The organism is Streptomyces sp. GS7 (assembly GCF_009834125.1).
Taxonomy (GTDB): domain Bacteria; phylum Actinomycetota; class Actinomycetes; order Streptomycetales; family Streptomycetaceae; genus Streptomyces.
This window is the reverse complement of the sequence record NZ_CP047146.1, coordinates 2,363,570-2,476,900: the sequence shown is the minus strand read 5'-3', so window position 1 is coordinate 2,476,900 and position 113,331 is coordinate 2,363,570. Positions and strand designations below refer to the sequence as shown.

102 protein-coding genes and 1 riboswitch (2 of these 103 only partly in view) are annotated in these 113,331 nt (G+C 73.1%); of the genes, 48 read left to right on the top strand and 54 right to left on the bottom strand.

Going from position 1 to position 113,331, the window contains the following annotated elements; all coding sequences use genetic code 11:
• Window positions 1-398, bottom strand: the 5' portion of a protein-coding gene (locus tag GR130_RS10650) for a class II aldolase/adducin family protein (protein WP_159504490.1). The gene continues 271 nt to the left of window position 1, outside the view; 398 of the gene's 669 nt are visible here — the first part of the coding sequence; its start codon is at window positions 396-398; the stop codon falls past the left edge of the window.
• Between the two features lie 455 nt (window positions 399-853).
• Between GR130_RS10650 and GR130_RS10645 the strand changes: the two genes are divergently transcribed.
• Both GR130_RS10645 and GR130_RS10640 read left to right on the top strand, forming a co-directional pair.
• Window positions 854-2,146 (top strand): inorganic phosphate transporter, encoded by a 1,293-nt coding sequence (locus tag GR130_RS10645; RefSeq protein WP_159504489.1) that lies wholly within the window; start codon window positions 854-856, stop codon window positions 2,144-2,146.
• 28 nt (window positions 2,147-2,174) lie between these two features.
• Window positions 2,175-2,405 carry a hypothetical protein gene (locus tag GR130_RS10640; RefSeq protein ID WP_159504488.1) on the top strand — a complete coding sequence of 77 codons (231 nt, stop codon included), beginning with the start codon at window positions 2,175-2,177 and terminating at the stop codon, window positions 2,403-2,405.
• A 115-nt stretch (window positions 2,406-2,520) separates the two neighbouring features.
• On the opposite strand, the gene GR130_RS10635 is transcribed toward GR130_RS10640, so the two are convergent.
• The 3 genes from GR130_RS10635 to GR130_RS10625 are packed head-to-tail and all read right to left on the bottom strand — an operon-like array spanning window position 2,521 to window position 7,096.
• Entirely contained in the window at window positions 2,521-3,915 is a 1,395-nt protein-coding gene (locus tag GR130_RS10635) for an extracellular solute-binding protein (RefSeq protein WP_159504487.1), read from the bottom strand.
• Entirely contained in the window at window positions 3,912-6,593 is a 2,682-nt protein-coding gene (locus GR130_RS10630) for a caspase family protein (protein ID WP_159504486.1), read from the bottom strand. Before GR130_RS10630 ends, GR130_RS10635 begins: the two co-directional genes overlap by 4 nt.
• Before the next feature lie 5 nt (window positions 6,594-6,598).
• Window positions 6,599-7,096 carry a hypothetical protein gene (locus tag GR130_RS10625; RefSeq protein ID WP_236572968.1) on the bottom strand — a complete coding sequence of 166 codons (498 nt, stop codon included), beginning with the start codon at window positions 7,094-7,096 and terminating at the stop codon, window positions 6,599-6,601.
• Between the two features lie 207 nt (window positions 7,097-7,303).
• A riboswitch (cobalamin riboswitch) is annotated at window positions 7,304-7,448 on the top strand.
• 145 nt (window positions 7,449-7,593) lie between these two features.
• On the opposite strand from GR130_RS10625, the gene GR130_RS10620 reads away from it, so the two are divergent.
• Genes GR130_RS10620 through cobC form a run of 8 tightly spaced genes read left to right on the top strand, consistent with a single transcriptional unit; the run spans window position 7,594 to window position 17,104 of the window.
• The gene (locus GR130_RS10620) at window positions 7,594-8,547 is read left to right on the top strand and encodes a cobalamin biosynthesis protein (protein WP_159504485.1); all 954 of its coding nucleotides are present in this window, start codon (window positions 7,594-7,596) and stop codon (window positions 8,545-8,547) included.
• A 10-nt stretch (window positions 8,548-8,557) separates the two neighbouring features.
• On the top strand, window positions 8,558-10,153 hold the full coding sequence (locus GR130_RS10615) for a cobyric acid synthase (protein ID WP_159504484.1): 1,596 nt from the start codon (window positions 8,558-8,560) through the stop codon (window positions 10,151-10,153).
• A gap of 55 nt (window positions 10,154-10,208) precedes the next feature.
• Entirely contained in the window at window positions 10,209-12,380 is a 2,172-nt protein-coding gene (locus GR130_RS10610) for a putative cobaltochelatase (protein ID WP_159504483.1), read from the top strand.
• On the top strand, window positions 12,380-12,976 hold the full coding sequence (gene cobO, locus GR130_RS10605; RefSeq protein ID WP_159504482.1) for a cob(I)yrinic acid a,c-diamide adenosyltransferase: 597 nt from the start codon (window positions 12,380-12,382) through the stop codon (window positions 12,974-12,976). Before GR130_RS10610 ends, cobO begins: the two co-directional genes overlap by 1 nt.
• Before the next feature lie 7 nt (window positions 12,977-12,983).
• Window positions 12,984-14,426: a cobyrinate a,c-diamide synthase gene (locus GR130_RS10600; RefSeq protein ID WP_159504481.1), complete on the top strand. Its 1,443-nt coding sequence runs from the start codon at window positions 12,984-12,986 to the stop codon at window positions 14,424-14,426.
• A 43-nt stretch (window positions 14,427-14,469) separates the two neighbouring features.
• On the top strand, window positions 14,470-15,099 hold the full coding sequence (locus GR130_RS10595; protein WP_201305269.1) for a cobalamin biosynthesis protein: 630 nt from the start codon (window positions 14,470-14,472) through the stop codon (window positions 15,097-15,099).
• Window positions 15,096-15,986, top strand: coding sequence for a sirohydrochlorin chelatase (locus GR130_RS10590; RefSeq protein WP_159504479.1), 891 nt, complete (start codon window positions 15,096-15,098; stop codon window positions 15,984-15,986). Before GR130_RS10595 ends, GR130_RS10590 begins: the two co-directional genes overlap by 4 nt.
• Window positions 15,983-17,104, top strand: coding sequence for an Rv2231c family pyridoxal phosphate-dependent protein CobC (gene cobC, locus GR130_RS10585; protein WP_159504478.1), 1,122 nt, complete (start codon window positions 15,983-15,985; stop codon window positions 17,102-17,104). Before GR130_RS10590 ends, cobC begins: the two co-directional genes overlap by 4 nt.
• A 187-nt stretch (window positions 17,105-17,291) precedes the next feature.
• Here the strand turns inward: cobC and GR130_RS10580 are convergent, their stop codons facing one another.
• Together GR130_RS10580 and GR130_RS10575 are read right to left on the bottom strand one after the other, a co-directional pair.
• Entirely contained in the window at window positions 17,292-18,242 is a 951-nt protein-coding gene (locus GR130_RS10580) for an SCO1860 family LAETG-anchored protein (protein ID WP_159504477.1), read from the bottom strand.
• Between the two features lie 285 nt (window positions 18,243-18,527).
• Window positions 18,528-19,619 (bottom strand): amidohydrolase family protein, encoded by a 1,092-nt coding sequence (locus tag GR130_RS10575; protein ID WP_201305160.1) that lies wholly within the window; start codon window positions 19,617-19,619, stop codon window positions 18,528-18,530.
• A gap of 495 nt (window positions 19,620-20,114) precedes the next feature.
• Here GR130_RS10575 and ectA point away from each other — a divergent pair, with 495 nt between their 5' ends.
• From ectA to thpD, 4 genes are all read left to right on the top strand, one after another.
• Entirely contained in the window at window positions 20,115-20,681 is a 567-nt protein-coding gene (gene ectA, locus GR130_RS10570; protein WP_159504476.1) for a diaminobutyrate acetyltransferase, read from the top strand.
• Between the two features lie 150 nt (window positions 20,682-20,831).
• Window positions 20,832-22,100: a diaminobutyrate--2-oxoglutarate transaminase gene (gene ectB, locus GR130_RS10565; RefSeq protein ID WP_159504475.1), complete on the top strand. Its 1,269-nt coding sequence runs from the start codon at window positions 20,832-20,834 to the stop codon at window positions 22,098-22,100.
• A gap of 46 nt (window positions 22,101-22,146) precedes the next feature.
• The gene (locus GR130_RS10560; RefSeq protein ID WP_159504474.1) at window positions 22,147-22,563 is read left to right on the top strand and encodes an ectoine synthase; all 417 of its coding nucleotides are present in this window, start codon (window positions 22,147-22,149) and stop codon (window positions 22,561-22,563) included.
• A 107-nt stretch (window positions 22,564-22,670) separates the two neighbouring features.
• Window positions 22,671-23,573: an ectoine hydroxylase gene (thpD, locus tag GR130_RS10555; RefSeq protein ID WP_159504473.1), complete on the top strand. Its 903-nt coding sequence runs from the start codon at window positions 22,671-22,673 to the stop codon at window positions 23,571-23,573.
• A 327-nt stretch (window positions 23,574-23,900) separates the two neighbouring features.
• Here the strand turns inward: thpD and GR130_RS10550 are convergent, their stop codons facing one another.
• Both GR130_RS10550 and GR130_RS10545 read right to left on the bottom strand, forming a co-directional pair.
• Window positions 23,901-24,962 carry an aminotransferase class V-fold PLP-dependent enzyme gene (locus tag GR130_RS10550; RefSeq protein WP_159504472.1) on the bottom strand — a complete coding sequence of 354 codons (1,062 nt, stop codon included), beginning with the start codon at window positions 24,960-24,962 and terminating at the stop codon, window positions 23,901-23,903.
• Window positions 24,963-25,034: 72 nt separating this feature from the next.
• On the bottom strand, window positions 25,035-25,739 hold the full coding sequence (locus GR130_RS10545) for a DsbA family oxidoreductase (RefSeq protein WP_159504471.1): 705 nt from the start codon (window positions 25,737-25,739) through the stop codon (window positions 25,035-25,037).
• Between the two features lie 104 nt (window positions 25,740-25,843).
• Between GR130_RS10545 and GR130_RS10540 the strand changes: the two genes are divergently transcribed.
• Window positions 25,844-26,539: a class I SAM-dependent methyltransferase gene (locus GR130_RS10540; RefSeq protein ID WP_159504470.1), complete on the top strand. Its 696-nt coding sequence runs from the start codon at window positions 25,844-25,846 to the stop codon at window positions 26,537-26,539.
• On the opposite strand, the gene GR130_RS10535 is transcribed toward GR130_RS10540, so the two are convergent.
• Both GR130_RS10535 and GR130_RS10530 read right to left on the bottom strand, forming a co-directional pair.
• A complete protein-coding gene (locus GR130_RS10535; protein ID WP_159504469.1) occupies window positions 26,481-27,029 on the bottom strand; it encodes a GNAT family N-acetyltransferase in 549 nt (182 codons plus the stop codon). The two genes, GR130_RS10540 and GR130_RS10535, sit on opposite strands and share 59 nt — an antisense overlap.
• Before the next feature lie 10 nt (window positions 27,030-27,039).
• A complete protein-coding gene (locus GR130_RS10530) occupies window positions 27,040-28,587 on the bottom strand; it encodes an aldehyde dehydrogenase (NADP(+)) (protein ID WP_159504468.1) in 1,548 nt (515 codons plus the stop codon).
• A gap of 134 nt (window positions 28,588-28,721) precedes the next feature.
• Here GR130_RS10530 and GR130_RS10525 point away from each other — a divergent pair, with 134 nt between their 5' ends.
• The 6 genes from GR130_RS10525 to GR130_RS10500 all read left to right on the top strand — a co-directional run bounded on the left by GR130_RS10525 (window position 28,722) and on the right by GR130_RS10500 (window position 34,328).
• Complete coding sequence (locus GR130_RS10525) at window positions 28,722-29,492, top strand: IclR family transcriptional regulator (protein WP_159504467.1); 771 nt, start codon at window positions 28,722-28,724, stop codon at window positions 29,490-29,492.
• Between the two features lie 141 nt (window positions 29,493-29,633).
• Window positions 29,634-30,701, top strand: a complete 1,068-nt coding sequence (locus tag GR130_RS10520; RefSeq protein WP_236572967.1) for a hypothetical protein — start codon at window positions 29,634-29,636, stop codon at window positions 30,699-30,701.
• A complete protein-coding gene (locus tag GR130_RS10515; protein ID WP_159509882.1) occupies window positions 30,698-31,960 on the top strand; it encodes a sensor histidine kinase in 1,263 nt (420 codons plus the stop codon). Before GR130_RS10520 ends, GR130_RS10515 begins: the two co-directional genes overlap by 4 nt.
• Window positions 31,900-32,625, top strand: coding sequence for a response regulator transcription factor (locus GR130_RS10510; protein WP_159504466.1), 726 nt, complete (start codon window positions 31,900-31,902; stop codon window positions 32,623-32,625). The genes GR130_RS10515 and GR130_RS10510 overlap by 61 nt, the downstream gene beginning before the upstream one ends.
• A gap of 187 nt (window positions 32,626-32,812) precedes the next feature.
• Window positions 32,813-33,466: a hypothetical protein gene (locus GR130_RS10505; RefSeq protein ID WP_159504465.1), complete on the top strand. Its 654-nt coding sequence runs from the start codon at window positions 32,813-32,815 to the stop codon at window positions 33,464-33,466.
• A gap of 109 nt (window positions 33,467-33,575) precedes the next feature.
• Complete coding sequence (locus GR130_RS10500) at window positions 33,576-34,328, top strand: class F sortase (protein ID WP_159509881.1); 753 nt, start codon at window positions 33,576-33,578, stop codon at window positions 34,326-34,328.
• Here the strand turns inward: GR130_RS10500 and GR130_RS10495 are convergent.
• Window positions 34,217-35,464, bottom strand: coding sequence for a hypothetical protein (locus GR130_RS10495; protein ID WP_159504464.1), 1,248 nt, complete (start codon window positions 35,462-35,464; stop codon window positions 34,217-34,219). The two genes, GR130_RS10500 and GR130_RS10495, sit on opposite strands and share 112 nt — an antisense overlap.
• Window positions 35,464-36,444, bottom strand: a complete 981-nt coding sequence (locus GR130_RS10490; RefSeq protein ID WP_236572966.1) for a 5-dehydro-4-deoxyglucarate dehydratase — start codon at window positions 36,442-36,444, stop codon at window positions 35,464-35,466. The genes GR130_RS10495 and GR130_RS10490 overlap by 1 nt, the downstream gene beginning before the upstream one ends.
• A 259-nt stretch (window positions 36,445-36,703) precedes the next feature.
• On the opposite strand from GR130_RS10490, the gene GR130_RS10485 reads away from it, so the two are divergent.
• The 3 genes from GR130_RS10485 to GR130_RS10475 all read left to right on the top strand — a co-directional run bounded on the left by GR130_RS10485 (window position 36,704) and on the right by GR130_RS10475 (window position 39,360).
• Entirely contained in the window at window positions 36,704-37,573 is an 870-nt protein-coding gene (locus GR130_RS10485) for an NAD-dependent epimerase/dehydratase family protein (RefSeq protein ID WP_159504462.1), read from the top strand.
• A gap of 166 nt (window positions 37,574-37,739) precedes the next feature.
• On the top strand, window positions 37,740-38,012 hold the full coding sequence (locus GR130_RS10480; RefSeq protein ID WP_159504461.1) for a GlsB/YeaQ/YmgE family stress response membrane protein: 273 nt from the start codon (window positions 37,740-37,742) through the stop codon (window positions 38,010-38,012).
• A gap of 88 nt (window positions 38,013-38,100) precedes the next feature.
• Window positions 38,101-39,360: a TerD family protein gene (locus GR130_RS10475; RefSeq protein ID WP_159504460.1), complete on the top strand. Its 1,260-nt coding sequence runs from the start codon at window positions 38,101-38,103 to the stop codon at window positions 39,358-39,360.
• A 44-nt stretch (window positions 39,361-39,404) separates the two neighbouring features.
• On the opposite strand, the gene GR130_RS10470 is transcribed toward GR130_RS10475, so the two are convergent.
• Window positions 39,405-40,442 carry an MsnO8 family LLM class oxidoreductase gene (locus GR130_RS10470; RefSeq protein WP_159504459.1) on the bottom strand — a complete coding sequence of 346 codons (1,038 nt, stop codon included), beginning with the start codon at window positions 40,440-40,442 and terminating at the stop codon, window positions 39,405-39,407.
• 88 nt (window positions 40,443-40,530) lie between these two features.
• Here GR130_RS10470 and GR130_RS10465 point away from each other — a divergent pair, with 88 nt between their 5' ends.
• Complete coding sequence (locus tag GR130_RS10465; RefSeq protein ID WP_159504458.1) at window positions 40,531-41,460, top strand: class I SAM-dependent methyltransferase; 930 nt, start codon at window positions 40,531-40,533, stop codon at window positions 41,458-41,460.
• Between the two features lie 197 nt (window positions 41,461-41,657).
• On the opposite strand, the gene GR130_RS10460 is transcribed toward GR130_RS10465, so the two are convergent.
• Entirely contained in the window at window positions 41,658-43,148 is a 1,491-nt protein-coding gene (locus GR130_RS10460) for a hypothetical protein (RefSeq protein WP_159504457.1), read from the bottom strand.
• A gap of 456 nt (window positions 43,149-43,604) precedes the next feature.
• Between GR130_RS10460 and GR130_RS39750 the strand changes: the two genes are divergently transcribed.
• Complete coding sequence (locus GR130_RS39750; RefSeq protein ID WP_198539956.1) at window positions 43,605-43,745, top strand: hypothetical protein; 141 nt, start codon at window positions 43,605-43,607, stop codon at window positions 43,743-43,745.
• Between the two features lie 561 nt (window positions 43,746-44,306).
• On the opposite strand, the gene dapD is transcribed toward GR130_RS39750, so the two are convergent.
• From dapD to GR130_RS10405, 11 genes are all read right to left on the bottom strand, one after another.
• A complete protein-coding gene (dapD, locus tag GR130_RS10455; RefSeq protein ID WP_159504456.1) occupies window positions 44,307-45,320 on the bottom strand; it encodes a 2,3,4,5-tetrahydropyridine-2,6-dicarboxylate N-succinyltransferase in 1,014 nt (337 codons plus the stop codon).
• Window positions 45,321-45,460: 140 nt separating this feature from the next.
• Window positions 45,461-46,000 carry a TetR/AcrR family transcriptional regulator gene (locus tag GR130_RS10450; RefSeq protein WP_159504455.1) on the bottom strand — a complete coding sequence of 180 codons (540 nt, stop codon included), beginning with the start codon at window positions 45,998-46,000 and terminating at the stop codon, window positions 45,461-45,463.
• On the bottom strand, window positions 46,000-46,320 hold the full coding sequence (locus GR130_RS10445) for a DMT family transporter (protein ID WP_159504454.1): 321 nt from the start codon (window positions 46,318-46,320) through the stop codon (window positions 46,000-46,002). The genes GR130_RS10450 and GR130_RS10445 overlap by 1 nt, the downstream gene beginning before the upstream one ends.
• 145 nt (window positions 46,321-46,465) lie before the next feature.
• Window positions 46,466-46,807 carry a metal-sulfur cluster assembly factor gene (locus tag GR130_RS10440; RefSeq protein ID WP_159504453.1) on the bottom strand — a complete coding sequence of 114 codons (342 nt, stop codon included), beginning with the start codon at window positions 46,805-46,807 and terminating at the stop codon, window positions 46,466-46,468.
• Window positions 46,804-47,262 (bottom strand): Fe-S cluster assembly sulfur transfer protein SufU, encoded by a 459-nt coding sequence (gene sufU / locus GR130_RS10435; protein WP_159504452.1) that lies wholly within the window; start codon window positions 47,260-47,262, stop codon window positions 46,804-46,806. The genes GR130_RS10440 and sufU overlap by 4 nt, the downstream gene beginning before the upstream one ends.
• A gap of 19 nt (window positions 47,263-47,281) precedes the next feature.
• Window positions 47,282-48,538, bottom strand: a complete 1,257-nt coding sequence (locus tag GR130_RS10430; RefSeq protein ID WP_159504451.1) for a cysteine desulfurase — start codon at window positions 48,536-48,538, stop codon at window positions 47,282-47,284.
• Window positions 48,535-49,299, bottom strand: a complete 765-nt coding sequence (sufC, locus tag GR130_RS10425; RefSeq protein ID WP_159504450.1) for a Fe-S cluster assembly ATPase SufC — start codon at window positions 49,297-49,299, stop codon at window positions 48,535-48,537. The genes GR130_RS10430 and sufC overlap by 4 nt, the downstream gene beginning before the upstream one ends.
• A 7-nt stretch (window positions 49,300-49,306) precedes the next feature.
• Window positions 49,307-49,624: a non-heme iron oxygenase ferredoxin subunit gene (locus tag GR130_RS10420; protein WP_016578643.1), complete on the bottom strand. Its 318-nt coding sequence runs from the start codon at window positions 49,622-49,624 to the stop codon at window positions 49,307-49,309.
• Window positions 49,621-50,805 (bottom strand): Fe-S cluster assembly protein SufD, encoded by a 1,185-nt coding sequence (sufD, locus tag GR130_RS10415; RefSeq protein ID WP_159504449.1) that lies wholly within the window; start codon window positions 50,803-50,805, stop codon window positions 49,621-49,623. Before sufD ends, GR130_RS10420 begins: the two co-directional genes overlap by 4 nt.
• A gap of 59 nt (window positions 50,806-50,864) precedes the next feature.
• The gene (gene sufB / locus GR130_RS10410; RefSeq protein WP_159504448.1) at window positions 50,865-52,286 is read right to left on the bottom strand and encodes a Fe-S cluster assembly protein SufB; all 1,422 of its coding nucleotides are present in this window, start codon (window positions 52,284-52,286) and stop codon (window positions 50,865-50,867) included.
• Window positions 52,283-53,140 (bottom strand): helix-turn-helix transcriptional regulator, encoded by an 858-nt coding sequence (locus GR130_RS10405; RefSeq protein WP_159504447.1) that lies wholly within the window; start codon window positions 53,138-53,140, stop codon window positions 52,283-52,285. Before GR130_RS10405 ends, sufB begins: the two co-directional genes overlap by 4 nt.
• A gap of 301 nt (window positions 53,141-53,441) precedes the next feature.
• On the opposite strand from GR130_RS10405, the gene GR130_RS10400 reads away from it, so the two are divergent.
• The 3 genes from GR130_RS10400 (at window position 53,442) to GR130_RS10390 (ending at window position 56,420) form a co-directional block, all read left to right on the top strand.
• Window positions 53,442-54,431: an ABC transporter ATP-binding protein gene (locus GR130_RS10400; RefSeq protein WP_201304855.1), complete on the top strand. Its 990-nt coding sequence runs from the start codon at window positions 53,442-53,444 to the stop codon at window positions 54,429-54,431.
• 88 nt (window positions 54,432-54,519) lie between these two features.
• The gene (locus GR130_RS10395; protein WP_159504446.1) at window positions 54,520-55,293 is read left to right on the top strand and encodes an ABC transporter permease; all 774 of its coding nucleotides are present in this window, start codon (window positions 54,520-54,522) and stop codon (window positions 55,291-55,293) included.
• A 146-nt stretch (window positions 55,294-55,439) separates the two neighbouring features.
• Window positions 55,440-56,420 (top strand): COX15/CtaA family protein, encoded by a 981-nt coding sequence (locus tag GR130_RS10390; RefSeq protein WP_159504445.1) that lies wholly within the window; start codon window positions 55,440-55,442, stop codon window positions 56,418-56,420.
• On the opposite strand, the gene GR130_RS10385 is transcribed toward GR130_RS10390, so the two are convergent.
• From GR130_RS10385 to GR130_RS10375, 3 genes are all read right to left on the bottom strand, one after another.
• Window positions 56,421-57,479 (bottom strand): amidohydrolase, encoded by a 1,059-nt coding sequence (locus GR130_RS10385; RefSeq protein ID WP_159504444.1) that lies wholly within the window; start codon window positions 57,477-57,479, stop codon window positions 56,421-56,423.
• 135 nt (window positions 57,480-57,614) lie between these two features.
• The gene (locus tag GR130_RS10380; protein ID WP_159504443.1) at window positions 57,615-58,001 is read right to left on the bottom strand and encodes a hypothetical protein; all 387 of its coding nucleotides are present in this window, start codon (window positions 57,999-58,001) and stop codon (window positions 57,615-57,617) included.
• Between the two features lie 59 nt (window positions 58,002-58,060).
• On the bottom strand, window positions 58,061-59,011 hold the full coding sequence (locus GR130_RS10375) for a heme o synthase (RefSeq protein ID WP_159504442.1): 951 nt from the start codon (window positions 59,009-59,011) through the stop codon (window positions 58,061-58,063).
• Between the two features lie 486 nt (window positions 59,012-59,497).
• On the opposite strand from GR130_RS10375, the gene tkt reads away from it, so the two are divergent.
• From tkt to pgl, 5 genes are read left to right on the top strand one after another with little or no spacing between them, the layout of a single operon-like run.
• On the top strand, window positions 59,498-61,600 hold the full coding sequence (tkt, locus tag GR130_RS10370; RefSeq protein ID WP_159504441.1) for a transketolase: 2,103 nt from the start codon (window positions 59,498-59,500) through the stop codon (window positions 61,598-61,600).
• 34 nt (window positions 61,601-61,634) lie between these two features.
• On the top strand, window positions 61,635-62,753 hold the full coding sequence (tal, locus tag GR130_RS10365; protein ID WP_159504440.1) for a transaldolase: 1,119 nt from the start codon (window positions 61,635-61,637) through the stop codon (window positions 62,751-62,753).
• Window positions 62,754-62,759: 6 nt separating this feature from the next.
• The gene (gene zwf, locus GR130_RS10360) at window positions 62,760-64,292 is read left to right on the top strand and encodes a glucose-6-phosphate dehydrogenase (RefSeq protein WP_159504439.1); all 1,533 of its coding nucleotides are present in this window, start codon (window positions 62,760-62,762) and stop codon (window positions 64,290-64,292) included.
• A complete protein-coding gene (gene opcA, locus GR130_RS10355) occupies window positions 64,289-65,353 on the top strand; it encodes a glucose-6-phosphate dehydrogenase assembly protein OpcA (protein ID WP_159504438.1) in 1,065 nt (354 codons plus the stop codon). The genes zwf and opcA overlap by 4 nt, the downstream gene beginning before the upstream one ends.
• A complete protein-coding gene (gene pgl / locus GR130_RS10350) occupies window positions 65,350-66,132 on the top strand; it encodes a 6-phosphogluconolactonase (RefSeq protein WP_159504437.1) in 783 nt (260 codons plus the stop codon). Before opcA ends, pgl begins: the two co-directional genes overlap by 4 nt.
• Window positions 66,133-66,192: 60 nt before the next feature.
• Here pgl and pgi read toward each other — a convergent pair whose 3' ends face one another.
• The 13 genes from pgi to GR130_RS10285 form a co-directional block, all read right to left on the bottom strand.
• Entirely contained in the window at window positions 66,193-67,848 is a 1,656-nt protein-coding gene (gene pgi, locus GR130_RS10345) for a glucose-6-phosphate isomerase (protein ID WP_159509879.1), read from the bottom strand.
• A 57-nt stretch (window positions 67,849-67,905) separates the two neighbouring features.
• Entirely contained in the window at window positions 67,906-69,180 is a 1,275-nt protein-coding gene (locus tag GR130_RS10340; RefSeq protein ID WP_159504436.1) for an MFS transporter, read from the bottom strand.
• Between the two features lie 268 nt (window positions 69,181-69,448).
• Window positions 69,449-69,784: an RNA polymerase-binding protein RbpA gene (locus GR130_RS10335; protein ID WP_016578660.1), complete on the bottom strand. Its 336-nt coding sequence runs from the start codon at window positions 69,782-69,784 to the stop codon at window positions 69,449-69,451.
• Window positions 69,785-69,938: 154 nt separating this feature from the next.
• Window positions 69,939-70,175 (bottom strand): preprotein translocase subunit SecG, encoded by a 237-nt coding sequence (gene secG / locus GR130_RS10330; RefSeq protein WP_159504435.1) that lies wholly within the window; start codon window positions 70,173-70,175, stop codon window positions 69,939-69,941.
• A 142-nt stretch (window positions 70,176-70,317) separates the two neighbouring features.
• Complete coding sequence (gene tpiA, locus GR130_RS10325) at window positions 70,318-71,094, bottom strand: triose-phosphate isomerase (RefSeq protein ID WP_159504434.1); 777 nt, start codon at window positions 71,092-71,094, stop codon at window positions 70,318-70,320.
• Between the two features lie 6 nt (window positions 71,095-71,100).
• Window positions 71,101-72,312, bottom strand: coding sequence for a phosphoglycerate kinase (locus GR130_RS10320; RefSeq protein ID WP_159504433.1), 1,212 nt, complete (start codon window positions 72,310-72,312; stop codon window positions 71,101-71,103).
• 127 nt (window positions 72,313-72,439) lie between these two features.
• Window positions 72,440-73,444: a type I glyceraldehyde-3-phosphate dehydrogenase gene (gap, locus tag GR130_RS10315; protein WP_159504432.1), complete on the bottom strand. Its 1,005-nt coding sequence runs from the start codon at window positions 73,442-73,444 to the stop codon at window positions 72,440-72,442.
• Window positions 73,445-73,696: 252 nt separating this feature from the next.
• Window positions 73,697-74,686 carry a DNA-binding protein WhiA gene (gene whiA / locus GR130_RS10310; protein WP_159504431.1) on the bottom strand — a complete coding sequence of 330 codons (990 nt, stop codon included), beginning with the start codon at window positions 74,684-74,686 and terminating at the stop codon, window positions 73,697-73,699.
• Entirely contained in the window at window positions 74,677-75,738 is a 1,062-nt protein-coding gene (locus GR130_RS10305) for a gluconeogenesis factor YvcK family protein (RefSeq protein WP_159504430.1), read from the bottom strand. Before GR130_RS10305 ends, whiA begins: the two co-directional genes overlap by 10 nt.
• Complete coding sequence (gene rapZ, locus GR130_RS10300; protein ID WP_236573942.1) at window positions 75,735-76,700, bottom strand: RNase adapter RapZ; 966 nt, start codon at window positions 76,698-76,700, stop codon at window positions 75,735-75,737. Before rapZ ends, GR130_RS10305 begins: the two co-directional genes overlap by 4 nt.
• A 17-nt stretch (window positions 76,701-76,717) precedes the next feature.
• Entirely contained in the window at window positions 76,718-78,862 is a 2,145-nt protein-coding gene (gene uvrC, locus GR130_RS10295) for an excinuclease ABC subunit UvrC (protein WP_159504429.1), read from the bottom strand.
• Between the two features lie 320 nt (window positions 78,863-79,182).
• Window positions 79,183-80,064, bottom strand: a complete 882-nt coding sequence (locus tag GR130_RS10290) for a hypothetical protein (protein ID WP_159504428.1) — start codon at window positions 80,062-80,064, stop codon at window positions 79,183-79,185.
• A gap of 4 nt (window positions 80,065-80,068) precedes the next feature.
• The gene (locus GR130_RS10285) at window positions 80,069-80,659 is read right to left on the bottom strand and encodes a papain-like cysteine protease family protein (RefSeq protein ID WP_159504427.1); all 591 of its coding nucleotides are present in this window, start codon (window positions 80,657-80,659) and stop codon (window positions 80,069-80,071) included.
• 238 nt (window positions 80,660-80,897) lie between these two features.
• Between GR130_RS10285 and GR130_RS10280 the strand changes: the two genes are divergently transcribed.
• The gene (locus GR130_RS10280) at window positions 80,898-81,878 is read left to right on the top strand and encodes a hypothetical protein (protein ID WP_236572965.1); all 981 of its coding nucleotides are present in this window, start codon (window positions 80,898-80,900) and stop codon (window positions 81,876-81,878) included.
• A 27-nt stretch (window positions 81,879-81,905) separates the two neighbouring features.
• Here GR130_RS10280 and GR130_RS10275 read toward each other — a convergent pair whose 3' ends face one another.
• Window positions 81,906-82,319 (bottom strand): Rieske (2Fe-2S) protein, encoded by a 414-nt coding sequence (locus GR130_RS10275; RefSeq protein WP_159504426.1) that lies wholly within the window; start codon window positions 82,317-82,319, stop codon window positions 81,906-81,908.
• Window positions 82,320-82,354: 35 nt separating this feature from the next.
• On the bottom strand, window positions 82,355-82,558 hold the full coding sequence (locus GR130_RS10270) for a hypothetical protein (RefSeq protein ID WP_159504425.1): 204 nt from the start codon (window positions 82,556-82,558) through the stop codon (window positions 82,355-82,357).
• A gap of 99 nt (window positions 82,559-82,657) precedes the next feature.
• Here GR130_RS10270 and GR130_RS10265 point away from each other — a divergent pair, with 99 nt between their 5' ends.
• Together GR130_RS10265 and GR130_RS10260 are read left to right on the top strand one after the other, a co-directional pair.
• Window positions 82,658-83,719 (top strand): LacI family DNA-binding transcriptional regulator, encoded by a 1,062-nt coding sequence (locus GR130_RS10265; RefSeq protein ID WP_159504424.1) that lies wholly within the window; start codon window positions 82,658-82,660, stop codon window positions 83,717-83,719.
• Window positions 83,716-84,687, top strand: a complete 972-nt coding sequence (locus GR130_RS10260; RefSeq protein ID WP_159504423.1) for a carbohydrate kinase family protein — start codon at window positions 83,716-83,718, stop codon at window positions 84,685-84,687. The genes GR130_RS10265 and GR130_RS10260 overlap by 4 nt, the downstream gene beginning before the upstream one ends.
• A gap of 84 nt (window positions 84,688-84,771) precedes the next feature.
• Here GR130_RS10260 and uvrA read toward each other — a convergent pair whose 3' ends face one another.
• Both uvrA and GR130_RS10250 read right to left on the bottom strand, forming a co-directional pair.
• Entirely contained in the window at window positions 84,772-87,813 is a 3,042-nt protein-coding gene (uvrA, locus tag GR130_RS10255) for an excinuclease ABC subunit UvrA (protein ID WP_159504422.1), read from the bottom strand.
• A gap of 243 nt (window positions 87,814-88,056) precedes the next feature.
• Window positions 88,057-88,791 (bottom strand): TetR/AcrR family transcriptional regulator, encoded by a 735-nt coding sequence (locus GR130_RS10250; RefSeq protein ID WP_443043588.1) that lies wholly within the window; start codon window positions 88,789-88,791, stop codon window positions 88,057-88,059.
• 77 nt (window positions 88,792-88,868) lie between these two features.
• On the opposite strand from GR130_RS10250, the gene GR130_RS10245 reads away from it, so the two are divergent.
• The 3 genes from GR130_RS10245 to GR130_RS10235 all read left to right on the top strand — a co-directional run bounded on the left by GR130_RS10245 (window position 88,869) and on the right by GR130_RS10235 (window position 92,035).
• Window positions 88,869-90,419 carry an FAD-dependent oxidoreductase gene (locus GR130_RS10245; protein WP_159504421.1) on the top strand — a complete coding sequence of 517 codons (1,551 nt, stop codon included), beginning with the start codon at window positions 88,869-88,871 and terminating at the stop codon, window positions 90,417-90,419.
• Window positions 90,420-90,639: 220 nt separating this feature from the next.
• Window positions 90,640-91,368: a maleylpyruvate isomerase family mycothiol-dependent enzyme gene (locus tag GR130_RS10240; protein ID WP_159504420.1), complete on the top strand. Its 729-nt coding sequence runs from the start codon at window positions 90,640-90,642 to the stop codon at window positions 91,366-91,368.
• Window positions 91,369-91,378: 10 nt separating this feature from the next.
• Window positions 91,379-92,035: an MBL fold metallo-hydrolase gene (locus GR130_RS10235; RefSeq protein ID WP_159504419.1), complete on the top strand. Its 657-nt coding sequence runs from the start codon at window positions 91,379-91,381 to the stop codon at window positions 92,033-92,035.
• Window positions 92,036-92,093: 58 nt separating this feature from the next.
• Here the strand turns inward: GR130_RS10235 and GR130_RS10230 are convergent, their stop codons facing one another.
• Both GR130_RS10230 and uvrB read right to left on the bottom strand, forming a co-directional pair.
• On the bottom strand, window positions 92,094-93,104 hold the full coding sequence (locus GR130_RS10230) for a TerC family protein (protein WP_159504418.1): 1,011 nt from the start codon (window positions 93,102-93,104) through the stop codon (window positions 92,094-92,096).
• Between the two features lie 479 nt (window positions 93,105-93,583).
• The gene (gene uvrB / locus GR130_RS10225; RefSeq protein WP_159504417.1) at window positions 93,584-95,725 is read right to left on the bottom strand and encodes an excinuclease ABC subunit UvrB; all 2,142 of its coding nucleotides are present in this window, start codon (window positions 95,723-95,725) and stop codon (window positions 93,584-93,586) included.
• Between the two features lie 536 nt (window positions 95,726-96,261).
• On the opposite strand from uvrB, the gene GR130_RS10220 reads away from it, so the two are divergent.
• The 3 genes from GR130_RS10220 to GR130_RS10210 all read left to right on the top strand — a co-directional run bounded on the left by GR130_RS10220 (window position 96,262) and on the right by GR130_RS10210 (window position 98,461).
• Window positions 96,262-97,146: a glycerophosphodiester phosphodiesterase gene (locus tag GR130_RS10220; RefSeq protein WP_159504416.1), complete on the top strand. Its 885-nt coding sequence runs from the start codon at window positions 96,262-96,264 to the stop codon at window positions 97,144-97,146.
• 69 nt (window positions 97,147-97,215) lie between these two features.
• Window positions 97,216-97,815: a methylated-DNA--[protein]-cysteine S-methyltransferase gene (locus GR130_RS10215; RefSeq protein ID WP_159504415.1), complete on the top strand. Its 600-nt coding sequence runs from the start codon at window positions 97,216-97,218 to the stop codon at window positions 97,813-97,815.
• A 103-nt stretch (window positions 97,816-97,918) separates the two neighbouring features.
• On the top strand, window positions 97,919-98,461 hold the full coding sequence (locus GR130_RS10210; protein ID WP_159504414.1) for a DUF1697 domain-containing protein: 543 nt from the start codon (window positions 97,919-97,921) through the stop codon (window positions 98,459-98,461).
• A gap of 87 nt (window positions 98,462-98,548) precedes the next feature.
• Here GR130_RS10210 and GR130_RS10205 read toward each other — a convergent pair whose 3' ends face one another.
• Window positions 98,549-98,941 carry a type II toxin-antitoxin system PemK/MazF family toxin gene (locus GR130_RS10205; RefSeq protein WP_201305158.1) on the bottom strand — a complete coding sequence of 131 codons (393 nt, stop codon included), beginning with the start codon at window positions 98,939-98,941 and terminating at the stop codon, window positions 98,549-98,551.
• A 217-nt stretch (window positions 98,942-99,158) separates the two neighbouring features.
• Between GR130_RS10205 and GR130_RS10200 the strand changes: the two genes are divergently transcribed.
• Entirely contained in the window at window positions 99,159-100,589 is a 1,431-nt protein-coding gene (locus GR130_RS10200; protein WP_159504412.1) for a WGR domain-containing protein, read from the top strand.
• 10 nt (window positions 100,590-100,599) lie between these two features.
• Here the strand turns inward: GR130_RS10200 and GR130_RS10195 are convergent, their stop codons facing one another.
• From GR130_RS10195 to GR130_RS10180, 4 genes are all read right to left on the bottom strand, one after another.
• Entirely contained in the window at window positions 100,600-101,241 is a 642-nt protein-coding gene (locus tag GR130_RS10195; protein ID WP_159504411.1) for a uridine kinase, read from the bottom strand.
• Window positions 101,242-101,282: 41 nt separating this feature from the next.
• Window positions 101,283-101,720, bottom strand: a complete 438-nt coding sequence (locus tag GR130_RS10190) for a hypothetical protein (protein WP_159504410.1) — start codon at window positions 101,718-101,720, stop codon at window positions 101,283-101,285.
• A gap of 99 nt (window positions 101,721-101,819) precedes the next feature.
• Window positions 101,820-102,701, bottom strand: coding sequence for an IclR family transcriptional regulator domain-containing protein (locus GR130_RS10185; RefSeq protein WP_159504409.1), 882 nt, complete (start codon window positions 102,699-102,701; stop codon window positions 101,820-101,822).
• 87 nt (window positions 102,702-102,788) lie between these two features.
• Window positions 102,789-103,733: a quinone oxidoreductase family protein gene (locus GR130_RS10180; protein ID WP_159504408.1), complete on the bottom strand. Its 945-nt coding sequence runs from the start codon at window positions 103,731-103,733 to the stop codon at window positions 102,789-102,791.
• Window positions 103,734-104,280: 547 nt separating this feature from the next.
• Here GR130_RS10180 and GR130_RS10175 point away from each other — a divergent pair.
• The 3 genes from GR130_RS10175 to GR130_RS10165 all read left to right on the top strand — a co-directional run bounded on the left by GR130_RS10175 (window position 104,281) and on the right by GR130_RS10165 (window position 108,144).
• Window positions 104,281-104,463, top strand: coding sequence for a hypothetical protein (locus GR130_RS10175; RefSeq protein ID WP_159504407.1), 183 nt, complete (start codon window positions 104,281-104,283; stop codon window positions 104,461-104,463).
• Entirely contained in the window at window positions 104,460-106,115 is a 1,656-nt protein-coding gene (locus GR130_RS10170) for an NAD(P)/FAD-dependent oxidoreductase (protein ID WP_159504406.1), read from the top strand. Before GR130_RS10175 ends, GR130_RS10170 begins: the two co-directional genes overlap by 4 nt.
• Before the next feature lie 304 nt (window positions 106,116-106,419).
• Window positions 106,420-108,144: a CDP-glycerol glycerophosphotransferase family protein gene (locus GR130_RS10165; protein ID WP_159504405.1), complete on the top strand. Its 1,725-nt coding sequence runs from the start codon at window positions 106,420-106,422 to the stop codon at window positions 108,142-108,144.
• A gap of 105 nt (window positions 108,145-108,249) precedes the next feature.
• On the opposite strand, the gene GR130_RS10160 is transcribed toward GR130_RS10165, so the two are convergent.
• Complete coding sequence (locus tag GR130_RS10160) at window positions 108,250-110,403, bottom strand: NB-ARC domain-containing protein (protein WP_159504404.1); 2,154 nt, start codon at window positions 110,401-110,403, stop codon at window positions 108,250-108,252.
• Between the two features lie 285 nt (window positions 110,404-110,688).
• On the opposite strand from GR130_RS10160, the gene GR130_RS10155 reads away from it, so the two are divergent.
• On the top strand, window positions 110,689-111,765 hold the full coding sequence (locus GR130_RS10155; RefSeq protein ID WP_159504403.1) for an RNA ligase (ATP): 1,077 nt from the start codon (window positions 110,689-110,691) through the stop codon (window positions 111,763-111,765).
• 33 nt (window positions 111,766-111,798) lie between these two features.
• Here the strand turns inward: GR130_RS10155 and GR130_RS10150 are convergent, their stop codons facing one another.
• Window positions 111,799-113,331, bottom strand: the 3' portion of a protein-coding gene (locus tag GR130_RS10150; protein WP_236572964.1) for a helicase-associated domain-containing protein. It continues 399 nt past the right edge of the window; only the last 1,533 of its 1,932 coding nucleotides appear in the window; the start codon falls outside the window, past its right edge; its stop codon occupies window positions 111,799-111,801.

Genomic DNA, 113,331 nt, shown 5'->3' with positions numbered 1-113,331 from the left:
GCGTAGGGGGCGACGCGTACGGGGCCGCCGAGCGCGGCGGCCATGTAGTGGATCGGCGGGAGTTCGGGGACGAGGGTGGAGACGGCGGTGGCGTGCGGCGCGTGGGTGTGCACGATCGCGGTGGCCGGGGTGCTGCGGTAGACGGCGAGGTGCAGCGGAAGTTCGCTGGTCGGGCGGAGTCTGCCGATGATCTGGCGGCCGTCGAGGTCGACCGCGGTGGTGTCCGAGGGGCCGAGCCGGTCGTAGGGGATCCCGCTGGGGGTGACGAGGACGAGGTCCTTCACGCGTACCGAGACGTTGCCCGAGGTGCCGACGACGAGGCCGTCGGCGACCGTGCGGCGGGCGGTGGCGACGAGTTCGCTCCAGGCGGCGGCGAGGTGGTCGGGGTGGTCCTTCATGGCGTCCTCCGGCGCGGTGCGGCAGAAAAGCGGAAAGGCGGTCGCGGTGCACGACACGGTACGGGCAGGCCGGGCCCCGTACGCCATCGCACCGTCCGCCCGGTATCCCCCACAAGGGGATAGCTGTACCAGTGCGGGCGTTTGGCCGGACTTCGACCGTCTTGTGGTGATCATCCCCTAGCGTCGAGTGAGCCGCACCCCTCCCATCGCATCGCCCAGGGGGACCCATGACCCGTGACCGAACGGCCCGCTGCCGGGCGGCCAGGACCCCCGGACCCGGGCCCTGGCCGAACACGAGAAGATGGCGGACGGATGAGGCGGAAGTGGTGCGTGGGACACCTCCGCGTGAACACTGCGGTGGTGTCATCGCGGCGCCCGGCCGAGTTCACCTCCCGTTCACCCACCGTCCGTACGGTCCCGAGCGACACTGCCCATCGAACTGATTGCCTGGGTGAATGGAACACATCACGCTTCTCATCGGGATCGTGATCGTCACGGCCTTGGTGTTCGACTTTACGAACGGCTTCCACGACACGGCCAACGCAATGGCCACCACCATTTCCACCGGGGCACTGCGACCCAGAGCCGCGGTGGCGATGTCGGCGGGGCTCAATCTTGTCGGCGCGTTCCTGTCCGTCGAGGTGGCCAAGACCATCTCCGGCGGCATCATCGACGAGAGCGCCGGCATCAGACCTGAAGTGATCTTCGCCGGTCTGGTCGGCGCCATCGTCTGGAACATGGTGACCTGGCTCGCCGGACTCCCCTCCAGCTCCTCCCACGCCCTCTTCGGCGGTCTGATCGGCGCCACCGTGGTCTCCGTCGGCACCGGCGGGGTGCACGGCGAGGCCGTCGTCATGAAGGTCCTGATCCCGGCGGTGGCCGCGCCGTTCGTCGCGGGCCTCGCCTCGATGGCGGCGACCCGGCTCACCTACCGGCTGGCCCGGGGGCGCGAGGAGGCGGACACCGCCAAGGGCTACCGCGCCGGCCAGATCGCCTCGGCCGCGCTGGTCTCGCTGGCCCACGGCACCAACGACGCCCAGAAGACGATGGGCGTGATCACCCTCGCGCTGATCACCGGCGGGGTCATCGCGCCGCACTCCGACCCGCCGATGTGGGTCATCGCCTCGGCCGGTCTGGCCATCGCGCTCGGCACCTACCTGGGCGGCTGGCGCATCATCCGCACGATGGGCAAGGGCATCACCGACATCCAGCCGCCGCAGGGCTTCGCCGCCCAGACCGGCGCCGCGGCCACCATCCTGGCCTCCTCCCACCTCGGCTTCGCGCTCTCCACCACCCAGGTCTGCTCCGGTGCCGTGATGGGCTCCGGGCTGGGCCGCAAGGGCGGCGTGGTGCGCTGGTCCACGGCCGGGCGGATGGTCGCCGCCTGGGCGCTGACACTGCCGGCCGCCGGACTGGTCTCGGCGGGTGCCGCGTTCCTGGCCGACCAGGGCAACTGGGGCGTCGCCGCGGTCGCGGTGTGCGCGCTCGCGGTCTGCGGCGGCATCTGGGCGGCCTCCCGGCGCAAGCCGATCGACCACACCAACGTCAACGAGGGCCCGGCCGCGGAGCCGGTGGGTGTCGTCACCGCCGCGCTGCAGACCGTCGCCCCTCCCCCGGCGGGCACGGTCGCCCCGGCGGCCCCGGCAGCCCCGGCTTCCGCCGCGGCCACCGCGGCGGAAGCCGCCGCCCCGCCCGCGCAGCCGACGCCGTCGGCGCAGCCGGCGCAGCCCGCGACGGCCACCTCCTAGCGGCCCTCACCGAAGGAACGAACACACCATGCACATCGACTGGGCAGCTCTCGGCCAGGTCTTCGGCGTCACCCTCGTGGTGACGGTCGGGATCGTGGGCCTGTTCACCGTCGGAATCGTGGGGACGTCCCGCAAGCCGGCCGCGGACGGCGGGGCGACCACGGCACCGGGTACCGGCGCGCGGGCCGGAGCGCTGGCGGCCTTCGCGCTGTGCGCGGTGGCGGTGACGTACGGGATCTATCTGATCGTGGCCACCTGAGCACACGTCCTCCGCTACGAAGGGGAACGGGGCGTCCACCGGGCGCCCCGTTCCCCTTTTCTGGCTTGTGGCTCTTTTTGGCTTGTGGCGCTTTTCCGCCCCTGGGCGGGGCCGGTCAGCCGTTCCGTCCGCTGAGCGCCTCGTCCGCCTCCCGGGCCAGCTCGTCCGCGATGGCCGTACCGCCGGTGCTGTTCAGGTACTCGGAGACCCGGATCTGCACGACCTTGCTGAAGGTCTGGTAGTGGGCGCTGCGCGGGCGCGGTTCGGCGGCGCGCAGGGCCGCGTAGAGGGTCCGGGTGTAGGGCGGCTCCTGGCCCGGAGGGACCGGCGGCCGGCCGGTGGCGCCGTGTTCGCCGCGCTGCGCGTCGCCGGGCGGCAGCGGGCAGCGCGGGGTGGCGGCCCCGGTGCCGTAGGCCGAGGCCCGGGTGGCCGCGAACCCGCGCTCCAGCAGGCAGCGTTCGCTCTCCGGGTCGGTGAGCGCCGCGATCAGCGAGCGGGCGCCGGCCGGGCGGGTGCTGTCGGCGGCGATCGCCAGGTTCTGGCCGCCGAGCACGGAGATCCGCCGGCCGTCGGTGGGCCGGCCGGGCAGTTCGGCGACGTCGAACTGGACGCCGGGCCTGAGCTTCTCGGCGACCGAGGCGTACTCCACCGGCCAGTTGCGCATGAACAGGGCGCGGCCGTCGGCGAACCAGCGGCGGCTCTCGGTCTCGTCCATCGCGGTGGCCTCGTGCGGCATGATCGAGTCGAGCTGGTCCTTGAGCGCGGTGACCCCGAGCTGGAGCGAGCCGACCTGCTCGCCCTTGGTGAAGCTGGTCGCCTCCGGATCGCCGCCGTTGGCCCAGGCGGACTCCAGGGTGTTGACGGTCAGCCCTTCGTAGGGGCGCAGTTGGGCGACCAGGCCGTAGAGGGTGGGGGCGGCCGCGGCCTGCGTCCCGCCGGCGGCGGTCCTGGCGGCCCTGGCCTTGCGGTTGTAGGCGCCCGCCACCTGGACGGAGATGTTCTTCAACTCGCCCCAGTTGCCGGGGGGCTGGTCGTATCCGTAGTCGTGCAGGATGTCCTTGCGGTAGTAGAGGAGCCCGGCGTCGGTGTTGAAGGGGACGGCCCAGACCTTGCCGTCGTACCGGGTGGTCTTGACGACGCTGGGGAGGAAGTCGCCGTCCAGGCTCGGGCCCCAGGGGCGGATGACGCCCGCCGCGGCGAACTCGGCGGTCCAGGCCACATCGATGTTCAGCACGTCGTAGCCGCTGTTGCCGGACTGGCCGGCGGCCAGCAGCTGGCTGCGCTGGCCGTCCGCGGTGTCCGGGAGCTTCACGATCCGCACCGTGCGGCCGGTGCGCCGCTCCCAGGCGTGGATGAGGTCCTGGCGGACCCCGGAGCTGCTCAGGTCGCTGCCGGTGGCCAGCACGATGGCGCCCTCCTCGGGGTGCGGCGGTCCGGACGTGCAGCCGCCGGCCGCGGCGGTCACCAGCAGGGCGAGGAGGGCGGCGGGCAGCGCCGCGCGGGCCCTCACCGGTCCCCCGTGCCCGCGGAGCCGATCGAGGCGACCAGTCCGGCCAGCAGATCCGGTGCGTCCGGACCGCCGGTCACGCACTGGCCGTCGGAGGCGCGGGCCAGCCCCTGGAGGGCGAAGGTGTCGCAGCCGGAGCGGCCCATCGCCACCGTCAGGACCGGCACCGGGGGCCCGTTCTTGAGGAGTTCGGCCAGCTTCTGCTCCACGCCGGGGGCGCGCCCGGCCGCCCCGTCGTCCTCGTCGAGGAGCAGTACGACGGCGCTGTTGCCCCCGCTGCCGCCGTCCGCCTTCTTCAGCTCCGCCACCGCGGTGGTCAGCGCCTCCTCCATCGGGGCGCCGTGGTCGACCAGTTCGCCCTTGGCGATCCGGTCGAGGGCGGCCTTGCCGGGGGCCGGGTCGGCGCTGCCGAGCGGGACGATCCGGCGTACGGCGTAGGGACTGCCGGGGTGCGTGCGGTCCGGGAAGGTCCACAGGCCGTAGGTGTGGCGGGCGCCGACCATCTCCAGGACCCGGCCGGCCGCCGCCGTGGCGACCGGGAGCTTGCCGCCGTCGGCCATCGAGGAGGAGGTGTCCATGAGGATCAGCAGGCGGCTGGCGCGCTGCGCCCGGTCGTAGCCGGCCAGCACCCGGCCGACCTGGTCGGGCCCGGCCGTGAAGGGGGTGACGGGGGCGGCGAGGTCGATGTCGGCGGCGGTGTCGAGGAGCGGGGAGCCGGAAGCGGGGCGGGGCGTCGTGCCGTCCTTCCCGGGGACCCCGCGGTAGCCCTGGCGGGAGAGGACGGGCCGGCCGCCGTCCGGAGCGCGCAGCCAGTCGGCGAAGCGGGCGACGGCGGCCTGCCGGGTCGGGGCGTCGGCGGCGCCGCTCCAGTCGACCCGGATCAGCGGGTGGTCGAGGGCCGGGACGTTCTTGGGGTAGTACGCGGCGTACCGGTCGCCGGGGGCCGGCGGCCGGGCGAGGGCCGGGCAACTGCCGGTGGCGCGGCCGAGGTTGTAGTCGGCGAGGGACTTCTCGGAGACCAGTGGCGCCGAGCCGGCGCCCCGGCCGCCCCCGGGCCGTCCGGGGCCGGCGTCCGGGCCCGCGTCCGGGCGCAGCGAGCAGAGCAGTTCGGTGCTGCCGGCGTACTGGCTGCCGGGCGCGGTCAGCCGGCTCTCGGCGTCCCGGACGAGGGCGGGGTCGGGGGCGCTGGACGGGTCGATGCGCGAGCCGTCGCCGGCGAGGTAGAGGCCGAGGGTGTGCAGCAGGCCGGTGCCGGAGAGCACGGGGCTGGGGCGCAGCAGCCTGAGGTCGCCGTGCCGGCTGTCGGTGCCGGTGAGCAGGTCCTGCCAGGGGGCGACCTGTTCGACGTCGGCCGGGCGCTTGCCGGCGGGGATGCCGACGACCAGCGGGCTGTAGGCGACCGGGCCGGTGTCGTGGAGGGTGGCCGGGGAGCCCTTGGGGGGCATGCCGCGGCGGGCCTCTTCGTAGTCGGCGGTGGATTCGGGGATCCAGAGGTCGGGCTGGGGTCCGGGGCGGTAGAGGGGGTCGGCGCCCTTGGCCGCGTCGTTCCCCCGGCCGGTGCCGCCGCGGGCCTCGCCCTGCCAGCGGTCGGCGGCGGCGAAGCCCTGGTCGATCTGGTCCTTGGCGGCGGAGTAGACGGTGATCTGGGCCCGGCGGCAGCCGTCGGGGAGGTCGCCCTCGCCGGCCAGCGGGCGGGTGTCGGCGTCGGACATCTCGTAGGCGAACGCGGCCTGGCGGAGCGCCGGTTCGGCCTCGGGCGCGGTGAGCAGCCGCAGCTCCAGGGCGGGCGGGCAGTCCGGGAGCGGGCTCAGCACCCGGTGGGCGACCAGGCCGGCGGCGGCCAGCACGAGGGCGGTGCACAGCGCGACGAGGAGCCGGAGGCGGCGCCGTACGGGCCGGACGACGTGCTGGTTGAGCCAGCGGCGCCGGCGGATCCGCGGCGGGGTCGGCGGCCGGTCCTCGGGGGTGGCGAAGGAGAGGATGACGTCGTCGAGGGTGTTCTGCTTGGCGGCGCGCGGCTCCCAGACCTCGCCCATCGGGGTGCGCTCGTCGGCGAGCCGGTCGCGCAGCGCGGCGGCCAGGTCCTCGAAGGTGACGAACCGCCGGCCGGGGATGCCCTCTTCGAGGATCCGCACCACGGCGCGGGTGAAGGGGGTGCCGCCGGCGGGTTCGTCGCCGCTGAAGATCCGGCGGTTGGGCTGCGCGGCCATCAGCAGCGACATGGGCTTGCGCAGGGCGTGGAAGGCGCCGTCGGCGTTGCCGGAGTAGCAGCATTCCAGGATGACGACGATGCGGTCGGCCCGTGCGCTGTCGAGGCAGGACAGGACGGCGTCCTGCCAGGAGACCGTGGTGTGGCGGTGCCGGTGGTCCGAGGCGCCGACCAGGAGCCGGAGGTCGCCGCCGTCGCTGCCGACCCAGCCGTGGCCGGAGAAGTGCACCAGCAGCAGACCGCGCGCCTCATCGGCGACGGCCTTCAGCGCCCGGCTCAGCTCCTCGGGCTCCCGGGGCCGGCAGACGACGACCTCGTCCGCGGTGAACAGGTCGGTGCCGGGGCCGGTCAGCGCGCGCCTGAGCTCGTCGGCGTTGGCCTCCACGGCGGGCAGGGCGGGGTGCGTCTCGTAGTCGTGGACGCAGATCAGCAGCGCCCGGTTCGTCTTGCCCCGTGCGTCGTACTCGGACATCCGGGTCAGTCCTCGCCGGTGCTGCCGCCCTCGTCCGCCGCGCTGTGGGGGCCGGGCCGGGCCGGGCCCGGGCCGGCGGGCCGTTCTTCCGGGTCCGCGCCGTCGATCTGGCGGAGGCCGGCGCCGGTGCCGACGGACACCCGGGGCTGCTCGCCCTCCTCGCGCGCCTCCTTGCGCCGCCGCAGCCACTCCCGTAACGCGATGCCCAGCGACTTGGTGACCTCGGTGACGACCGCGCCGACCACCACCAGGACCAGGTCGTCGACGCCGATCGCCATGTCGTGGAGGTCGGGTGCGTCACCGGGGGCCCGCGCGGCGCGTTCGTCCGCGGGGCGGGGCCGCCGGTCCCAGTCGTGCGGCCGCCGCGCCAGCCAGGGCTCGCGCTCCAGCCACGCTTTCAGGTCCTCGATGTCCTGGTGCGGATTGTTGGTGCCCGTGATCCTGATGCGGATCTCGTCTCCGGTCGCTTCCCGGACCTCGTCCCGTGCGGCGCTCTCCGGCATCCCCCGGCCCCCTTCCGGCAGGCCCCGTCGCCCGCCGTGCCTCAGATAGTGACGCGGGATCAGTCCCGTGGGCAACCGTGCGTGACACCGGCACCACCCTGTGGTCTGTGACACAGGGCCCGCGGCGGGGCCGCGTCGCAGGTCAAAGGTGAGTTGACGGGCCTTCGCGGGGCGTGGTGGACTACCCGGGCCAATCGGCGACAGCTGAGGAAGTCCGGTGAGAATCCGGCGCGGTCCCGCCACTGTCACCGGGGAGCGCTCCTCCACAGAAGGTCACGGCTCGGGTCACCCACGGGTGCCGCTCGCGGGCTGGAAGGCCGGGGGAGGCGCCGATCCGGGGAGCCAGGAGACTCTTGTCGCCGTCACGTCGAGCCAGGGCGCGGACCCTGAGTGAGGACATACCGCCATGCCGGGCTGCCGTTCGCGATGCCGCCGTACGAGACGTTCGCTCCCCGCCTGCGCGGGGTCCCTTCGAGGCGTGACGGCGGTCTGATCCGATGCGCGGCGAACACGCGGGGTACGCGTGCGGCGCGGCCCTCGGCTTTCTCGGCGACCTGATCGCGGCGGATCCCCGGCGGGGCCATCCGGTGGCCGCGTTCGGCCGGGCCGCGGGCGCCGTCGAGCGCCGGCTGTGGCGCGACCACCGCGGGTACGGGGCGGCGCACACCGTGCTGTGCGCGGGCGGTGCGGCCGTCGGCGCGGCACTGCTGGAGCGCGCCGTACGGGACCGCCGAGGAGCCCGGGTGGCGCTGACCGCGGCGGCGGTGTGGGCCGTCCTCGGCGGCACGTCGCTGGGGCGGGAGGCGCGGGCCGTGGGCGGCGCGCTGGCGGCCGGCGACCTGGACGTGGCGCGGGAGCGGCTGCCGCATCTGTGCGGGCGCGATCCGCAGGCGCTGGACGGGCCGCAGATGGCCCGCGCGGTGGTGGAGTCGGTCGCCGAGAACACCTCGGACGCGGTGGTGGGCGCCCTGGTCTGGGGCGCGCTGGGCGGGGTGCCCGGTCTGGTGGCGTTCCGGGCGGTGAACACGCTCGACGCGATGGTGGGTCACAAGTCTCCGCGCTACCGGCGCTTCGGCTGGGCCGCGGCCCGGCTGGACGACGTGGCCGGCTGGCCGGGCTCCCGGCTGACCGCCGCGTTGACGGTGCTCGCGGGCCCCGACCGGCGCGGTGCGCTGCGGGCCTGGCGGGCCGACGGCGGGGCGCACCCGAGCCCCAACGCGGGCCCCGTGGAGGCGTCGTTCGCGGGCGCGCTGGGCGTCCGGCTGGGCGGCACGCTGGCGTACGGCGGGCGGGTGGAGCACCGCCCGGTGCTCAACGGCGGGGCGCGGCCGGCAGCGGTGCCCGACATCGAGCGGGCGGTGCGGCTGTCGCGGCGGGTGGGCCTGCTGGCGTTGGGCGTGACGGTCGCGGGGCGGCTCGCGGCCACGTGCCGCCGGGGTGTGCGGACATGAGGAGGACCCGTTGAGCGGGCGGAGCGTGGGGCCCGGTGGGGGCGTCGGTGGCGGGCTGCTGGTGGCCGGTACGACGTCGGACGCGGGCAAGAGCGTGGTCACGGCGGGCATCTGCCGCTGGCTGGTGCGGCAGGGCGTGAAGGTGGCGCCGTTCAAGGCCCAGAACATGTCGCTGAACTCGTTCGTGACCCGCGAGGGCGCGGAGATCGGCCGGGCGCAGGCGATGCAGGCGGCGGCGGCACGGGTGGAGCCGACGGCCCTGATGAACCCGGTGCTGCTCAAGCCGGGCGGCGACCGCAGCAGCCAGGTGGTGCTGCTGGGCAGGCCGGTGGGCGAGTTGAGCGCGCGCGGGTACTTCGGCACGGCCGGGCCCGCGGCGCCGCGGCCGGACACGTCACCGGGCGAGACGGCGTACGGGAGCGGGCGGGAGCAGCTGCTGGGGACGGTGACCGACTGCCTGGCGGAGCTGCGGCGGACGTACGACGCGGTGATCTGCGAGGGCGCCGGCAGCCCCGCGGAGATCAATCTGCGGCGGACCGACATCGTCAACATGGGCATCGCCCGGGCGGCGCGGATCCCGGTCGTGGTGGTCGGCGACATCGACCGCGGCGGCGTCTTCGCGTCGTTCTTCGGGACCACGGCGCTGCTGTCCGAGGAGGACCAGGCGCTGGTCGCGGGCTATCTGGTCAACAAGTTCCGCGGGGACGTCTCCCTGCTGGAGCCGGGCCTTGCGATGCTGCGCGGGCTCACCGGCCGGCGGACGTTCGGCGTGCTGCCGTACGCGCACGGGCTGGGAATCGACGAGGAGGACGGGCTGCGGGTCTCGCTGCGCGGCGCGGTCCGCGAGTCCGTCGTGGCGCCGCCGGTCGGCGCGGACGTGCTGCGGGTCGCGGTGTGCGCGGTACCGCTGATGTCCAACTTCACCGACGTGGACGCGCTGGCGGCGGAGCCGGGTGTGGTGGTGCGGTTCGTGGACCGCGCCGAGGAACTCGCCGACGCCGACCTGGTGGTGGTGCCGGGCACCCGCGGGACGGTGCGGGCGCTGGCCTGGCTGCGCGAGCGGGGGCTGGCGGACGCGCTCGCCCGGCGGGCCGCCGAGGGCCGCCCGGTGCTCGGTATCTGCGGCGGCTTCCAGGTACTCGGAGAGCACATCGACGACGAGGTCGAGTCGCGGGCGGGGAAGGTGGACGCGCTGGGGCTACTGCCCGTACGCGTCCGGTTCGGCCGGGAGAAGTGCCTGGCGCGGCCGGTCGGCGAGGCACTCGGGGAGCGCGTCGAGGGCTACGAGATCCATCACGGTGTGGCCGAGGTCTGCGGCGGGGAAGCCTTCCTGGACGGCTGCCGGGTGGGCTCCGTGTGGGGCACGCACTGGCACGGCTCGCTGGAGAGCGACGGCTTTCGGCGGGCGTTCCTGCGGGAGGTGGCGCGGGTGGCGGGCCGCCGGTTCGTACCGGCTCCGGACACCCGCTTCGGCACGCTGCGCGAGGAGCAGCTGGACCGGCTGGGGGATCTGATCGAGGAGCACGCGGACACGGCGGCGCTGCTGCGGCTGATCGAGGACGGGGTGCCGGAGGGGCTGCCGTTCGTCCCGCCGGGGGCGCCGTGAGGGGTACGCAGTGGACAGGACCGGAGGCGGCCGGCGACGTGGAGGACGACACGGCATGACAACGACGCACAACACGCAGCACACCACCCGGCAGTACCCGTTCACCGCCGTCGTCGGCATGGACGACATGCGGCTGGGCCTGCTGCTGAACGCCATCTCGCCGGCCATCGGCGGGGTGCTGGTGCGCGGCGAGAAGGGCACCGCGAAGTCGACGATGGTGCGCGGTCTGGCGGAGCTGATGCCGGCCGTGGACGTGGTCGGCGGCTGCCGCTTCGCCTGCGCGCCCGCCGCCCCGGACCCCGGGTGCCCCGACGGCCCGCACGGGTCGGACGCCGCCGGTGAGGACCGCCCGACGCGGATGGTCGAGCTGCCGGTCGGTGCCTCCGAGGACCGGCTGGTGGGCGCGCTGGACATCGAACGGGCCCTGTCGGAGGGCGTGAAGGCGTTCGAGCCGGGGCTGCTGGCGGACGCGCACCGGGGCGTGCTGTACGTCGACGAGGTCAATCTGCTCCACGACCACCTGGTCGACCTCCTGCTGGACGCCGCCGCGATGGGCGCCTCGTACGTGGAGCGCGAGGGCGTCTCGGTGCGGCACGCCGCCCGGTTCCTGCTCGTCGGCACCATGAACCCCGAAGAGGGCGAACTGCGGCCGCAGTTGCTGGACCGGTTCGGGCTGACCGTGGAGGTCGCGGCGTCGCGGGAGCCGGAGCAGCGGGTGCAGGTCGTGCGGCGCCGGCTGGCGTACGACGCCGATCCCGCGGGCTTCGCGGCGCGCTGGGCGGACGAGGAGCGGGAGCTGCGCCGGCGCATCGCGCGGGCGCGGGAGGTGCTGCCGTCGGTGGAGCTGGGCGACGCCGCGCTGCGGCAGATCGCCGCGACCTGCGCCGCGTTCGAGGTGGACGGGATGCGGGCGGACATCGTGATGGCCCGCACGGCGAGTGCGCTCGCGGCGTGGGCGGGGCGCACGGAGGTGCGGTCCGAGGACGTACGGCAGGCCGCGCTGCTGGCGCTGCCGCACCGGCGGCGGCGGAACCCCTTCGACGCGCCGGGACTTGACGAGGACAAGCTCGACGAGGTGCTGGAGGAGACGGCCGGGCAGCAGCCGGACGGCGACGGCGGCGACGGTCCGGAGCCGGACGGTCCGGAGCCGGACGGTCCGGAGCCGGACGGTCCGGACGGCGGTCCCGGCGGCGGCCCCGGCGGACTGCCCCCTCAGGACGGCGGACCGCAGGAGTCGCCGGGGCTCGACCTGCCGCGCCAGCAGGAGGCGGAGCCGCCGGCCCGCCCCGAGGGCCCGGAGCGGGAGCCGGAGGCCGAGCCGGCCGCGTCCGGGCCGGGGCGGGAGCAGGCGGCGGTGGGCGCCGCCGAGCCGTTCCGGACCCGGCGGCTGGATGTGCCGGGGCTGGGCGAGGGCGCGGACGGCCGCCGGTCGCGGGCGCGTACCGCGCACGGCCGGACGACCGGCTCGCGGCGGCCCCAAGGGGCCCTGGGCAGGCTGCACTTGGCGGCCACGGTGCAGGCCGCGGCGCCGCATCAGCGGGCGCGCGGGCGCCGCGGGCCCGGGCTGGTGGTGCGCCGGGACGATCTGCGCGAGGCGGTGCGCGAGGGGCGCGAGGGCAACCTGGTGCTGTTCGTCGTGGACGCGTCGGGGTCGATGGCGGCGCGGAGGCGGATGAGCGCGGTCAAGGGGGCGGTGCTGTCGCTGCTGCTGGACGCCTACCAGCGGCGGGACAAGGTCGGGCTGGTCACCTTCCGGGGCTCCGGAGCGGAGCTGGCGCTGCCGCCGACGTCGTCCGTCGAGGCGGGCGCGGCGCGCCTGGAGCAGCTGCCGACGGGCGGCCGTACACCGCTGTCGGAGGGGCTGTTGAAGGCCCATGAGGTGCTGCGGGTGGAGCGGATGCGGGACGCGTCCCGCCGCCCGCTGCTCGTGGTGGTGACCGACGGCCGGGCCACCGGCGGGGCGGAGCCGCTGGTCCGCGCCGGCCGCGCGGCGCGGCTGCTGGCCGCCGAGGGCACCGCGTCGGTGGTCGTGGACTGCGAGGCGGGACCGGTCCGGCTGGGGCTGGCCGCCGGACTGGCACGGGACCTGGGCGGTCCCGCGGTCACCCTCGACGAACTGCGCGCGGACAGCGTCTCCGCGCTCGTACGGACCGTGCAGGGCAGGCCCGTTCGCGCCGGCGGCGATGCCGGCCGGGGCCGGGATCACGTCAACAGGAAGGCCGCGTAATGCCGCAGGGACAGCCGTCCGTCGTACCGGACGACGGGCTCACCACCCGCCAGCGCCGCAACCGCCCGCTGGTCCTGGTCCACACGGGCCAGGGCAAGGGCAAGTCCACCGCCGCGTTCGGGCTGGCGCTGCGGGCCTGGAACCAGGGCTGGCCGGTCGGGGTGTTCCAGTTCGTGAAGTCGGCGAAGTGGAAGGTCGGCGAGGAGCGGGCGCTGAAGGTGCTCGGCGACTCCGGGGAGGGCGGCACCGTCGCCTGGCACAAGATGGGCGAGGGCTGGTCCTGGGTCCAGCGCGACATCTCTTCCAGCGAGGAGGCGGCGCGCGAGGGCTGGGAGCAGGTCAAGCGGGATCTGGCCGCGGAGACCTACAAGCTGCTGGTGCTGGACGAGTTCGCGTATCCGCTGAAGTGGGGGTGGATCGACACCGAGGAGGTGGTGTCGGTGCTGCGCGACCGGCCCGGTACGCAGCATGTCGTCATCACCGGGCGGGCCGCCCCCGAGCCGCTGCTGGACTTCGCCGACCTCGTAACGGACATGACGAAGGTCAAGCACCCGATGGACGCGGGGCAGAAGGGCCAGCGGGGCATCGAATGGTGAGCACCTCATGAGCGGCACCGCCGTCCCCCGGCTGGTGATCGCCGCGCCGTCCTCGGGCGCCGGGAAGACGACGGTGGCCACCGGCCTGATGGCCGCCTTCGCCGAGGCGGGGCTCACGGTCTCGCCGCACAAGGTGGGGCCGGACTACATCGACCCCGGCTACCACGCGCTGGCCACCGGCCGCCCCGGCCGCAACCTGGACGCCTACCTGTGCGGCCCGGAGCGGATCGCGCCGCTGTTCCTGCACGGTGCGGCGGGCGCGGACCTGGCGCTCGTCGAGGGCGTGATGGGGCTGTTCGACGGGGCGTCCGGGATGGGCGAGCTGGCGTCGACGGCGCAGATCGCGAAGGTGCTGCGGGCGCCGGTGGTGCTGGTGGTGGACGCGTCGTCGCAGTCCCGGTCGGTGGCCGCGCTGGTGCACGGCTTCGCGTCGTGGGACCCGGAGGTGCGGCTGGCCGGGGTGATCCTCAACAAGGTCGGCTCGGACCGCCACGAGGAGCTGCTGCGGGACGCCATGGGCTCCTCCGGGGTGCCGGTGCTCGGTGCCCTGCGCCGCACCGGGCAGGCCCGTACGCCGTCCCGGCACCTGGGCCTGGTGCCGGTCGCCGAACGGCGCGCCGAGGCGGTGGAGTCGGTCGCGGAACTGGCCGCCCGGGTGCGCGAGGGCTGCGACCTCGCGGCGCTGCTCGCGCTCGCCCGGAACGTGCCGGAGCTGCCGGCCGGGGCGTGGGACCCGGCAGCCGAGATCGACGCGGTCGCGGCGGCGCCGACCGCGACGCCTCCGGCCGGGCGGTCCGCGGGGGCGGCGGCCGCCGGCCGGCCGCTGATCGCGGTCGCGGGCGGTGCCGCGTTCACCTTCTCGTACGCCGAGCATGCCGAGCTGCTGACCGCGGCGGGCGCCGACGTCGTCCCGTTCGACCCGCTCCACGACGAGCGACTGCCGTCCGGCACGCGGGGGTTGGTGATCGGCGGCGGCTTCCCCGAGGTGTACGCGCCGGACCTGTCGGCGAACGCGCCGCTGCGGACGGCGGTGGCGGAGCTGGCCGCCTCCGGGGCTCCGGTGACCGCCGAGTGCGCCGGGCTGCTGTATCTCGCCCGGTCGCTCGACGGGAAGCCGATGTGCGGGGTGCTGCCCGCCGACGCCCGGATGACGGAGCGGCTGACCCTCGGCTACCGGGAGGCGGTGGCTCTCCAGGACAACGCGCTGGCGGTGGCCGGGACCCGGGTGCGCGGCCACGAGTTCCACCGCACGGCGCTGGAGCCGGGCGCCGGCCCGTCCCCGGCGTGGGGCGTGACGCACCCGGCGCGCACCGTGGAGGGCTATGTGGCGGGCGGGGTGCACGCCTCGTACCTGCACGTCCACTGGGCCGCCGAACCGTCGCTGGCGGTACGGCTGGTGCACTCCGCGGTGCGGCGCGGGCCGGCGGCCCTCGCGGGCGGCAGCCGGTGAACGCGCCCGGCCCTGCCGGCGGTTTCGGCCGGTGAGGAGCCCGGTGCCGGACTGCGGCCACCGCGCGGCGGACTCCGGCGCCGGGCGGCCCGCGCCCGCGCTGATCGCCGGGGTCGGCGCCCGCCGCGGCGTCCCGGAGGCGGAGGTGCTGGAGCTGATCGGCGCCGTGCTCGCGGCGGCGGGCCGGCCGCCGGCCGCGCTCGCCGCGCTGGCCACGGTCACGGCCAAGGCGGCGGAGCCCGGACTGCTGGGCGCGGCCCGGCGGCTGGGGGTGCCGCTGCGGTCGTATCCGGCGGCGGCGCTGGCAGCCGTACCGGTACCGGCACCGTCCGCCGCCGTGCGGGCCGCGGCCGGCACCCCGAGCGTCGCCGAGGCCGCCGCCCTGCTGGCCGCCGGGCCGGGCGCCCGGCTGATCGCCGGGAAGCGCGCCTCCGCGCCGGACGGCCGGCCGCCGATGGCCACCTGTGCCCTCGCCGCGCCCACCGGCGCGGACACTTGGGGCAGTTCGGCCATTACCTCCGGTACGGAGGGAGCGACCGCCGCCCGACCGGCCGGTGCGGATATCGTCTTGCCCTCCCCCGGTCCGCCCCGCCCCGGCGCGGACCGGCGGACGGCGGATGTCGACGGCAGCAGGCCCGTCGGTGAAACCCCCGGTAGCAAGGAGACGTTGTGACCACCCCTCCCGCACTGCTCATCGCCGGTCACGGCACGCGTCACGAAGGCGCCACCGACGCCCTGGAGGCGCTGGTCCGCACGCTCACCGTGCGCCATCCCGAAGTGCCCGTCGCCGGCGGGTTCTTCGGCGCCGCGGCGTCGCCGCGGCCGGTGTCCGCCGCGGTCGGCGAACTCGTCCGGCGGGGCGCCACGCGGATCGTCGGCGTCCCCCTGCTGCCGGCGCCCACCGGGCCGCTGCGGGAGAGCCTGCCCGACGCGCTGGCGGCGGCGACCGCGGCGCACCCCGGGGTCGGCTACGACTGCGCCGCCGAGCTGGGGCCGCACCCCAAGCTCCTCGCCGTACTGGAGCGGCGGCTGGACGAGGCGCTGGGCGGCGGCGCGCGGCGGCCGCAGGACCGGGCCCGGACGACCGTGCTGCTGGTGGGGCGGGGCGCGGCCGACCCGTACGCCAACGCCGAAGTGGTGCGGGCCGCCCGGCTGTTGTGGGAGGGGCGCGGCTTCGCGGGTGTGGAGACCGCGTTCGTCACCCTCACCGCGCCGGACGTGCCGGCCGGTCTCGACCGGTGCCGCACGCTGGCCACCGCGGCGCCCGGCGCCACCGGCCCGATGCGCATCGTGGTCCTGCCGTACTTCTTCTTCGCCGGCGACCTCCTGGAGCGGCTGCGGATGCAGGCCGAGGGCTGGGCGGCGGCGAACCCGTGGACCGAGGTGATCGGCGCGGAGGTGATCGGCCCGGTGCCGGAGCTGGCCCAGGTGGTCATGGAGCGCTACCGCGCGACGCTGGCGGACGAGGCGCGGGGCGGCGGCCGGACGGCGGCGGGGGACGCCCGGCCGCCGTTCGGCGCGGTGCCGCCGGCGGTGGCGGGCACCGGGGGCCAGCCGTGACCCGGCCCGCGCCGTATCCGGCGGTCACCGCGCCGCCCGAGCCGGGCCCGCCGCACCCCGAACCGGATCTGCGGCACCACGGCGACGCCGAGGTGCGCGGCGCCGACGGCCCGCTGACCGGGCTGACCGACCTCGCGGTCAACGTCCGCACCGGCACTCCCCCGGCCTGGCTCAAGGCCCGGATCGCCGCGTCGCTGGACGGCCTCGCCGCGTATCCGGACGGCCGGGCGGCCCGCCGGGCGGTCGCGGCCCGGCACCGGCTCCCGGTGGGTCGGGTGCTGCTGACGGCGGGTGCGGCGGAGGCGTTCGTACTGATCGCGCGCGCCGTACGGGCCCGCCGGCCGGTCGTGGTGCACCCGCAGTTCACCGAGCCCGAGGCGGCGCTGCGGGACGCCGGGCACGACGTCGGGCGGGTGCTGCTCACCGAGGCGGACGGCTTCCGGCTGGACCCGGCCGCGGTGCCCGCCGACGCCGATCTGGTCGTCGTCGGCAACCCCACCAACCCCACGTCCGTGCTGCATCCCGCCGCCGTGCTGGAGCGGCTGGCCCGGCCCGGCCGCACCCTGGTCGTGGACGAGGCGTTCATGGACGCGGTGGCCGGTGAACGGGAGTCGCTGGCCGGGCGGGTGGGCGGGCTGCCGGGGCTGATCGTGCTGCGCAGCCTCACCAAGACCTGGGGGCTGGCCGGTCTGCGCATCGGCTACGTGCTGGCCGCCGAGGACACCCTCGCGGCCCTGGAGCGGGCCCAGCCGCTGTGGCCGGTCTCCACTCCGGCGCTGGCCGCCGCCGAGGCGTGCTGCGAGCCGGCGGCGCTCGCCGAGGCCGCCGCCGCGGCCGAGGAGATCGCCGGGGACCGGGCCCATCTGCTGGCCCGGCTGGGCGAGTTCGCCGCGCTGCGGGCGGTCGGCCCGGCCGCCGGCCCGTTCGTCCTGGTCCGGCTGCCCGGTGCCGCGGCGGTACGCGCCGGACTCCGGGCGCGCGGTTTCGCGGTGCGCCGCGGTGACACCTTCCCCGGCCTGGGCCCCGACTGGCTGCGGCTCGCCGTACGGGACCGGGCCACCACCGACCGTCTGGGGGCCGCACTGGCGGACGTACTCGCCGAACAGCCCCTGGGTTAGGGCCTGTTCGACCCCGACCCATCGGACGGGCCCCAGGGCCCGGAGGGTCTCCCCGGGGCCCCGGCCGGACCACGCTCCGACCAGGACCCCGGCGAGGGGAGGCGCGCCGCGCGGGCCCACCCGGCGCGCCTCCGGTCCGTACCCCGCACCGGAGCCCCCACAGCACCGGCACGGCGTACGGGTCCTGTCAGCCGCGCCCGCCCGGTGCGGCGGCGCGGCGGCGACGGGCGTGGATCAGCGATCCGGCGCCGGCGGCGACCAGCAGGGCCGCGCCCCCGGCGACATACGGGGTGGCCGAACTGCCGCCGGTCTCGGCGAGGTTCTGCGTGGCCGGGCGGGTGCCGCCGGCGCCGCCCTGGGGTTCCCCGGGCTTCTCCGGTGTGCCGGGCGCCGTACCGTGCGGGGTGGTGCAGGTGGCCTGCGCCAGCGTCACCTGGCCGTGCACCTCGGCCACATTGAGCTTCAACGGGTTGACGGAGACCCGGAGTTGGAGCGCGGTCGCCGCGGCGCTCGTCGACGTCACGGCCTTGTGCGACAGATCGAGCCGTACGTCGCCCACCCCCGGCACGGTGACCGCCGTCGTCCCGCTCGCGCCGAGCGTGACCCGCTTGCCCAGCACCTGGACGCTGCCCAGCACTTGCGACGTGGCCCGCGGGTGCTGCCCGGCCCGGCACTCCGCCGTGGAGGTCACCTGCTGGACCTCGATCAGCGGCAGCGCGGGGAGGCCCGGCAGGTGCACCGCGGCGTGCACGAGGTTGGCGTAGCCTTTCGCGCCCTCGGCGTCGGCGGTGGCCCGCGCGGTGGCGACATCGGCCCGCAGCACGCTGAACGGCCGGCCCTGGTCGATCCCGTCCAGGGTGACGGTGAGCGCGGTCCTGCCGGCCGAGGCCGGTGCGTGCACGTCGTTCAGGGTGGCCCGCAGCGGGACGCGGAGCGACTTGTCGAGCAGCCCGACGTCCAGGCCGGTGCGCAGCACGGCCGCACCCGAAGTGCCGTCGCCACGGCCGTCGTTGCCGGCGGCGTACGCGGCGGGTGCGGCGCCGAGGGCGACGACGGGACCGGCCGTCAGCGCGGCGGCGGCCAGGGCCGCGCCGAGCCGCCGCGACACGCCGGAGGAGCCGGCGGAACTGGTTAACACGTGTGTGGAACCCCCACGAGAGAGATGGAGCCGCCGACCGCGCCAATGGGGGACATCGCGCGGGCCGGCGACCTCGACCCGCACATCGTGTACGTACGGAGGGTGAACAGGAGGAAATGGAGAGGCAGTTCACCCCAAGGGGTGGTTTTCGCGCCCTTATTCGAGCGCCTCGACGCATCGGACGGAGGCCAGAGGCCGGCATGGCGGCGGCCGGCTCCGCGACGCGGCCGGCGCACGGCCGCCCGGTGCCGCCCCGGTGCCGCGGGCGGCACCGGGCACCGCCCGTCAGCCGATGGCCCGCCCCCGCAGGACCACCAGGCGCGGCGCCGCCAGCACCCGGACGTCGGCCCGGGGGTCGGCCTCGTAGACGACGAGGTCGGCCGGGGCGCCCTCGGTGAGCCCCGGGCGGCCCAGCCACTCGCGGGCGCCCCAGGTCGTCGCGGAGAGGGCGGCGACGGCGGACAGCCCGGCCTTCATGAGCTCGGCGACCTCGTCGGCGACCAGGCCGTGCGGCAGCGAGCCGCCCGCGTCGGTACCGGCGAAGACCGGCACCCCGGCGTCGTGGGCCGCGCGCACGGTGTCGTAGCGGCGGGCGTGCAGCCGGCGCATATGGTCCGCCCAGCGCGGGAACTTCGCCTCGCCGCCGGCCGCGAGCTGCGGGAAGGTCGCGATGTTGACCAGGGTCGGGACGATCGCCACACCGCGTTCGGCGAAGAGCGGGATGGTGTCCTCGGTGAGGCCGGTGGCGTGCTCGACGCAGTCGATGCCGGCCTCGACGAGCGGGGCGAGGGACTCCTCGGCGAAGCAGTGGGCGGTGACCCGGGCGCCGAGCCGGTGCGCCTCGGCGATGGCGGCCTCGACGGCGCCGGCGGGCCAGCAGGCCGCCAGGTCGCCGGTGGAGCGGTCGATCCAGTCGCCGACGAGCTTGACCCAGCCGTCGCCGCGCCGGGCCTCCTGGGCGACGTAGGCGACCAGGTCCTCGGGCTCGATCTCGTGCGCGTAGTTGCGGATGTAGCGCCTGGTGCGCGCGATGTGGCGGCCGGCGCGGATGATCCGCGGCAGGTCGGCGCGGTCGTCGATCCAGCGGGTGTCGGAGGGGGATCCGGCGTCCCGGATCAGGAGGGTGCCGGCGTCACGGTCGGTGAGCGCCTGCTTCTCGCTGGTGGCGGCGTCCACCGGGCCGTGCGCGTCCAGTCCGACGTGGCAGTGGGCGTCGACCAGGCCCGGCAGCACCCAGCCCGCGACGGTCATGGCATCGCGTGCCATCGCCGGCCGCTCGAAGGTCACCCGGCCGTCGACCACCCACAGCTCGTCGCGTACGTCGTCCGGCCCGACGAGGACCCTCCCCTTGAGGTGCAGCACCGCACCATCGCTCATGGACGTCATGCAGGCACTTTATGCGTGCGGCCGAGCCGTGGGCCATGGCGGACCGGAGCATACCCGGGGGTCGTATTCGACCGGCCGCCCCATAATCACCCGCGGCTTCTCACGCGCCTTCCCACGGGGCTTCTCATATGTCGCCGGCAAGACTTCCGGCGTACCTTGCGGTGAACTGCTCCGGGCATCTTCCACCGGCGAATTACCATTTCGCAGAAGCGTAGCTTCCCGTATTCTTCTGCCCGCTTTTCCGCACCTCAAACGCCAAGATTTCGCTAGCGTCAAGTCCCGTAATTCGGACGCATCTCATCGCCGTTACGGAGCTGTGACCGACTACACAGCGTGTCCGTTTCGCCCCGAACTTTCGGGTCAAATCGAGACATCTTGCCGACGCACCGCGCGCTCGCGCGCCCCCGCGTGATAACACAAAGAGGAGTCCCATGTAACCCCTGCCCGCGATGCATTTTCCTTTTTCCCTCGGTAAATTTAATTTCCATGACCGCCGCACAAGCAGACCATGCAGGTGCCCGAAGCGAAATCAGGGAAATTCCGGAGGGCTTCAAGCTCGACACCCCGCGCGTGGAGGACGGAGCCGCGATCTGGCGCATCGCCCGCGACTCCAAGGCACTGGACCTCAACTCCTCCTACAGCTACCTCCTGTGGTGTCGCGACTTCGCCGCCACCTCCGTCGTCGCACGTGACGCGGAGGGCGAGCCGGCCGCCTTCGTCACCGGCTACGTCCGCCCCGAGCGCCCGGACACGCTCGTCGTCTGGCAGGTCGCCGTCGACGGCGCGCACCGCGGACGGGGGCTGGCCGCCGCGCTCCTGGACGGGCTGACCACCCGCGTCATGGACGAACAGGGCATATCCCTCGTCGAGACGACCATCACCCCTGACAACGCCGCGTCCAACCGGCTGTTCGCGTCCTTCGCCGAGCGGCACTCGGTGCCGGTCAAGCGCGAGGTGCTCTTCGACGCGGGGCTGTTCCCGGAGCAGGGCCACGAGCCGGAGGTCCTGAACCTCATAGGCCCGTTCCGTCCACCGTCCCGCCCCGGACGCTGACGACGGCCCCAGGGCCGCGCGGCACCGACCATGCCGCAGCGGCCGTGCGGGACCACCGCCCGAACCCGTGAACCACACGGGAGCCGCACCGCCCCACCCGATCCACCCCCGGACTTCTCCCCCTCCGCTTTCTTCTCCCAGGAGCCTGCCGTGACCATCACCCAGCCCGACCTGAGCGTCTTCGAGACCGTGGAGTCGGAGGTGCGCAGCTACTGCCGTGGCTGGCCCACCGTCTTCGACCGCGCCCAGGGCAGCCGCATGTTCGACGAGGACGGCCATGCGTACCTCGACTTCTTCGCCGGTGCCGGGTCGCTCAACTACGGGCACAACAACCCGGTCCTCAAACGCGCCCTGATCGACTACATCGAGCGGGACGGCGTCACCCACGGCCTGGACATGTCCACCACGGCCAAACGGGCCTTCCTGGAGTCGTTCCAGAACATCGTCCTGCGCCCGCGCGACCTGCCCTACAAGGTCATGTTCCCGGGCCCGACGGGCACCAACGCCGTCGAGGCCGCGCTGAAACTGGCCCGCAAGGTCAAGGGCCGCGAGTCGATCGTGTCCTTCACCAACGCCTTCCACGGCATGTCGCTGGGCTCCCTCGCGGTCACCGGCAACGCCTTCAAGCGGGCCGGCGCCGGCATCCCGCTGGTGCACGGCACCCCGATGCCGTTCGACCACTACCTCGACGGCCAGGTCCCCGACTTCCTCTGGTTCGAGCGGCTGCTGGAGGACCAGGGCTCCGGCCTCAACAAGCCCGCGGCCGTGATCGTGGAGACCGTGCAGGGCGAGGGCGGCATCAACGTGGCCCGCGCCGAGTGGCTGCGCGCCCTCGCCGACCTGTGCGAGCGCCAGGACATGCTGCTGATCGTCGACGACATCCAGATGGGCTGCGGCCGTACGGGTGCCTTCTTCTCCTTCGAGGAGGCGGGCATCGTGCCGGACATCGTCACCGTCTCGAAGTCCATCAGCGGCTACGGGCTCCCGCTCGCGCTGACGCTGTTCAAGCCCGAGCTGGACATCTGGGAACCGGGCGAGCACAACGGCACCTTCCGCGGCAACAACCCGGCCTTCGTCACCGCCGCCGCAGCGCTCGACACGTACTGGGCCGACGGTCAGATGGAGAAGCAGACCCTCGGCCGCGGTGAGATCGTCGAGTCGCACCTCAAGGCCATCGTCGAGGCGCACCCGGACACCTTCGTCGAGTACCGCGGCCGCGGTCTGGTGTGGGGCATGGAGTGCGCCGACAAGAGCCTCGCCGGCAAGATCGCCAAGCGCGCCTTCGAGCTGGGTCTGCTCATCGAGACCTCCGGCCCGGAGAGCGAGGTCGTCAAGCTGCTGCCCGCGCTGACGACCACCCCCGAGGAGCTGGACGAGGGTCTGCGGATCCTCGCCCGCGCGGTCCGCGACTGCGCCTGATCCACCGAGAGCTCCCGACCGTTCCACAGAAAGGCACCAACTCACCGTGATCGTCCGATCGTTCCAGGACATCGAAGGCACCGACCGCCACGTCAAGGCCAAGTCCGGCACCTGGGAGAGCAAGCGCATCGTGCTCGCCAAGGAGCGGGTCGGCTTCTCGCTGCACGAGACCGTCCTCTACGCCGGCACCGAGACCTCGATGTGGTACGCGAACCACATCGAGGCCGTCGTGTGCGTCGAGGGCGAGGCCGAGCTGACCAACGACGAGACCGGCGAGAAGCACACCATCACGCCCGGTGTGATGTACCTGCTCGACGGGCACGAGAAGCACACCATGCGGATCAAGAAGGACTTCCGCTGCCTGTGCGTCTTCAACCCGCCGGTCACCGGCCGCGAGGACCACGACGAGAACGGGGTCTACCCCCTTCTCACCGAACCCGACCCGGAGCCCGAGGCGGGCTGAGACCGGCCACCGGCCCCCCTCCCCGCCCCGTCCGGCAGCGGTGAGGAGGGCAACGCACCGCGCGCGTGAGAACCACGTTCCGTCCGAGAGGAGAGGAAGGCACCACCATGACCACCGCACCCGAGCGCACCGCCGACCTGTACCCGACCCGTGGGACCACAGAGGTCATCACCCCGCGGAAGGACCCGGTGGTGTGGTCGCAGCCCGGAACGGCCGGCCCGTTCGCGCCGTCCGAGCTGAGCGACTTTGAACGCGACGGCTTTTTCGCCATCGGGGAGCTGCTCACGGCAGAGGAAGTCGCGGTGTACCGCGCCGAGCTGGACCGGCTGGTGCTCGACCCGGCGATGCGCGCCGACCCGCGCTCCATCGTCGAGCCGAAGTCGCAGAGCGTCCGGTCCGTCTTCGAAGTGCACAGGATCAGCGAGGTGTTCGCCCGGCTGGTCCGCGACCCGCGGGTGGTCGGCCGGGCCCGCCAGATCCTCGGTTCGGACGTCTACGTCCACCAGTCGCGGATCAACGTGAAGCCCGGCTTCGGTGCCTCCGGCTTCTACTGGCACTCCGACTTCGAGACCTGGCACGCCGAGGACGGTCTGGCGAACATGCGCACCGTGTCGGTCTCGATCGCGCTGACCGAGAACTACGACACCAACGGCGGCCTGATGATCATGCCCGGTTCGCACCGGCACTTCGTGGGCTGCGAGGGCGAGACGCCGAAGGACAACTACAAGCGGTCGCTCCAGATGCAGGACGCGGGCATCCCGTCGGACGAGGTGCTCACGAAGATGGCGGACCGGCACGGCATCCGGCTGTTCACCGGCCGGGCCGGCTCGGCGACGTGGTTCGACTGCAACGCCATGCACGGCTCCGGCGACAACATCACGCCGTACCCGCGCAGCAACGTCTTCATCGTCTTCAACAGCGTGGACAACGCCGCCGTGGAGCCGTTCGCGGCGCCGGTCCGGCGCCCGGAGTACATCGGGGCGCGGGCCCCGTTCGTTCCCGTCAAGTAGGGGCACGCCGGTGCGCTGGCGCACGACCGCGTACCGGGGACGGCGCGGAGCGCTCCTGGCCGCCGCACGGCATCGACCGTGCGGCGGCCACGGCGCGTTCCGACCGGGCGTCGGCGGTGCCGACCCGCCGGACGGTCGGTCCACCGCGCACGCGGTGGTCACTGACGGCCTCTCAACTGCGGTCGACGGGGCCGCCGTCCCGGCGCGCGGACGGTAACTCGCCCACAGAGACGAGATGTTGGCCCTCACCTCTGCGTCCCGGGACCGCGGCGTCTTCCCGGTGTTCCCCGGCTCCCCCGCTCCCCGGCTCCCCGCCCGCCTCACGCCTCACGCCTCACGCAGCAGCGCCAGCACCTTCTCCACGTCCCGCGCCGAGTTGTAGAGGTGGAACGAGGCGCGCAGCAGCCCGCCGCGCACCGCGATCCGCACCCCGGCCGCGGCCAGCCGCGGCTCCGCGCCGGCGAGCCCCGGGGTGGAGACGATCGCGGAGCCGGGCGCCGGCCGCGAGGGGAAGCCGGCCTCGGCCAGCCCGGCGCGGTACCGGTCGGCCAGCGCGGTGTTGTGCGCGTGCACCGCGGCCACCCCCACCTCCGCCATCAGGCCGAGGGAGTGCTCGGCGGCCACGTACGAGTAGTACGCGTACGGCTCGTCGAACCGCCGGGCGGTCGCCGCCGGCCGGCCGATCACCCCGTAGTTCGACTCGCCGACGTCCTCCCCGGCCACCCACCCGGCGTGCACCGCCGGGGGCCAGTCGGCCGCGTCGCCGCCGAGGTACAGGAACGTCGTACCGCGCGGGCACAGCAGCCACTTGAAGGCCCCGCACACCACGAAGTCGAAGCCGGCGATGTCCAGGGGCAGCCATCCGGCGGACTGTGTGATGTCGACGTACGTGCGCGCCCCATGCGCCCGGGCCGCCTCCCGTACGGCCGCCAGGTCGGCGATCCGGCCGTCCAGCGCCTGTACCGCGCTCACCGCGACCAGTGCCGTCCGGGGCCGTACCTCCTCGGCGAGCGCCTCCAGCGGTACCGCGCGGACCGTGCAGCCGGGGTGCGCCGCCAGCGGGTTCACCAGCGAGCTGAAGTCCCCCTCGGCGACCAGCACTTCGGCGCCCGCGGGCAGCGAGGCCGCCACGAACGCCGACCGCACCGCGACCGAACTGCCCAGGGCCACCCGCTCCTCGGGCACCCCCGTCAGCCGCCCGAACGCCCGCCGCGCGGCCGTGGCCGGAGCGAAGTAGTCGCGCCCCATCGTGCCGTACGACGCCGACTCCGTCAGCGCCTCCCGCAGCGCGGCGGCGCTCCGCGCGGGCAGCAGCCCGCTGGACGCCGAGTTCAGGTAGACCGTCTCGGGGGCGAATTCGTCCCCGCCCAGTGCCTCGTATCGCAGCATGGCCCCACTGTGCTCGGCGAACAGCGCGGCGTCCATCTCACGGGAGCCGCGCCGGACCGTCCCGTTGCGGCCCTACCGTTCCGGGACGGCGCAGCCCTCGTCGCCGCAAACCTCCGCGTCGCCGGCCGGCAGGATCCGCACGGCGCCGTCGGCGTGGGCGCGCTCCAGGGCCTGGCGGAAGACCTCGGCGGGCTGGGCCCCGGAGACGCCGTAGCGGCGGTCGATGACGAAGAAGGGCACGCCGGTGGCACCGAGCTCGGCGGCGGCGCGCTCGTCGGCCCGCACCGCCTCGGCGTAGGCGTCCGGGTCGGCCAGCACGCGGGCGACCTCGTCGGCGGGAAGGCCGGCGGCCACGGATATCCGGGTCAGCTCGGCAGGGTCGCCGAGCGGCCGGGCCTGGGCGAAGTTGGCGTCGTAGAGGGCGGACAGCAGGGCGTCCTGGACGCCGTGGTCCTTGGCTAGGTGGAGGAGACGGTGCAGGTCGAAGGTGTTGCCGTGGATGCGGTCGGAGCGGTAGTCCAGGCCCTCGCCGGACGCCGCCTCGGCGACCCGGGCCTCCATCGCCTCGGCCTCGGTGCGGGTGACGCGGTACTTCCGCGCGAGCATGTCGAGGACGGGGATGTCGGTGGGCGCCGGGGCGTTCGGGTCCAGCTCGAAGGAGCGGTGGACGACCTCGACGTCGTCGCGGTGCGCGAAGGCGGCGAGCCCCGACGCGAAGCGGGCCTTGCCGATGTAGCACCAGGGGCAGGCGATGTCGGACCAGATTTCGACGCGCATGGAGTGGCTGGCTTTCCTCGTCGTGCTCGGTGGGAGCGGGCGTGCGGGTGTGACCTGGTCCAACAGCGCAGGATTGCGGAGTATTCCGCGGGTACCGTCCCGGTATGACCACGCCATCGCCGCAGGGGCCGGACCGGTTCTGGGAGACGACCGGGGCCGCCAAGACCTTCACCCACCCGCTCGACCCGGCGCTGCTGGCGGAGTTCGTGCCGCCCGCCGCGCGGGTGCTGGACTACGGCTGCGGCTACGGGCGGCTCACCGCCGAGCTGGCCGGGCTGGGGTACGGGGCGGTGTGCGGGGTCGACCCGTCCGCGGCGCTGATCGCGCGCGGGCGGCGCGAGCACCCGGGGCTGGAGCTGCTGCACCGGCCCGGTCTGCCGCTGCCGTTCGGGGACGCGAGCTTCGACGCGGCGCTGCTGTTCGCGGTGCTGACCTGTGTCCCCGAGGACGCGGAGCAGCGGGCGATCGCCGGGGAGCTGGGGCGGCTGGTGCGCCCCGGCGGGGTGCTGTACCTGAGCGATGTGCCGCTCCAGGCCGACGCGCACAACCAGGAGCGCTACGGGCGCTTCGCGGAGCGGTACGGGACGTTCGGGGTGTTCGCGACCGACGAGGGCGGGGTCTTCCGGCACCATCCGCCGGAGCGGCTGCGGGAGCTGGTGCGGTCGGCGGGGTTCTCGGTGGTGCGGGAGCGGCGCGAGACGGTCCGCACGCTGAGCGGACGGACGGCCGAGCGGCTGCAGATCATGGCCCGGCGGGAACCGGCCGGCCGTCCCGGCCGGGCAGGGCGAGCGTCAGGGTGAGGTGGCTGGCGTCGGGGGCCGGGCGGCGGTCCGGGTCGGGGCCCCAGCCGAGGCGGGCGTAGAAGGCGCGGGCGCGGTGGTTGTGCCAGAGCACGTCGAGGACGGCCCGGGAGAATCCGGCGGTGCGCCAGGCGTCCAGGCAGGCGGCGTGCAGTGCGCGGCCCACGCCGGTGCCCCAGTGGGCGGGGTCGACGTGCAGCTGGTGCAGTGCGACGGTGCCGCGGGGGTCGGTGCGGCGGCGGTACGAGGCGGCGCCGACGACGGTGCCGCCGCGTATCGCGCACAGCGACGGGGTCCCTTCCTGGTGCAGCACCCGGGCCCAGGCGTCCCGCCACCGGGCGTGCTCGGCGGGGGTGTCGAAGGGCGCGTCCGGCACCCGGCCGCGCAGGTACGCGGCGCGGGCGGCGGTGTGCAGGGCGGCGATGGGCTCCAGGTCGGCGGGGGTGGCGGAGCGGACCTGGAGGGCGGGGTCGCGGGTCTCGGGGTGCACCTGCGGGGCCCTACGCACCCTCTGCCCGGCCGTCGATCCGGCGCGGCAGCCCCAGCGGGTTGCCGTCCCGCAGCTCCGGCGGGAGCAGCGCCGGCGGGGTGTCCTGGTAGGCGACCGGGCGGAGCCAGCGTTCGACGGCGGTCGCGCCGACGGAGGTGGAAGTGGAGGTGGCGGCCGGGTACGGGCCGCCGTGGTGCTGGGCGGGGGCGACCGCGACGCTGGTGGGCCAGCCGTTGACGACGACGCGGCCGGCGAGTGGGGTGACCTCGGCCAGCAGGCGGGCGCCGCGGCCCGCCGGGTCGGTGCCGGCGCTCTCCGCGTCGCCGAGCTGGAGGGTGGCGGTGAGGTTGCCGGGGAGCCGGGCGAGGACGGCGCCGATCTCGGCGTCGTCGGCGTAGCGGGCGACGACGGTGACCGGGCCGAAGCACTCCTCCAGCAGCAGGTCGTGCGGGCCCCCGTCGGCGAGCCGGGCGGCCGCGACGGTGAGGAAGCCGGCGCCGACGGTGTGTTCGCCGTCCCCGTCGCCGGGGGCCAACGGTGCCTGGACGCCGGGGAGTCGGGTGCGGTCGCGGACGCCGTCCAGGAACGCGTCGCGCATCCGGTGGTCGAGCAGCACACCCGCCTCGGTCGCCGCGGCCGCCGAGGCCAGCGAGGCCAGCAGCCGGTCGCCGGCCGCCCCCTCGGGGGCCAGTACGAGGCCCGGCTTGACGCAGAACTGCCCGGTGCCCAGCGTCATCGAGCCGGCCAGCCCGGCGCCGATCCGCTCGGCGCGCTCGACCGCGGCGGCCTCGGTGACCACGACGGGGTTGAGGCTGCCCAGTTCGCCGTGGAACGGGATGGGGTGCGGGCGGGCCGCGGCGGCGTCGTACAGGGCACGGCCGCCGCGCACCGAGCCGGTGAAGCCGGCGGCGGCGATCAGCGGATGGCGCACCAGGTCGACACCGGCCCGGAAGCCGTGCACCAGGCCCACCGCGTCCGCCGGCAGACCGGTCTCGACGGCCGCCCGGCGCAGCAGTCCGGCGCACAGCTCGGAGGTCGCCGGATGGTCCGGATGCGCCTTGACGACGACCGGGCAGCCGGCCGCGAGCGCGCTGGCGGTGTCCCCGCCGGGCACGGAGAAGGCGAGCGGGAAGTTGCTCGCCGCGTAGACCGCCACGGCGCCCAGCGGGATCTTGTAGCGGCGCAGGTCGGGTCGGGGCGGGGTGAGGCCGGGGTCGGGGCGGTCGATCAGTACGTCGAGGAACCCGCCCTCGTCCACGATGGCGGCGAAGGACCGCAACTGGTAGGTGGTGCGGGCCAGTTCGCCGGTGAGGCGGGCGGGGCCGAGGGCGGTCTCCGCGTCGGCGGCGGCGACGATCTCCTCCCCCGCCGCGTCGAGCAGGTCGGCGGCGCGGCGCAGCAGGGCGGCGCGCGGGGGGCGGTCGGCGAGCGCGCCGCGGGCGGTGTGCGCCGCGCGGACCGCGGTGTCCACGGCGTCGGTTGTGGCTTCCAGCGCAACCCGCTCCCGCCGCTTCCCGGTTCGGGGGTCGACGCTCCAGACTGGTGCCGCTGCTGCCACCGTGCATCCTCCTCGGCGAAGTCCTGCCGCACTGAGCCTTGCCGCCCACCGGACGGCGTTCGATATGCTGAACACTGTCCCGGATGGTGAATCCCTGGGACTCTATGGCTGTCCGAACAAAGGGGTCAAGGGCGATGTCAGCTGCCGAGCCCGGTGGAGCACAGGTCAAGTCCGCGGTGCGGACGGTGGAGTTGCTCGAATACTTCGCGGGCCGCCCCGGTATGCACAGCCTCGCCTCCGTCCAGGAAGCCGTCGGCTACCCCAAGTCCAGCCTCTACATGCTGCTGCGCACCCTGGTCGACCTCGGCTGGGTGGAGACCGACGCCACCGGCACCCGTTACGGCATCGGCGTCCGCGCCCTCCTCGTCGGCACCTCCTACATCGACGGCGACGAGGTGGTGGCCGCCGCCCGGCCCACCCTGGACCGGCTCTCCGACGACACCACCGAGACCATTCACCTCGCCCGGCTGGACGGCGTCAACGTCGTCTACCTGGCCACCCGTCAGTCCCAGCACTACCTGCGCCCGTTCACCCGCGTCGGCCGCCGGCTCCCCGCGCACTCCACGTCCCTGGGCAAGGCGCTGCTCGCCACGTACACCGACGACCAGGTGCGGACGATGCTGCCGCCCACCCTGGCCGCGCTGACCGAGCACACCCTCACCGACCGCGAGGAGCTGATCGAGGAGCTGCGGGCGGTACGCGAGGCGGGCTTCGCGGTCGACCGCGAGGAGAACACCCTCGGCCTGCGCTGCTTCGGTGTGGCGATCCCGTACCGCACCCCGGCCCGGGACGCGATCAGCTGCTCGGTGCCGGTGGCCCGGCTGACCCCCGCCCACGAGCAGACCATCAAGGACGCCCTCTTCGACGCCCGGGACCGGCTGGCCCTGGCCACCCGGCGACTGTGAACCACCCCGGGCGGCCTGGGGGTTGACGGGGCGGCGGGCGCGGCATCATCCCGGCCGCCACCCCCGCCTCCCCCGTGCGGCGGAGGCGGATCGCCGGCGGGGACGACGCGGTGCGCGCGGGCTCCCGGAAGCCTGGACGGCATGACGCACCGCACCGCACCGGCTTTCGCACCGGCTCCCGGCACCGTCCGCGCCGTCCTGCGCGCGACGGCCGTCGCCGCCTGCCTCCCCTACCTCTCGCTCAAGATCGCCTGGCTCGCCGGCAGCCACCTCGGCATCCCCCGGAGCAGTCCGCTGCTCCGGGACGGCGGCTCCCTGATGGCGTTCAACGCGCTCACCGTCCTGATGGACGCCGCGGTGGTCGTGCTGGCGTTCCTGCTGACCCGGCCCTGGGGGCGGCGGGTGCCGGCCTGGCTGCTCGGCCTCCCTACGTGGTGCGCGACCGGGCTGCTCGCGCCGATCGTCGCGGTCTTCCCCGCGCAGGTGCTGGCCGGGATGCTGCACGGCCGGCCCGGGGCGCGCGGCGACGGCCCCGGAGCGCTGCTCGCGCCGTGGGTGTGGACCGTCGTCTACACCGGCTTCATCGTGCAGGCGCTGGCGCTGGTCGCGCTCTTCGCGCCCTACGCCCGGGAGCGCTGGGGACACCTGTGGCGCGGCCCGCTGCAGGCGCTCCCGGACAGCCCCACCCGGTCCGCGCGCCGGCTGACCGCGGGGGTGGCGGCGGTGCTCACCCTGCTGCCCGCCGTGATGCACCTGCTGTGGGCGGCGGGCGGCACGGCCGGTCTCAGCCCGGCGCGGGTGGCGGCCCGGGATCTGGACGCGCGGCTGAACGACGCGGGGTACGTGCTGTTCGCCGTGCTGATGACCGCGGGTGTGCTGCTGCTCGCGTTCGGCCGCGGCCGGCGGGTACCGCTGCTCGTACCGCTCGTCGCCGCCTGGATCGGCTCGGGGGCGCTGGCCTGTTGGGGCGGCTGGATGATGCTGACCTCACTGCCCGTCCCGGCGGGTGATCCGAAGCTGCCCGACCCGCTGATGAGCCTCACCTACGCTGTGCAGATGATCGTCGGGATGCTGGTCGCCGTCGCCGGGGCCCACTTCTTCGCGGAGCGCGCCGCGCAACGCCGTTCGGAGGGCGGGCCGGAGCACACGGCGGACGGCGCCGCCTCCGGGCCCGCCGGGATCCGCCCCGGAGCCGTACGGTGCGACTGACCGCGGGCACCCTGGTCCGGCGCTGGGTCCATCTCGTCCTGGGCGGTGCGCTGTTGATGCCGTTCTTCCTGCTGGCGTCGGCGGCGCTGCCGCTCCTCGTGGACGGCGCCGACCCGCTGCGCAGTCTCCTCTGGCAGCTGGCCGCGTTCGGCTGCGCGCTGCCGCTCGCCGCGCTGGCGGCGCTGGCCTTCCCGCTGCTGCGGCCCCTGGAGGTGGCCGCCGTGCGGTCGCTGTGCGGGGTGCCCGCGGAGCTGCTGGCCGAAGGACCGGCCGCCGCGCGGGACGCCCGGCGGCGTACCGCGCTGTGGTTCGTGGCGCACCTGCTGACCGGCGGGATCGTGAGCGGGATGACGCTGGCCGCGCCGCCGGCCGCCGTACTGCTCCTGCTGACGCCGTTCACCGCCGACCCGTTGGGGCTGTCCTCCCTGGGGTGGCCGCGGGCCGTCCAGGGCCCGGCGGCGCCGCTCACCGGGCTGGCGCTGCTGGCGCTGGTGCTCGGCACCGCCTGGGGAGCCGGCAGGCTCCTGGCCCGTTGGGCACCGGCGCTGCTGGGTCCCTCCCCGGCCGACCGGCTGGCCGCCGCGGAACGCCGCGCGGCCGAACTCGCCGCCCGCAACCGGCTCGCCCGCGAGCTGCACGACGCGGTGGGCCACGCTCTGAGCGCGGTCACCCTCCAGGCGGGAGCGGCCCGCCGGGTCCTCGACACAGACCCGGAGTTCGCCCGCCAGGCGCTGGCCGCCATCGAGGACACCACCCGCACGGCGGTCGCCGAACTGGACACCGTACTGGGCCTGTTGCGCGAGGAGCAGGACGGCGGGGACGGCACGCCGGCCGCTCCCGCGCCCACCCTGGACGGCCTCGACGCCCTGGTCGACCGGACCCGCGCGGCGGGAGTCCCCGTCACGCTGGAAACCGCGGGGCACCACGCGGGACTGCCGCCGGTGGTCTCCCGGGAGGCGTACCGGATCGTCCAGGAGGGGCTGAGCAACGCACTGCGGCACGCCGGACCGGTTCCGGTGCGGGTCCATATCCGCGTGAGCGAGGGGGAGTTGGCGTTGACGATGGAGAATCCGACGGCCGCGGCCGGTGCGGCGCCCGGCCCGCCGGCCCGTCCGGGCGGCGGGCGCGGCCTGCGCGGTATCGCCGAACGGGCCCGGCTGCTGGGCGGCCACGCCTCGGCCGCCGCCGAGCACGGCGTATGGCGGCTCACCGCCCGGCTGCCGATGGCGGCGGCCGACACCGGGACGGGCTCGCCGTGATCCGTGTCGTGCTCGCCGACGACGAGCGGATGGTGCGTACGGCGCTCCGCGCCATCCTGGGCGCCGAGGCCGACATGGAGGTCGTCGGTGAGGCCGCGAACGGCGCCGAGGCGGTCTCGCTGATCCGCGAACTGCGCCCGGACGTCGTGCTGATGGACGTCCGGATGCCCGACACCGACGGGATCCGGGCGACCGAGCGGGTGCTCTCCGGGATGGCGGAACCGCCCCGCGTCATCGTCGTCACCACCTTCGAGAACGACTCCTACGTCTATGACGCGCTGCGGGCCGGGGCCAGCGGGTTCCTGCTCAAGCGCGCCCGGGCGGACGAACTGGTGCAGGCCGTACGGCTGGTGGCGCGCAGCGACTCACTGCTGTTCCCGGCGGCGGTCCGCGCACTCGCCGCCCGGCACGCCGGGGAGCGGACCTCCGGCGCCGCGCCCCCTGATGCGGCGCGGGCGCTGCGGGACCGGCTCTCCGGGCGGGAGGGCGCGGTGCTGCGGCTGATGGCGGCCGGGCTGACCAACGCCGAGATCGCGGACCGGCTGGGCGTCGGCCCGGCCACGGTCAAGACGCATGTCGCCGGGGTGCTGGCCAAGCTCCGGGTACGGGACCGCACCCAGGCCGTGATCGCCGCGTACGAGTGCGGCTTCGTCCGGCCGGGGTGACGCGGCCCCCGGCCACCCGTACGGCGCACCCGACCGGCCCGGTCGCACCGTCGCTCACCCGTTCACCGTAGGCCAGCAGGCCGTTTCGCCGTGCGAGGGCTTATCTCGATGGTGGAGGCGCGGAACTCCAACGACTTCCCTGTGGCACGGAGGTGTGCCACATCCGCGCTTCGCGGAGGTTCTTCCCATGCGTCCCACGCGACTGCTCACCGGTGCCGCGCTGTCCGCTGCCGCGCTCGGCCTGTCCACCGCCGCCGCGTACGCCGGCGACTTCGGCGCGATCGAGGTCTCGCCGGGCACGGCCAAGGCCGGTTCCACGGTCTCCCTCTCCACCAAGGACTGCGGGAGCAGTCAATCGGCGAACGTCGACGCCGGCACCCTGGGTGCCGGCTCGGTCAAGCTCGCCGCGGGTGCGAACAAGGGCACCCTGACGGGTCAGATGAAGATCAAGTCCGGTGTCAAGGACGGCAATTACGGCGTCGGCGGCAAGTGCGGCAACGGCAAGGAGATCACCGGCACGGTCCATGTCGGGATGCAGGGCGGCGCGAGCAGCAGCCCGAGCAGCCAGGGCGGTACGGGCCACAGCGCCTCGCCGTCCATGCCGGCCAAGGAGAAGACCGGGCCCTCGATGCCGGCCAAGGAGATGCCCACCGCCTCCATGTCGGCCAAGCCCGGCTCCACCATGCCGCCCAAGGGCAAGATGAAGACCGGTGAGGGCTCCACCAGCGAGAACTCCGGCAACACCACCGAGATCGCGGCCGGCGCGGGCGTGCTGCTGGCCGCTGCCGCCGGCGGCATCTGGGTCGTCCGGCGCCGCCGCATGGGTGGTGGCCGGTACTGATCAGCCGCCGGGTCGGCCCGTGCCGTCCGACGGCCCCGTACGGCGTGCCCGGCCCGCTCCTCCGCCGCCCTCCGGAAGGGGTGGAGGGAGCGGGCCGGGCCCGCCCAGGATCCCGAGCGCCCGGCGGTCGCGCCGGGCCGGCGCCCTCATAGCCGGCGTCACCGCCGCCGCGCTCATAGCCGGCGGCTGGCTCGTCGCCAACGGCAGCGAGGACACCACGCCCCCGCCCCAGCCGTCCGCCGCCCAGGGGTTCCCCGCCCGGCCGCCGGGCGCCCGACCGCCGGCCGCCCCGCCGCTCCCGGCCTCGCAGCCGGTCCGCGTCAGGGTGCCGTCGCTGCACATCGACGCGCCGCTGGTGCGGCTGGGCCTGGCCGCGGACGGCAGCCTCGCCCCGCCGCCGGCCGGCAACCGCAACCTGGCCGGCTGGTACGGGGACGGCACCCCGCCGGGCGCCATCGGAACCGCCCTGGTCGCCGGCCATGTCGACACCCGCGAGGGCCCCGCCGTCTTCTACCGCCTCGGCTCCCTCGCGAAGGGCGGCACCGTCCAGATCCTGCGCAGGGACGGCCGCACGGCGGTCTTCACCGTCGACGCGGTCGAGGTCTACGACGGGCGGCACTTCCCCGACGAGAAGGTCTACGGCGAAGCCGCCCGCCCCGAGATCCGGCTGATCACCTGTGGCGGCGGCTTCAACCGGGCCCGGCAGGAATACCTCGGCAACGTGGTGGTCTTCGGACATCTGACAGACAGTCAGAATGCCCCGCCGCTGCCATGGGCCAGGCCCCGGCCGGACCGGTTCGGCGCGCGCAACGCCCCCCGTACGGCCGCCAGATCGGCGTCTCCGGCCAGCCCCGCGTGGTAGAGCCGCAGTTCGGTCGCCCCCAGGGACGCGGCGTGCGCGGCGTCGGCGGCCAGGGTGCCGGGGCTGCCGCCCATCCCGGCCACCACGGTGAGGTTGGCGGCCACGCAGGCGGTCCGCGGACGCGCCGCGAACGGCGCCAGGGCGTCCGCCCGCGCCGCCTCGCCCCCCGTGCACGGCACCACCACCCCGTCGGCGTGGGCCAGCACCGCCGCCGGGTCCACCCCGGCGTTCGCCCCGCAGCGGTGCGCGGCCCCGTCCGCGTGCAGCAGCACCCGGAAGCCCGCTCCCGCCTCCGCCGCGGCCTCCCGTACGGCGCGCACCGCCGCCCGCTGGAGGGTGTCCGCCGCCCGCGCCCGCCAGGTCCGCACCACGTCCGCCGGCCCGTCGCCGAGCAGCGCCTCGATCGCGGACCACTCCGCCGCCCGGCCGGCGCCGGACGCGCTCGCCCGCCCGGCCCACACCGGCTCCAGCGCCCCGCGCACGAGGGCCCTCAACTCCGCCCAGTCCACGCCGAGTTCGGCGTAACCCCGGGCGCACACCGCACAGAAGCACAGCGACATCAGATACTCCGCGGCGCCGTCCAGCCCGACCCCGGCGGTCTTGTCGTGCCCGTGCAGATGCGCGAACCCGTACCAGCCGCAGGACTCCAGCTCCGCGCCCCGGGCACCGGGCCGTACGGCCGCCTCGGCGGCCAGGGTGACGAGATGGTCGCGGACCTCGGGCCGGGCGATGCACGGCGCCCACGGATAGGCGTCGCCGTAGGCGTTGCGGACCGCGATCGACGGATGGTCGGCGCCCAGGCGGGAGTTGTGGGCCAGCACGACCCAGGAGTGCACCTCCAGGCCGGCGCCGGCCAGCATCCCGGCGGCCTCGCCGAAGGGGTCCGGGCCCGGCACCCAGTCCTGGGTGTAGGGACGCAGCGCGCGGCCGGACCAGCGGGCCGGGTCCGGCGGGTAGAGGACCGCGGCGTGCCGGGCGGTGACGACGCGGTGGCGGGGGTGGCGCGGCGTCAGCGCGCGGGTGGAGTGGTAGGCGGCGGCCAGGGTGACCTGCCGGACGCCGAGGGCGGCGAGGCGGGCGGGGGCGTCGGGGTCACCGATGACGTCCCAGGGGTAGAGGAAGGCGCCGGCCCGCATCAGGCACCGGCCCCGGGCGCGGCCGAGACGAGGGCCAGGCCGTGCTCGACGAGCCGGGCGAGCTGTTCTACGTGTGCGGGCTCAGGGTCGCTGAGCGGTGACCGGACCCCGCCGACGGCCGGTCCGCCGCGCAGCCGTACGCCCGCCTTGACCAGCGAAACGGCGTATCCGGGGCGCACGTTGCGCAGTTCCACCAGCGGCCGGTAGAAGCCGTCCAGCAGCCGGGTGACGGTGCCGTGGTCGCCGGCCGCCAGCGCCCGGTGGAAGGCCAGCGCGATCTCGGGGGCGAAGGCGAACACGGCGGAGGAGTAGAGGCGGACGCCCAGTCCCCGGTAGGCGAGGCCGGTGAGTTCGGCGGTCGGCAGGCCGTTGAAGTAGACGAAGGGCCGGCCGGCGGCGTCGGTGCGGACCGCGCTGATGATGCGCTGGAGCAGATCGAGATCGCCCAGGCCGTCCTTGAACCCGATGACGCCCGGGGTGCGGGCCAGGGCGGCGACGGTGGCGGGCTCGAAGACGGCGTTGCCGCGCTGGTAGACGATGACCGGCAGCGGGGTGGCGGCGGCGAGTGCGGTGTAGTGGCGCAGCAGTCCGGGCTGGTCGGCGGCGACGAGGTACGGGGGCATGGCGAGCAGTCCGTCGGCGCCGGCGGTGTGCGCGAGGTGCGCGAACCGGGTGGCGAGCGCGGTGCCGTAGCCGGTGCCGGCGACGACCGGGACGCGGCCCGCGGCCTCCGCGACGGCGGCGGCGACGCACTCGGCGTACTCCTCGGGGGTGAGCGCATGGAACTCGCCGGTGCCGCAGCAGGCGAAGACGGCGCCCGCGCCGGCCTCGATACCGCCGCGTACATGGGCGCGGAAGGCGTCCAGGGCCAGGGCGCCGTCGGGGGCGTAGGCGGTCACGGGGAAGAACAGCAGTCCGTCGAGGCGGTCGGCGAGCTGGGGGCGCCGCCCGGCGGCAGCCGGGGGAGGCGGTGCGGTCACGGGATCTCCCTGGCGTACGCACGCGAGTTCTCGTATACACCTATGTTCGACGTCCATATCCCTGAACATTCGGCGTGGGCAGTCACGGTATTGCAGCCGTCCCGAGCGGGTCAAGGGTCCCAAACCCGCGCCGCGCCAGCGGATTTGAGCGGTACGTCAAGCGTCTTGACCGGCCATGATCCGACTCCCTACCGTCTCCACATATCTGAATCCCGTCCGCGCACACGGCCTTGCAGCTCAGCCGGAGGAGTAGCCGCCCATGACGCCGCCCCCTTCTTCCCCTTCCTTCGAGTCCTCCCCTCCTCCCCCGCCTTCCCCGTCCTCCCGACCCCGGACCGTTCTGCTCACCGGCGCCGCCGGTGGAGTCGGCACCCTGATGCGGGAGCTGCTGCCGCCCTACGGCTACCGGCTGCGGCTCTTCGACCAGCGGCCCATCGAGGGTGAACCGGACGCCATCACCGCGGAGTTGGCCGACACCGAGGCGCTGCGCGCGGCGGTCCGCGGGGTCGATGCGGTCATCCATCTCGCGGGCATCTCCCTGGAGTCGACGTTCGAGAAGATCCTGCGGGCCAACATCGAGGGGACGTACCGGCTGTACGAGGCGGCGCGCGAGGCCGGCGTGCGGCGCGTGGTCTTCGCCTCCTCCAACCACGCCGTCGGCTTCACCCCCCGCCCGCCGGACGGCTCCGCCGCCATCCCGGTCGGCACCGCGCGCCGCCCCGACACCTTCTACGGGCTCTCCAAGGGCTTCGGCGAAGACCTCGCCGCCCTCTACTGGGACCGCTACGGCATCGAGACCGTCTCGCTGCGCATCGGCTCCTGCTTCCCCGTGCCGACCACCGTGCGGATGCTGTCCATCTGGCTGAGCCCGGCGGACTGCGCCCGGCTGCTGCACGCCGCGCTGACCGCCGAGCACGTCGGCCACACGGTCGCCTACGCCTCCTCGGCCAACACCCGCCTGTGGTGGGATCTGACCACCGCCCGCGCGCTCGGCTACGCGCCCCGGGACGACTCCGAGCCGTACGCCGCCGAACTGATCGCCGCCCAGGGGGAACTCGACCCGGACGACCCCGACCACGCCCACCTCGGCGGAGCCTTCTGTACGAACCCGCCTATCTGGCCGTACTGACGGCATCCTTCACATCAACGGCATCAACGGCATCAACGGCATCAACGGCATTCCGCCACCGTACGGAACCTCGCCGCCACCCCCTCGCGTCCTTGCCTGCGAACGCCGCGGCACAACGCCACGGAACACCGCGGCAGCACACCACGCAGGAACGAGGAAACGCATCATGGGCATCGTCAGCTGGCTCGTACTGGGCCTGATCGCGGGCATCATCGCCAAGGTCCTGCTGCCGGGACGGGACCCGGGCGGGATCGTCGGCACGACCCTCATCGGCATCGCCGGCTCCTTCATCGGCGGCTGGCTCTCCACCCGCTTCCTGCACCGTCCGATACCGAAGGACTTCTACGACCCGTCGATGTGGATCGCCGCCGTCGCCGGCGCCCTGGTCCTGCTGATCGCCTACCGGCTGCTCTTCGGCAGCTCCCGCAGCCGGCGCTGACCCACCGGGCCGGTACCGGCCCGGACCGTCCGGGCCACGGCGACGGAACCGCGGCCGATCGCCAACCGTTGGGACCGTCATGACCGCTATGACTCCTGGCGCGAACCGTCCGCTCGGCTCCACGCGGGTGGCGGTGGCCGTCACCGCCCCGGTGCGGCTGGACGTGTCGGGCCTGCTGCTCGGCGCCGACGGCACGGTGCGCTCCGACGCCGACTTCGTCTTCTACAACCAGCCCGCGGGACCGGGGGTGACCCACACCGCGGCGGCCGGCGGTGCCGGTGACACCATCACGGTGGACACCGCCGCGGTGCCCGCGGGCGTCGAGAAGGTCATGGTCACCGCGAGCCTGGACGCGCCCGGCAGGACCTTCGCGGGCACCGAGCCGACCGGCACGGTCCGCGACGCGGACAGCGGCGCCGTCCTCGCGACGTTCACCCCGTCGCGGCTCGGCACGGAGACGGCGCTGGTGGTCATGGAGATCTATCGGCGGGGCGGCGGCTGGAAGGTCCGCGCGGTCGGCCAGGGGTACGCCAACGGGCTCGCCGGGATCGCCACCGACTTCGGCGTGAGCATCGAGGAACCGGCGGCCCCGCCGGCCGCCGCCGAGCCCGCGCGGGCCGCGGCACCCCCCGCGCCCCCGGCACCCCCCGCGCCTCCGGCCCCCGTTGCGCCCCCGGCTCCTGCCACCCCGTGGGGACCGCCCACCGGCGCCCCGGCCCCCCTCGCCCCGCCGCCACAGGGCGCCCCCGCCGCGCAGCCGCCCGCCGCCGGCACGGTCAACCTCGACAAGGGCCGGGTCAGCCTCCGGAAGAACCAGACCGTCTCGCTGGTCAAGTCCGGCCGCCCGGTGCTCGGCTCCGTCCGGATGGGCCTCGGCTGGGAGCCCGCGCGCCACGGCCGGAGCATCGACCTGGACGCCTCCGTCATCGCCTACGGCCCGGACCGCGGCAAGGTCGACAGCTGCTACTTCGGCAAGCTCACGATCCTCGACGGCGCGATCCAGCACTCCGGCGACAACCTCACCGGGGACGGCGCCGGCGACGACGAGGCCATCACCGTCCATCTCGGCGGGGTGCCCCCGGAGGTCACCGGCCTGGTCTTCACGGTCAACTCCTTCTCCGGCCAGAAGTTCTCCGAAGTCGCCAGCGCCTACTGCCGGTTGACGGACGCACAGACCGGCGAGGAACTGGTCCGCTTCGACCTGACCGGAGCGGAGCAGCGGACCGGCGTGATGATGGCCAAGCTGGTCCGCCGGCATTCCGGCGAGTGGGAGATGACCGCGCTGGGCGAGTTCGTCGACGCCCGTACGGTCCGCGGGATGGTCAAGCCCGCCGCCGCGGCGCTCTAGCCCCGCGCGCCCGGCGCGGACCGCCCGGCCGGGCCGCGGGCCCGTCAGGGGCGCCCCGCGCCGGGGCGGTCCCGGCCCGCCAGCCCCGCCACCCGGGCCAGCCGCTCGAAGGACTCCAGCAGCGCCGGGCGGTCGTAGGAGCTGGTGGTGACCAGTACCTCGTCCGCCCCGCTGCGCTCGATCAGCGTGCCGAGGGCGTCGGCGACCTGTTCCTCCGTACCGTGCACGTGTCCGCGCAGCGCGGACTCGTAGAACTCCCGCTCCCGCGCGGACATCGGCTCCCCACCGTCCTCCTCCGGGGGCCGCAGCGGCGGGAACACCCCGTGCGTACGGGAGTACGCCAGCGCCCGCGCCTCCGGCACCAGCAGCCGCCGCGCCGCCGCCTCCGTGGCGGCCACCGCCACCGTCCCGGAGACCACCACATACGGCCGCTCCCAGAGCGCCGAGGGGCGAAACGCGTCGCGGTAGCCGGCGATCGCGTCCAGCATCGCCTGCCGGCCCCGGATGTCGCCGATGACCAGGGCGAGCCCGGACCGGGCCGCGATGCCCGCGCCCGCGCCGGTCGCCAGCACGAACACCGGCACCGCCAGCCCCTCGGCGGGCCGGGCGTGGACCTGCGGATGGACGGTCTGAGTGCCGGTGAAGTAGCCCGTCAGCTCGGCGAGCCGGTCCCCGAAGTCCTCCGCGGCGTCCTTCTCCGCGCCCAGTGCCCGGCGGATCCCGCCGGTGAAGCCGACCGACCGCCCCAGCCCCATGTCGATCCGCCCGGGGAAGAGCGATTCCAGCACCCCGAACTGCTCGGCGACGACCAGGGGCCGGTGGTTGGGCAGCATCACCCCGCCCGTACCGACCCGGATGGCGGAGGTCGCCGAGGCCACCGCGGCGGCCAGGACCGTGGGCGCGGAGCCGGCGACCCCGGGGACGCCGTGGTGCTCGGAGACCCAGAAGCGGTGGTAGCCCAGCCGCTCGGCATACCGCGCCAGGTCCACCGTGTCCCGCAGCGCCTCCGCGGGCGGGTGACCAGCCCTGGTGCGGGAGCGGTCGAGGATCGAAAATTGTGTCGTCCCTGTCGTCGAGCTCACCTCCCCTTCAACGTCCGCACGCGCCCAAGATTCCGCCCCACACGCCCCCTCGGCGCTTTCCCCCCACGGCACAGACGAGGAGCGTCCGATGACCCAGCAGCCGCCCCCGGCCGGCGAACCCGGTCACCCCGCGCGCCCGGACCACCCGGACGGCGCAGCGCGTCCGGACATCCCCGACCGGGTCTCCGAGACGTACGGCGACCACGACCTCAGCACCGCTCCGGCCTTCGCCGGCGGCTTCATCAACTTCGGCTACTGGGCCTGGCTGCCCGAGGCCGCGGACCGCCCGCTGACCGAGGACGACCGGATCCGCAGCGAGCAGGACCTCTACCGCCTGGTGCTGGACACCTTCGACCGCCCGCGGGGCCGCACCGCCCTGGAGGTCGGGTGCGGGCGCGGACTGGGCTGCGCGCTGGCGCTGAAGGAGTTCGGCCTGGGGTCGGTGATCGGCCTGGACGCCCATCCCGACCAGATCGCCCGCGCCCGGGAGGCCAACGCCGAGCTGCTGCACGCCGGGCCCTCGGGCACCGCCGCCGGCCGGCTGGACTTCGTCCTCGGCCCGGCCCAGCAGATGCCGCTGCCGGACGGCTCGGTCGACTTCGTGTACTCCGTCGAGGCCGCCCAGCACTTCCGCGACCTGGCCGGGTTCGCCCGGGAGGCGGCGCGGGTGCTGCGCCCGGACGGCCAGTTCGCGCTGGCCACCTTCTTCGCCCGCATCAAGGAGGCCGTCCCGGTGCTGCCGGAGCTGCTGCCCCCGTACGCCGACGGCCTGGACGTCCCGCACCTGGTCGACGACGTGGCCGCGACGCTCTCCGCAGCCGGGCTGCGCAGCGTGGAGGTGACGCCGGTCGGCGAGGGGGTCTGGGAGAGCTACGACCGCTACATGGCCGAGCGGCCGGAGCTGCGCGACAAGTGGCCGCGGCACTACCTGGCGGCGTATCAGACCGGTCTGCTCGACTACTACCTCATCACCGCCGCGGCGCCCGCCGGTGCGGCGCCCGCCGCCACGGACCCGTGACGGCCACCGCGATCCCCGGCTCCTGGAGGCGGCCGAACAGCGTCCGCCCGTCCGGCGAGAAGACCGGCCCGGTGAACCGGCCGGACTCCGGTGCGTCCCCGAACACCGGTTGAACGCGGCACGGCATACGGGAAGCGGCCGGGGAGCGGTTGCCCCGCTCCCCGGCCGCCCGGGACCGCGCGTACTGCCCGGCGGACTCAGCCGGAGCGCCGCGACCGCGCCTTGAAGGCCGCCTTGCGCGCCTCCTTGGCGGCCTTCTTGTCCGGGTGCAGCCGGCCCATGGCCTCCAGGACGTCGGCGGTGGCCGGGTGGTCCACCCGCCAGGCCGCGTCGAAGAACCCGCTGTGCTGCTCGGTCAGGCCCTGGACGAGGTCCCGCAGCTCGGCCGCCGCCTCCTCGTCCACGCTGTCCAGCTGGGCCGCGATGGTGTCCACCGTCAGCCAGAAGATCATGTCCTGGGACGGCTCGGGGATGCCGGGCAGACCGCGCTCGGCGAGCCAGACCCGGGCCAGCCCTCCCAGCTGCCGGTCGTCGAGCACCTCGCGCAGCGCGGGCTCGGCGTCCGGGGCGACCAGCGAGAGGGTCTGCTGGGCGGCGAGCCGGCGCAGCGGGGCCCGCTCGTCGTCGCCGCGGGCGGCGGCGAGCAGGTCCCGGGCGGCGTCCAGGGGCGTACGGGCGGCGAGCCACTGCTCGGACTCGGCCTGGGCGAGCGTCTCGGGGTACTCGGGGAGCGCCTCCAGGAGGACGTCGGCGCCCTTGTCGGTGAGGTCGCCGACGGCCGGGGCGTGCACCCCGGCGTCCAGCATCCGGGCGCGGACCGCCCAGACGCCGAGCGGCGTGAGCCGGACCATGCCGTAGCGGGAGACGTCCTCGTCGTCCAGCGGCTGGGCGGCGGAGACCGTCTCGCCGTCCTCGTCCAGCTCCTCGATGAGCGCTTCGTCGACCGGCCGGTAGGCGACCAGCCCGATCGGCTCCAGCACGCGGAACTGGTCGTCCAGCCGCATCATCGCCGCGGAGACCTCTTCGAGGATGTCGTCCGTGGGCTCGTCCATGTCGTCCGGGACGATCATGGAAGCGGCCAGCGCGGGCAGCGGGACGTCCTGGTCGGGGGACTCGTTGAGGGCGCTGAGCAGGTAGAGGTTGCCGAGGATGCCGTCCAGCAGCTCGGCCTCCTCCTCCGGGTTCCAGTCGATCGCGTCGAGGTCCAGGTCGCCGCCCTCGGCGAGCTGGTCGGCGATGTCGGAGAGGTCGGGGGCGACAGCGTCGGCGAGCACGGTCTCCATGCCGCCGAGCCAGATGTCCAGGACGTCCTGCGGGCTGCCGGAGGTCAGCAGCGCGAGTTCGTCGCCCGGGGTGGCGGTGCCGACGGCCGCGCCGTCCGGCAGCTCCGCGCCGTCCTCGGCGTCCTCCTCTTCCGTGATCTCCACGAGCCCGGTGTCCACCGCCAGTTGCCACGCCTCGGCGGTGTACGCGAGCCCGTCCTCGTCCCCGGCCAGTCCCAGGTGCTCGGTGGCGGCGGCCAGCGGCTCGTGGAGGATCTCGCCGCCCACCCCGACCGGGACGCCGCTCTCGGCCCAGCGGGCCAGCTTGGCGGCCCGCGCCATCAGCGGAGCGCTCAGTGCGTCACGGGCCAGCTCCGCTTCGGAGTGCAGCCGCACCGGCGGCATGGTCGGGCGGTCTGCGGACATCTGGCTCAGCTCCTCGAACGGACTACGGCTCGTGCGCCGCCCAAGCGTAGACGGAATTCTCCCCATCTCGGGCGGTTCCCTCCCCGGTACGCCCCCGTCCACCGGGAAAACCTTGACAACTCCCTTGCGCGCACCAGGAATTGACGCGCGTAGCGCGCGCCGGCCCGGCTCCGCCACGCCCTCCTCCCCCCTTTTCCGCGCAGGCATGCACGCCGTCCCGCCGTACGCCCCGGCAAGGCACCGACGCGGACCGGCCACGGCACCGCGCGCGGCAGGGCCGCGTACGCGGGCCCGACCGGCGGCCACGACCCGCGACCCCCGGATGCCGCGTACCGAGCCCCGACCACCCTGTGTGACCGGCTGTCACTCCCCTGGCCCACGTCCGGACGCCAACCGCGCCCGGGGGTGGCGTACTGGGCTCGTAAGCACTGTTTCGGCGAGACAGAAGGAGTCATGATGCCGAAGTCGCAGAACCGTAAGTCGGGCAACAAGGACCGCGCCGCGGAGCGGCGTTCCGACCAGCACCGTCCCCGGTCGGAGGAGTCCGCGGCCGAGCGGACCCAGGACCTGAAGCCGCGGGCGCGCAAGGCTGACTGACCCGTGATGGGCAAGTGAGGCCGAGCGGCCGTCGCACTCCGGTGCGGCGGCCGTTCGCCGTTCCCGGGCGTACCGCCGCCGCCCTCACCAGCCGGTCCGCGGACGGGCTCCGGACCGCCCCGGCCCGCTCTGCGGCGGCAGCTGCGGCTCCGCCGCCCGGCAGCCGTGCCCCCTGCCCCTCCTCCGGGTCCCCCGCCGCCGGCTCCGGTACGAGATCCCGCACCAGCAGCGTCGCCCCGCCAAGCAGCGCCACGAACAGCCCGCGCGGCAGCCCCTGCCAGGCGGCGCCCCAGCCGTCGGCGAACGGCGTGGCCCAGCCCAGGCGGCGAGATCGCCGGACCAGAGGGCGAGCGCGGTGAGCGCCGCGGCGTACAGCACCGGCGCGATCAGCGCGGGCAGCAGCCCGAAGCCCCACCACCGGCCGTGGCCGGCGACCCGGCGCTGCCCCGGCCCGGACACCGCATCCCCGCCACAAGATCACACATGGCCGCAACCCTGTCGGCGAACGGCCCGCGGCCCGGCGGGAGTCCCACCGGGCCGCGGACCCGCCGTGGCGAGTGCTCAGTTGTGGCTGTGCAGGATCTCGTTCAGACCGCCCCAGACCGCCTTGTTCGGGCGGGCCTCGACGGCGCCCGTGGTGGAGTTGCGGCGGAAGAGGATGTTGTCGCCGCCGGACAGCTCCAGCGCCTTGACGATCTGGCCGTCGGGCATGGTGACCCGGGTGCCGGCCGTGATGTAGAGACCGGCCTCGACGACGCACTCGTCGCCCAGCGCGATACCGATACCGGACTCCGCGCCCAGCAGGCAGCGCTCGCCGATCGAGATGATCTGCTTGCCGCCGCCGGACAGGGTGCCCATCGTGGAGGCGCCGCCGCCGATGTCGCTGCCGTCGCCGATCACCACGCCCGCGCTGATCCGGCCCTCGATCATGGAGGTGCCCAGCGTGCCGGCGTTGAAGTTCACGAAGCCCTCGTGCATGACGGTGGTGCCGGCCGCGAGGTGGGCGCCCAGCCGCACCCGGTCGGCGTCCGCGATCCGCACGCCGGAGGGCGCCACGTAGTCGGTCATCCGCGGGAACTTGTCGACGCTGGTGACCTGGAGGTGCAGGCCCTCGGCGCGGGCGTTCAACCGCACCGTCTCCAGCCGGTCGACGGCCACCGGGCCGAGCGAGGTCCAGGCGACGTTGGTCAGCAGCCCGAAGACGCCCTCCAGGTTCTGGCCGTGCGGCTTGACCAGCCGGTGGCTCAGCAGGTGCAGGCGCAGGTAGGCGTCGTGCGCGTCCAGCGGCTTGTCGTCGAGCGAGGTGATGACCGTGCGGACGGCCACGACCTCCACCTCGCGGACCGGGTCGGGACCGATCGCCTTGCGGACGGCGCCGCCCAGCAGCTCGGCGGCTCGGTCGTCCGACAGCCGCTCGGTGCCGGCCGGGCCGAGGCCCTCGGCGGTCGCGGAGACCAGCTCGGGCTTGGGGTACCAGGTGTCGAGAACAGTGCCGTCGGAGGTGACGGTGGCGAGCCCGGCGGCGACGGCGCCGGTCGTACGGGGAGAATCAACGGAAACAGCAGCATCGGTCATGCCGGAAACCTAACCGGAGGTCGCCCGCCGAGGCGAACCGGTCTCAGCGATCGGTCCGCGCCCGTAGGGTCGCACAACCGCCCTCGTGCGCTCGCACGAGTCGGCCGCCCCCGCCGCCGTCCCGCGCCGCGGCCCCGGCCTCAGCCGAGCACGCCGGCCAACCCGTCCCGGACCAGGGCCCGTTCGAAGGGCCGGCCGGTCAGCAGATGCTGGAGGACCAGCCCGTCGGCGAACGCCACCACGGCCCGCGCGGTGGCCGGGTCCCCGATCCGCCGCCCGAGCAGCGCGACCATCTCGTCCAGGCACTCCGCCGCGATCGGCCGCACCGCCTCGTGCCGCAGCGCCGCCAGATACAGCTCGTACTCCAGCTCCACCCGCGACCGGTCGCCGGCCAGCGTCTCCTCGACCAGCCGCGCCACCTCGTCGGCCAGCGGCACCGCCGGATCGATCCCCGCCACCCAGCGTGCGAAATCCTCCAGCCACCCGCCGTTGGCCTGCCGCAGCGCGGCGACCAGCAGCTCGTCCAGCGTCGCGAAGTGATACGTCGTCGAGCCCAGCGGCACATCCGCGGCGGCCGCCACCGCGCGATGGCTGAGCCCGGCGATACCCCGCTCGCCGACCACCGCGATCGCCGCGTCGATGATCCGCTGCCGCCGGTCCGGGTCGTAGCGCCGCGCCATCAGTGCGCACCGTCCAGATTCAGCACGACCACCCCGGCGATGACCAGCAGCACCCCGAGGATCTTCAGCCAACTGGTGCTCTCCCCCAGGAACACCATCCCGATCGCCGCGATGACCGCCGTGCCCGCCCCGGACCAGATCGCATAGGTCGTTCCCACGCTCATCGACTTCAGCGTCCGCGCGAGCAGCGCGAAGGCCACCAGATACCCCAGCGTGGTGCCCACCGACGGCCACAGCTTCGTGAACCCGTGGCTGTACTTCATCGCCGTGGTCGCCAGGATCTCGGAGAGGATCGCCCCGGCCAGCGTCAGATAGACCATGCGTACGAGCGTACACAGCGATGCGTACGGGCGTACATAACCGCGCCACGAAAAGCCCGGGACGCACGGGACGCACGGGAATGCGGAACGGCCGTGCCCGCCAGGGGTGACTGGCGGGCACGGCCGTATCGCGATGGCGGATCGGTCAGACGTTGAACCCCAGCGCGCGCAGCTGCTCACGGCCGTCGTCGGTGATCTTGTCCGGGCCCCACGGGGGCATCCAGACCCAGTTGATCTTCAGCTCGCTGACGATGCCGTCCGTGGCGGACTTCGCCTGGTCCTCGATGACGTCGGTCAGCGGGCAGGCCGCGGAGGTCAGCGTCATGTCGATGGTGGCGATGTTGGCGTCGTCGATGTGGATGCCGTAGATCAAGCCGAGGTTGACGACGTCGATGCCCAGCTCGGGGTCGACGACGTCGTAGAGCGCCTCGCGGACCTCCTCCTCGGAGGCCGGCTTGGTGGTGGTGGTGGCGGGGGTGTCGGTCATGCGGTCTTCGCCTCCTGGGAGAGGGCCTTGGCCGTGGCGTCCTTCCAGGCCATCCAGCTCAGCAGTGCGCACTTCACGCGCGCCGGGTACTTCGAGACGCCGGCGAACGCGACCGCGTCCTCCAGCACCTCCTCCATCGCGTCGTCGGGCTCGACCTGGCCCTTGGACTGCATCAGCTCCAGGAACGTCTCCTGGATCCGCTGCGCCTCGCCGAGCTGCTTGCCGACCAGGAGGTCGTTGAGCACCGACGCGCTGGCCTGGCTGATGGAGCAGCCCTGGCCCTCGTAGGACACGTCCTCGATCGTCGTGCCCTCCAGCCGCACGCGCAGCGTGATCTCGTCACCGCACGTGGGGTTGACGTGGTGCACCTCGGCATCGCCGTCCCGGAGACCGCGCCCATGGGGGTGCTTGTAGTGGTCCAGGATGACGTCCTGGTACATGGAATCCAGCTTCACGACTCAGTCAGTCCTGTCCTCATCCGAAGAAGTTGCGGACGTGCTCCAGGCCCTCGACCAGGGCGTCGACCTCGGCCGGGGTGGAGTACAGATAGAACGACGCCCGCGTGGTCGCAGGAATTCCGTACCGCAGGCAGACCGGACGCGCGCAGTGGTGCCCCACCCGGACCGCGATGCCCTGCTCGTCCAGCACCTGGCCCACGTCGTGCGGGTGGATGTCGCCGAGCGTGAAGGAGATCGTCGCCCCGCGGTCCTCGGCCGTGCTCGGGCCGATGATGCGCAGGTCGGGGACCTCCAGCAGCCGCTTGACGGCGTACTCGGTGATCGCGTGCTCATGCGCGGCGATCCTGTCCATGCCGATCGAGGTGAGGTAGTCCACGGCCGCGCCGAGGCCGACGGCCTGCGCGATCGGGGGCGTACCGGCCTCGAACTTGTGCGGCGCGGGCGCGTAGGTCGAGGAGTGCATGGACACCGTCTCGATCATCTCGCCGCCGCCGAGGAACGGAGGCAGGTCCTCCAGCAGCTCCTGGCGGCCCCACAGCACGCCGATACCGGTCGGGCCGCACATCTTGTGGCCGGTGAAGGCCACGAAGTCGGCCTGCAGCGCCTGGACGTCCAGGACCATGTGCGGCGCGGCCTGCGAGGCGTCGATGCACACCAGCGCACCGACCTCCTGGGCCCGCCGGACGATCGTCTCGACCGGGTTGACGGTGCCCATGATGTTGGAGACCAGCGTGAAGGAGACGATCTTCGTCTGCTCCGTGATGATCTCGTCTATGTTGGACAGGTCGAGGCGGCCGTCGTCGGTGATGCCGAACCACTTCAGCTTCGCGCCGGTGCGCTGCGAGAGCAGCTGCCACGGGACGATGTTGGAGTGGTGCTCCATCTCCGTGATGACGATCTCGGTCTCGCGGTCCACGCGGTACGGCTCATCGGCCCAACCCAGCATGTTGGCAACGAGGTTGAGCGACTCCGAGGCGTTCTTGGTGAAGATCACCTCGTCCCGGCTGGGCGCGTTGATGAAGGCGGCGACCTTGTCGCGCGCGCCTTCGTACAGCGCCGTGGCCTCCTCGGCGAGCACATGCACGCCGCGGTGGACGTTGGCGTTGTGGCGTTCGTAGTAGGCGCTCAGGGCGTCGAGGACCTGGCGCGGCTTCTGCGACGTCGCCGCGTTGTCCAGGTACACGATCTTCTTCCCGTCGTGGACCTGACGGTCCAGAAGGGGGAAGTCCTTGCGGATCGCCTCTGTGTCGAGGAGGCCCGGCAGCTGTGTCACGCGGTCGTACCACCCTTCACGTATGCCTCGTAGCCCTCGGCCTCCAGCTTGTCCGCCAGCTCGGGGCCGCCGGACTCGGCGATCCGCCCGTTGGCGAAGACGTGGACGTGGTCGGGCTTGATGTAGCGGAGAATCCGGGTGTAGTGGGTGATGAGCAGGGTGCCCACCTGGCCGGTCTCGCGGACGCGGTTGACGCCCTCGGAGACGATCCGCAGCGCGTCGACGTCGAGGCCGGAGTCGGTCTCGTCGAGGATCGCGATGGCCGGCTTGAGCAGCTCCAGCTGGAGGATCTCGTGGCGCTTCTTCTCACCGCCGGAGAAGCCCTCGTTGACGTTGCGCTCGGCGAACGAGGGGTCCATGTGGAGGCGCTCCATGGCCTCCTTGACCTCCTTGACCCACAGCCGCAGCTTGGGGGCCTCGCCGCGGATCGCGGTGGCGGAGGTGCGCAGGAAGTTGGAGACCGAGACACCGGGCACCTCGACCGGGTACTGCATGGCGAGGAAGACGCCGGCCCGGGCGCGCTCGTCGACGGACATCTCCAGGACGTCCTCGCCGTCGAGGGTGACGGTGCCGCCGGTGATCGTGTACTTCGGGTGACCCGCGAGGGAGTAGGCGAGGGTCGACTTGCCGGAGCCGTTGGGGCCCATGATGGCGTGCGTCTCGCCCTGCTTCACGGTCAGGTCGACGCCCTTCAGGATCTCGCGCTGGCCGTTCTCGGCCTCGACGGAGACGTGCAGGTCGTGGATCTCAAGCGTTGCCATGGGGAACTCAGGACTCCTGGGTGACGGAGACGAGCACGTCGTCCCCTTCGATCTTTACGGGGTATACGGGGACGGGGCGCGTCGCGGGAAGGCCGGACGGCTTGCCGGTACGCAGGTCGAAACTGGAGCCGTGCAGCCAGCACTCGATCGAGCAGTCCTCGACCTCGCCCTCCGACAGGGAGACGTTCGCGTGCGAGCAGATGTCGTTGATCGCGAACACCTCGCCCTCGGTGCGGACCAGCGAGATCGGCGTACCGTCGATCTCCACCCTCTTGGGGGTGTCCTCCTCCAGCTCGCTGAGCGCCGCTGCGCGTACGTACGTCATGCCGCGGACGCTTCCAGCTCGGCTTCGATCTTGTTCATCAGGCGCTCCTCGACGTCCGGGAGGCCGATCTGCTGGACCAGCTCGGCGAAGAAGCCGCGGACGACCAGGCGGCGCGCCTCGTCGGCCGGGACACCGCGGGCCATCAGGTAGAACAGCTGCTCGTCGTCGAACCGGCCGGTCGCCGAGGCGTGGCCGGCACCGACGATCTCGCCGGTCTCGATCTCCAGGTTGGGCACCGAGTCGACCCGCGCGCCGTCGGTCAGGACGAGGTTGCGGTTGAGCTCGTAGGTGTCCGTGCCGGTGGCGGCCGCCTGGATGAGGACGTCGCCGATCCAGACCGCGTGCGCGTCCTGGCCCTGCAGCGCGCCCTTGTAGGTCACGTGGGAGCGGCAGTTGGGCGTGTCGTGGTCGACGAAGAGGCGGTGCTCCTGGTGCTGGCCCTGCTCGGTGAAGTACAGGCCGTAGAGCTCGGCCTCGCCGCCGGGGCCCGCGTAGTCGATGCGCGGGTGGAGGCGGACCAGGTCGCCGCCGAAGGTGACGACCACGGACTTGAAGGTGGCGTCCCGGCCGACCAGGGCGTTGTGCTGGCCGCAGTGGACGGCGGTGTCGTCCCAGTCCTGCACGGAGACGACGGTCAGCTTGGCGCCGTCGCCGAGGAGGTAGTCGACGTTGGCGGCGAGCACCGCGTCACCGGTGTGGTCGATGACCACGACCGCCTCGGCGAACGCGCCCAGCTCGACGACCTGGTGGCCGTAGGCGGTGCCGCCCTCGCCGTGGACGGTGATCCGGATCGGCTCGGTGAGCACGGTCTCCTTGGGGACCGTGACCACCGACGCCTTCTCGAACGAGCTGTACGCCTGGGCCGCGACCCGGTCCACCGGCTTGCCGGCCTTGCCGACCCGCGGGTCGGTGCGGTCGACCAGCTCGTGGGTGACGCCGTCGGGCGCGGTGATGTCGACCTTCAGGTCGGGACCGCCGGCCTCGGCGCTGCCGTCGTGCAGACCGCGCAGCCGCGCGAGCGGCGTGAAGCGCCACTCCTCCTCGCGGCCGTGCGGCACCGGGAAGTCCGCCACGTCGTAGGACGGCGGGGCGCTCATCCGGGTGGCGACGGTGGACTCCGCGGCCACCGCGATGGAGCCGGTGGTCGTGGAACCCGCCGGGATGTTCTGAGCCTCAGCCATGGCTGTCGTTGCGCTCGCTTTCTGCGTTCAGGGAGTCAGTCGCTGCGTGCGGACCGGCGTCAGCCGACCGCGCCTTCCATCTGCAGCTCGATCAGCCGGTTGAGCTCCAGCGCGTACTCCATCGGCAGCTCACGGGCGATCGGCTCGACGAAGCCGCGGACGATCATCGCCATGGCCTCCTGCTCGCTCAGGCCGCGCGCCATCAGGTAGAACAGCTGGTCCTCGCTGACCTTGGAGACCGTCGCCTCGTGGCCCATGGACACGTCGTCCTCGCGGACGTCCACGTAGGGGTAGGTGTCCGAGCGGGAGATGGTGTCCACGAGCAGCGCGTCGCACAGCACGTTGGACTTGGAGCCCGCGGCGCCCTCGCCGATCTCGACCAGACCGCGGTAGGAGGTCCGGCCGCCGCCCCGGGCCACCGACTTGGAGACGATGTTGGAGGAGGTGTTCGGCGCCATGTGGACCATCTTGGAGCCGGCGTCCTGGTGCTGGCCCTCGCCCGCGAAGGCGATGGACAGCGTCTCGCCCTTGGCGTGCTCACCCATGAGGTAGACCGCCGGGTACTTCATGGTCACCTTGGAGCCGAGGTTGCCGTCGACCCACTCCATCGTCGCGCCCTCATAGGCGACGGCGCGCTTGGTGACCAGGTTGTAGACGTTGTTCGACCAGTTCTGGATGGTCGTGTAGCGGCAGCGGCCGCCCTTCTTGACGATGATCTCGACGACCGCGGAGTGCAGCGAGTCGGACTTGTAGATCGGCGCCGTGCAGCCCTCGACGTAGTGGACGTAGGCGTCCTCGTCGACGATGATCAGGGTCCGCTCGAACTGGCCCATGTTCTCGGTGTTGATGCGGAAGTACGCCTGGAGCGGGATGTCCACATGGACGCCCTTGGGGACGTAGATGAACGAGCCGCCGGACCACACCGCGGTGTTCAGCGACGCGAACTTGTTGTCGCCGACCGGGATGACCGTGCCGAAGTACTCCTGGAAGAGCTCGGGGTGCTCCTTCAGCGCGGTGTCGGTGTCCAGGAAGATGACGCCCTGCGCCTCCAGGTCCTCGCGGATCTGGTGGTAGACGACCTCCGACTCGTACTGCGCGGCGACACCGGCGACCAGGCGCTGCTTCTCCGCCTCGGGGATGCCCAGCTTGTCGTAGGTGTTCTTGATGTCCTCGGGCAGCTCCTCCCAGGAGGCGGCCTGCTGCTCGGTGGAGCGGACGAAGTACTTGATGTTGTCGAAGTCGATGCCCGACAGGTCGGAGCCCCACTGCGGCATGGGCTTCTTGTCGAACAGCTTCAGGCCCTTGAGGCGGAGCTTGAGCATCCACTCCGGCTCGTCCTTCTTGCCCGAGATGTCGCGGACGACCTCCTCGGAGAGACCGCGCTTCGCCGAGGCGCCGGCCACGTCGGAGTCGGCCCAGCCGTATTCGTACTTGCCCAGGCCCTCGAGCTCAGGGTGAGCAGTCTCCGTGGGGAGCGTCATGCGGGGTTCCTCCCGGCCGTGCTTGCAGATGCTGTGGTGGTCTTCGTGGTGCTGCTGTGAGCGGTGCTGCCGTGCGTCGCCTTGCCGGCCCCGGCCTTCGGGACGAAGGTCGTGCACACTCCGTCGCCGTGGGCGATGGTGGCAAGTCGCTGTACGTGGGTCCCGAGCAATCGGGAGAAGACCTCGGTCTCCGCCTCGCACAGCTGCGGGTACTGCTCGGCGACATGGGCGACCGGGCAGTGGTGCTGGCAGAGCTGCTCACCGAGCTGGGGATTGGGCGCGCTGCGCGCCGTAGCAGCGTACCCGTCCGCGGTCAACGCCTTCGCCAGGGCCTCCGTACGGGCCTCCGGATCGGCGGCCTCGACCGCCTTGCGGTAGCCCTCGGCCTGGGCCGCGAGGCGCGCGCGGGCGAACGCGGCGACCGCCGCCTCGCCCTCCTCCCCGCCGCCCGCGCTCTGCGCGATCCAGCGCAGCGCGTCGGAGGCGAGCTGGTCGTACGCCTGGTCGAAGGCGTCCCGCCCGCAGTCGGTGAGCGCGAACGCCTTGGCCGGGCGGCCGCGGCCCCGCGTGCCGTAGACCCGCTTCTCACGGGGCTCGACGACGCCCTCCGCGGCCAGCGCGTCCAGATGGCGGCGGACGGCGGCCTGGGTCAGCTCCAGGCGGAGGGCCAGCTCGGCCGCGGTGGACGGACCGTGGTCGAGGATCGAGCGGGCGACGCGGTTGCGGGTGCCCTGCTGCTCGTCGTGCGGCGCGGGGGCGGGGCCGGCCTGCGCGGGCCGCTCGGGCGCGGAGGAAACCGGGTCGGCGGTCGGCTGGACCGCTGGCCTCTCCTGATCCTCACTCGCGTATTTCACAACGCCATTGTTGCGTAATTCGCCAAAGCGATTCAAGCCTGTTTCACATCACGGACTGGTGGCCTCGATCACTTAGGGTTACCTAATTCCGCACTCGCCCCGGACCCCTGAAACGCCCTCCGGCCTGCGACGACGCGGCCTCGTCACCCCGGCCCGCCGCACGCCCCCGGGGCACTCCGCGGACGCCGCGCCGATGGCCGAAGACCGCCGCCACCCGCACCGCCGTCCCAGCGACCCGGCCCCCGGACCGTACCCGAGCCCCCCTCCCGGCCACCCGGCCCCGCTCCGTAGACTGCCCGCCATGCGCAGTACCTCCCCGGGGGGCGACCCCCAGACCCGCCCCCTTCCTTCGGCGGGGGGACCCCCCGGCCGGGAACCTGCCGTCGAGGTCGTCGGCCTGGTCAAGCGGTACGGGGCCAAGACCGCCGTGGACGGGCTCGGCCTCACCGTCGCCCGCGACTCGGTGACCGCCGTCCTCGGCCCCAACGGCGCCGGCAAGACCACCACCGTCGAGACCTGTGAGGGCTACCGCCGCCCGGACGCCGGCCGGGTCCGCGTACTGGGCCTGGACCCGGTCGCCGACGCCGCCGCGCTGCGGCCGCGCATCGGCGTGATGCTCCAGTCCGGCGGCGTCTACGCGGGCGCCCGGGCCGAGGAGATGCTCCGGCACACCGCCACCCTGCACGCCCACCCGCTCGACGTGGCCGACCTCATCGACCGGCTGGGGCTGGGCAGTTGCGGCCGCACCCCCTACCGGCGGCTGTCCGGCGGCCAGCAGCAGCGCCTCGCGCTGGCGATGGCCGTGGTCGGCCGCCCCGAGCTGGTCTTCCTGGACGAGCCCACCGCCGGCCTGGACCCGCAGGCCCGGCACGCCACCTGGGACCTCGTCCGCGAACTGCGCGCCGACGGTGTCAGCGTCGTCCTCACCACCCACTTCATGGACGAGGCCGAGCAGCTCGCCGACGACGTCGCGATCATCGACGGCGGGCGGGTGATCGCCCAGGGCAGCCCCGACGAGCTGTGCAAGGGCGGGGCCGAGAACAGCCTCCGCTTCACCGGCCGCCCCGGTCTGGACATCGCCTCGCTCCTCAAGGCCCTGCCCGCCGACAGCATCGCCACCGAACTCACCGCCGGCACCTACCGCGTCAACGGCCGGATCGACCCGCAACTCCTGGCCACCGTCACCTCCTGGTGCGCCCAGAACGGCGTGATGCCGGACTCGATAGCCGTCGAACGGCACACTCTTGAGGACGTTTTCCTGGAGCTCACGGGGAAGGAGCTGCGCGCATGACGCGGGGTCACTCGCCTTTCGGCCGGGGGTCCGGGGGTCGCACCCCGGGACGGCACAGCCTGGAGCTCACGGGGAAGGAGCTGCGCGCATGACCGCCGGGACCGGAACGTTCGCCCCTCGGCCGGGTGCCGCCCCGCTGCCGCGGATGATCCGCGCACAGGCGGCCCTGGAGACCAGGATGCTGCTGCGCAACGGTGAGCAGCTGCTGCTGACCGTCGTCATCCCGACGCTGCTGCTGGTGCTGTTCTCCGCCGTCGACATCATCGACACCGGGGCCGGGAAGTCGGTGGACTTCCTCGCGCCGGGCATCCTGGCGCTCGCCGTGCTGTCCACCGCCTTCACCGGCCAGGCCATCGCGACCGGCTTCGAGCGCCGCTACGGGGTCCTCAAGCGGCTGGGCGCCTCACCGCTCCCCCGCTGGGCGCTGATGACGGCGAAGACCTGCGCGGTGCTGGTCACCGAGGTCCTCCAGGTCGTCCTGCTGACGGTGGTCGCCTTCGCGCTGGGCTGGTCGCCGCGCGGCAACCCCGTCTCCGTCGTCCTGCTGCTCCTCGTGGGCACCGCGGCGTTCTCGGGCCTGGGCCTGCTGATGGCCGGCACCCTCAAGGCGGAGGCCACCCTGGCCGCCGCCAACCTGGTCTTCCTGCTGCTCCTCGTGGGCGGCGGCGTCATCGTCCCCCTGGCGAAGTTCCCGGAGGCCGCGCAGACGGTGCTGGGGCTGCTGCCGATCTCCGCACTCTCCGACGGACTGCGCACGGTGCTCCAGCACGGGGCCGGGATCCCCTGGGCAGACCTCGGCATCCTGGCGGTCTGGGCGGTAGTGGGCCTGGGCGCCGCGGCGAAGTTCTTCCGCTGGGAGTAGGCCGCCCGCGGCCCGTCCCGGCCGGAACCGCCGGACCGGGCCCACGTACGCCCCCACCTCGGCAAACACCCTCCCCACCGCCGGCCGGAGGCGGCAAACCGGACCCTCGTGAAAACGCGCACAAGCCGTTGCCTACGATGGCACGCGTGCCGAACACGCTGAATCCCCTTGAGCTGATCGCCCGTCGCTGGCAGCCGTCCGCACGGTTCGTCCGGCGGGCCGCGCTCGCCACCGTCGTGATGGCCGTGGTCATCGTCGTGACCGGCGGGGCGGTCCGGCTGAGCGACTCCGGTCTGGGCTGCTCGACCTGGCCGCAGTGCACCCCGGGCAGTCTCACACCGACCGCCGCGATGGGCGTGCACGGCCTGATCGAGTTCGGGAACCGCATGCTGACGTACGTGCTCTGCGCGGTCGTCGGGGTGTTCATCATCGCCGCCCGCGCCCAGCAGCCCCGGCGCCGGTCGCTCACCAAGCTCGGCTGGGCGCAGTTCTGGATCATCCTGGCGAACGCGCCGGTCGGCGGCATCACCGTGCTGACCGGGCTGAACCCGTACATCGTCGCCGCCCACTTCCTGCTCTCCACCGCCCTGCTCACCGTCGCCGTGCTCTCCTGGCAGCGGGCCTGCGAGGGCGACGAGGAGCCGCGCGACCTGGTGGCCCGCCCGGTGCGCCAGCTGGCGTGGCTGCTGGTCCTGGCGTCCGGCGCGCTGACCGTGGTCGGCACCCTGGTCACCGGCTCCGGCCCGCACGCCGGCGACGCCCGCCAGGTGCACCGCATCGCGGTGAACTGGCGGGAGATCACCCAGCTGCACGTCGACCTGGCGTACATCGTGGTCGGCCTGAGCGTCGCGCTGTGGTTCACGCTTCGCGCCGTTAAGGCCCCGGCCGCGCCCCGCAAGGCGGTCCTGCAGCTGTTCGCGGTCCTCGCCCTCCAGGGCGTCTTCGGCTACGTCCAGTACTTCCTGGGCCTGCCGGCGTTCGTCGTGGGACTCCACATGTTCGGCTCGACGCTGGTCTGGATCGCCGTCCTGCGGGTCTTCCTCACGCTGCGCGAGCGCGGTCCGGTCCCGGCCGTACCCGGCCCGGCCGACCGCCTCGAGGTTCTGGAACCGCAGCCGGCCGCCTAGTCACCAGGTGTCCGGCGAGTCCCCGGCCCGCAGCCGGTAGACCCGCCGGGCGGTGCCCGAGCCGACCATCTCGGTGATCCGCCGGCCGTCCGAGGCGGCGCACAGCCCCTCGGCGGTCCACTCCCCCATGACGCGTGCCATGGCGCGTAAGAAGAACCGCGCGCCGGTGACGTAGAGCTCGGGCAGCCCGCGTGCTCCGGAGGAGAACAGCAGCTTGCCGAACGGGGCCTGGCCGAGGGCCTCTTCGGGGTCCGGCCCGGTGTCCGCGTAGACATGGGAGTGCACGGCGGCGAGCTGCGCGGCCCGCCGGTGGTGCGGGGTCTCGGGCAGCAGGACGAGATCCGAGCCGAGGCCGGCGGTGGCCCGCAGGAAGTCCGCCAGGGGCCGCGGATCGGGGCAGTGCAGCTGCACCGGCAGCCCGGTCGCCACCGCGCTCCACAGCAGGTGCCGGACGAGCGCCGGCTCCGCCAGCCGGCCTCCGGGGCGGCGCCCGCGCAGCCAGCGGTCGGCGGCGCGCCGCACCTCGCCGCCGTCCGGGGCGCGGCCCTCGCAGTACATGGCGCCGGAGGCGAACGCGGTGGCGTGCTGGGCCGCGGCGTACAGGGCTTCCGCGGTGTAGCCGATGAAGGAGTCGACGCTGCCGGAGGTGTCGGCGACCTGCTCGGCGAGCGGTTCGAGCCGGACCACCTCGTGGGCGCGGGCCTCGGCGGCGGCGGACAGTTCGGCGGCCGAGGTCAGTTCGCTGCGGGCGCCGGTCTCCAGCAGGTACGTGCCGATGCCGGCGCCGCGGAGCAGCAGCCGGCCGGCGTGGAAGGCGCCCACCTCGCGCCGGCGGGCCAGATAACGCACCGGCGGGCAGTGCGGCTCCAGGCCGAGCAACGGGGGGCACCAGCGGCGTATCGCGAGACCGGTGCGGGTGTCGAAGTAGCTGGTGCCCGCGGGCGCCGGGCCCTGGGCGCCGACCGCGGTGGCCAGGTGCGCCTCGAAGGACCCGAGGCCCAGTTCTCCGTGGACGGCGCCGTGGCTGTACTGGTCGACGAGCGGTGGCAGTCCCTCCATCCGCCCCTCCCAGCCGTCAGTCCGCCAGGCGTGGCCGAATCGCCGCGCCTGGTGGGCTTAACGGGCGAGCGGGTGGTGAGGTAGCGGGCGGCGCGCCCCGGCGCACGGCACCGGGGCCCGTCCACCAGGGGAGCGTCACGGGTTGGCCGGGCCGCCCACCTGGATGCCCGCCATCCGGGACCACTCGTACGGGCCGGTGCGGACCTTGGCGGCCAGCTCGCCGTCGAAGTCGTCCTGGAGCGTGATGCCGGCCAGGTCCGCGGCGCCCTTGGCGCTGTCGTAGCTGTCCGCCACGAGGTTGCCCCACTCGCCGTTGGCGCCGACCAGCGCGATGCGGGTGCGCCCGCGGCCGATGTGCGCGAGCTGGCCCTCGGCGCTGCCGCCGTGCGTCTTGGCGAAGGCGCGGATCTGCCCGGCGAGCTTGGCCGTCCGCTTGTCGGCCCGCGTGTCCGCCGTGGTCGCGGACGCCGCGCCGTCCGCCGCCTGCTCGTCCGCCTGCTGGGTGTCTGCCATGAACAGCATGCTACCCGCGGGTAATGGAACGAGGAAGGCTTGCCGGGAGTGACGCTCGGCGCAGGAACTCAGCGCAGGAACGGGTCCACGGCGACGGCGACGAACAGCAGCGAGACATAGGTGATGGACCAGTGGAACAGCCGCATCTCCTTGAGCTTGGCTCCCGTGATCCCGGCCTTGGCGCGGGACTGGAGGGCGTGCGCCTCACGGAGCCAGAACGCGCCGCAGGCGACCGCGACCGCGGTGTAGAACCAGCCGGTGTAGCCCAGCGGTTGGAGCAGCAGCGAGACGGCGACCATCACCCAGCTGTAGACGACGATCTGCCGGGCGACGACCTTGTTGCCCGCCACGGCCGGCAGCATCGGCACGCCGACCCGCTTGTAGTCGTCCGTGACCTTCATCGACAGCGGCCAGTAATGCGGCGGCGTCCAGAAGAAGATGACGAGGAAGAGGACGAACGAGGCCCAGGAGACGGAGTTGGTCACCGAGGACCAGCCGATGAAGACGGGCATGCAGCCCGCGATGCCGCCCCAGACGATGTTCTGCGACGTGCGCCGCTTGAGGATCATCGTGTAGACGACGACGTAGAAGAGCAGCGCCCCGAGGGACAGCATCGCCGACAGCGGGTTGACGAGGAACCAGAACCAGGCGGTGGAGCCGACCGCGAGGACGGTCGCGAAGACCAGGCACTCGCGCGGCGAGACCATGCCGGTGACCAGCGGGCGCTGGGAGGTGCGGTCCATCATCGCGTCGATGTCGCGGTCCAGGTACATGTTGTACGCGGCGGCGCCGCCGGCGGAGAGGTAGCCGCCGACGCAGGTCGCCAGCACCAGCCACAGGTCCGGCACCCCGCGGGCCGCCAGGAACATCACCGGCACCGTGGTCATCAGCAGCAGCTCGATGACCCGCGGCTTGGTCAGCGCCACGAACGCCTTGAGCCGGGGGCCGAACGGCCGGTTACCGGGACTCCCGGGGACCTGAGAGAGCGCCCCCGCAGGACGGGATTCGACGGCCGTCACGCACACCCCTGGAAGTAACGTCAGCGGCGTGAGCCGCGGAGATAAGGCCAGCAAGCCCCGTCGGCGTGGTGACCCGGTGGGGCTTGCGCTTACCACGCCACTTTAGACGTTGGCCATACGGCGATCTTCGCGGGGGTGCCGTCGTGTTGGCCCGCCCGCCGCGGGGTGACGGCGGGCGGCTCCCGGAGGAATGTCCCAAGGATCCCCCGAGCTTTCCCCGGCCGTTCGCCCGGCGTTCGGGAGGCGAACGCGACGGCCGCCCGGCAGTCTGGTCGTATGGCGTCGCCCCTGGCGCCGGGAATGCCTGAAGTGCCGATTCAGTTGCCCTAAGCGACAAGTTCCCGTGATCGCGGCCTACCCGACTGAGCGCCGTTTCCACCGACTGAGCGTCGAAAAGGCGCGTGCATTCACGGGGGTAGGCTCGACACCGCCTGGCGGACATACCGTCCGCGGCATTCGACATGTGGAGAGGAGCCCTGACTCAGGGTGAGCAACAAGCCGACCACCACAGATTTCGAGTGGACCGAACTGGACCAGCGGGCTGTGGACACCGTCCGTGTGCTGGCCATGGACTCCGTGCAGAAGGTCGGTAACGGCCATCCGGGTACGGCCATGAGCCTGGCTCCCGCCGCCTATGTTCTGTTCCAGAAGCTGATGCAGCACGACCCCGCGGACCCGGACTGGACCGGCCGCGACCGGTTCGTCCTCTCTGCCGGCCACTCCAGCCTGACGCTCTACATCCAGCTCTACCTGGCCGGCTACGGCCTGGAGCTCGACGACCTCAAGAGCTTCCGCACGTGGGGCTCCAAGACCCCCGGTCACCCGGAGTACGGCCACACCGCCGGTGTGGAGACCACCACCGGCCCGCTGGGCCAGGGCGTCGCCAACGCCGTGGGCATGGCGATGGCCGCCCGCTACGAGCGCGGCCTGTTCGACCCCGACGCGCCGCAGGGCACCTCGCCCTTCGACCACACCATCTGGGCCGTCGCCGGTGACGGCTGCCTCCAGGAGGGCATCGCCGCCGAGGCGTCCTCCCTGGCGGGCCACCAGAAGCTCGGCAACCTCGTCCTGCTGTGGGACGACAACCACATCTCCATCGAGGGCGACACGGAGACCGCGGTCTCCGAGGACACCCTCAAGCGCTACGAGGCGTACGGCTGGCACGTCCAGCGCGTCGAGCAGCTGCCCAACGGCGACCTGGACCCGGCCGGGCTGGCCAGGGCCCTGGAGGCCGCCAAGGCCGAGACCGAGCGCCCCTCGTTCATCGCGGCCCGCTCGATCATCGCCTGGCCGGCCCCGAACGCCCAGAACACCGAGGCCGCGCACGGCTCCGCGCTGGGCGCCGAAGAGGTCGCCGCCACCAAGCGCGTGCTGGGCTTCGACCCGGAGCAGGACTTCGAGGTCGCCGGCGAGGTGCTGGCGCACACCCGTGCCGCCCAGGACCGCGGTCGCGAGGCCCGTGCCAAGTGGGAGAAGTCGTTCGCCGCCTGGCGCACCGCCAACCCCGAGCGCGCCGCCGAGTTCGACCGGATCGCCGCGGGCGAGCTGCCGGAGGGCTGGCAGGACCACGTCCCCGCGTTCGAGACCGGCAAGTCCGTGGCCACCCGCGCCGCGTCCGGCAAGGTGCTGCACGCGCTGGGCGCGATCATCCCCGAGCTGTGGGGCGGTTCGGCCGACCTCGCGGGGTCGAACAACACCACGATCGACAAGACCTCGTCGTTCCTGCCGGAGGGCAACCCGCTGCCGGGTGCCGACCCGTACGGCCGCACCATCCACTTCGGTATCCGCGAGCACTCCATGGCCGCGGAGATGAACGGCATCACGCTGCACGGCAACACCCGTGTGTACGGCGGCACCTTCCTGGTGTTCTCCGACTACATGCGCAACGCCGTCCGACTGTCCGCACTGATGCACCTGCCGGTGACGTACGTGTGGACGCACGACTCCATCGGCCTGGGCGAGGACGGCCCGACCCACCAGCCGGTCGAGCACCTGGCCTCACTGCGCGCCATCCCGGGCCTGAACGTCGTGCGCCCGGCCGACGCCAACGAGACCGCGATCGCCTGGCGCGAGATCATGCGCCGCTGGACGAAGGAGTTCGGCGTGGGCGCCCCGCACGGTCTGGCGCTGACCCGTCAGGGCGTGCCGACCTACGAGGCCAACGAGGCCACCGTCAAGGGCGGTTACGTCCGCTTCGAGGCCGAAGGGGCCGACGGCCGGACCGCCGAGCCGCAGGTCGTGCTCATCGCCACCGGTTCCGAGGTGCAGCTGGCCGTCGCGGCCCGTGAGCAGCTCCAGGCCGAGGGCGTCCCGACCCGCGTGGTGTCGATGCCGTCGGTGGAGTGGTTCGAGGAGCAGGACCAGGAATACCGCGACAGCGTGCTGCCGCCGTCGGTCAGGGCCCGTGTCGCCGTCGAAGCCGGCATCGGCCTGACCTGGCACCGCTACGTCGGTGACGCCGGCCGGATCGTTTCCCTGGAGCACTTCGGCGCCTCGGCCGACGGCAAGCTCCTCTTCCGCGAGTTCGGCTTCACTCCCGAAGCGGTGGCCGACGCCGCCCGGGAATCGCTGGCCGCCGCCGCGCGCTGACGCCCGTATACGACAAGTAGGAGATGCAGAACCCATGACAGACGCACTCAAGCGCCTCTCCGACGAAGGCGTCGCGATCTGGCTGGACGACCTGTCGCGCAAGCGCATCACGTCCGGCAACCTCGCCGAGCTGATCGACCAGCAGCACGTCGTCGGTGTCACGACCAACCCGTCGATCTTCCAGAAGGCGATCTCCGCGGGCGACGGCTACCGCCAGCAGGTCCACGACCTCGCCACCCGCAAGGTCACCGTCGACGAGGCCATCCGCATGATCACGACGGCGGACGTCCGGGACGCCGCCGACATCCTGCGGCCGGTCTTCGACGCGACCGGCGGCCAGGACGGCCGGGTCTCCATCGAGGTCGACCCGCGCCTGGCCCACAACACCGAGGCCACCATCGCCGAGGCCAAGCAGCTGGCCTGGCTGGTGGACCGCCCGAACACGCTGATCAAGATCCCGGCCACCAAGGCGGGCCTGCCGGCCATCACCGAGGTGATCGGCCTGGGCATCAGCGTCAACGTCACGCTGATCTTCTCGCTGGAGCGCTACCGCGAGGTGATGGACGCCTACCTGGCCGGCCTGGAGAAGGCCAAGGCGGCGGGTCTGGACCTGTCCCTGATCCGTTCGGTGGCCTCGTTCTTCGTGTCCCGGGTGGACACCGAGATCGACAAGCGCCTGGAGAAGATCGGCACGGACGAGGCCAAGGCCCTCAAGGGCAAGGCCGCCCTGGCCAACGCGCGCCTGGCGTACCAGGCGTACGAGGAGGTCTTCGGCACCGAGCGCTGGGCCGCCCTCGACAAGGCGGGCGCCCACAAGCAGCGTCCGCTGTGGGCCTCGACCGGTGTGAAGGACCCGGCGTACAAGGACACCCTGTACGTGGACGAGCTGGTCGCCCCGGGCACCGTCAACACCATGCCGGAGGCCACGCTCCAGGCCACCGCCGCCCGCGGTGAGATCACCGGCGACACGGTGCGCGGCACCTACGCCGGCGCCCAGGCCGACCTCGACGCGCTCGCCGCACTCGGGATCTCGTACGACGACGTCGTGCAGCTCCTGGAGGACGAGGGCGTGGAGAAGTTCGAGGCTGCCTGGAACGACCTGCTCAAGTCGACGGAGGCGGAGCTGTCGCGCCTCGCTCCCTCGGAGGGCTGATCTCCCTTGTCTGGTTCACACGGAGCTAACCCGCTCCGTGACGCCGCGGACCGACGGCTCCCGCGTATCGCGGGGCCGTCGGGCCTGGTCATTTTCGGCGTCACGGGCGATTTGTCCCGTAAGAAGCTGATGCCCGCGGTCTACGACCTGGCGAACCGGGGGCTGCTGCCGCCGGGCTTCTCGCTGGTCGGCTTCGCCCGCCGCGAGTGGGAGGACGAGGACTTCGCGCACGAGGTGTACGAGGCCGTCAAGCAGCACTCCCGCACGCCGTTCCGCGAGGAGGTCTGGCAGCAGCTGGTCCAGGGCTGCCGCTTCGTCCAGGGCAACTTCGACGACGACGAAGCCTTCGAGACGCTCAAGGACACCATCAACGAGCTCGACAAGGCGCAGGGCACGGGCGGCAACTTCGCCTTCTACCTGTCAGTGCCGCCGAAGTTCTTCCCCAAGGTCGTCCAGCAGCTCAAGAAGCACGGGCTGGCCGACCAGAAGGCGGACTCCTGGCGCCGCGCGGTCATCGAGAAGCCGTTCGGCCACGACCTGGCGAGCGCCCAGGAGCTCAACCGGATCGTCCACGAGGTCTTCCCGCCCAACGAGGTCTTCCGGATCGACCACTACCTGGGCAAGGAGACGGTCCAGAACATCCTGGCGCTGCGGTTCGCCAACACGATGTTCGAGCCGCTGTGGAACCGCGGCTATGTCGACCACGTCCAGATCACCATGGCCGAGGACATCGGCATCGGCGGCCGGGCCGGCTACTACGACGGCATCGGCGCCGCCCGCGACGTCATCCAGAACCACCTCCTCCAGCTGCTCGCGCTGACCGCCATGGAGGAGCCCGCCTCCTTCGAGGCGGACGCGCTGGTCGCCGAGAAGACCAAGGTGCTGGGGGCCGTCCGGCTGCCCAGGGACCTCGGCAAGGAGACCGTCCGGGCGCAGTACACGGCCGGCTGGCAGGGCGGCGAGAAGGTCGTCGGCTACGCCGAGGAAGACGGCATCGACCCGAAGTCGAAGACCGACACCTACGCCGCGATCAAGGTCGGGATCGACAACCGCCGCTGGGCGGGCGTCCCCTTCTACCTGCGGACCGGCAAGCGCCTGGGCCGTCGGGTCACCGAGATCGCGGTGGTCTTCCAGCGCGCCCCGCACTCCCCGTTCGACCACACCGCCACCGAGGAGCTGGGGCAGAACGCCCTGGTCATCCGGGTGCAGCCGGACGAGGGCGTGACCGTGCGGTTCGGCTCCAAGGTGCCCGGCACCTCGATGGAGGTGCGCGACGTGTCGATGGACTTCGCGTACGGCGAGTCCTTCACGGAGTCCAGCCCCGAGGCGTACGAGCGGCTGATCCTCGATGTGCTGCTCGGCGACGCCAACCTCTTCCCGCGCCTGGAGGAGGTCGAGCTCTCCTGGAAGATCCTCGACCCGATCGAGACGTACTGGGACAAGCACGGCAAGCCCGCGCAGTACCCGGCGGGCACCTGGGGCCCCGACGAGGCGGACGAAATGCTCGCACGAGACGGACGGAGCTGGCGTCGGCCATGAAGATCGATCTGACGGAAACCACGGCCAGCAAGATCAACAAGGCGCTGGTCCAGGGCCGCCGCGCGGTCGGGACCCCGGCCATCGGCATGGTGCTCACCCTCGTCATCGTCACCGACGAGGAGAACGCCTACGACGCCCTGAAGGCGGCCAACGAGGCGTCCCGCGAACACCCTTCGCGCACCCTGGTCGTCGTCAAGCGGGTCAGCCGGTCGCCGCGCGACCGCGCCAAGGCACGCCTGGACGCCGAGGTGCGGGTCGGCACGGACGCCGGCACCGGCGAGACGGTGGTGCTGCGGCTGTACGGCGAGGCGATCGACCACGCCCAGTCCGTGGTGCTGCCGCTGCTGCTGCCGGACGCCCCGGTGGTGGTCTGGTGGGCCGTCAACGCCCCGCTGGACCCGGCCAAGGACCCGCTCGGCGCGCTGGCGCAGCGCAGGGTCACCGACGCCTACGCCTCCGAGGAGCCCATCCGGGAGCTGTCCGCGCGCGCCGACACGTACACCCCGGGTGACACGGATCTGTCCTGGACCCGGATCACGCCCTGGCGCTCGATGCTGGCGGCGGCGCTCGACCAGTCGCCGTGCACGGTCACCTCGGCCGTGGTCGAGGGCGAGGAGTTCAACCCGAGCTGCGAGCTGCTCGCCATGTGGCTCGCCAGCAGGCTGGACGTGCCGGTACAGCGCACCGTCTCGGCGGGCCCCGGGCTCACCGCGGTACGGCTGGAGTCCAGCGGCAGCGGAACGATCGTCCTGGACCGCCCGGACGGTTCGCTGGCCACCCTCTCCATGCGCGGCCAGCCCGACCGCGCGGTGGCGCTCAAGCGCCGGGAGACCTCCGAGCTGCTCGCCGAGGAGCTGCGCCGGCTCGACCCGGACGACATCTACGCCGCCGCGCTGAAGTACGGCGTGGAGCGGATCGGCCAGCCGGACGGGCAGCCGGCGGCACCGGCCGCGGCGGACCGGCAGGCGGCACCGGCGGCCGGCACGTCCGCGGACGCGGGCACCACCCCGGCCAAGGCGGCGGCGAAGAAGGCGCCCGCCAAGAAGGCAGCCGCCAAGTGAGCACTCCGCAGGTCGTCGTCCACCGGGACAAGGAGCTGATGGCCAAGGCCGCGGCGGCCCGGCTGATCACCAAGATCGTGGACGCCCAGGCGGCCCGCGGCTCCGCCTCCGTCGTGCTGACCGGCGGGCGCAACGGCAACGGGCTGCTCGCGGCCCTCGCCGAGGCGCCCGCCCGGGACGCCGTCGACTGGTCCCGGCTGGACCTGTGGTGGGGCGATGAGCGGTTCCTGCCGGACGGGGACCCGGAGCGCAACTACACCCAGGCCCGCGCGGCGCTGCTGGACGGCGTCCCGCTGGACCCGGCGCGGGTGCACCCGATGGAGCCGGCCGGTGGCCGCTTCGGCAACGACGCGGACGCGGCGGCCGAGGAGTACGCCCTCGAACTCGCCGCCGCCGCCGGGCCGGAGGACCACGGTCCGGTGCCGTCCTTCGACGTGCTGCTGCTGGGCGTCGGCCCGGACACCCATGTCGCCTCGCTGTTCCCCGAACTGCCCGCGGTCTACGAGCGGGACCGGACGGTGGTGGGTGTGCACGGCGCGCCCAAGCCGCCGCCGACCCGGATCACGCTGACCCTGCCGGCGATCCGCGCGGCACGCGAGGTGTGGCTGCTGGCGGCCGGCGAGGACAAGGCCGGGGCCGCGGCGATCGCGCTCTCCGGTGCCGGGGAGGTCCAGGCACCGGCGGCCGGTGCGCGGGGTCGCAGCCGGACGCTGTGGCTGCTGGACGAGGCGGCGGCCTCCCAACTGCCGCGCAGCCTCTACCCGCCGGCGTCGTCCTGAGCCGCTGACACACCGACGGCCCCACACCCTCCGCGGGTGTGGGGCCGTCGGCGTACGGGATCAACGCCCGCGCAGCTCACGGTACTTGGCGACCAGTCCGGCGGTGGACGCGTCCAGGCCCGGCACGTCGGCGCCCTCGGTCAGCGCCGGCTCGACGCGCCTGGCGAGCACCTTGCCCAGCTCGACGCCCCACTGGTCGAAGGAGTCGATGTTCCACACCGCGCCCTGGACGAACACCTTGTGCTCGTAGAGCGCGATCAACTGGCCCAGTACGGACGGGGTGAGCTCGGACGCCAGGATCGTGCTGGTGGGGTGGTTGCCGCGGAACGTCCGGTGCGGCACCAGCTCCTCGGCCACACCCTCGGCGCGCACCTCGTCCGGCGTCTTGCCGAACGCCAGCGCCTGGCCCTGCGCGAAGAGGTTGGCCATCAGCAGGTCGTGCTGGGCGACCAGGCCGGGCCGGAGGTCGTCGACCGGCCGGGCGAAGCCGATGAGGTCGGCCGGGATCACCTTCGTGCCCTGGTGGAGCAGCTGGTAGTAGGCGTGCTGGCCGTTCGTGCCGGGCGTGCCCCAGACGACCGGGCCGGTCTGCCAGTTGACCTGATGGCCCTGGCGGTCGACGGACTTGCCGTTGGACTCCATGTCCAGCTGCTGGAGGTAGGCGGTGAACTTGGAGAGGTAGTGGCTGTACGGCAGCACCGCGTGCGACTGGGCGTCCCAGAAGTTGCCGTACCAGATCCCCAGCAGGCCCAGCAGCAGCGGGACGTTCTCCTCCGGCGGGGCGGACTGGAAGTGCTCGTCGACGAGGTGGAAGCCGGCCAGCATCTCGCGGAACCGCTCCGGGCCGATCGCGATCATCAGCGACAGGCCGATCGCGGAGTCGTACGAATAGCGACCGCCGACCCAGTCCCAGAACTCGAACATGTTGACCGTGTCGATGCCGAACTCCGCGACCTTCTCGGCGTTGGTCGACAGCGCCACGAAGTGCTTGGCGACGGCATTTTCGCCACCGGCGCCCAGGCCGCTGAGCAACCAGTCGCGGGCGGAGGTGGCGTTGGTGATCGTCTCGATGGTGGTGAAGGTCTTCGAGGCGATGACGAACAGCGTCTCCGCCGGGTCCAGATCGCGCACCGCCTCGTGCAGGTCGGCGCCGTCCACGTTGGACACGAAGCGGAACTGCATGTCCCGGTGGGTGTAGGCGCGCAGCGCCTCGTACGCCATCGCCGGGCCCAGATCCGAGCCGCCGATACCGATGTTGACGACCGTTTTGATGCGCCGGCCGGTGTGGCCCTTCCAGTCACCCGAGCGCACCCGGTCGGCGAAGGTGGCCATCTTCGTCAGGACGGAGTGCACCGCGGGGACGACGTTGACGCCGTCGGACGTGATGACGGCCGAGCCGGGCGCGCGCAGCGCGGTGTGCAGCACGGAGCGGTTCTCGGTGATGTTGATCTTCTCGCCGCGGAACATGGCGTCCCGCAGCTCGGCCACCCCGGTCGCCGCGGCCAGCTCGCGCAGCAGCCGCAGCGTCTCGTCGGTGACCAGGTGCTTGGAGAAGTCCAGGTGCAGATCGCCGACCTGGAGGGTGAACCGCCGGGCGCGGTCGGGATCCTTGGCGAACAGCTCGCGCAGGTGCACCTCCCCCAGCTGCTCGCGGTGCTTGCGCAACGCGGTCCACTCGGGCAACTGGTCGAGCCTGCTGCGGCCTTCTGCGTTCATCTCGGACATCAGCCTTCTTCGTCTCGTAGCGGCCCCGCCATCCTCCAACCTAATTGATCAGGGCACGGTATGAGGTATCTGTCCGCTGTCGGACGAAGTGCTGTCGCCGGCCCGAACAGCCGGTATCAGCACGAGGGTGCCCAGCCCCACCAGCGCGGCGGCCAGCAGCGCCGGGGCGTTGGCTCCCAGGGCCGCGGCGACCGCACCGCCGAGCAGCGCGCCCAGCGGCGTCCCGGCGATGGAGACCGTGCGGAACGCGGACCCGATCCGGCCCAGCATCCCGTCCGGGCTGCCCTGCTGGACCACCGTCGTCTCCAGGACGTTCCACACGGCGCCGGCGAAGCCGAACAGGCCCAGCGCCAGGGCCGCGGGCCACAGCGCGCGCACCGTCCCGAAGGACACCAGCACCGCGCTCTGCAGCAGCCCGGCGAGAAGCAGCGTGCGGGCCCGGCCGCCCGCCGCGGCGACCACTCGGCCGGCCAGCAGCCCGCCGAGCACCGTCCCGGCGCCGTATCCGGTCGTCACCACGGCATAGCCGACGTCCCCGGCGCCCAGCCAGCCCCTGACGATCACGACGAGCGTCGCGATCAGCGCGCCGATGCCGATGTTGCCCAGCGCCACGGACAGGCAGAACACACGCAGCACCCGGTCGCGCCACAACGCCCGTATGCCGTCGGCGATTTCGCGCCGGAGGGTGCGCCCGGCGGCGGCCCGCGGCCGGGGCGGCGCGGCGGTCCGCAGCGAGGCCACCAGGGCGGCGGCGACGAGATAGGTCGCCGCGTCGGCCGCGAAGGGCAGCGCGGCGGCCGACCCGATCAGCGCCGGCGCCACCGGCCCGCCGACGAACCGGCCGACCAGCTCCTGGCCGGTCATCAGACGGGCGTTGGCGGTCCCCAGCGACTCCTTGGGCACCACCGACGGCAGCAGGGCCGTGGCGGCGTTGTCGAAGAGCGTCTGGAGGGTCGTCAGCGCGAACGCAAGCGCCAGCAGCAGGCCGATCCGGGCCCGGCCGAGCGCCACCGCCAGCGCGAACCCGGCCACCAGCAGCCCGCGGAGCACATCGACCGCCCACATCGCCCGCCGCTGGTCGACCCGGTCGGCGACCGCGCCGCCCATCAGCCCGAAGAACAGCCAGGGCAGGAAGCCGCAGACGGTGACCAGCGAGATCAGCAGCGGCGAATCCGTGAGCCCGTAGGCGAGCAGCGGCAGCGCCGTGCCGCGCAGCGCGTCGCCGAAGCGGGAGACGGCCGCCGCGCTCCACAGCCGCCCGAACCCGCCCCGCCAGGCGAGCGCCCCAACTCCCGCCGCACCGCCCGCTTCCGTGCCCGTCATGCCACCCCCCGTACGCCTCCTGCTGCCGCGGAACCGCCTGCGGATCCGCGGCAGCAGCGCCTACGAAAAACCGTACGGGCGAGCACTGACAACGGGCCTCGGGCACCTTCCCGATCCGCTGCCTCAGAACGTCCGCGGGCGCCCGGCGGCGCCCTGACGGCGCCTCGCCCAGGGGGCTTGACCGGTGCGGACCACGCGAACGGCCCGGCCGGAGGGGGTGTCCCTCCGGCCGGGCCGTTCGTGGTGCGTTCTCGTCCGCTGCCGTCCGTCAGATCTCGCCGCGGAGCTTGGCGAGCGCCTCCGCCAGGATCGCCTCGCCGTCGGCGTCGCTGCGGCGCTCCCGGACGTAGGCGAGGTGGGTCTTGTACGGCTCGGTGCGCGGCGGGTCCGGCGGGCTGTCCCGGTCCTTGCCGGCCGGGAAACCACAGCGCGGGCAGTCCCAGGTGTCCGGAACCTGCGCATCGCCGGCGAAGCTGGGCTGCGTCTCGTGCCCGTTGGAGCACCAGAAGGAGATGCGGATGCGCGGCGCGGACTCGCCACGCTCGGCCTCCCCCATCGGCCCCGCCCCGACCCGACTTCCTCGGATCGCGTTGCCACTTGCCACGGTCGTAACTCCCTGCGTAATGGTGCTGCAATGCCTCTCACAGCCGCGCGCTGCGGGCGCCCCAGTCTACGTAAGGCCCAACGCGCGTCCAGTGACACGAGTTACCCGTCCCAGGACGCTGCCTTTCATGATAGGCCGCGTCTCCGACGGTATGTCAGCTGCCGAGCTTCATCAGGACGCCGAGCACGACAATGCACGCGAACCAGAGCAGACCGATCACGATGGTGATGCGGTCGAGGTTCCGCTCTGCGACCGAGGAGCCGCCGACGGAGGACTGCATACCGCCACCGAACATGTCGGACAGGCCGCCGCCCTTCCCCTTGTGCATGAGCACCAGCATCATCAGCAGCACGCTGAAGATGATGAGGGCGATCGAGAATCCGATGACCACGGCTGGACCAACTCTCTAGGACTGACGGACGGAACGTGCCGGTCTTCCACCGAAGACCAATGGTGCGGGGCCGGGAGCGGCGCTCAAGACGCCGGACCCGGCCCCGACAGGGTACGACGGGCCGGGCCCGTCGTCATAGCTGCTACTGATCGCGGAAGCGGACGATCTTCACGAATTCGTCCGCGTCCAGCGCCGCGCCGCCGATCAGGGCGCCGTCGACATCCGGCTGCGCCATGATCGCCGCGACGTTGCCGGACTTGACCGAGCCGCCGTACTGGATGCGGACCTTGTCGGCCAGCTCCTGGCTGTACAGCTCGGCGAGGCGGCCGCGGATGGCACCGCAGACCTCCTGCGCGTCCTCGGGCGTGGCGACCTCGCCGGTACCGATGGCCCACACCGGCTCGTAGGCGATCACGATCGTCTCGGCCTGCGCGGCGGGCACGTCCTTCAGGCCGCCGTCGAGCTGGGCGAGGGTGTACGCGACCTGGTTGCCGGCCTTGCGGACGTCCAAGCCCTCGCCGACGCACAGGATCGGGGTCAGACCGTGCTTGAAGGCAGCCTTGACCTTGGCGTTGCAGATCTCCTCGTCCTCGCCGTGGTACTGGCGGCGCTCGCTGTGGCCGACGGCCACGTACGTGCACTTGAGCTTGGCCAGCATCGCGCCGGAGATCTCACCGGTGTACGCACCGGAGTCGTGCGCCGACAGGTCCTGAGCGCCGTACTTGATCTTGAGCTTGTCGCCGTCGACCAGGGTCTGCACCGAGCGCAGGTCGGTGAAGGGCGGCAGGACCGCGACCTCCACGGCGTCGAAGTCCTTGTCGTTGAGGGCGAAGGCGAGCTTCTGGACGTGGGCGATGGCCTCCAGGTGGTTGAGGTTCATCTTCCAGTTGCCCGCCATCAGCGGGGTGCGGTCACTCACGGTTGTTCAGTCCTCCAGAGCGGCGAGGCCGGGGAGCGTCTTGCCCTCGAGGTACTCGAGGCTGGCGCCGCCGCCGGTCGAAATGTGGCCGAAAGCATTCTCGTCGAAGCCGAGCAGGCGCACCGCGGCGGCCGAGTCGCCGCCGCCGACGACGGTGAAGGCCGACGAGTCCAGCAGCCCCTGCGCGACGGCCTGGGTGCCGCCCGCGTAGTCGGGGTGCTCGAAGACGCCCATCGGGCCGTTCCAGAAGACGGTGCCCGCGTCGGCGAGCTTCGCGGCGTAGAGCTCGCGGGTCTTCGGGCCGATGTCCAGGCCCTCCTTGTCGGCCGGGATGGCGTCCGCGGCGACGACCGCCCAGTCGGCCGGGGCCTTGGTCTTCAGGTCCGGGAATTCGGCCGAAACCAGTACGTCGACGGGGAGCACGAACTCCACACCGCGCTTCTCGGCCTCCGCCAGGTACTCCAGGCAGACCGGGATCTGGTCCTTCTGGAGCAGCGAGATGCCGACCTCGTGGCCCTTGGCCGCCAGGAAGGTGTACGCCATGCCGCCGCCGACCAGGATGCGGTCGGCCTTCTTGAGCAGGTTGTCGATGACGGCCAGCTTGTCGGAGACCTTGGCGCCGCCGAGCACCACCACGTAGGGGCGCTTGACCTCCTCGGTGAGCTTCTTCAGGACACCGACCTCGGTGGCGATCAGGTCGCCGGCGGCGTGCGGCAGCCGCTGGGGGAGGTCGAAGACCGAGGCGTGCTTACGGTGCACGGCACCGAAGCCGTCGCCGACGTAGAGGTCGGCGAGTTCGGCGAGCCGGTCGGCGAAGGCACCGCGCTCGGCGTCGTCCTTGCTGGTCTCACCCGCGTTGAAGCGGAGGTTCTCCAGGACCGCCACCTGGCCGTCGGCCAGTCCCGCGGTCACCTCCCGGGCGGACTCTCCGACCGTGTCGGTCGCGAACGCCACGTTCGTGCCGAGGATTTCACCGAGCCGCTCGGCCGCGGGGGCCAGCGAGAACGCGGGGTCCGGGGCGCCCTTGGGACGGCCCAGGTGGGAGGCGACGATCACCTTGGCGCCCAGCGCGCTGAGCTTGGCGATCGTCGGGGCGACGGCGCGGATCCGGCCGTCGTCGGTGATGGTCGTGCCGTCCAAGGGGACGTTGAGGTCGGCGCGGACGAAGACCCGCTTGCCCGCAACGCCCTCCTTGGCGAGATCGTCGATCGTCTTCATGTGAAGTGACTCCGTTGTAGTCCGTCAAGGGACTTTATCCGCCATGGGACGGGGCCCGTACGACGCGTTCTCGCGCCCTACGGACCCCGTCCTCACATTCCGGTGCCGTGCCCGCCGTCGGGCAGGGTCAGAGCTGGCCGCCGACGAAGACCGTGAGGTCCACGAGACGGTTGGAGTAGCCCCACTCGTTGTCGTACCAGCCGACGACCTTGACCTGCTTGCCCTGGACCATCGTGAGCTGCGAGTCGAAGGTGCAGGAGGCCGGCCAGTTCACGATGTCCGAGGAGACGATCGGGTCCTCGGTGTACTCCAGCACGCCCTTGAGCTGGCCCTCGGCGGCCTTCTGGAAGGCGGTGTTGATCTCGTCCTTGCTGACCTCGCGGTCGAGCTCCAGCACCAGGTCGGTGACCGAGCCGGTGGGGACCGGGACGCGCATGGCGATGCCGTCCAGCTTGCCCTTGAGCTGCGGGAGGACCAGGGCGGTGGCCTTGGCGGCACCCGTCGAGGTCGGGATGATGTTCTCCGCGGCGGCGCGGGCGCGACGCAGGTCCGAGTGCGGGAAGTCCAGGATGCGCTGGTCGTTGGTGTACGCGTGGACCGTGGTCATCATGCCCTTGACGATGCCGAAGTTCTCGTCGAGAACCTTGGCCATCGGCGCCACGCAGTTGGTGGTGCAGGAGGCGTTGGAGATGACGTGGTGGTTGGCCGCGTCGTACTTCTCCTGGTTGACGCCCATCACGATCGTGATGTCCTCGCCCTTGGCGGGCGCGGAGATCAGGACCTTCTTGGCGCCGGCGGCGAGGTGCTTGGCGGCGTCCTCGCGCTTGGTGAAGATGCCGGTGGACTCGATGACGATGTCGGCGCCGAGCTCGCCCCACGGGAGGGCGGCCGGGTCGCGCTCGGCCATCGTCTTGAAGGTCTGGTTGCCGACCGTGATGGTGTCGTCGGTGTGGCTGACCTCGGCGTTGAGGCGGCCCAGGATGCTGTCGTACTTCAGCAGGTGGACCAGGGTGGCGTTGTCGGTCAGGTCGTTGACACCGACGATCTCGATGTCCGCACCCTGCTCCAGGAGCGCGCGGAAGTAGTTGCGACCAATGCGGCCGAATCCGTTGATGCCTACGCGGATCGTCACGAACCGATCTCCTCGTTGGTACGCCGGTTTTGGTTACCGGCGAGCTGTATGGGCTGTCCCCGACCGCCTACGACCCTACCCCCTGGAAGAGACGTACGTGACATTGACATCGGCGCCCAAAGATGCTCAGGTGAGCGGCTTCGAGCCCCTCTGTCGTGCGCGCACACGCGCCGCCCCAGGGCGTCCGCACGCACGCGCCCCCGGCACCCAATGCGGGTGCCGGGGGCGCGTGGGGACGAGGGGCGCTCCGGGTCAGCCGACCATCCCGTCGGCGAGCTCCTCGCTGAGGTTCGATTCGGTGCCCGGGATACCGAGGTCCTGGGCGCGCTTGTCGGCCATCGCCAGCAGCCTGCGGATCCGCCCGGCGACCGCGTCCTTGGTCAGCGGCGGATCGGCCAGGGCGCCCAGCTCCTCCAGCGACGCCTGCTTGTGCTCCATGCGCAGCCGGCCGGCCGCCGCGAGGTGCTCGGGGACCTCTTCGCCGAGGATCTCCAGGGCCCGCTGGACCCGGGCGCCGGCGGCGACCGCGGCGCGCGCGGAGCGGCGGAGGTTGGCGTCGTCGAAGTTGGCGAGGCGGTTGGCGGTGGCCCGGACCTCGCGGCGCATCCGCCGCTCCTCCCAGGCGAGCACCGACTCGTGGGCGCCGAGCCGGGTCAGCAGCGCGCCGATCGCATCACCGTCACGGACGACGACGCGGTCCACTCCACGCACCTCGCGGGCCTTGGCGCCGATGCCGAGCCGGCGGGCCGCGCCGACCAGCGCGAGGGCGGCCTCGGGACCGGGGCAGGTGACCTCCAGGGAGGAGGAGCGGCCCGGCTCGGTCAGCGAACCGTGCGCCAGGAAGGCGCCGCGCCACGCGGCCTCGGCGTCGCAGGTCGCGCCGGAGACCACCTGCGGGGGCAGGCCCCGGATGGGACGTCCGCGGCCGTCGACCAGGCCGGTCTGCCGGGCCAGCTGGTCGCCGCCGGCCACCACGCGGACGACATAGCGGCTGCCGCGCCGCAGCCCGCCGGGGGCCATCACCACCAGGTCGGAGGAGTGCCCGAAGATCTCCAGGATGTCCTTGCGCAGCCGCCGGGCGGCGATGCCCGTGTCCAGCTCCGCCTCGATCACAATGCGGCCACTGACCAGGTGCAGACCACCCGCGAACCGCAGGATCGACGAGACCTCCGACTTCCGGCAGCAGGTCCGGGTGACGGGAAGCCGGGAGATTTCGTCCTTCACCGCAGCCGTCATCGCCATGGGCCGATCCTTCCATGCATCCGAAAAATACGGTCGTACGCGGCTGCCAGCAGTTCCGGGTCGTGCCGGTCGGGAGCTCCGCCGGCACCGGGCCGGGCGTCGTCTCCTTGCGCGGCGACCACGGCCAGCTCGACCTCGCTGCCCACCAGCTGCTTGGCGGCAACCGTCAGACCGTCGATGTCGGGCACCGCGGCCTTGTCGGCCAACACCACGTCGAAGGCGAGTTTAGGGGCGTGTCGGGCCAAAACCTCCAAATGACGCTGCGGGGAGAAGCCATCGGTTTCGCCGGGCTGCGGCGCGAGGTTGAGCGAGAGCACCTTCCGGGCCTTGGTCTCCTCCAGGGCCTCGCGCAGTTCGGGCACCAGCAGATGCGGGATGACCGAGGAGAACCACGAACCGGGGCCCAGCACCACCCAGTCGGCGTCGCGCACCGCGGCGACCGCCTCGGGGACGGCCGGCGGATCCTCGGGGACGACGTGGACGGACTGCACCTCGCCGCGGGTGAGCGCGACGGTGGCCTGGCCGCGGACCGTGGAGATCGCATCCGGGTGCTCCGGCTCCAGGCCCTTGACCTGGGCCTGGAGCTCCAGCGGCACCGCCGACATCGGCAGGACCCGGCCGTGCGCGCCCAGCAGCTTGCCGACCAGGTCCAGCGCCTGGACGTGGTCGCCGAGCTGCTCCCACAGGGCGACGATCAGCAGATTGCCGACCGCGTGGTCGTGGAGTTCGCCCTCGCTCGTGAAGCGGTGCTGGATCACCCGGGCCCAGGTCTGGCCCCAGTCGTCGTCACCGCACAGCGCGGCCAGCGCCTTGCGCAGATCGCCGGGCGGCAGCACCCCCAGCTCGTCGCGGAGCCGGCCGCTGGAGCCACCGTCGTCGGCGACGGTGACCACGGCGGTCAGGTCCCCGGTGATGCGGCGCAGGGCGGCCAGCGAGGCGGACAGGCCCATACCGCCGCCGAGCGCCACCACCTTCGGGGTGGCTCCCTTCGACGTACGGCCGCTGGGGACGAAGCGGCGGACCCTGCGCAGCCGCGGCGTACGGGCGGTCACTCGCGCCCCATGTCCCGGTGGACGACGACCGTTTCGACGCCTTCGGACACCAGCCGGCGGGCCAGCTTCTCGGACATCGCGACGCTGCGGTGCTTGCCGCCGGTGCAGCCCACGGCGATGGTCACATAGCGCTTGCCCTCGCGGCGGTAGCCCTCGGCGACCAGCCGCAGCAGTTCGGCGTACCCGTCCAGGAACTCCTTGGAACCCGGCTGGTTGAAGACGTAGTTCGAGACCTCCTCGTTCAGGCCCGTGAAGGGGCGCAGCTCGGGGACCCAGTGCGGGTTGGGGATGAAGCGGCAGTCGACGACCATGTCGGCGTCGACCGGGAGGCCGTACTTGAAGCCGAACGACATGACCGTGGCGCGGAGTTCGGGGACCTCCTCGCCGGCGAACTGGGCGTCCAGCTTGGCGCGGAGCTCGTGGACGTTCAGGCTGGAGGTGTCGATGACCAGGTCGGCGTCACCGCGCAGTTCGCGCAGCAGATCGCGCTCGGCGGCGATGCCGTCGACGATCCGGCCGTCGCCCTGGAGGGGGTGCGGGCGGCGGACCGACTCGAAGCGGCGCACCAGGGCCTCGTCGGAGGACTCCAGGAAGACGATGCGGCGCTTGACGTTCTGCGCGTCGAGGGTGGCCAGGGATGCCTTGAGGTTGGCGAAGAAGCGACGGCCGCGGACGTCGACGACGACGGCGATCTTGGCGACGTTGCCCTGCGAGCGGGCGCCCAGCTCTACCATCGGCGGGATCAGCTCGGGCGGGATGTTGTCGACGACGAACCAGCCGAGGTCCTCCAGGCACTTCGCGGCCGTGCTGCGGCCGGCGCCGGACATGCCGGAGATGATCACCAGCTCGGGGATCGCGGCGCTCTCGCCCTGGTCGGCTTCGCGCATCGTGCCCGTACTCACCTGTGCACCATCTCTCTCGGAATCTCTCTCGGATCTCTCGGATCGCTCGGGTTCTTGCATGTCGTGCGGTGTGCTGCTCATCGGTCCTGCCCCCGTTCTGCTGACAACGCGGCCGGCGGGGCCTCGTCATCTTCAATGATCTCTCCTGTGGCGGTGTTCACCGCCGGGGCGGACGGCGCCGCCGCGGCCAGCGCCGCGGCGACCGTCTCGGCGGTCTTGCGGCCGACCCCCGGCACCTCGCAGATCTCGTCGACCGTCGCGGCCCGCAGCTTCTTCAACGAACCGAAATGCTTCAGGAGTGCCTGGCGGCGGGTCTCGCCCAGCCCCGCGACGGCGTCGAGCGGGGACGCCTTCAGCCGCTTGGTGCGCTTGCTGCGCTGGTACGTGATCGCGAAGCGGTGCGCCTCGTCGCGGACCCGCTGGAGCAGATAGAGCCCCTCGCTGCTGCGCGGCAGCACGACCGGGTCGTCCTCATCGGGCAGCCAGACCTCTTCGAGGCGCTTGGCCAGGCCGCAGACCGCGACATCGTCGATCCCGAGCTCGTCCATGGCGCGGCGGGCCGCCGCCACCTGGGGGGCGCCGCCGTCGACGACCACGAGCTGGGGCGGATAGGCGAACCGCTTGGGGCGGCCGTCGTCGTCGGTGAGGCGGCCGTCCACGGCGTCCGGGGCGCCATCGACCTCCGTGGGGAGGCCGGTCTCGGCGGGGGCGCCGGTCTCGGCGGGGGCGCCGGTCTCGGCGGGGGCGCCGGCTTCCGTGGGGACGCCGTCGGCCTCCGTGGGGGCGCCGTCGGACGGCTCCTGCGTCCACTCCCCCGACTTCTGCTTCTCCTGGAGGTAGCGCCTGAAGCGGCGGCCGATGACCTCGTGCATGGAGCGCACATCGTCCTGACCCGCGAAGCCCTTGATCTGGAAGCGGCGGTATTCGCTCTTCCGGGCGAGACCGTCCTCGAACACCACCATCGAGGCGACGACGTCATCGCCCTGGAGGTGCGAGATGTCGAAGCACTCGATACGCAGCGGGACCGTGTCCAGGCCGAGGGCCTGGGCGATCTCCTCCAGGGCGCGGGAGCGGGTGGTCAGGTCGGAGGCGCGCTTGGTCTTGTGCAGGGCGAGCGCCTGCTCGGCGTTGCGCCCGACCGTGGCCATCAGGTCCTTCTTGTCACCGCGCTGCGGGATGCGCAGCGAGACCAGGGAGCCGCGGCGCTGGGAGAGCCACTGGGCGATCGGCTCGACCGGCTCGGGCAGCGCCGGGACCAGCACCTCCTTCGGAACCGCGTCGCCCTGCTCCTCCCCGTACAGCTGCTGGAGGGCGTGCTCCACGAGGCCGGCGGTGGTGACGGCCTCGACCTTGTCGGTGACCCAGCCGCGCTGGCCGCGCACCCGGCCGCCGCGGACGTGGAAGATCTGGACGGCGGCTTCGAGTTCGTCCTCGGCGACGGCGATCAGGTCGGCGTCGGTGGCGTCGGCGAGCACCACGGCGCTCTTCTCCATCGCCCGCCGGAGCGCGCCTATGTCGTCCCGCAGCCGGGCGGCGCGCTCGTACTCCATCTCCTCGGCCGCCTCCTGCATCCGGCGCTCCAGGCGACGGAGGTACGCGCCGGTGCGGCCGGCCATGAAGTCGCAGAACTCCTCGGCGAGTTCGCGGTGCTCCTCAGGAGAGATCCGGCCGACGCAGGGGGCCGAGCACTTGCCGATGTAGCCGAGCAGGCAGGGGCGGCCGATCTGGGCGGAGCGCTTGAAGACGCCCGCGGAGCACGTCCTTACGGGGAAGACGCGCAGCATCAGGTCGACGGTCTCGCGGATGGCCCAGGCGTGCCCGTACGGGCCGAAATAGCGCACGCCCTTCTTCTTGGCGCCGCGCATCACCTGGACGCGGGGGAACTCTTCGTTGAGCGTCACCGCGAGATACGGATAGCTCTTGTCATCGCGGTACTTGACGTTGAACCGGGGGTCGAACTCCTTGATCCAGGTGTATTCGAGCTGGAGCGCCTCGACCTCGGTGGAGACCACGGTCCACTCGACGGACGCGGCGGTGGTGACCATCGTGCGCGTACGCGGATGGAGGCCGGCCAGGTCCTGGAAGTAGTTGGCCAGGCGCTGGCGCAGGCTCTTGGCCTTGCCGACGTAGATGACCCGGCCGTGCTCGTCGCGGAATTTATAGACCCCCGGCGAGTCGGGGATCTGTCCCGGCTTGGGTCGGTAGCTGCTGGGGTCTGCCATGCCCACCACCCTACTGACCGCCACTGACAATCACGGCGCCAGTCGGCGGGGGTGGGGGTGGGATGGGGAGGGGCGGAGGGGGAGGAGGAGGGGGTTCGGGGGCGGGGTGGGGTGGGGATTGTGGTGGGGCGGGTGGTGGGTTCGGGGCGGGCTCGGGTCCCCCCACCCCCGAACCCACCCCCCGCCCCCTCCCCCCGAAGGGGGAGGAGGGGGAGGGGGCGGGGGAAGAATCCGGCCGGTGGCCGAGCGGCCGGCCTCCCGCCCCCGCCGCCCCCCTTCAACGGCGCCTCAGCAGCGCCTCAGCGCTTCTCCGACCCCCCTCAGCGCTCCTCCCTGCGCCGCCGCAGGGCCGCAGCGCCCGACAGGCCCAGGGCGAGCAGGGCCGCGACGCCCGCCACAGTGGAGGCGGCGGCGACCGGGATGCTGTCGCCGGCCACGGTGTCGGCCTCGACGGGCGCGCCGGGGCTGCCCGCGGCCCGGGCGGCGGCATCCGCTGCGGGGCCCTGCGCGGCCTTCGGGCCGTAGCCGCCCGCCTCGCCCCGCTTGTCGTACGCGGAGCCGGGGAGCTTGTCGCCGTACGCCTTCTCGACGCGCTTCCGGTAGGCCGCGACGGTGGTTCCGCGGTCGCCCACGGCCTTGCGGGCCGCCGCGTCCAGGGGCTCGATGCGGTCGCCGCGCTGGACGTACCAGGCGTCGATCTGCGGCTCGTGGAAAACCGTTCCCGCGGCGTCCCGGGCGGCCCCGGCCGCGGCGTAGCGGGTCTCGTCGTCGCCGCTGGCGATGTTGACGACCGTCCACGCGGTACCCCGCTGCACGGTCCACACGGACGCCGTGCGGCCGTCACCGGCGACCGCCTTGCTGGCGAGGAACTCCAGGCGGGCGACGGGGGCGTCGGCCTTGCCGCGGACGAAGTCCGGCGACAGGACGTAGACCGGGACGGTGGCGCCCTCGATGTGCGGGGCGGTGCGCGCGGGCACCGCGGCGCGAGAGCCGCCGCGGGCCTTGTCGGCGGCGAAGAAGCGGGTAAGCTCCGCCACGGTCGCGGGGGCGGCGGCCACATCGTGGGCGGCGGCCACGCTCGCGCGGACCGGGACCGGCGGGGCGGGCACCTGGGCGGCCAGCGCGGTGCACGGGGCGAGGCCGACGAGGGCGGCGGCGAGCGTCCCCGTGGCGGCGGCACGTACGGCGATGCGCTTCGTCATGGCCTCAGGCTCCTATCCGGTAGAGGGAGTGCGTCCAGGAGAAGGAGCTGCCGTTCACGTAGTAGTCGAAGTCGCCCCAGTTGTACCGGTTGTTGGAGGCCCATGGGTCGCCCCAGTACACCCAGTTCCTCGACGTGTCGTAGCCGTAGAGGACGTGCATGTGGCCGCCGCCGGAGGACCACTGGATGCGGGTCTCGATGGGGCGGTTGGCGTTGATCTCGTTTTGCACGGTGCCGTAGCGGAGATAGCCGGTCACATACGAGCCAGAATTGATGCCCATCCAGTCGAATGCGGTCTGCACATTTCCGAGCGTGGCCTGGTTGTTGGGGCAGTCGGTGCCCTGCTGACGGTCGAAGGCGGCGTTGCAGAACTGGGTCTGGCTGTAGTTCCGGCCGAACCAGGACGCGATGGTGTTGCCGGATCCGGCCCAGCACCAGTTGGTCTTCTGCTGGGCCTGCATGCTGATGTCGAGGCGGTTGGCGGCCTGCGGAGCGGCGGCCGCCGTCCCGGGGAGCGCGGCCAGCGCCGCCGCGGTGAGCGCCGCGGCCGACAGCCATCTGCGGCGCGAACGGCGGACGAGGGGTGCACGGGTCATGGCGTTCCTCCCGAACGTGGGGTGAGGGGGAGAGGAGCGCATCCGGATGCTGCTGAGGAGCATCGGGTGTTGTCGCAGGCAGGTCAACACGCTTCAATGCGAGGTGACATGGGGGTGTGGACGAACGGGCCTGGGTGTGAACGGCCGGTGCCCGGCGTACTGCAGTGAAACGGTAGGGAGAGCGCGCGCCGTGTGAACCGGTTGTGAACGTTCACCCGCGCGCCGGAGGATCGAGGCAATGGCACAAAACACTCCCGACATCGCACAGAACACTCCCGATATCGCACACAACACCCCCGAATCGGCCGAACTGGCACAACTGCTGCGTACCGGTCCGTTCCATCTGGCCCTGCGCAGCGCGCTCACCGCACGCGGTCTCGCGCTCACCCGCGTCCAGCACAAGCTCGCCCAGCGCGGGATCAACATCGGAGTGACCAGCCTCAGTTACTGGCAGCAGGGCGCACGCCGGCCGCAGCGCCCCGAGTCACTGCGGGCGGTGCGCGCCCTGGAGGAGGTCCTCGGGCTGCCCGCACGGTCGCTGCACCGCCTCCTGGTGCCCGAGGACGGCACCCACCCGGAGGCCGGGCGGCCGGCCGCCCGCACCTACCGCTCGCTGGTGGCGCCGGCCGGCTCCCTCCAGCAGCTGTTCGCCGAGCTGGGGACCCCGGCGGACGGCGGACTGCACACCGTGGGGCACCACGAGCGGGTACGGATCGGGGCACACCGCGAGCTGAGCGAACGGGAGTCGCTCCAGGTGGTGCGCGCCCACCGGGACGGTGTCGACCGCTACATCGCCATCCACCGCGGCGACGCGGGCTGCGATCCGGCCCGGGTGCGGGTGCGGGCCGCGGACAACTGCCGGCTGGGGCGGGTGCGCGGCGACGCGGAGACCGGGGTGGTGGTCGCCGAGCTGCTCTTCGACACCCGGCTGCGCGCCGGGGACACCCATGTCTTCGGCTACGCCTTCGAGGACGGCAGCGGCGGCCCGAGCGCCGAGTACGTGCGCGGTTTCAGCTTTGCCGGCGGCCAGTACGTCCTCCAGGTGCGCTTCGACGAGGCGGCGCTGCCGGTGCGCTGCCACCGCTTCACCCAGGCGTCGGCCGGCGCCCCGCGCGGCGGCCGGCAGGAGCTGACGCTCAGCGGGCGGCACCACGCCGTCCACGTGGTGGAGCAGGGCGTGCGGCCCGGAATCGTGGGGATCGCCTGGGACTGGAGGTGAGCCGGGCGGCGCGCCCCGTACGGCCGCTCAGCCGGCGATCAGCTTGCCGCCCTGGGCCTTGACCGGCACCTCCGGCAGCGGCTCGGCCGCCGGGCCCTGGATGACCTGGCCGGTGGTCACGTCGAAGCGGCTGCCGTGGCAGGGGCAGCTGCCCTCCTTCTTCTGGACCTCGGACAGGATGCAGCCGGCGTGGGTGCACTTGGCGCTGAAGCACTTGAACTCGCCCTTGGCGGGCTGCGAAACGACCAGCCGGTCCTCGCGGTAGAGCTTGGCGCCGCCGACCGGGACATCGGCGGCGGCCCCCAGATCGACCGGCTTGGTGGGCACCGCCGACGCGTCCGCGCCCGAGCCCCCCGACGAGCAGGCCGCCAGCCCGAAGCCGGCGGCACCGGCGAGCGCGGCCCCGCGCAGTACGGTTCGGCGGGCGGGGGGCTGGCTCATGGCTGCTCCAGGAGGGCGCGGGGCGGCGGCTGCCGTCAGTGGATTCCGGTCCCCGACGATACCGGCACGGACTCCCCCGCCTCCGCGGGGCCCCGGCGCCCGCCGAGCGGCTCCTCCCCCGACGCCGCGGTGTCGCCGCGCAGCCGGGTCGGCACCGTGCGGGTCTCCGCGCTGCGCCGCGTTCCCACCGACCGGCGCGGGCTGTAGAGGAACCAGACCAAACGTAAACGCTTACGCAAGCGTTTACGTTTGGTCTCCGACGGACGTACTGTGAGGGACTTCGGCCGGCGGACGCGACCTGTGTGCCGTCCGCTCCGAGTCGGGGAGGGAAGAGCCGGATGACGACGATGGTGGATGTGGCACGGTGCGCGGGCGTCTCCGTCGCCACGGTCTCGCACGTGCTGAACGACACCCGGCCGGTGCGCCCCGGCACCCGGGCCGCGGTGCTGGCCGCCATCGACGAACTCGGCTACACCCACAACACCCTCGCCCGCTCGCTGGTCACCTCCCGCACCCGCTCCATCGGCCTTGCGGTGTCCGCGATCAGCAACCCGTACTTCACCGAGATCCTCCAGGGCGTCGAGGCCGGCGCCCTGGAGGCCGGCCACAGTCTGCTGATCGCCGATCCGCACGACGATCCGCGGCACGAGCGCACGGTCGTCCGGCTGCTGCACGAGCGGCGGGTGGACGGCATGATCGTCGCGCCGTCCGCGGAACCCGCCGAGATGGTCGGGTACCTGGCCCGGCGCAAGGTGCCCACCGTGTTCCTCGACCGGCTGGTCGGCGACGGCCACGACCAGGTCTGCGCCGAGAGCACCGGCCCGGTGCGCCAACTCGTCGAGCACCTCGCCGACTTGGGGCACACCCGGATCGGCCTGGTCGCCGGGCTGCCCGGCCTGAGCACCACCACCGAGCGGGTCCGGGGCTACCGCGAGGGGCTGCGCGCCCGCGGGCTGCCGTTCGTGCCCGAGCTGCTGGCCGGCGGCAACTCCGAGGCGGCGGGCGCCCAGGACGCCACCCGCCGGCTGCTCGCCTCATCGCAACCACCCACCGCGATCATCACCGCCAACAACGCGATGACGATCGGCGCCCTCCAGGCCCTGCACGACCTGGGCCTGGAGGTGCCCCGCGACATCGCCCTGGCCTGCTTCGACGACTTCTCCTGGGCGGATCTCTTCACGCCCCGGCTGACCGCGATCGCCCAGCCCAGCAAGGAGCTGGGGGCCGCGGCGGTCCGACTGCTGCTGGCACGTCTGGACGACCCGGACCGGCCGCCCCGTACCGTCCGCCTGCCCTGCGCGTTCGTGCACCGCACGTCGTGCGGCTGCCCCGAACCCGCTCCGTCCGCCATGCCCCCGGCCGGCTCCCCGGCCGCTGAGGAAAGGACCCGCACCCCGTGATCGTCGTCGCCGGCGAGGCGCTGATCGACCTCGTACCCAGCCAGCAGGAACCTTCCCCGCAAGGCCAGTTGCCGGCGCTGCTGCCGCGGCGCGGCGGCGGTCCGTACAACACCGCGATCGCACTGGGGCGGCTGGGCTCGCCCACCGCGTTCTGCTCGCGGGTCTCGACCGACGCCTTCGGGGAGTCGCTGCTGCACGGGCTGCGCGGCAGCGGGGTGGACACCTCGCTGGTGCAGCGCGGCCCGGAGCCGACCACGCTCGCCGTCGCGGACATCAGCGCGGACGGCTCGGCCGGTTACGGCTTCTACGCCGACGGCACCGCCGACCGGCTCTTCACTCTGCCGCCCGCGCTGCCCGAAACGGTCCGGGCGCTCTCGCTGGGCACCTGCTCACTGGTGCTGGAGCCGGGCGCGAGCGCGTACGAGGCGCTGCTCCAACGGGAGGCGCGGCGCGGGGTGTTCACCGCGCTGGATCCCAATGTCCGGCCCGGTCTGATCCTCGATCCGGACGCCTACCGGGCCCGCTTCCACTCCTGGCTGCCCCACCTCTCGCTGCTCAAGCTGTCCGAGGAGGACGCGCTGTGGCTGGCGGGGGCGGAGACCGGCGCCGGCCGGGACGCGGACCGGGCCGCGGTCACCGCTGCCGCCCGGCGGTGGCTGTACGCGGGGCCCGCGGCGGTCGTGATCACCCGGGGCGGCGACGGGCTCGCGGTGGTGACGCAGGGCCACGAGGTGCTGACGGTGCCCGGTGAGCGGGTCGCCGTCGTCGACACCATCGGCGCGGGCGACACCGTCAACGCGGCGCTGCTGCACCGGCTGGCGGCCCATGACGCGCTGGCGTACGGCCCGCTCGCCTACCTCGCCGCCGACGCCTGGGAGGACGTCCTCCGCTTCGCCGCCCGCGCCGCCGCAGTCACCTGCTCGCGGGCGGGGGCGGAGCCGCCGTTCGCCGCGGAGCTGGCGGCGTAGCGGCGGCCCGACGGGCGGGCCCGGGACGCGCCACGGGGGTGGAGCCGGGTCCTGCCCGGCTCCGCCCCCGTGACTGACGGTGCGTCAGGATTCCCTGCGGGCCCGCGTCGTCGTCTTCTTGGCGGCGGCCTTCTTCGCCGCCGGCTTGGACGCGGCGGCCCCGGCGGCGGCCGACCTGGTCACGGTCTTCTTCGCCGCGGCGTTCGCGGCCACCGTCTTCTTCGCGGCGGGCTTCCGGGCGGCCGGCTTCTTGGCCGTCCCGGTCACCGGCGCCGCGTCGCTGACCCGGTCGCCGAGGATCTCCCGCAGGAACTTGCCGGTGTGGCTGGCCGGGATCGAGGCGATCTGCTCCGGGGTGCCCTCGGCGACGACCGTGCCGCCGCCGTTGCCGCCCTCGGGGCCCATGTCGATGACCCAGTCCGCGGTCTTGATCACATCGAGGTTGTGCTCGATGACGATGACCGTGTTGCCCTTGTCGACCAGCCCGGACAGCACCTTGATGAGCTTGCTGATGTCGTCGAAGTGCAGACCGGTGGTCGGCTCGTCGAGGACGTAGACGGTGCTGCCGGTGGAGCGCTTCTGGAGCTCGCTGGCCAGTTTGACGCGCTGCGCCTCACCGCCGGAGAGGGTCGGCGCGGACTGGCCGAGCCGGACGTAGCCGAGGCCGACCTCATGGAGCGTCCTGAGATGCCGGGCGATGGTCGGCACCGCCTCGAAGAAGCTCAGCGCCTCCTCGATGGGCATGTCCAGCACCTCGGCGATGGACTTGCCCTTGTAGTGGACCTCCAGCGTCTCGCGGTTGTAGCGCGCGCCGTGGCAGACCTCGCACGGTACGTACACATCCGGCAGGAAGTTCATCTCGATCTTGATCGTGCCGTCGCCGGAGCAGTTCTCGCAGCGGCCGCCCTTGACGTTGAAGGAGAAGCGACCCGGCAGATAGCCGCGGACCTTCGCCTCCATCGTCTCCGCGAAGAGCTTGCGGACGTGGTCGAAGACGCCGGTGTAGGTCGCCGGGTTGGAGCGCGGGGTGCGGCCGATCGGCGACTGGTCGACATGGACGACCTTGTCGACCAGGTCGTCGCCGGCGACCCGTGTGTGCCGGCCGGGCACCGACTTGGCGCCGTTGAGCTCGCGCGCGAGGTGGGTGTACAGGATGTCGTTGACCAGCGTCGACTTGCCGGATCCGGAGACGCCGGTGACGGCGGAGAGCACTCCGAGCGGGAAGGAGACGTCGATGTCGCGGAGGTTGTTCTCCTTCGCGCCGTGGACCGTCAGCTGCCGGGCCGGGTCGGCGGGGCGGCGGATGTCGGGCGTCGCGATGGCCTTCTTGCCGGACAGATACTGGCCGGTGATCGACTCCTTGTTGGCCAGCAGCTGCTTCATCGGGCCGCTGTGGACGACCTTGCCGCCGTGCTCGCCGGCGCCCGGGCCGATGTCGACGACCCAGTCCGCGACCTTGATGGTGTCCTCGTCGTGCTCCACGACGATCAGGGTGTTGCCCATGTCGCGCAGCCGCACCAGGGTCTCGATCAGCCGGTGGTTGTCGCGCTGGTGCAGGCCGATCGACGGCTCGTCGAGGACGTAGAGCACGCCCACCAGGCCGGAGCCGATCTGGGTGGCGAGGCGGATGCGCTGGGCCTCGCCGCCGGAGAGGGTGCCGGCCGCGCGGTTCAGCGAGAGGTAGTCGAGGCCGACGTCGACCAGGAACTTCAGCCGCTCGTTGACCTCCTTGAGGACCCGCTCGGCGATGGTCTTCTCGCGGGCGTTCAGCTTCATCGAGCGCAGGAAGTCGGCGCAGTCGCTGATCGACATGGCCGCGACCTCGGCGATCGACTTCTCCTGGACCGTCACGGCGAGCACGATCGGCTTGAGCCGCGTCCCCTCGCACGTCGGGCAGGGCACCTCGCGCATATAGCCCTCGAAGCGCTCCCGGCTGCTGTCGCTCTCCGCTTCGCTGTGCCGCCGCTTGACGAACGGCACGGCGCCCTCGAAGGCGGTGGTGTACGCCCGCTCGCGGCCGTAGCGGTTGCGGTAGCGCACCTCGATCTGGGTCTTGTGGCCGTACAGCAGGGCCTTCTTGGCGCGCTGCGGCAGCCCGGCCCACGGGATGTCCGTACGGAATCCGAGGGCGTCGGCGAGCGCGCCGACCAGCCGGCCGAAGTAGTCCTTGGTGTGGCCGCCGGACCAGGGGTGGATGGCGCCCTCGTCCAGAGAGCGGTCCTCGTCGGGGATGATCAGCTCGGGGTCGACCTCCATGCGCGTGCCGATGCCGGTGCAGTCCGGGCAGGCGCCGAAGGGCGAGTTGAACGAGAAGGAGCGCGGCTCCAGCTCCTCGAAGGAGAGGTCGTCGTAGGTGCAGTAGAGGTGCTCGGAGTACATCCGCTCGCGCTGCGGGTCGTCGGCGTCCAGGTCGACGAAGTCCAGGATGACCATGCCGCCGGAGAGCCCGAGGGCGGTCTCGACGGAGTCGGTGAGCCGCCGCTTGGCGCTCTCCTTGACCGTGAGGCGGTCGACGACCACCTCGATGGTGTGCTTCTCCTGCTTCTTCAGCTTCGGCGGCTCGGCGAGATGGATCGTCTCCCCGTCGACGCGGGCGCGGCTGTAGCCCTTGGTCTGGAGGTCGGAGAAGAGGTCGACGAACTCGCCCTTGCGCTCGCGCACCAGCGGGGAGAGCACCTGGAACCGGCTGCCCTCGGGGAGCTCCAGGACCTTGTCGACGATGGCCTGCGGCGACTGCCGGGCGATCGGCCGCCCGCACTCGGGGCAGTGCGGCTTGCCGATACGGGCGAAGAGCAGCCGGAGGTAGTCGTAGACCTCGGTGATCGTGCCGACCGTCGAGCGCGGGTTGCGCGACGTCGACTTCTGGTCGATCGAGACCGCGGGGGACAGGCCCTCGATGAAGTCCACATCGGGCTTGTCCATCTGCCCGAGGAACTGCCGGGCGTAGGAGGAGAGCGACTCGACATAGCGCCGCTGCCCCTCGGCGAAGATCGTGTCGAAGGCGAGCGAGGACTTGCCCGACCCGGAGAGCCCCGTGAAGACGATGAGGGAGTCGCGGGGGAGGTCGAGCGAGACGTTGCGGAGGTTGTGCTCGCGAGCGCCACGGACGATGAGACGGTCGGCCACGCCGGTCGGCACCTTTCTTGGAGAGGGGCGGGAGCCGCGGGGCTGCGTCCGCCGCACGGTGAATGAGCAGAGGCGGCGGAGCGGAGCGGGGCCCCCGACCAAGGGTAGGGGGGCCTCCACGGCAGTGTCTGTGTGATGCCATACACGAGCCTATAGCACGCGCATTCGATTTACGGGCCTCGCAAGCCCTCTTCACCCAAACGTGTGGCGACCCCGTACCCTTCCCGCCCCTCCGACCAGGCGTTACGCCATCCGACTCCCGGCGGACCCACCCCCGGCGCCCTCCGGCAGCGCCCGCTCCAGCGCGTCGAAGGCGCGCCGGATCACCGCCTCCTGGTCAACGGCCACCGCGTCCGCGGAGTCACCCGCCAGCGCCCGGGCCGCGGCTTGCGTGTACGCCGCCCGGCACCCGGCGATGATCAGCGCCGCGGCCAGCCGGTGGTCGTACCCGGGCCGTTCGGCATCGCCCCCGGCGGCCTCGGCCAGCAGCCCGGCCAGCGTGCCCTCGATCTCCTCGACCGCCTCACGCGCCCGCGCCCGGAGCGCCGGCGCGTCCAGCACCGTGCGCCAGAAGTACTCGAACCCCTCCCCCACCGCACCCAGCGGATGCCGCCGCGCCAGCAGGTCGAGCAGCAGCCGGCGCAGCGCGGCCAGCGGCGACTCGTCCGCGCCGCGCCCGCGGACCGCGCGGACGATCAGCTCCACGGCCTCCGGGATCCGGTCGAGGAAGAGGTCCTCCTTCCGCGGGAAGTAATTGAAGACCGTCATCGTGGACACCTCGGCGGCGCGGGCGACCTCGGCCACGGTGACGTTGTCGAAGCCGCGCTCGATGAAGAGCAGCGTCGCCTCCCCGGAGATCCGCTGCCGGGTGCGCAGCTTCTTGCGCTCGCGCAGCGTCAGCCGGCCGTTCTCCTCCGCGCACCCGGCCTCCGGCCCGGCACCGGCCGCCGCACCGCCGCCCCGCTCGTTCTCCGCCACCAAGCCTCCCACCTGCCGAGGAACCGTTCCCGAAAAATTGTAGCCGGAACAAATTTTTAGTCACTACACTGACGCTCATGACACATGACGCAGACGTAGTCGTGGTGGGGGGCGGCCCGGTGGGGCTGATGCTCGCCTGCGAACTGGCACTGGCAGATGTCCGGGTCACCGTCCTGGAACGGCTGACCGACGTGGACCCGACGATCAAGGCGGGGGCCATCAACTCCCCCAGCGCGGAAGCCTTCTACCGGCGCGGGCTGCTGCCCGCCCTCCGGGAGGTGCAGGACGCCGCGATGGAGCGGTTCAGCTCCTTCATGCGGCAGCGGCAGGCCGCCGGCGTCTCCGGGGTGACGCCGGCGCCCCGGTTCGCCGGGCACTTCGCGGGCATCATGCTGCGCGGCGACCTCCTGGACGAGTCCGACCCGGACTTCGGCACGCCCGGTCCCGCCGCCGAGGTCGGCCTCATCCCCCAGGACGCCCTGGAGCGCGTGCTCGCCGCCCGCGCCGCCGAGTCGGGCGTCACCCTGCGCCGCGGGGTGACGCTGACCGGCTTCGACACCGAGGAGGACGGTGTCACCGTCCACACCTCGGAGGGGTCGCTGCGCACCGGCTGGCTGGTGGGCTGCGACGGCGGTCGCAGCACGGTGCGCCGGCTCGCCGGATTCCCGTTCCCCGGTACGGACCCGGAGATCACCGGCCATCAGGCCGTCGTGGAGATGACCGGCTCCGAAGCCCTGGGCGCCGGCTGGAACTGGACCGAGACCGGCACCTACGTCCACGGGCCGACGCCCGGCCGGATCCTCACCGTGGAGTTCGACGGACCGCCCGCGGACCGTGACGCGCCCATCACCGCCGAGGAGTTGCAGACCTCGCTGCGCCACGTCTCCGGCGTCCAGGACGTCACGATCACCAAGGTGCACACGGCCACCCGCTTCACCGACAACGCCCGCCAGGTGCCCGAGTACCGGCGCGGCCGGGTGCTGCTGGCCGGCGACGCGGCGCATGTCCACTCGCCGTTCGGCGGCCAGGGCCTCAACCTCGGCATCGGCGACGCGATGAACCTCGGCTGGAAGCTGGCCGCCACGGTGCACGGCTGGGCTCCGGAGGGGCTGCTCGACACGTACACCGCCGAGCGGCACCCCATAGGCGCCTGGGTGCTGGAGTGGACCCGGGCCCAAGTGGCGCTGATGCGGCCCGAATCCCACGCCCGGGCGCTGCGCGAGGTGATCGCGGAACTGTCGCTGACCAGCGCCGCCACCACCTTCTTCGCCAAGAAGATCTCCGGCGTCTGGCAGCGCTACGACCTGCCCGGCAGCCATCCGCTGACCGGCCGGACCGCCCCCGACCTGGAGCTGTCCGACGGCAGCCGGCTCGCGGACCACCTGCACGGCGGCCAGGGCCTGTTGCTCGACCTGACCGGCGACCCCGACCTGCCCAAGCGCGCGACGGGCTACGGCCGCCGGGTGCGGGTCCTGACGGCCGACTGCCCGCAGCGGCCGGAGCTGGCCGGCCTGCTGGTGCGTCCGGACGGCTGCACCGCCTGGGCCGCCGGCGCCCCGGGGGCGTACGACGAGCTGGACGCGGCACTGCGGCGGTGGTTCGGCGTGCCCGACGGCGCGGTGGCCTGAGGGAAACGGGCGCCGGCGGGGCCGGTGCGGGGCGCGGCGCCCCGGCGGGAGGGGGCCCGGGGGCTTCGGACGGCCCCCTGGGCATCGCACCACGGGGGCGGCGCCCCGCCCGCCGCTTCCGCGCCCTGCGCACCACCCGCGCCGCCGGCACCACCCCGCATCCGCCCGGACCGCCGCCGGCCGACTCCCGAACTCGCCTTCCTGGCGCTAGCGTCGGAGCATGACCACCCCTGACTTCCCACGCGATGTGGCCGCTGTCCACGAGGCCACCGACCGGCTCCTGATCTCGCTGAGCAAGCTCGACGACGACGCGATCGGCGAACCGTCCCTGCTGCCCGGCTGGACCCGCGGCCATGTCCTGGCCCATCTGGCACGCAACGCGGACGCGCTGGTCAACCTCCTGACCTGGGCCCGTACGGACGTCCGCACCCCGATGTACGCCAGCGCGGCGGCGCGCGACGGCGATATCGAGCGGGACGCCGACCGCCCGCTGGCGGCCCATCTGGAGGACCTGCGGGAGAGCGCGGCCCGGTTCGCGGCGGCGGCGCAGGCGCTTCCGGAAGAGCGCCGGGCGTTCCGGGTCGAGATGCGCAACGGCGTGGTCGAGCGGGCCGACCGGCTGGCGCTGCGCCGGCTGGCAGAGGTCGAGCTGCACCACGTCGACCTCGGTGTCGGCTACGCCGTGGAGCAGCTGCCGCCCGCCTTCCTGGACAGCGAGCTGGACTTCCTGGCCGCCGTGAAATTCGCCGGGCATCCGGCACTGCCCGCCCTGGAGCTGCGGACCGGCGACGGCCGCACCTGGCGCACCGGCTCCGGTGACGGCACCGAGGCCGCGCCCGTGGTGGTGACCGGCCCGGCCGCCTCCCTGGTCGGCTGGCTGACGGGGCGTGCCGACGGTGCAGGACTGGACACCCAGGGCTCGCCGTTGCCGGTCGTCCCGCCGCTCTAGAGTTGATCCCATGGGTTACAGCGGAGCAGTGAAGGTCGGCGGACCGGCCGACGTGCATGAGCTATCCGACCTGATGATCTCGAAGGTCGCGGTCGGTCCGATGAACAACAACGCCTATGTGCTGCGGTGCCGTGCGACCGACGAGCAGCTGCTGATCGACGCCGCCGCCGAACCGCACACCCTCCTCACCCTGATCGGCGACAGCGGCCTCGCGTCCGTGGTCACCACGCATCAGCACGGCGACCACTGGGGCGCGCTGCGCGAGGTGGTCGATGCGACGGGTGCGCGGACGTACGCGGGGCGGTACGACGCCGAGGGGATCCCGGTCCCCACGGACGTCCTGCTCGACGACGGCGACACGGTCACGGTGGGCCGCGTCACGCTGACCGCGCGCCATCTGGCCGGGCACACCCCGGGCAGCGTCGCGCTGGTCTACGACGACCCGCACGGCGCTCCGCACCTGTTCACCGGGGACTGCCTGTTCCCCGGCGGCGTCGGCAACACCTGGGGCAGCGCCGAGCGGTTCACCAGCCTGCTCGACGACGTGGAGACCAAGCTCTTCGACCGGCTGCCGGACGAGACCTGGGTCTATCCGGGCCACGGCGCCGACACCACGCTCGGCGCCGAACGGCCGCATCTCGTGGAGTGGCGCGAGCGCGGCTGGTAGCGGCGGAGCCCGCAATTCCGGGCCCGACGGCGGAAATCCGGCCGGCGGGCCCGGTGCGTCAGCCGCGGACCTGCTCGCCGGCCGCCACGGCCGCCGGGTCCTGCCCGGCCGCCGCATCGGCCGCCGCCTGCCGCTTCGAGGCCCGCAGGCTGGTGACGGTCGTGACGACCAGCACCGCGCAGATGACGCCCAGCGAGACCGGGATGCTGATCTCCGGGACGGCCACCCCGGACTCGTGCAGGGCGTGCAACACCAGCTTGACGCCGATGAACCCCAGGATGACCGACAGGCCGTACGAGAGGTGGACCAGCTTCTTCAACAGCCCGCCGATCAGGAAGTACAGCTGCCGCAGGCCCATCAGGGCGAAGGCGTTGGCCGTGAAGACGATGTACGGGTCCTGGGTGAGGCCGAAGATCGCCGGGATGGAGTCCAGCGCGAACAGCACATCGGTGGTGCCGATCGCCAGCATGACGATCAGCATCGGCGTCATCAGCCGGCGGCCGTTCTCGACCACGAACAGCTTGGTGCCGTGGTAGCGGTCGGTCGACGGGAAGCGCCGCTCGACCGCCTTCAGGAAGCGGTTCTCCTCGAACTCCTCGTCCTCCTCCCCGGCGCGCGCCTCCTGGATGAGCTTCCACGCGGTCCAGATGAGGAACGCGCCGAAGAGGTAGAACACCCACGAGAAGTTGGCGATGATCGCGGCGCCCGCGCCGATGAAGCCGGCCCGCAGTACGAGGGCGATCAGCACGCCGACCATCAGCACCCGCTGCTGGTAGATCGCCGGCACCGCGAACTTGCCCATGATCAGGACGAAGACGAAGAGGTTGTCGACGCTCAGCGACTTCTCGGTGATGAAGCCCGCGAAGAACTCGCCGGCCGGCGCGCCCCCGCCGAACACCAGCAGGCCGAGCCCGAACAGCGCGGCGAGCGCGACCCAGACCGCGGTCCAGATTCCGGCCTCCTTGAGGGAGACCTCATGGGGTCTGCGTCCGCCGATGAAGAAATCGACGGCGATCAGGGCACCCAGACCGAGGAAGGTCAGCACCCACAGGGTCAGGGAAACGTCCACTGCTCCTCCGGCATGGTCGTACGGCACACACAGCGTCGTCGCTGCCGGGGGTCTCGGGCCCCTCGCACAAAGAAGAGTAAAGGAAAGCCATGAGACAGTAAAGGAAAACCCAAAACACCTGTTCAAGTGGGGTGCGGTGGGCAGGGTTCCCTGCCCGGACAGGTACGGGTGCCGTCATCAGAGCCGGCACGGGTGCCGGTGCCGTCCTCGGGGGTGCGCCCCGAGGACGGACCCCGTCGGCAGGCCCCCCATCGGGCGGCGGGCCCCATCAGCCGGACGGCCGCCAGGTCGGCGCACGGTCGTCGAAGCCGTGCGGGAGCCATGGACGATCAGCGGACGCGCGCCTGGATCGCCATCCGGCGCCAGCGCGTCCGCGGCGCGAGGGCGCACCGCCATCTGGCGCAGACCCGCCCGCCGGGCCGCGCCAGCGCCCAGAGCGTGGCCGGCCGTGGCAGCCGGCGGGCGTGCCCCCTTGCCCCCTACTTCACTCCGGCCTCCCTCATCTGCCGCAGCTCCTTCTTCAGTTCGCCCACCTCGTCACGGAGCCGGGCGGCGACCTCGAACTGCAGCTCGGCCGCGGCGGCCCGCATCCGCTCCGTCATCTCCTCGATCATCTCGGCGAGTTCGGCGGCGGGGCGGTCCGTCAGGGGCGCGGCGGCCTTGCCGCCCTTGCCCTTCGCCGCCTTGCCGGCCTTCCCGCCGAGCGCCGGGACGGGTGCCTTGGTCTTGCCGTCCTTGGCGTCGGCGCCCTTGCGGTAGCCGGAGCCCAGCAGCTCCTGGGTGTCGATCTCCTCGCGGGCGATGGTGGCGACGATGTCGCCGATCTTCTTGCGGAGCGGCTGCGGGTCGATGCCGTTCGCCTTGTTGTACGCGAGCTGCTTCTCGCGGCGGCGGTTGGTCTCCTCGATGGCCTTCTCCATCGCCGGGGTGACCTTGTCGGCGTACATGTGCACCTGGCCGGAGACGTTCCGCGCCGCGCGGCCGATCGTCTGGATCAGTGCCGAACCGGACCGCAGGAAGCCCTCCTTGTCGGCGTCCAGGATGGCCACCAGGGAGACCTCGGGCAGGTCCAGTCCCTCCCGGAGGAGGTTGATGCCCACCAGGACGTCGTACTCCCCCGCCCGCAGCTCGCGCAGCAGCTCCACGCGCCGCAGGGTGTCCACATCGCTGTGCAGATAGCGGACCTGGATGCCGAGCTCCAGGAAGTAGTCCGTCAGGTCCTCGGCCATCTTCTTGGTGAGGGTGGTGACGAGGACGCGCTCGTCCTTCTCGGTGCGCTTGCGGATCTCGTGCACCAGGTCGTCGATCTGCCCGTCGGTGGGCTTGACGACCACCTCCGGGTCGACCAGGCCGGTCGGCCGGATGATCTGCTCCACGAAGCCGTCGCCGCGGGCGAGCTCGTAGGGGCCGGGCGTCGCGGACAGATAGACGGTCTGGCCGATGCGCTCCAGGAACTCCTCCCACTTCAGCGGTCGGTTGTCCAGGGCGGACGGGAGTCGGAAGCCGTGCTCGACGAGGGTCCGCTTGCGGGAGGCGTCGCCCTCGTACATGGCGCCGATCTGCGGGACGGTGACATGCGACTCGTCGATGACCAGCAGGAAGTCGTCCGGGAAGTAGTCGATGAGGGTGTTGGGCGCGGAGCCCGGTTCGCGGCCGTCCATGTGCATCGAGTAGTTCTCGATGCCCGAGCAGGAGCCGATCTGGCGCATCATCTCGATGTCGTAGGTGGTGCGCATCCGCAGCCGCTGGGCCTCCAGCAGCTTGCCCTGCTTCTCCAGGGTGGCGAGCCGGTCCGCCAGCTCCGCCTCGATCCCGGCGACGGCCCTCTCCATGCGCTCGGGGCCCGCGATGTAGTGGCTGGCGGGGAAGATGTAGAGCTGCTGGTCGTCGCTGATGACCTCGCCGGTCAGCGGGTGGAGGGTGGACAGCGCCTCGATCTCGTCGCCGAACATCTCGATCCGTACGGCCAGCTCCTCGTAGACCGGGAAGATCTCGATGGTGTCGCCGCGGACCCGGAACGTGCCGCGGGTGAACGCCATGTCGTTGCGGGTGTACTGGATGTCGACGAAGCGGCGCAGCAGCTGGTCGCGGTCGATCTCGTCGCCGACCTTCAGGGGCACCATCCGGTCGACGTACTCCTGCGGCGTGCCCAGGCCGTAGATGCAGGACACCGACGCGACCACGACGACGTCGCGCCGGGTGAGCAGCGAGTTCGTCGCGGAGTGGCGCAGCCGTTCGACCTCCTCGTTGATGGAGGAGTCCTTCTCGATGTACGTATCGGACTGGGGGACGTACGCCTCGGGCTGGTAGTAGTCGTAGTAGGAGACGAAGTACTCGACGGCGTTGTTCGGGAGCAGCTCGCGGAATTCGTTGGCGAGCTGCGCCGCGAGGGTCTTGTTGGGCGCCATCACGAGGGTGGGGCGCTGCAGCTTCTCGATCATCCACGCGGTGGTCGCCGACTTGCCGGTGCCGGTCGCACCCAGCAGGACGACGTCCTTCTCACCCCCGCGGACGCGCCGCTCCAGCTCGGCGATGGCCGCCGGCTGGTCACCACTGGGCTGGTACGAGCTGACGACCTCGAAAGGCGCCACCGTGCGTTCGATCTTTGATACAGGCCGCATGGGGTCCACCGTACGACCCGCCACTGACAATCGGCGTCACACATGCTCTGACCTGCGTTTTTGTGAGGGGGATGACGGGCAGAGGCGAGCTGCGGCGGCGCGCCGGCCGGCCGGGGCGCCGCCGGTTCCCGCTCCCGGTCGCCCCGGCCGATCCGCCGCCGGACCCGCACGCCCGGTCACGGCACGACCGGCCACGGAGCCGGCAGGGCCCCCGCCGCCGCATCCGGCCGGCGCGCTACGCCATCGGTGCGACGGGTAAAACCATTCAAGTGCGCGAAGGGTGACGATCTGTCGGCCGAGATGCGCGGATGCCGCGGCTCCGGCAAGTTGGACGACGTCGGGGCGTACGTCAGCTGCACGGTCATTCCGGGCATCCTGCGACTACGGCGCCCCGCACGGAACACCGGCCACTTCTCGTTCAGCGCCCGGCCACCGCCCGACTCCCCCGCTTCGGCCCGGCTGCGAGCCTCCATCCGTCCGCCCCCGTTCACCTCACTTCACGTCAGCTCACTTCCACGACGTCACGAGGAGTCCGTATGCGTATTCGCCCCGTCACCACCGTTGCCACCGGTGCGCTCATGGGTCTGTCCGCGCTCGTCCTCTTGCCGGCCGATGCCCAGGCCGCGTCCCATGGGCACCCGCCGGTGGTGGTCGGCCACCGCGGCGCCGCGGCGTACGCGCCCGAGAACACCCTCGCCTCGATCGACACGGCCCGCCGGCTCGGCATCACCTGGGTCGAGAACGACGTCCAGCGCACCAAAGACGGACAGCTGGTCGTCCTGCACGACACCTCGCTGGCCAGGACGACCAACGTCAGGAAGCTGTTCCCGCGCCGCTCCCCGTGGAACGTCGGTACCTTCACGCTCCGCGAGATCGAGAAACTGGACGCGGGCAGCTGGTTCGGCGCGAAGTTCAAGGGCGTGCGGGTGCCCACCCTCAGGAAGTACCTGAACGAGGTCGACCACAACAGGCAGAGGCTGCTGATGGAGCTCAAGAACCCGGAGCTCTACCCGGGCATCGAGCGCCAGGCCCTCCAGGAGCTGCGCCACGACGGCTGGCTGGACCGGCGGCACATCAAGCACCGTCTGATCGTCCAGAGCTTCAACGCCGACAGCCTCAAGAAGGTCCACCAGTTGAACCCGGCCCTCACCACGGGCTTCCTCGGCAGCCCCCCGGTGGCCGACCTCCCCAAGTACGCGAAGTTCTGCGACCAGATCAACCCTCCGCACACGGCCGTCACCCACCAGTACGTGCACGCCGTGCACGCGCTGAGGGGCCCGCACCGCTACCGTCTGGACCTCTTCGCCTGGACCGTCGACGACCGCCCGTCCACCCTCAAATACGCCGACCTGGGTGTCGACGGGATCATCAGCAACAAGCCCGACGTGGTGCGCGACGCGCTGGACGACGGCGACGACTGAGCGCGCCGGGGCGCCGGCCGCCGGTCCGTTCCCGGCCGCGTTGTCGGTGGCGCGCCCTACCCTGATCACGTGACGAACTCAGAGCAGGTTCCAGCCCCGGCGACGTCGCCGGACACGGGTCCGGAGGCGGCCCGCCCGGCCCGCCGCGACTGGGGCTGGAAACGCGTCGAGACCCCCATCGGGCCGCTGCTGCTGGCGGCGACCCGGGAGGGGCTGGCCCAGGTCGTGTTCCATGCCGACGAGCGCGTGGCCCGGCGCGCGCAGGCCCGCCTGGAGCACGCCTTCGGCGGGCCGCCGGCCTCGGGGATACCCCATCTGGCGACGGCCGCCGCCGAGCTCGGCGCGTACTTCGCCGGTGAGCTGCGGGCCTTCACCGTCCCGCTGGACTGGTCGCTGTCCTCCGGGTTCCACGCACGGGTGCTGCACGCACTGGCCGACGGCGTCCCCTACGGCAGCGTGGTCGGCTACCAGGACCTCGCCGACCGGGTCGGGGAGCCGGGCGCCGCCCGTGCGGTGGGTGCGGCTATGGGCTCCAATCCGCTCCCGGTGGTCGTCCCGTGCCATCGTGTGGTGGCCAGCGACGGCGGTATCGGCGGCTTCGGCGGGGGTCTGGAGACCAAGCGGCTGCTGCTGGCCCTGGAGGGCGTCCTCCCGGCCCCCCTCTTCTGACCCCTTCTCCTCTCTTCCGATCAATTCCGCCCCCTCCTGATCCCGCCCGTTCCTCGCGGAGACCGTTCCGTGAGCCGAAAACCGCTCCATGAAGGGCCGTGCCATGTCCCGTCAGATCGCCCTGCTCCGCGGCATCAACGTGGGGGGCCACAATTCCTTCCCCAAGGCCCGCCAGCTGGAGCTGGCGCGGTCCCTGGGCTTCGAGGACGTCCAGGTGCTGCTGCAGACCGGGAACATCGTCTTCGCCGACCCCGGCACAACGCCCGAGGAGACGGCCCGGGCGATCGAGGCGCGGATCTCCGCCGAGCTGGGCCTGTCCGTGCCGGTGGTCGTGCGGACCCGCGACGAGCTGGCCGCCGCGGTCGCCGCGAACCCCTTCCCGCTGGCTGTTCCGGAGCCCAAGAGCCTGCATGTGACGTTTCTGTCGGCGGTGCCGTCCGACACGGCCAGGCTGGACGCGCTCGACCCCACCGCCTTCGCTCCGGACCGGTTCCGGCTGGTCGGACGCGAGCTGTTCCTGTGGTGCCCCGATGGCGTCGGCCGCTCCAAGCTGGCCGAGGCGGTGGGCCGCGCACGGCTCGGGGTGACGGCCACGGCGCGCAACTGGAACACCGTCACCAGGATCCTCGCGCTGGCCGACGCCTGACCCGGCCGGCGCCCGTTCCCCGGGCGCGCGTCCCGGGGCCGGCCGCGGAGTGCGGGAGCGGCCCCGGTACGGCGCCTCGGCGGTCCCTCAGCGCCAGCCGTAGACCTCGCGCAGCCGGTTGGTGACGAGGTGGAAGCGCCCCCGGTCCAGTGCGCACGCCTCACGGCGCATCCCCGCCGGGTGCACCCGCAGCACCCGGTCCACGGCGATCCAGGAGTCGCGCCCCTCGCGGTCCCAGGGGCCGGAGCCGATGGCCACCCAGTCCCGGTCGTCGTTGTGCCGCTTGCTGGACAGCTGCACGGCCAGCAGTGTCCCGGCGGCCTCCCGGGCCACGACCAGTACCGGCCGGTCCTTGCCCCGGCCGTCGTTCTCCTCGTAGGGGACCCAGGTCCAGACGATCTCGCCGGGGTCCGGGGCGCCGTCCGGGTCGGGGGCGTAGGTCATCGTCACGGCGCCGACGGCGCGTGGCCGGGCCTCCACGGTCGCGGTGGGGCCCTGGCTGCCGGGCGGCGGGTGTACGCCGCCGGCCGAGGGTGAGTGGAGCGAGTTGGATGCAGTCACCCCCTCACGCTAGCCGCCTCGCCGAACCCGCTGTTCAGCGGCGTGCGTTCGGCCGCTCGCGGTCGATTGTCAGTGGTCGCCCGTACGGTTTTTCACAACGGGGGGCGGTCGCTGCGACCGCCCGGGAGGGAGCGCCATGTCCGAGACCACGACGTATCTGGAGCTGTCCCAAGAGGGCGGCGGAGCGCACAAGTTCTATGAGGTAGCGGTGCACGACACCGTCGTCTCGGTGCGCTACGGACGCATCGGCGCGGCCGGTCAGTCGCAGACCTCGGCGTTCCCGACGCGGGAGAAGGCGCAGGCCGCGGCAGCCAGGAAGATCGGCGAGAAGATCCGCAAGGGCTATGCGCCGGCCGTCCAAGGGCAGCGCACCGCCCGGCCGGTGACGCGCCGCCAGGTCGGGTCGGCGCCGTCGACGGCGCGGGCGGTCGCGCCGGTGCTGTGGCGGTTCCGTACGGGCGCCGCCGCGTTCGGCATCCATGTCGCGGAGGACCGCTGCTGGGTGGGCAATCAGAACGGCGAGGTCTTCACGCTCGGCCACGACGGCGAGGTGCTGGCCCGCTATCAGCTCCCGGACGGCGTCAAGTGCCTGGTGGCGGACGACTTCTGGATCTACGCCGGCTGCGACGACGGGACGGTCTACGACCTCTCCTCCAAGCTCCCGTTCGCCGCCTACGTCATCGACCGGGACACCGACATCTTCTGGCTGGACATCCGCGAGGGCGTCCTCAACGTCGCCGACCGCAACGGCACGCTGACGGTGATCGACCACGAGGACGAGTACCAGTGGTCGCGCCGCAGCAGCGGTACCGACGCCTGGATGGTCCGGCGCGACGAGCACGCCGTCTACCACGGCCACCACCGCGGCGTGACGGCGTACGCGGCGGACGGCAGCGGCGAGTTGTGGCACACCCCGACCACCGGCGCCGTGCTGTTCGGCTGGCAGGAGGACGACGCCGTCTACGCGGGCACCGACCGGCGCGTCGTGCAGCGGCTGGCGAAGGGCGGCGGGGCGCTGGAGGCCACCTACCGCTGCGACGCGGTCGTGTACGCGTGCGCCACCGCCCCGGGCGGCCGGTATGTCTTCGCCGGCGACTCGGCCTCCTCCGTGTACTGCTTCGCCGCGGACGGCACCCGCCTGTGGAAGCTGGGCACCGGCGGCGGATCGGCGCTGTCGATGCAGTATCTGGACGAGAAGCTGTATCTGGTCACCACCGACGGCTCCCTGGTGTGCGTGGACGCGGGCGACGCGGCCGTCGCCGCCGCCCGCGCGGGCACCGTCCCGGTCGCCCGGGATGTGAAGTCGGCCGCCGCGCTGCCCACTTACACCCCGTCCGCGACGGTCGAGACGGTGACGCACGCCTCGGCCTCGGGGATCGTCGTGGAGTGCGTGCAGGAGGGCGGCCGCCTGCGGGTGCATGTGGTCTCCGAGGGCTACGAGCCGTCCTGGAACGTCCAGTTCCCGCGCCACATACGCCGGCCCGGGGTGCGGTACGTCGTCGAGGGGCTGTCCCCCGCCTCGGGCGGGTTCTACCGCGTGCGGGGCGAGATCCGGCAGCTCCGCTGAGGCCGCCCGGTCAGCCGGCCGGGCCGCTCCAGGCCAGCCGGAGCGGATCGTCGGCCCGTACGACGACATCCGCCGCTTCCTCGGGCCGGGTCTCGGCGTCGTAGCGCGCGAACGCCGGCAGTGTCCACCGTTCGCCCTCGGGGGTGCGGCGGGCGAGCGCGGCCGGCGACAGCTTCAGGTGCACGGAGAGATCGAAGGGAAACCAATGTCCGAGCAGCAGCGGACCGTGCAGCAACAGCACGCCACCGGGCGGCAGTTCGACGTACGCACTGCGCGTCGCGCGGTCCGCCACCGGATCCCACAGATCCGGCAGCACCCGCCCGGTGCCGCCCGGATCCAACGGCTGGAACACCTCGCGCCACAGGGCCTGCCGGTCGAACCACTCGTCGTGGTAGGCGTCCGGGTCCTCTCGCCCGTATTCCAGCCGGAGCGAGGCGGGGCGCAGAAAGCCGTGGGCGTCGGCCTTGTGCACCGGCCGCCCCCGGAGCCGCAACGCCTCGGCGAGCCGCCCGGCCATGTCTCCGGGGGACGCGGCGGGAGCCCCGTCGACCGCCACCCGCAGCCAGGGACTCCCGTCCTTCGCCGTCGTCGCGGCGATGCGCCCGGCGAGCGCTTCGGTCAGCCGTTCCCAGGTGATCGCTTCGAGCCGCACCCGGCCATTCTGCCCGGCCGCCGGGTGCCGGGCGCGCGGGGTCAGCCGGAGGGCGGCCGGTTACCCGACGTGCCGAGGATGACACCGGCCTGGATCACCGGTCCGTGCATCTCACCGCCGCTGATGGTGTTGTGGACGTCCCGCAGCGTGACGCCCTCCCACCGAGGGGCCACCTCGTCGAGCAGGGCCCGCAGTTCGGCCGCCGCTTCGGGGTCCTCGCTCAGCAGCCGCCGCAGCCGCGCCTGCCAGACCGCGGTCACCCCCGTCACCACGGCCTCGTCGCCGTCCTGGCGGGCGATGGCCACATCGGTGCTCGCCGCCTCCAACTGCTCCTCCAGGGCCGCGTCGTCGTCCGTGCCCCGGCGCCTGGCGAGGAAGGCCGCCATCCGCCGGCGGACCGTCGCCCAGCCCTCCGTGGCCATCTGCTGCACCAGCGTCGTCGCCCCCGCCGTGGCGAGCGCCACCAATTCCGCTTCCATCAGACCCCCTTGTACGTGGTGTGTGCGTGGTCCTGCTGCCGGTGCCACGGTAGAGAGGCGGGCCGCCTCATGAACAGCCGGTGGGCCGGGCGGCGCGGTTCAGGCGTCGTCCGCGGCCGGGCGGGCCGCTCCGTAGCGGCTGAGTTCGGCCGCCGCCTCCTTCGTCGCCTCGATCACGCTGTCGGGAGCCACCGGCATGACGGACTTGAGCTTGAGCAGCAGCACCGCTCCCATGATCGAGCCGTCCCACATGATGGGCGCCGCGCAGGAGTTCCAGCCGGCCATGCACTCCTCGTAGCCGAGCGCGTAGCCGAGGTCGCGGACCTCCGCCAGGGAGGCCAGCAGGGCGTCGTTGTCCCGGTAGACGCCGGGGCCGGCCTGTTCGGGGACGGGTTCGGCGAGCACCCGCTGCTGCAGGACCGCCGGCAGGTAGGCGAGGATCGTCCGCCCGGAGGCGCCGGTGCGCAGGGAGCGGGTCACGGACAGCACGTCGCGCGGCGTCATGCCCAGTTCGGCCAGGTCGGAATCGCCGACGGCCATGTCGACGCACTGCCGCTGCGCGCCGGAGAACGGCGCCACCATGTAGAGGAAGACCAGCCCGTTGGCGGTGGCCGCGCGCAGTTCGCGGAGCACCGTCTGGGCGCCGTCGAGGCGGTGGTCGAGGGCGGTGAAGGCGAGTTGGGCGGCGGAGGTCCGCAGCCGGTAGAGGCCGCGGTCCACCCGCTCGAAGATCCGCTGGTAGATCCCGGACTGCAGGATCCGGTAGACGACGGAGTCGTCCAGGCCGGTGACCTCGGCGATCTCCCCCGGTCCGTGGGCGGATCCGCCGAGTTCGGCGAAGGCCGCCTGGACGAGGAAGACCCGCTCGGCATGGCTGGATCCGGACGTCCGGGAACCGGTGGACGGCGTGTTCCCGGACCGGCCGGCGTGTGGCGCGGCGTCCGGAGCCGTGGACTGCGCTGCCGTGATGCGACGGCCCATCGTGTGCTCTCTCCCCTGGCAGTGGTCCGCGCCCGAAGGCGCGCGGCATGTGCGGTGCGGGCCGCCCCGCGGCCCCTGTCGCGGGGGCTATCGGGCGACGTCGAGGGCGAGTTTCCCGGTCGGGGTGCGGGCGGCGAGGTCGTGGTGCGCCCGTGCCGCGTCCCCGAGGGCGTAGGTGGTGCCGGTCAGCGGCTTGAGGGAGCCGTCGGCGGCGGCGTCGAACAGCGCCCGCATGGAGGTGGGCAGTGCGGTGCGGTCCGCGTAGAGCTGGGGCAGCCAGAAGCCGGAGACGGTGATGGAGCGCTCCATCAGGTCCCGGGTGGACACGCTCGCCAGTTCGCCGCCGGCGAAGCCGTAGACGGCCAGTCGGCCGCGTGGGGCGACGGCGGCCAGGGTCCGGGCGAAGGTGGCGCCGCCGGTCATCTCCAGGGCCGTCTCGACGGGACCGCCGGCCGCTTCCAGGATGCGTTCCGTCAGGTCGGCGGCGGTCGAGTCGACCACGGCGTGGGCGCCCAGTTCCTCCACCAGCCTGCGCTTCTCGGCGGAGCCGGCGAGGCCGATGACCTTCGCGCCGGCGCGCGCGGCGAGTTGGACGGCCAGCGAGCCGACCCCGCCGGCCGCGGCCGGTACGACGACGGTCTCGCCCGCGGTGACGCGCAACGCGGTGAACAGCAGATGCCAGGCGCTGTTGCCCTGCAGGGCCAGCGCGACGGCCTGGGCGTCGGTGACGGCGTCGGGCACGTCCCAGGTGACGCGGCGGTGCAGCAGCGCCCGTTCCGCGTATCCGCCGCCGCGGGTGAGCCCGACGACGCGGCGTCCGCCGTCCGTCGTCCCGACGACCTCGTTGCCGGGGATGTACGGCAGCTCGACCGGCGCGAGGTAGGAGTCGCCGCGTACGTGCACGTCCGCGTAGTTGATGCCGGCCAGGGTCACGTCGACCGGCGTGTGCCCGCCGCGGGGCTCCGGCTCGGGGACGTCCTCCAGCCGCAGCACGTCCGGGCCGCCGAATTCTCGCATCACGATCGCGCGCACGACTCTCCCTCGGGTTCTCCAGTGCGGTGCTCGCACAGGGTAGGCACGGCGTCCACCGGACCGCGGCCACCCGATCATTTCGCGCCAACCATCCGGACTTTCTCGGACCAATGTCGTTCGCCTTCTGCCTCATTGCGATCGGCTTTCTCGCGTCGCGAGAAAAGAGCGAGGCGTTTTCCTCCCATTACGCCGTTTTGCTTCGGATCTACCCAGCGGTATACGGCGGATGGCTCCCACACATCCCTCACTCGCATTCGGGTACCGGAAGTGATCGCCGCCGCCTACGATCCGGTCGTGTGTCCGCCGTTGACCAGATGTGACGGCTGCGTTCCCCGGGGCGGAGCGCATTGCGCGAGGCAGTGGTGCTCACCCACCCCACCCGGTCTTCCGGGCGGGGAGTGGCGGAGGGCGTGGCCGGGCAGGTGGCGGGGCGGACACGGCCTGAGGGGGAATCATGATGGGGAAATCGGGGGGCGGCAGGCCGGCGTTCGCGCCGGCCTGCCGGGACCTACAGAGAGTTCTGCCGCTTCCACCGGCACCGCTGCGCATGTTGCGGACCGCGTCCGCTTCCCTGCCGTCGCTGACGGCGCACTTCACCGCCGCCACCGACGCCGTCATCGCCGCCGCGCGCCGCCGCCGCTCCCGGCCGTATGCCGCACCGCCCTTTCTGGACGCGGCCCGGTCCCACCCGGGAATCGCGCGCCACCGCCGAGAAGGGGACTGCCCATGAACGCGTCGAGCAGCACCGGCAGCGCCGGACTCCAGTTCACGCACCCGCATCTCGCCGTGGTCCTCGGCGGCGGCTTCACGGGCATGCTCGCCGCCGCGGCACTGTCCGAGCACGCCGATGTGATCGTGGTCGAGCGGGACCGGCTGCCGCGGACTCCCGCGCTGCCGACGGACCTTCCGCAGCCCCGGCACGCCCATTTGCTGGCGTCGGAGGGCGCCCGGGTCGTGGAGAGTGTGCTGCCCGGCACGGTCGAGGCATGGCTGGCCGAGGGAGCCCGCCGGATCGCGGTGCCGCCGGAGCCCGCCGCGTCCTCCGCGCAGGGCCGGTTAGGCCGCCGGGCGCGCCCGCGGTATGTGTTCGCCTGCTCCCGCGATCTGCTCGACCGGGTCATCCGCCGGCAGGTGCCGGCGCTCCCCGGGGTCACGGTGCTCGACGGCACGGAGGCGGAGCGGCTGACGGGCACCGGAGAGCATGTCACCGGGGTGCAGGTCCGCTCCACGACCACAAGCGAAACGTATCGTCTGGATGCCGACCTGGTCGTCGACGCCACCGGCCGCTGCTCCACCACTCCGGACCGGCTGGCGGCCCTGGGCCTGCCGGCCGCCCCGGAGGAGGTCCGGGACTTCGGGCTCGTCTCCGCGACCCGCATCTTCCGCGCGCCTCCCGGAGCGGACAACATCCCGGTGATCACCGCCCGTTCGGACCACGGCGCGCGCGTACTGGACGGTGAGCATGGCGGCCCGGCCCCGGAATGGCCGTATCCGACGCGGACGGCGACGCTGATGCCGATCGAGGACGGCCGCTGGCTGGTCACCCTCACCGGTGGCGGCACCGGCGGCGAACGGCCCTCGGAACGCGCCGACCGGTTCGTGCCGTTCGCCCGTGCGATCGGGGACTCGGTCATCGGTGACCTCATCGCCGACGCCGAGCCGCTGAGCGAGGTACGGCTGACCCGCGACACCGCCGCCCGCCGCCACCGCTACGAGCAACTGCCGTGCTGGCCCACCGGGTTCCTCGCCCTGGGCGGCGCGGTGGCCGCGGTCACCCCCGACTGCGGCCAGGGGCTGTCGGTCGCCGCGCACGGCGCCGCCGCGCTGCGCGAGGCGGTGCGGCGATACGGCATGGACGACCCCTCGCTCGCCCGCCGCGTGCAGCAGGCCATCGGCCGTATCGTGCAGGCACCCTGGGACCTGGCCACCGGCGAGGCCGTCTCCTCCGGCACCGGCGAGCCGTCGCCGCCCCCGGCCTCCCGCTTCGTACGCGGTGCCCTGCACGGCGTGCTGGGCGGCACCGGCGGCCGGCCACCGGTCTGCCGCGCCTACGTCGATGTGGTGACCCCCGCCGCTCCCGTGGCCCGGCTGCCGCGCCCGGTGGCCCCGGCTTCCGTGCCATCCCCCGCCGCATCCCCGCCCGGGGTGCGATCACCGGGCTCGGGCACTCCCGGGGCGCCGTCCTCCGTCTCGGCCATGCTGGCCGCTTCGGCTGCCGCGGCCCGCGGGGGCGCCGCGCCCGGCCCGGCGCAGCCGTCGGCCGCCGCCGTGAGCGGCGACGAACCGGCTCCCCGGAGGCTGCCCCGTCCCCTCGGGTTCGGGCCGACCGGCCTGCGGCGGCGCATCGGCGGCGCGGGCCGGCGCAAGCCGGGCGGCGGCTGAGGTCGGGGCACCTGGCGGCCCCGTCGCGCGGGCCCTGAACTACGGTGGGTCGCCGGGAGACCTCCCCAGGGCAATGACGGCACCCCGCCCCGTCACGGCCAGTTCCTTCACCAGCAGGGGGTTGCGGACACCGGTGCTGCGCGCTAAACGAAACCTGGCCGCGAACCGCGAACCGCGAACCGCGAACCGCGAACCGCGAACCGCGAACCGCGAACCGCGAACCGGGGGCGGGTGCGCTTGCGAATGCCCGTGTGCGGAGGGCCGCGACACCGCTGAGGGGCTGCTGCCCCCGCTGCGGGTGCCCGTGGGCGAGGACCCCGAGCGCTGGCGGACGTTTCCCGGTGAGCGCCTCGTGGTGGCCGTCGCGCGGACCGTCACCTCCACCGTCCGGGTCCTCGACGTTCTCCGCCCGGTGCTGCGCGACGACTCGCGGGTCTCCCTGGTCTTCGCCTTCGACCCGACCTCGGCCTTCAACGACGGTGTGCACGACCTGCTCCGCTCGGTCGGTGCGCGCATCCTGCCCTGGCAGCAGTTCGCGCGGATCCGCCCCGACCTGATCATCACGGCCTCCGAGAACGCCGACCTCGCCGCGGCGCACCACACCGCGCCCGTCCTGGTCCTTCCGCACGGCGTCGGCTTCCACAAGGTCGTCCCGGACTCCCGCAGCGACCGCGACCGGCTCGCCGGGGTCGTACCGGACGCTCTGCTCCGCAGTGGCCGAGCCCGGCTCGCGGTCTCCCACCCGGACCAGGCCGCCCAGCTTGCCGCCGCCCATCCGGCGACCTCCGGGCAGACCCTCCTCGTCGGCGATCCCTGTTATGACGCACTGCTCGACGGGCGGGCCCTGCGCGCAGGCTACCGCCGGGCCCTCGGCGTCGGGGACGACCGGCGGCTGATCATGCTCAGCTCCACCTGGCGCGACGGCTCGGTCCTGGGCCGGGACGCCGGACTGCCTGCCCGGCTGCTGGCCGAACTCCCCCTGGACGACTACGCCGTCGCACTGATCACCCACCCCAACATCACCTCAGCCCACGGCCGTTACGCCCTCCACTCGCTCCTCGACTCGGCCCGTGCCGCGGGACTGCTGCTCGTCCCCCCGACAGCGGGCTGGCAGGCCACACTGCTCGCCGCCGACCTACTGATCGGCGACCACGGCTCGGTGACCTTCTACGGCGCCGCGCTCGGTACGCCCCTGCTGCTCGGTGCGTTCAGCGAGGACGAGGCGGTGGCGGGCACTCCCATGGCGGAGCTGGGCCGGATCGCGCCGCGGCTGGTCCCCGGGGCCCCGTTGCGACCCCAGATCGAACGGGCCCTCGCCACCGGGCAGCCGACCGGCGACGACACCGCCGACCGGCTGCGGAAGCTCGGCGAGAACGCCTTCGCCGCCCCGGGCCGCGCCCTGGACCTGCTGCGCACCGCCGTCTACGGCCTCCTGCGCCTGCCGGAACCCGCCGGTCCGCCACCCCCGCGCCGGGCACCGGAGCCGCCCGTTCCGCAAGGCCGTCCCGAGCCGGTCACCGCGACCTACCTGATCACCTCCCTCTCCGAAGAGCCGGACGGTCCACGGGTGTCGGTCGAGCGCACCCCGGCCGCCGTCGCCGCCCATGCGTCCGTGGAGCGGGCCGATGCTCCCGAAGGCTCGTTCCGGCATCTTTCGTGCGCGGACGACGAACAGGACCGGCAATGGCCGGAGAGCGCCTCCGTCCTGATCCGCCGCACACCGGCCGAGTGCACGGTGGCGGCCGACCGGTGGATCGAAGACACCCTTGCCCGCTACCCCGGCTGTCTGCTCGCCGCGGCCGCCGTCTCAGGCCGCGGCTGCCGGGTCGGCCTCGCCGACGGCCGGACGGTCGAGGTGTCCGCCACCGGCCTCATGGACGACGCCGCCGTGCTGGCCGCCGCTGTCTACGCCTGCCTGCGCGCGGGGCGCCCCCTGGACGGCCTGGTCGCCCTCTCTCTCGGCAACCGCACGGAGGACGCCGCCCTCCACCTCACCCGGCGCACCCACCGGCCGGGCGCCACCGGCTGACGGGTCAACTCCCCACACCCGCAGTGCAGTCCGGTCCGGTTCCCGCCCGGCCTTGCCCTGTCCTGTCCTGCCCTGTCCCCAAGGGACTGTCCGGGAGGGCGGGCGCTAGCCGCCCGCCTCCTCTCCCCCCTGCGCGGGATCCATGCCGTCGGCCTCGGCCAGCCTGCGGCGCAGCTCCACCGCGCGCGGCCCGCCGCCCGCCTCGTATATCTCCCACGCCCGCGTCACATACCGCCGCCACCGCGCCCGGTCGCCGCGCTCCTCGGCCAGTTCCGCCAGCGTCTCGCACACCTGCGCCTCATAGTGGACGGCGCCGCGCTCCCGCAGCATGCGCACGGCCTCCTCCAGCGCCGCCACCGCCTCCTCGCCCCGCCCCAGGTCGCGTCGCACGCCCCCGAGGGCGGCCAGCGCTCGCGCTCCCATCCGGCGGTCGTCGATGGCCAGGAACCGGGCGTGGGCGTCCTGGAGGGTGGTGTGCGCTTCGTCGGTGCGGCCGGCGGCGTGCTGTGCGCAGCCCATGAAATACAGGCCGATGGCGATGCCGCGTGCGTCGCCCGCGGCGCGGTAGTACGTCATCGCCTCCTCGTAGGTGGTGATGGCGCGGGCCGGATCGCAGCGGTCCCAGTAGCGGCCGGAGAACTCGCGGACGGATGCGCGCAGCAGCGTGTGCCCGGACGCGTCGGCACGCTGGACGGCCGTGTCCAGTTCCTTGCGGGCGCGGCGCAGTTCGTCGCGGTCCATCAGCGGGCGGGACAGCAGCGCCCGCAGCCGGGCTTCGGCGGCCGGATTGCCGTCCGCCGCGGCGTGCCGGGCCCCCAGATCTCCGCTCTTGACCCAGTCGTTGAGGTATCTGCGGTTGAGGAAGAGCGCGGTCAGGGCCTCGGCCAGTTCCGCGACCTGACGGTGCCAGGCGTGGCCGGCGGCGGCCTGCTGCGCGGACAGCAGTTCGCCGCGCCAGACGTCGAGCCAGTCCAGCGCCTCCTCCCGGCTGCCGAAGGCGGTCGTCCGGTCCGTCTCGTCCAGCCGGTCGACGTAGGTGCCGATGCGCATCCGGCGGCCCATGACGGCCAGGTCGGCCTGGGCGGCGCGGGTGAGCAGATGGTCCACGGTGCGGCGGACGACCGCGGTGCGCTCGTCCTCGCACACGTCCTGGGCGGCCTGTTCGCGGGCGTGCAGCCGGACCAGGTCGTGGAACTCGTAGCGTCCGTCGGCCGCCACCGTGACCAGGCTCGCGGACTCCAGGACGTCGAGCCGTTCGGCTGCCGCGGCGGCCTCCGTCCCGGCTGCGGCGGCGGCCGTCTCGGCGTCCCAGCGACGTCCGGGATACAGCCCCAGCAGCCGGTACAGCAGCGCGACGTCCTCGGGCAGTCCGGCGTAGGCGACCCCGAACACAGCGGACACGGTGCGCTCCCTTCCCCGGCGCAGGGCGTCCAACCGGCGCCGGTCATCTGCCAATTCATCGGCCAGTGCCGCGACGGGCAAACGTGGATGCATCACCAGGCGCGCGGCGGCGACCTCCAGTGCCACCGGCAGCCCGCCGCAGCTCGCCACGATCCGCTCGGCGGCGCCCTCCTCGGCCGCGGCGATGCGCTCCTCCCCGCACAGCCGGCGGAGCAGTTGCAGTCCGTGCTCCGGTGCCAGTGGTTCGACCGGCATGAGGTGGGCCGCCCCTACCAGCTCGCCGAGCACGGCCTGGCTCGTGGCGAGCACGACGCTGTCGGGGGCGCCCGGCACGAGTGCCCGGACCTGCGCGGGCTCGGTCACATCGTCCAGCACCATGAGCACCCGTTTGTCCGCCGTCCTGGTGCGGAGCATCGCGGTCAACTCGCCCAGCGTCCCGTGCAGATAGCAGTCCTCGACGCCGAGCGCCCGCAAGCACCGGATCACGCCGGCGGAGACATCGCCTCCTGCCTGCGCGCGCAGTTCGGCGAAGTCGACGTAGAACTCGCCCCCGGGGAAGCGCCCGCGCTCCTCCTGTGCCCATTTCCGCACGGCCGCGCTCTTGCCCACTCCGGGCAGCCCGCTGAGCACCGCCACTCCGCCGCCGTCGCCCACCCAGCCGTTGATGGCCGCCATGACCGGCTCGCGGTCGACGAATTGCCCCGAAGCCGTCGGCACCTGCCGTGGCACCGGGGTTGCGGGGCGCTCCGTCTGGATGTGCACACCGCCCTCGATCACCTCGGCCTGTATCACCGGCCCGTGTGCCGTCCCGCCGAAATCGTTCCGTACCCGGCTGTCGCCCGCCCCGTCGTCTCCCACCGTGTGCTCCCCCACTTCGGTCCCGTCCTCCGCCGCGGCCTGCCGCCGGCGGAGCCTTCCGACGCCGTACCGGCCGTGTCGACGCCTCACCCGAAACGCTACTTGACGCCACTGACAACGCGACGCGGCGGACGGCGGCGCTCACGTCTCCGACCGCCACTCGGTCAGGGTCGGTCGCCAACAGTGAAATTCGGTCGCCGAGTTATGGGGACCCGATCACAGTGGTGGTGGCGGAGCGCCGCACGGGGCGGCGCCCGATGCCGTACGCAGGAACGGGGAACGGGCATGTCGACGCTGCGCGTCACGGTCGAGGAACTGACGATTCACGAGCATCCCCATGCCGATGCGCTGGAGTTGGCGCAGGTGGGGCTGTACCGCGCGGTCGTCGCCAAGGGCGCCTACCGGACGGGCGACTTCGCCGTGTACGTACCCGAGCAGGCGGTGCTTCCGGAGGAGCTGGTGGCCGAACTGGGCCTGACCGGCAAGCTCGCCGGATCCGCGGCCAACCGGGTCAAGGCGATCCGGCTGCGCGGCGAGCTGTCGCAGGGCGTCGTCTGCCGCCCCCGGGCGCTGGCGGGCGTGGATCTGGCGCAGGCGCACCGGAGCGGGACCGATTTCGCGGTGAGGCTCGGGATCGTGAAGTGGGTGCCGCCGGTGCCGATTTCGATGAGCGGGGCAGTCGAGCCGGCGCCCGATCTGCTGCCGTGGATCGATATCGAGAACCTGAAGCGGTATCCGGCGGTGTTTGCCGAGGGGGAGCCGGTGGCGGTGACGGAGAAGGTGCACGGTACGGCCTGCTGCCTGACCTACCGCGCCGGGGACGGCGGCGTACTGGTGACGTCCAAGGGGCTGGGTGCGCAGCGGCTGGCGCTGACCGAGGATCCCGGGAACCTGTACTGGCGGGCGGTGCGCGGGCACGGCGTCGCCCGGGTCGCGGCGGACATCGCGCAGGAGTTGGGGGCGTCGCGGGTCGGCGTCTACGGCGAGGTGTACGGGGACGGCGTCCAGGACCTCGGGTACGGCGCGGACAGCCGCCGTGGCACGCCCGCGTACGCGGTCTTCGACGTCGCGGTGGAGACCGGTGGGCGGGTGCGCTGGCTGGATCCGCAGGAGCTGACGGCGGTGCTGGACGGCCGGCTTCCGGTGGTGCCGACGCTGTTCAGCGGTCCGTATGACGCGCGGCGGGTGATGGAGCTGGCCGAGGGCCGCGAGACGCTGTCGGGACGGGCGGTGCACATCCGGGAGGGTGTGGTGGTCCGAACGCTGGAGGACCGCTACAGCGCGGAGTTGGGCGGTCGGGCCATCGCCAAGGTGGTGGGCGGGGCGTATCTGACCCGCAAGGGCGGCACGGAGTACGAGTAGCCCCGCGGGCCGCGCCCCCCGGGGCGGAACGGATCAGCCGCCTCCAGTCCGGGCGGCCTCCTGGGGCTCCGCCGGGAGCCCCAGGAGCCGCCGGGCCAGGAGGAGCGGGGCGCCCGGATCGCGCGTGGGGGAGGGTGCCTTGGTGCGGTGTCTGGGCAGTCGCTCGACGGTGGTGGTGCCGGTGTCGGATTCCAGGGCGGGTGCGTAGCCGGCGGCGCGCAACGCGTCCAGCGTGGCGGCCGGGGGGCGGCTGCTGACCAGCACGGTCGGGGCGATGGCGCGCAGCCCGAGCTGCCGCAGGGCGCGGTGCGCGGCGAGTTCGCCGACCAGGGCTTCGTCGTCGGAGCGGATGCAGCAGGCGGCGGGCAGCACCCGCATCCGGCCGTGGGTGCGGGCGGTGTCCTGGAGGAGGTAGCCGAGGGGCTGGGGCAGGGTGCCGGTCGCCGAGACGGTGGTGAGGGCGTCGTCGAGGGTGTCGGCGGTGTGGCCGGTGTCCAGTGCCCGGCGTACCGAGGCGGGGGTGAAGCGCCAGGTCACGGCGTGGCTTTCGGACTCGATGTCGGCCGCGGAGGCGAGCAGTTCGGCGAGCGCGGCGGCGGGGCGGCCGGGGACGACGGCGGTCAGATCGGCCTGGAAGTGGGCCTGTTCGAGGGGCGGCGGCAGCAGGTCGCGCAGCGGCTCTTCGAGGGACCGCGGGTCGGTGAGCAGGGCCCGGCCCAGGGGGGTGAGGGTGCCGTGGGCGATGAGCCCGAGGTGGGCCGCTTCGTGGAGGGTGTGGGCGGCGCGCTCCTCGGCCATCGGCTGCTCGGTGACGCCGAGCGGACGGTGCCAGTCCGCCGCGCGCAGGAGATGCCGCAGCGCGGCGCGGGCGTCCTCCTGCTCCGGGGATTCCGTGGGCGGCAGGGGCGGCAGCGGGGCTCCGGCGCCCGGGGGGACGTCGGCGAGGGCTGCCAGGAGGGCGTACCGGAGGGCGGGGGCGTGCCGGTCGTGTCCGCGGACCAGGGCCGTCGGGGTCTCGCCGAACGGGGTGTGGGTGGGGACGGCCCAGAGGCCGGACCAGGCGGCCAGTACGGGAGCGAGGCGTTCGCCCGGCGGGCTGCCGAGCCAGTCGTCGTAGGCGCCGGTGGGGAGTGCGGTGATCCCTGACGGGCTGCGGGTCAGCGCGATCAGGTCGGCGGCGAGGGCGAGGTCGAGGAGGAGGCGGGTGTGCGGTTCGGTGGTGCCGGCGGCCTTGGCCAGGCGTTTGATCTCGCGGAGGGTGAGGCCGCCTGATTTGCGCAGTGCGGCGGGCTGCTCGGCCAGGGAGGCGAGGAGGCGCTCCAGGGTGGTGGCCAGGTGTGCGGCGGCGGTCTGGGACTCGTCGTGCGGGGAGGTCCGCGGGGCGGGCACCCCGGGGCGGTCGCGGTGCCCGGGGGCGTCGTCGGGGACCGGCATCGGGGCGTGCGCGGCGAACGGCCCCAGGTCGTGGGCGGCCAGGAGCTGCGCGACGCGCGGCGGGACGACGACGGCGCCCTCCTCGCCGGGCGCGGCGATCCCGTCGGCGTAGAGGGATTCGAGGGCGGCTTC

What these genes read in the sequence shown, in the direction of transcription:
- cobO (WP_159504482.1), top strand. Translation starts at nt 12,380, where the DNA reads ATGCCGCAGGGACAGCCGTCCGTCGTACCGGACGACGGGCTCACCACC.
- GR130_RS10445 (WP_159504454.1), bottom strand. Translation starts at nt 46,320, where the DNA reads ATGGTCTATCTGACGCTGGCCGGGGCGATCCTCTCCGAGATCCTGGCG.
- GR130_RS10630 (WP_159504486.1), bottom strand. Translation starts at nt 6,593, where the DNA reads ATGTCCGAGTACGACGCACGGGGCAAGACGAACCGGGCGCTGCTGATC.
- GR130_RS10285 (WP_159504427.1), bottom strand. Translation starts at nt 80,659, where the DNA reads ATGACCCGTGCACCCCTCGTCCGCCGTTCGCGCCGCAGATGGCTGTCG.
- GR130_RS10380 (WP_159504443.1), bottom strand. Translation starts at nt 58,001, where the DNA reads ATGCTGTTCATGGCAGACACCCAGCAGGCGGACGAGCAGGCGGCGGAC.
- GR130_RS10190 (WP_159504410.1), bottom strand. Translation starts at nt 101,720, where the DNA reads ATGGAAGCGGAATTGGTGGCGCTCGCCACGGCGGGGGCGACGACGCTG.
- GR130_RS10235 (WP_159504419.1), top strand. Translation starts at nt 91,379, where the DNA reads ATGGGTTACAGCGGAGCAGTGAAGGTCGGCGGACCGGCCGACGTGCAT.
- GR130_RS10240 (WP_159504420.1), top strand. Translation starts at nt 90,640, where the DNA reads ATGACCACCCCTGACTTCCCACGCGATGTGGCCGCTGTCCACGAGGCC.
- opcA (WP_159504438.1), top strand. Translation starts at nt 64,289, where the DNA reads ATGAAGATCGATCTGACGGAAACCACGGCCAGCAAGATCAACAAGGCG.
- sufB (WP_159504448.1), bottom strand. Translation starts at nt 52,286, where the DNA reads ATGACGCTCCCCACGGAGACTGCTCACCCTGAGCTCGAGGGCCTGGGC.
- GR130_RS10520 (WP_236572967.1), top strand. Translation starts at nt 29,634, where the DNA reads ATGACGCACCGCACCGCACCGGCTTTCGCACCGGCTCCCGGCACCGTC.
- GR130_RS10265 (WP_159504424.1), top strand. Translation starts at nt 82,658, where the DNA reads ATGACGACGATGGTGGATGTGGCACGGTGCGCGGGCGTCTCCGTCGCC.
- GR130_RS10170 (WP_159504406.1), top strand. Translation starts at nt 104,460, where the DNA reads ATGAACGCGTCGAGCAGCACCGGCAGCGCCGGACTCCAGTTCACGCAC.
- GR130_RS10440 (WP_159504453.1), bottom strand. Translation starts at nt 46,807, where the DNA reads ATGACCGACACCCCCGCCACCACCACCACCAAGCCGGCCTCCGAGGAG.
- pgi (WP_159509879.1), bottom strand. Translation starts at nt 67,848, where the DNA reads ATGAACGCAGAAGGCCGCAGCAGGCTCGACCAGTTGCCCGAGTGGACC.
- GR130_RS10420 (WP_016578643.1), bottom strand. Translation starts at nt 49,624, where the DNA reads ATGACGTACGTACGCGCAGCGGCGCTCAGCGAGCTGGAGGAGGACACC.
- GR130_RS10450 (WP_159504455.1), bottom strand. Translation starts at nt 46,000, where the DNA reads ATGGCGCGGCGCTACGACCCGGACCGGCGGCAGCGGATCATCGACGCG.
- GR130_RS10340 (WP_159504436.1), bottom strand. Translation starts at nt 69,180, where the DNA reads ATGACGGGCACGGAAGCGGGCGGTGCGGCGGGAGTTGGGGCGCTCGCC.
- GR130_RS10400 (WP_201304855.1), top strand. Translation starts at nt 53,442, where the DNA reads ATGCGCAGTACCTCCCCGGGGGGCGACCCCCAGACCCGCCCCCTTCCT.
- GR130_RS10280 (WP_236572965.1), top strand. Translation starts at nt 80,898, where the DNA reads ATGGCACAAAACACTCCCGACATCGCACAGAACACTCCCGATATCGCA.
- GR130_RS10495 (WP_159504464.1), bottom strand. Translation starts at nt 35,464, where the DNA reads ATGCGGGCCGGCGCCTTCCTCTACCCCTGGGACGTCATCGGTGACCCC.
- GR130_RS10645 (WP_159504489.1), top strand. Translation starts at nt 854, where the DNA reads ATGGAACACATCACGCTTCTCATCGGGATCGTGATCGTCACGGCCTTG.
- ectA (WP_159504476.1), top strand. Translation starts at nt 20,115, where the DNA reads ATGACCGCCGCACAAGCAGACCATGCAGGTGCCCGAAGCGAAATCAGG.
- GR130_RS10540 (WP_159504470.1), top strand. Translation starts at nt 25,844, where the DNA reads ATGACCACGCCATCGCCGCAGGGGCCGGACCGGTTCTGGGAGACGACC.
- GR130_RS10510 (WP_159504466.1), top strand. Translation starts at nt 31,900, where the DNA reads ATGGCGGCTCACCGCCCGGCTGCCGATGGCGGCGGCCGACACCGGGAC.
- GR130_RS10220 (WP_159504416.1), top strand. Translation starts at nt 96,262, where the DNA reads ATGCGTATTCGCCCCGTCACCACCGTTGCCACCGGTGCGCTCATGGGT.
- GR130_RS10245 (WP_159504421.1), top strand. Translation starts at nt 88,869, where the DNA reads ATGACACATGACGCAGACGTAGTCGTGGTGGGGGGCGGCCCGGTGGGG.
- GR130_RS10525 (WP_159504467.1), top strand. Translation starts at nt 28,722, where the DNA reads ATGTCAGCTGCCGAGCCCGGTGGAGCACAGGTCAAGTCCGCGGTGCGG.
- GR130_RS10575 (WP_201305160.1), bottom strand. Translation starts at nt 19,619, where the DNA reads ATGAGCGATGGTGCGGTGCTGCACCTCAAGGGGAGGGTCCTCGTCGGG.
- GR130_RS10465 (WP_159504458.1), top strand. Translation starts at nt 40,531, where the DNA reads ATGACCCAGCAGCCGCCCCCGGCCGGCGAACCCGGTCACCCCGCGCGC.
- GR130_RS10185 (WP_159504409.1), bottom strand. Translation starts at nt 102,701, where the DNA reads ATGGGCCGTCGCATCACGGCAGCGCAGTCCACGGCTCCGGACGCCGCG.
- whiA (WP_159504431.1), bottom strand. Translation starts at nt 74,686, where the DNA reads ATGGCGATGACGGCTGCGGTGAAGGACGAAATCTCCCGGCTTCCCGTC.
- GR130_RS10395 (WP_159504446.1), top strand. Translation starts at nt 54,520, where the DNA reads ATGACCGCCGGGACCGGAACGTTCGCCCCTCGGCCGGGTGCCGCCCCG.
- GR130_RS10155 (WP_159504403.1), top strand. Translation starts at nt 110,689, where the DNA reads ATGTCGACGCTGCGCGTCACGGTCGAGGAACTGACGATTCACGAGCAT.
- GR130_RS10175 (WP_159504407.1), top strand. Translation starts at nt 104,281, where the DNA reads ATGTTGCGGACCGCGTCCGCTTCCCTGCCGTCGCTGACGGCGCACTTC.
- sufC (WP_159504450.1), bottom strand. Translation starts at nt 49,299, where the DNA reads ATGGCAACGCTTGAGATCCACGACCTGCACGTCTCCGTCGAGGCCGAG.
- GR130_RS10610 (WP_159504483.1), top strand. Translation starts at nt 10,209, where the DNA reads ATGACAACGACGCACAACACGCAGCACACCACCCGGCAGTACCCGTTC.
- GR130_RS10275 (WP_159504426.1), bottom strand. Translation starts at nt 82,319, where the DNA reads ATGAGCCAGCCCCCCGCCCGCCGAACCGTACTGCGCGGGGCCGCGCTC.
- GR130_RS10200 (WP_159504412.1), top strand. Translation starts at nt 99,159, where the DNA reads ATGTCCGAGACCACGACGTATCTGGAGCTGTCCCAAGAGGGCGGCGGA.
- uvrB (WP_159504417.1), bottom strand. Translation starts at nt 95,725, where the DNA reads ATGCGGCCTGTATCAAAGATCGAACGCACGGTGGCGCCTTTCGAGGTC.
- thpD (WP_159504473.1), top strand. Translation starts at nt 22,671, where the DNA reads ATGACCACCGCACCCGAGCGCACCGCCGACCTGTACCCGACCCGTGGG.
- GR130_RS10485 (WP_159504462.1), top strand. Translation starts at nt 36,704, where the DNA reads ATGACGCCGCCCCCTTCTTCCCCTTCCTTCGAGTCCTCCCCTCCTCCC.
- GR130_RS10640 (WP_159504488.1), top strand. Translation starts at nt 2,175, where the DNA reads ATGCACATCGACTGGGCAGCTCTCGGCCAGGTCTTCGGCGTCACCCTC.
- GR130_RS10320 (WP_159504433.1), bottom strand. Translation starts at nt 72,312, where the DNA reads ATGAAGACGATCGACGATCTCGCCAAGGAGGGCGTTGCGGGCAAGCGG.
- dapD (WP_159504456.1), bottom strand. Translation starts at nt 45,320, where the DNA reads ATGACCGATGCTGCTGTTTCCGTTGATTCTCCCCGTACGACCGGCGCC.
- GR130_RS10545 (WP_159504471.1), bottom strand. Translation starts at nt 25,739, where the DNA reads ATGCGCGTCGAAATCTGGTCCGACATCGCCTGCCCCTGGTGCTACATC.
- tal (WP_159504440.1), top strand. Translation starts at nt 61,635, where the DNA reads ATGACAGACGCACTCAAGCGCCTCTCCGACGAAGGCGTCGCGATCTGG.
- GR130_RS10550 (WP_159504472.1), bottom strand. Translation starts at nt 24,962, where the DNA reads ATGCTGCGATACGAGGCACTGGGCGGGGACGAATTCGCCCCCGAGACG.
- GR130_RS10620 (WP_159504485.1), top strand. Translation starts at nt 7,594, where the DNA reads ATGCGCGGCGAACACGCGGGGTACGCGTGCGGCGCGGCCCTCGGCTTT.
- uvrC (WP_159504429.1), bottom strand. Translation starts at nt 78,862, where the DNA reads ATGGCAGACCCCAGCAGCTACCGACCCAAGCCGGGACAGATCCCCGAC.
- GR130_RS39750 (WP_198539956.1), top strand. Translation starts at nt 43,605, where the DNA reads ATGCCGAAGTCGCAGAACCGTAAGTCGGGCAACAAGGACCGCGCCGCG.
- GR130_RS10600 (WP_159504481.1), top strand. Translation starts at nt 12,984, where the DNA reads ATGAGCGGCACCGCCGTCCCCCGGCTGGTGATCGCCGCGCCGTCCTCG.
- sufD (WP_159504449.1), bottom strand. Translation starts at nt 50,805, where the DNA reads ATGGCTGAGGCTCAGAACATCCCGGCGGGTTCCACGACCACCGGCTCC.
- GR130_RS10625 (WP_236572968.1), bottom strand. Translation starts at nt 7,096, where the DNA reads ATGCCGGAGAGCGCCGCACGGGACGAGGTCCGGGAAGCGACCGGAGAC.
- GR130_RS10505 (WP_159504465.1), top strand. Translation starts at nt 32,813, where the DNA reads ATGCGTCCCACGCGACTGCTCACCGGTGCCGCGCTGTCCGCTGCCGCG.
- GR130_RS10475 (WP_159504460.1), top strand. Translation starts at nt 38,101, where the DNA reads ATGACTCCTGGCGCGAACCGTCCGCTCGGCTCCACGCGGGTGGCGGTG.
- GR130_RS10290 (WP_159504428.1), bottom strand. Translation starts at nt 80,064, where the DNA reads ATGACGAAGCGCATCGCCGTACGTGCCGCCGCCACGGGGACGCTCGCC.
- GR130_RS10210 (WP_159504414.1), top strand. Translation starts at nt 97,919, where the DNA reads ATGTCCCGTCAGATCGCCCTGCTCCGCGGCATCAACGTGGGGGGCCAC.
- GR130_RS10385 (WP_159504444.1), bottom strand. Translation starts at nt 57,479, where the DNA reads ATGGAGGGACTGCCACCGCTCGTCGACCAGTACAGCCACGGCGCCGTC.
- GR130_RS10460 (WP_159504457.1), bottom strand. Translation starts at nt 43,148, where the DNA reads ATGTCCGCAGACCGCCCGACCATGCCGCCGGTGCGGCTGCACTCCGAA.
- rapZ (WP_236573942.1), bottom strand. Translation starts at nt 76,700, where the DNA reads ATGCAAGAACCCGAGCGATCCGAGAGATCCGAGAGAGATTCCGAGAGA.
- GR130_RS10480 (WP_159504461.1), top strand. Translation starts at nt 37,740, where the DNA reads ATGGGCATCGTCAGCTGGCTCGTACTGGGCCTGATCGCGGGCATCATC.